At 68.8% G+C, this 110,465-nt stretch carries 111 protein-coding genes (1 of these 111 running past the window's edge); 45 read left to right on the top strand and 66 right to left on the bottom strand.

All coding sequences use genetic code 11. The features are described from left to right. Nucleotides 1-89 precede the first annotated feature (89 nt). Both EV651_RS12510 and EV651_RS12505 read left to right on the top strand, forming a co-directional pair. Nucleotides 90-659 (top strand): transcriptional regulator, encoded by a 570-nt coding sequence (locus tag EV651_RS12510; RefSeq protein ID WP_133785291.1) that lies wholly within the window; start codon nt 90-92, stop codon nt 657-659. A 74-nt stretch (nt 660-733) separates the two neighbouring features. Beyond that, the gene (locus EV651_RS12505) at nt 734-1,513 is read left to right on the top strand and encodes a GAF and ANTAR domain-containing protein (protein ID WP_238156838.1); all 780 of its coding nucleotides are present in this window, start codon (nt 734-736) and stop codon (nt 1,511-1,513) included. Between the two features lie 160 nt (nt 1,514-1,673). Here the strand turns inward: EV651_RS12505 and EV651_RS12500 are convergent, their stop codons facing one another. Together EV651_RS12500 and EV651_RS12495 are read right to left on the bottom strand one after the other, a co-directional pair. Then, nucleotides 1,674-2,012, bottom strand: coding sequence for a hypothetical protein (locus tag EV651_RS12500; protein ID WP_133785290.1), 339 nt, complete (start codon nt 2,010-2,012; stop codon nt 1,674-1,676). Nucleotides 2,013-2,234: 222 nt separating this feature from the next. Further along, the gene (locus EV651_RS12495) at nt 2,235-2,720 is read right to left on the bottom strand and encodes a MarR family winged helix-turn-helix transcriptional regulator (protein WP_133785289.1); all 486 of its coding nucleotides are present in this window, start codon (nt 2,718-2,720) and stop codon (nt 2,235-2,237) included. 57 nt (nt 2,721-2,777) lie between these two features. Between EV651_RS12495 and EV651_RS12490 the strand changes: the two genes are divergently transcribed. Genes EV651_RS12490 through EV651_RS12465 form a run of 6 tightly spaced genes read left to right on the top strand, consistent with a single transcriptional unit; the run spans nt 2,778 to nt 6,478 of the window. Beyond that, entirely contained in the window at nt 2,778-3,665 is an 888-nt protein-coding gene (locus EV651_RS12490) for a glutamate-cysteine ligase family protein (protein ID WP_133785288.1), read from the top strand. Next, nucleotides 3,662-4,621, top strand: coding sequence for a glutathione synthase (locus EV651_RS12485; RefSeq protein ID WP_133785287.1), 960 nt, complete (start codon nt 3,662-3,664; stop codon nt 4,619-4,621). The genes EV651_RS12490 and EV651_RS12485 overlap by 4 nt, the downstream gene beginning before the upstream one ends. Next, nucleotides 4,618-5,010 carry an MAPEG family protein gene (locus tag EV651_RS12480; RefSeq protein WP_133785286.1) on the top strand — a complete coding sequence of 131 codons (393 nt, stop codon included), beginning with the start codon at nt 4,618-4,620 and terminating at the stop codon, nt 5,008-5,010. The genes EV651_RS12485 and EV651_RS12480 overlap by 4 nt, the downstream gene beginning before the upstream one ends. Nucleotides 5,011-5,059: 49 nt before the next feature. Beyond that, nucleotides 5,060-5,539: a pyridoxamine 5'-phosphate oxidase gene (locus EV651_RS12475; RefSeq protein WP_133785285.1), complete on the top strand. Its 480-nt coding sequence runs from the start codon at nt 5,060-5,062 to the stop codon at nt 5,537-5,539. Continuing rightward, complete coding sequence (locus EV651_RS12470) at nt 5,536-6,231, top strand: DsbA family protein (RefSeq protein WP_133785284.1); 696 nt, start codon at nt 5,536-5,538, stop codon at nt 6,229-6,231. The genes EV651_RS12475 and EV651_RS12470 overlap by 4 nt, the downstream gene beginning before the upstream one ends. A 43-nt stretch (nt 6,232-6,274) precedes the next feature. After that, entirely contained in the window at nt 6,275-6,478 is a 204-nt protein-coding gene (locus tag EV651_RS12465; protein WP_133785283.1) for a hypothetical protein, read from the top strand. A gap of 180 nt (nt 6,479-6,658) precedes the next feature. On the opposite strand, the gene EV651_RS12460 is transcribed toward EV651_RS12465, so the two are convergent. Next, nucleotides 6,659-7,378 carry an MBL fold metallo-hydrolase gene (locus EV651_RS12460; RefSeq protein ID WP_133785282.1) on the bottom strand — a complete coding sequence of 240 codons (720 nt, stop codon included), beginning with the start codon at nt 7,376-7,378 and terminating at the stop codon, nt 6,659-6,661. A gap of 110 nt (nt 7,379-7,488) precedes the next feature. Between EV651_RS12460 and EV651_RS12455 the strand changes: the two genes are divergently transcribed. After that, nucleotides 7,489-8,046: a TetR/AcrR family transcriptional regulator gene (locus EV651_RS12455; RefSeq protein WP_133785281.1), complete on the top strand. Its 558-nt coding sequence runs from the start codon at nt 7,489-7,491 to the stop codon at nt 8,044-8,046. Between the two features lie 2 nt (nt 8,047-8,048). Here the strand turns inward: EV651_RS12455 and EV651_RS12450 are convergent, their stop codons facing one another. Then, entirely contained in the window at nt 8,049-9,212 is a 1,164-nt protein-coding gene (locus EV651_RS12450) for an acyl-CoA dehydrogenase family protein (RefSeq protein ID WP_133785280.1), read from the bottom strand. 124 nt (nt 9,213-9,336) lie between these two features. Between EV651_RS12450 and EV651_RS12445 the strand changes: the two genes are divergently transcribed. Then, on the top strand, nt 9,337-10,674 hold the full coding sequence (locus EV651_RS12445; RefSeq protein WP_202870292.1) for a UDP-glucose/GDP-mannose dehydrogenase family protein: 1,338 nt from the start codon (nt 9,337-9,339) through the stop codon (nt 10,672-10,674). Here EV651_RS12445 and EV651_RS12440 read toward each other — a convergent pair. The 3 genes from EV651_RS12440 to EV651_RS12430 form a co-directional block, all read right to left on the bottom strand. Then, entirely contained in the window at nt 10,671-11,891 is a 1,221-nt protein-coding gene (locus EV651_RS12440; RefSeq protein WP_133785279.1) for an MFS transporter, read from the bottom strand. The genes EV651_RS12445 and EV651_RS12440 overlap by 4 nt on opposite strands. A gap of 75 nt (nt 11,892-11,966) precedes the next feature. After that, the gene (purE, locus tag EV651_RS12435; protein ID WP_133785329.1) at nt 11,967-12,452 is read right to left on the bottom strand and encodes a 5-(carboxyamino)imidazole ribonucleotide mutase; all 486 of its coding nucleotides are present in this window, start codon (nt 12,450-12,452) and stop codon (nt 11,967-11,969) included. A gap of 24 nt (nt 12,453-12,476) precedes the next feature. Continuing rightward, complete coding sequence (locus EV651_RS12430) at nt 12,477-13,649, bottom strand: 5-(carboxyamino)imidazole ribonucleotide synthase (protein WP_238156837.1); 1,173 nt, start codon at nt 13,647-13,649, stop codon at nt 12,477-12,479. Nucleotides 13,650-13,792: 143 nt separating this feature from the next. On the opposite strand from EV651_RS12430, the gene EV651_RS12425 reads away from it, so the two are divergent. After that, a complete protein-coding gene (locus tag EV651_RS12425) occupies nt 13,793-14,353 on the top strand; it encodes a GtrA family protein (RefSeq protein ID WP_133785277.1) in 561 nt (186 codons plus the stop codon). Between the two features lie 59 nt (nt 14,354-14,412). Beyond that, a complete protein-coding gene (locus tag EV651_RS12420; protein ID WP_133785276.1) occupies nt 14,413-15,624 on the top strand; it encodes a GNAT family N-acetyltransferase in 1,212 nt (403 codons plus the stop codon). Here EV651_RS12420 and EV651_RS12415 read toward each other — a convergent pair. Both EV651_RS12415 and EV651_RS12410 read right to left on the bottom strand, forming a co-directional pair. Continuing rightward, the gene (locus EV651_RS12415) at nt 15,621-16,289 is read right to left on the bottom strand and encodes a DUF1345 domain-containing protein (RefSeq protein ID WP_133785275.1); all 669 of its coding nucleotides are present in this window, start codon (nt 16,287-16,289) and stop codon (nt 15,621-15,623) included. The genes EV651_RS12420 and EV651_RS12415 overlap by 4 nt on opposite strands. A 10-nt stretch (nt 16,290-16,299) precedes the next feature. Next, a complete protein-coding gene (locus EV651_RS12410) occupies nt 16,300-16,920 on the bottom strand; it encodes a PH domain-containing protein (RefSeq protein ID WP_133785274.1) in 621 nt (206 codons plus the stop codon). A 139-nt stretch (nt 16,921-17,059) separates the two neighbouring features. On the opposite strand from EV651_RS12410, the gene EV651_RS12405 reads away from it, so the two are divergent. Next, on the top strand, nt 17,060-17,554 hold the full coding sequence (locus EV651_RS12405; protein WP_238156836.1) for a hypothetical protein: 495 nt from the start codon (nt 17,060-17,062) through the stop codon (nt 17,552-17,554). 127 nt (nt 17,555-17,681) lie between these two features. On the opposite strand, the gene EV651_RS12400 is transcribed toward EV651_RS12405, so the two are convergent. Then, the gene (locus EV651_RS12400) at nt 17,682-18,494 is read right to left on the bottom strand and encodes a biotin--[acetyl-CoA-carboxylase] ligase (RefSeq protein WP_133785273.1); all 813 of its coding nucleotides are present in this window, start codon (nt 18,492-18,494) and stop codon (nt 17,682-17,684) included. After that, on the bottom strand, nt 18,491-21,118 hold the full coding sequence (locus EV651_RS12395) for a phosphoenolpyruvate carboxylase (RefSeq protein ID WP_133785272.1): 2,628 nt from the start codon (nt 21,116-21,118) through the stop codon (nt 18,491-18,493). The genes EV651_RS12400 and EV651_RS12395 overlap by 4 nt, the downstream gene beginning before the upstream one ends. A gap of 248 nt (nt 21,119-21,366) precedes the next feature. On the opposite strand from EV651_RS12395, the gene EV651_RS12390 reads away from it, so the two are divergent. After that, complete coding sequence (locus tag EV651_RS12390) at nt 21,367-22,791, top strand: AAA family ATPase (protein ID WP_133785271.1); 1,425 nt, start codon at nt 21,367-21,369, stop codon at nt 22,789-22,791. Between the two features lie 724 nt (nt 22,792-23,515). Here EV651_RS12390 and EV651_RS12380 read toward each other — a convergent pair. After that, entirely contained in the window at nt 23,516-24,142 is a 627-nt protein-coding gene (locus tag EV651_RS12380; RefSeq protein ID WP_133785270.1) for a TetR/AcrR family transcriptional regulator, read from the bottom strand. Between the two features lie 95 nt (nt 24,143-24,237). Here EV651_RS12380 and EV651_RS12375 point away from each other — a divergent pair, with 95 nt between their 5' ends. Further along, complete coding sequence (locus EV651_RS12375) at nt 24,238-24,720, top strand: SCP2 sterol-binding domain-containing protein (protein ID WP_133785269.1); 483 nt, start codon at nt 24,238-24,240, stop codon at nt 24,718-24,720. Nucleotides 24,721-24,727: 7 nt separating this feature from the next. Here EV651_RS12375 and EV651_RS12370 read toward each other — a convergent pair whose 3' ends face one another. The 3 genes from EV651_RS12370 to EV651_RS12365 all read right to left on the bottom strand — a co-directional run bounded on the left by EV651_RS12370 (nt 24,728) and on the right by EV651_RS12365 (nt 25,684). Continuing rightward, entirely contained in the window at nt 24,728-25,291 is a 564-nt protein-coding gene (locus tag EV651_RS12370) for a hypothetical protein (protein WP_133785268.1), read from the bottom strand. Nucleotides 25,292-25,367: 76 nt separating this feature from the next. Then, nucleotides 25,368-25,496: a hypothetical protein gene (locus EV651_RS42945; RefSeq protein WP_255512170.1), complete on the bottom strand. Its 129-nt coding sequence runs from the start codon at nt 25,494-25,496 to the stop codon at nt 25,368-25,370. Next, nucleotides 25,490-25,684 (bottom strand): hypothetical protein, encoded by a 195-nt coding sequence (locus EV651_RS12365; RefSeq protein ID WP_133785267.1) that lies wholly within the window; start codon nt 25,682-25,684, stop codon nt 25,490-25,492. Before EV651_RS12365 ends, EV651_RS42945 begins: the two co-directional genes overlap by 7 nt. A 90-nt stretch (nt 25,685-25,774) precedes the next feature. Here EV651_RS12365 and EV651_RS12360 point away from each other — a divergent pair, with 90 nt between their 5' ends. Genes EV651_RS12360 through EV651_RS12350 form a run of 3 tightly spaced genes read left to right on the top strand, consistent with a single transcriptional unit; the run spans nt 25,775 to nt 27,929 of the window. Further along, nucleotides 25,775-27,361, top strand: coding sequence for an acyl-CoA carboxylase subunit beta (locus EV651_RS12360; RefSeq protein ID WP_133785266.1), 1,587 nt, complete (start codon nt 25,775-25,777; stop codon nt 27,359-27,361). Beyond that, nucleotides 27,358-27,558, top strand: a complete 201-nt coding sequence (locus EV651_RS12355) for an acyl-CoA carboxylase subunit epsilon (protein ID WP_133785265.1) — start codon at nt 27,358-27,360, stop codon at nt 27,556-27,558. Before EV651_RS12360 ends, EV651_RS12355 begins: the two co-directional genes overlap by 4 nt. An 11-nt stretch (nt 27,559-27,569) precedes the next feature. Further along, nucleotides 27,570-27,929: a hypothetical protein gene (locus EV651_RS12350; protein ID WP_133785264.1), complete on the top strand. Its 360-nt coding sequence runs from the start codon at nt 27,570-27,572 to the stop codon at nt 27,927-27,929. On the opposite strand, the gene EV651_RS12345 is transcribed toward EV651_RS12350, so the two are convergent. Genes EV651_RS12345 through EV651_RS42345 form a run of 3 tightly spaced genes read right to left on the bottom strand, consistent with a single transcriptional unit; the run spans nt 27,926 to nt 32,287 of the window. After that, a complete protein-coding gene (locus EV651_RS12345; RefSeq protein ID WP_133785263.1) occupies nt 27,926-29,392 on the bottom strand; it encodes a pitrilysin family protein in 1,467 nt (488 codons plus the stop codon). The genes EV651_RS12350 and EV651_RS12345 overlap by 4 nt on opposite strands. 16 nt (nt 29,393-29,408) lie before the next feature. Next, nucleotides 29,409-30,599: a Maf family nucleotide pyrophosphatase gene (locus tag EV651_RS12340; RefSeq protein ID WP_238156835.1), complete on the bottom strand. Its 1,191-nt coding sequence runs from the start codon at nt 30,597-30,599 to the stop codon at nt 29,409-29,411. Then, nucleotides 30,596-32,287, bottom strand: a complete 1,692-nt coding sequence (locus EV651_RS42345; protein WP_133785261.1) for a DUF885 domain-containing protein — start codon at nt 32,285-32,287, stop codon at nt 30,596-30,598. The genes EV651_RS12340 and EV651_RS42345 overlap by 4 nt, the downstream gene beginning before the upstream one ends. 100 nt (nt 32,288-32,387) lie before the next feature. Here EV651_RS42345 and EV651_RS12330 point away from each other — a divergent pair, with 100 nt between their 5' ends. Then, the gene (locus EV651_RS12330; RefSeq protein WP_133785260.1) at nt 32,388-33,671 is read left to right on the top strand and encodes a neutral zinc metallopeptidase; all 1,284 of its coding nucleotides are present in this window, start codon (nt 32,388-32,390) and stop codon (nt 33,669-33,671) included. Here the strand turns inward: EV651_RS12330 and EV651_RS12325 are convergent. After that, on the bottom strand, nt 33,651-33,998 hold the full coding sequence (locus EV651_RS12325; RefSeq protein ID WP_133785259.1) for an MmcQ/YjbR family DNA-binding protein: 348 nt from the start codon (nt 33,996-33,998) through the stop codon (nt 33,651-33,653). The two genes, EV651_RS12330 and EV651_RS12325, sit on opposite strands and share 21 nt — an antisense overlap. Before the next feature lie 193 nt (nt 33,999-34,191). Here EV651_RS12325 and EV651_RS12320 point away from each other — a divergent pair, with 193 nt between their 5' ends. Then, the gene (locus EV651_RS12320; protein WP_133785258.1) at nt 34,192-34,764 is read left to right on the top strand and encodes a GNAT family N-acetyltransferase; all 573 of its coding nucleotides are present in this window, start codon (nt 34,192-34,194) and stop codon (nt 34,762-34,764) included. Between the two features lie 126 nt (nt 34,765-34,890). Here EV651_RS12320 and EV651_RS12315 read toward each other — a convergent pair whose 3' ends face one another. Further along, nucleotides 34,891-36,315 (bottom strand): MFS transporter, encoded by a 1,425-nt coding sequence (locus EV651_RS12315; protein WP_133785257.1) that lies wholly within the window; start codon nt 36,313-36,315, stop codon nt 34,891-34,893. A 92-nt stretch (nt 36,316-36,407) separates the two neighbouring features. Between EV651_RS12315 and EV651_RS12310 the strand changes: the two genes are divergently transcribed. Next, nucleotides 36,408-36,953, top strand: coding sequence for a TetR/AcrR family transcriptional regulator (locus EV651_RS12310; protein WP_133785255.1), 546 nt, complete (start codon nt 36,408-36,410; stop codon nt 36,951-36,953). 99 nt (nt 36,954-37,052) lie between these two features. After that, nucleotides 37,053-37,184 carry a hypothetical protein gene (locus tag EV651_RS42940; protein WP_255512168.1) on the top strand — a complete coding sequence of 44 codons (132 nt, stop codon included), beginning with the start codon at nt 37,053-37,055 and terminating at the stop codon, nt 37,182-37,184. Nucleotides 37,185-37,368: 184 nt separating this feature from the next. Here the strand turns inward: EV651_RS42940 and EV651_RS12305 are convergent, their stop codons facing one another. The 8 genes from EV651_RS12305 to EV651_RS42335 form a co-directional block, all read right to left on the bottom strand. Then, nucleotides 37,369-37,917 carry a hypothetical protein gene (locus EV651_RS12305; RefSeq protein WP_133785253.1) on the bottom strand — a complete coding sequence of 183 codons (549 nt, stop codon included), beginning with the start codon at nt 37,915-37,917 and terminating at the stop codon, nt 37,369-37,371. 13 nt (nt 37,918-37,930) lie between these two features. Further along, nucleotides 37,931-39,232: a DUF58 domain-containing protein gene (locus EV651_RS12300; protein ID WP_133785251.1), complete on the bottom strand. Its 1,302-nt coding sequence runs from the start codon at nt 39,230-39,232 to the stop codon at nt 37,931-37,933. Further along, nucleotides 39,229-40,194: a MoxR family ATPase gene (locus EV651_RS12295; protein ID WP_133785327.1), complete on the bottom strand. Its 966-nt coding sequence runs from the start codon at nt 40,192-40,194 to the stop codon at nt 39,229-39,231. Before EV651_RS12295 ends, EV651_RS12300 begins: the two co-directional genes overlap by 4 nt. A 94-nt stretch (nt 40,195-40,288) precedes the next feature. Further along, complete coding sequence (locus tag EV651_RS12290) at nt 40,289-40,873, bottom strand: hypothetical protein (RefSeq protein WP_133785249.1); 585 nt, start codon at nt 40,871-40,873, stop codon at nt 40,289-40,291. A 97-nt stretch (nt 40,874-40,970) separates the two neighbouring features. Then, entirely contained in the window at nt 40,971-41,681 is a 711-nt protein-coding gene (locus EV651_RS12285) for a DUF4129 domain-containing protein (protein ID WP_133785247.1), read from the bottom strand. A gap of 17 nt (nt 41,682-41,698) precedes the next feature. Next, on the bottom strand, nt 41,699-42,910 hold the full coding sequence (locus EV651_RS12280) for a GNAT family N-acetyltransferase (protein WP_133785245.1): 1,212 nt from the start codon (nt 42,908-42,910) through the stop codon (nt 41,699-41,701). Between the two features lie 109 nt (nt 42,911-43,019). Continuing rightward, on the bottom strand, nt 43,020-43,079 hold the full coding sequence (locus EV651_RS43250; RefSeq protein WP_238156843.1) for a hypothetical protein: 60 nt from the start codon (nt 43,077-43,079) through the stop codon (nt 43,020-43,022). Nucleotides 43,080-43,156: 77 nt separating this feature from the next. Continuing rightward, nucleotides 43,157-43,372 (bottom strand): hypothetical protein, encoded by a 216-nt coding sequence (locus EV651_RS42335; RefSeq protein WP_238156834.1) that lies wholly within the window; start codon nt 43,370-43,372, stop codon nt 43,157-43,159. 103 nt (nt 43,373-43,475) lie between these two features. On the opposite strand from EV651_RS42335, the gene EV651_RS12265 reads away from it, so the two are divergent. Further along, nucleotides 43,476-44,549, top strand: a complete 1,074-nt coding sequence (locus tag EV651_RS12265; protein WP_133785243.1) for a GTP-binding protein — start codon at nt 43,476-43,478, stop codon at nt 44,547-44,549. Between the two features lie 59 nt (nt 44,550-44,608). Here the strand turns inward: EV651_RS12265 and EV651_RS12260 are convergent, their stop codons facing one another. Continuing rightward, the gene (locus EV651_RS12260; RefSeq protein WP_133785241.1) at nt 44,609-45,304 is read right to left on the bottom strand and encodes a maleylpyruvate isomerase N-terminal domain-containing protein; all 696 of its coding nucleotides are present in this window, start codon (nt 45,302-45,304) and stop codon (nt 44,609-44,611) included. A gap of 160 nt (nt 45,305-45,464) precedes the next feature. Beyond that, nucleotides 45,465-46,241 (bottom strand): HpcH/HpaI aldolase/citrate lyase family protein, encoded by a 777-nt coding sequence (locus EV651_RS12255; RefSeq protein ID WP_133785239.1) that lies wholly within the window; start codon nt 46,239-46,241, stop codon nt 45,465-45,467. Between the two features lie 72 nt (nt 46,242-46,313). Here EV651_RS12255 and EV651_RS12250 point away from each other — a divergent pair, with 72 nt between their 5' ends. Beyond that, the gene (locus tag EV651_RS12250) at nt 46,314-47,219 is read left to right on the top strand and encodes a phosphotransferase family protein (RefSeq protein ID WP_133785237.1); all 906 of its coding nucleotides are present in this window, start codon (nt 46,314-46,316) and stop codon (nt 47,217-47,219) included. Here the strand turns inward: EV651_RS12250 and EV651_RS12245 are convergent. Continuing rightward, a complete protein-coding gene (locus tag EV651_RS12245) occupies nt 47,216-48,745 on the bottom strand; it encodes an acyl-CoA carboxylase subunit beta (RefSeq protein WP_133785235.1) in 1,530 nt (509 codons plus the stop codon). The genes EV651_RS12250 and EV651_RS12245 overlap by 4 nt on opposite strands. Nucleotides 48,746-48,871: 126 nt before the next feature. Further along, the gene (locus EV651_RS12240) at nt 48,872-50,035 is read right to left on the bottom strand and encodes an acyl-CoA dehydrogenase family protein (RefSeq protein WP_133785233.1); all 1,164 of its coding nucleotides are present in this window, start codon (nt 50,033-50,035) and stop codon (nt 48,872-48,874) included. Between the two features lie 94 nt (nt 50,036-50,129). Between EV651_RS12240 and EV651_RS12235 the strand changes: the two genes are divergently transcribed. Further along, nucleotides 50,130-50,528, top strand: coding sequence for a MerR family DNA-binding transcriptional regulator (locus tag EV651_RS12235; protein WP_238156833.1), 399 nt, complete (start codon nt 50,130-50,132; stop codon nt 50,526-50,528). Here the strand turns inward: EV651_RS12235 and EV651_RS12230 are convergent. From EV651_RS12230 to EV651_RS12200, 7 genes are all read right to left on the bottom strand, one after another. After that, entirely contained in the window at nt 50,525-50,752 is a 228-nt protein-coding gene (locus EV651_RS12230; RefSeq protein ID WP_133785229.1) for a hypothetical protein, read from the bottom strand. The genes EV651_RS12235 and EV651_RS12230 overlap by 4 nt on opposite strands. 21 nt (nt 50,753-50,773) lie before the next feature. Continuing rightward, complete coding sequence (locus EV651_RS12225; RefSeq protein WP_133785226.1) at nt 50,774-51,520, bottom strand: sirohydrochlorin chelatase; 747 nt, start codon at nt 51,518-51,520, stop codon at nt 50,774-50,776. Next, nucleotides 51,517-52,644: a uroporphyrinogen-III synthase gene (locus tag EV651_RS12220; RefSeq protein ID WP_166658589.1), complete on the bottom strand. Its 1,128-nt coding sequence runs from the start codon at nt 52,642-52,644 to the stop codon at nt 51,517-51,519. Before EV651_RS12220 ends, EV651_RS12225 begins: the two co-directional genes overlap by 4 nt. Next, nucleotides 52,634-52,978 carry a nitrite reductase small subunit NirD gene (gene nirD, locus EV651_RS12215; RefSeq protein WP_133785224.1) on the bottom strand — a complete coding sequence of 115 codons (345 nt, stop codon included), beginning with the start codon at nt 52,976-52,978 and terminating at the stop codon, nt 52,634-52,636. The genes EV651_RS12220 and nirD overlap by 11 nt, the downstream gene beginning before the upstream one ends. A gap of 76 nt (nt 52,979-53,054) precedes the next feature. Continuing rightward, nucleotides 53,055-56,951, bottom strand: a complete 3,897-nt coding sequence (gene nirB, locus EV651_RS12210) for a nitrite reductase large subunit NirB (RefSeq protein ID WP_133785222.1) — start codon at nt 56,949-56,951, stop codon at nt 53,055-53,057. After that, nucleotides 56,948-59,062, bottom strand: coding sequence for a molybdopterin oxidoreductase family protein (locus EV651_RS12205; RefSeq protein WP_133785220.1), 2,115 nt, complete (start codon nt 59,060-59,062; stop codon nt 56,948-56,950). Before EV651_RS12205 ends, nirB begins: the two co-directional genes overlap by 4 nt. Beyond that, nucleotides 59,059-60,426 carry an MFS transporter gene (locus tag EV651_RS12200; protein ID WP_133785218.1) on the bottom strand — a complete coding sequence of 456 codons (1,368 nt, stop codon included), beginning with the start codon at nt 60,424-60,426 and terminating at the stop codon, nt 59,059-59,061. Before EV651_RS12200 ends, EV651_RS12205 begins: the two co-directional genes overlap by 4 nt. 147 nt (nt 60,427-60,573) lie before the next feature. On the opposite strand from EV651_RS12200, the gene EV651_RS12195 reads away from it, so the two are divergent. Next, nucleotides 60,574-62,697: an MMPL family transporter gene (locus EV651_RS12195; RefSeq protein WP_238156832.1), complete on the top strand. Its 2,124-nt coding sequence runs from the start codon at nt 60,574-60,576 to the stop codon at nt 62,695-62,697. Nucleotides 62,698-62,718: 21 nt separating this feature from the next. Here the strand turns inward: EV651_RS12195 and EV651_RS12190 are convergent, their stop codons facing one another. Further along, a complete protein-coding gene (locus EV651_RS12190) occupies nt 62,719-65,790 on the bottom strand; it encodes a LuxR C-terminal-related transcriptional regulator (protein WP_133785213.1) in 3,072 nt (1,023 codons plus the stop codon). 95 nt (nt 65,791-65,885) lie between these two features. Between EV651_RS12190 and EV651_RS12185 the strand changes: the two genes are divergently transcribed. Continuing rightward, nucleotides 65,886-67,322, top strand: coding sequence for an Nramp family divalent metal transporter (locus tag EV651_RS12185; protein WP_133785211.1), 1,437 nt, complete (start codon nt 65,886-65,888; stop codon nt 67,320-67,322). Between the two features lie 5 nt (nt 67,323-67,327). On the opposite strand, the gene EV651_RS12180 is transcribed toward EV651_RS12185, so the two are convergent. Together EV651_RS12180 and EV651_RS12175 are read right to left on the bottom strand one after the other, a co-directional pair. Beyond that, nucleotides 67,328-68,257, bottom strand: coding sequence for an SMP-30/gluconolactonase/LRE family protein (locus EV651_RS12180; protein ID WP_133785210.1), 930 nt, complete (start codon nt 68,255-68,257; stop codon nt 67,328-67,330). 61 nt (nt 68,258-68,318) lie between these two features. Next, nucleotides 68,319-69,230, bottom strand: a complete 912-nt coding sequence (locus tag EV651_RS12175; RefSeq protein ID WP_133785208.1) for an SMP-30/gluconolactonase/LRE family protein — start codon at nt 69,228-69,230, stop codon at nt 68,319-68,321. 61 nt (nt 69,231-69,291) lie between these two features. Here EV651_RS12175 and EV651_RS12170 point away from each other — a divergent pair, with 61 nt between their 5' ends. The 5 genes from EV651_RS12170 (at nt 69,292) to EV651_RS12150 (ending at nt 73,708) form a co-directional block, all read left to right on the top strand. Next, a complete protein-coding gene (locus EV651_RS12170; RefSeq protein ID WP_133785206.1) occupies nt 69,292-69,741 on the top strand; it encodes an Lrp/AsnC family transcriptional regulator in 450 nt (149 codons plus the stop codon). A gap of 74 nt (nt 69,742-69,815) precedes the next feature. Further along, nucleotides 69,816-71,591, top strand: coding sequence for a biotin carboxylase N-terminal domain-containing protein (locus EV651_RS12165; RefSeq protein ID WP_133785204.1), 1,776 nt, complete (start codon nt 69,816-69,818; stop codon nt 71,589-71,591). Next, entirely contained in the window at nt 71,591-71,995 is a 405-nt protein-coding gene (locus tag EV651_RS12160) for a VOC family protein (RefSeq protein WP_133785202.1), read from the top strand. The genes EV651_RS12165 and EV651_RS12160 overlap by 1 nt, the downstream gene beginning before the upstream one ends. Before the next feature lie 138 nt (nt 71,996-72,133). Further along, nucleotides 72,134-72,796, top strand: coding sequence for an SMI1/KNR4 family protein (locus tag EV651_RS12155; protein WP_133785200.1), 663 nt, complete (start codon nt 72,134-72,136; stop codon nt 72,794-72,796). A 63-nt stretch (nt 72,797-72,859) separates the two neighbouring features. Continuing rightward, complete coding sequence (locus EV651_RS12150) at nt 72,860-73,708, top strand: peptidylprolyl isomerase (RefSeq protein ID WP_133785198.1); 849 nt, start codon at nt 72,860-72,862, stop codon at nt 73,706-73,708. Between the two features lie 67 nt (nt 73,709-73,775). Here the strand turns inward: EV651_RS12150 and EV651_RS12145 are convergent, their stop codons facing one another. From EV651_RS12145 to EV651_RS12135, 3 genes are all read right to left on the bottom strand, one after another. After that, nucleotides 73,776-74,942, bottom strand: coding sequence for a glycoside hydrolase family 76 protein (locus EV651_RS12145; RefSeq protein WP_133785196.1), 1,167 nt, complete (start codon nt 74,940-74,942; stop codon nt 73,776-73,778). A gap of 110 nt (nt 74,943-75,052) precedes the next feature. Next, nucleotides 75,053-76,237 carry a SpoIID/LytB domain-containing protein gene (locus EV651_RS12140; protein WP_133785194.1) on the bottom strand — a complete coding sequence of 395 codons (1,185 nt, stop codon included), beginning with the start codon at nt 76,235-76,237 and terminating at the stop codon, nt 75,053-75,055. Then, complete coding sequence (locus EV651_RS12135; protein WP_238156831.1) at nt 76,234-77,658, bottom strand: peptidoglycan recognition protein; 1,425 nt, start codon at nt 77,656-77,658, stop codon at nt 76,234-76,236. The genes EV651_RS12140 and EV651_RS12135 overlap by 4 nt, the downstream gene beginning before the upstream one ends. A 160-nt stretch (nt 77,659-77,818) precedes the next feature. On the opposite strand from EV651_RS12135, the gene EV651_RS12130 reads away from it, so the two are divergent. Further along, nucleotides 77,819-78,676: a hypothetical protein gene (locus EV651_RS12130; protein ID WP_202870290.1), complete on the top strand. Its 858-nt coding sequence runs from the start codon at nt 77,819-77,821 to the stop codon at nt 78,674-78,676. A 62-nt stretch (nt 78,677-78,738) separates the two neighbouring features. Here EV651_RS12130 and EV651_RS12125 read toward each other — a convergent pair whose 3' ends face one another. From EV651_RS12125 to EV651_RS12110, 4 genes are read right to left on the bottom strand one after another with little or no spacing between them, the layout of a single operon-like run. Continuing rightward, the gene (locus EV651_RS12125) at nt 78,739-79,647 is read right to left on the bottom strand and encodes a hypothetical protein (RefSeq protein WP_238156830.1); all 909 of its coding nucleotides are present in this window, start codon (nt 79,645-79,647) and stop codon (nt 78,739-78,741) included. A 35-nt stretch (nt 79,648-79,682) separates the two neighbouring features. After that, entirely contained in the window at nt 79,683-80,573 is an 891-nt protein-coding gene (locus EV651_RS12120; protein ID WP_238156829.1) for a hypothetical protein, read from the bottom strand. Nucleotides 80,574-80,594: 21 nt separating this feature from the next. Beyond that, on the bottom strand, nt 80,595-81,473 hold the full coding sequence (locus EV651_RS12115; RefSeq protein ID WP_166658588.1) for a hypothetical protein: 879 nt from the start codon (nt 81,471-81,473) through the stop codon (nt 80,595-80,597). A 51-nt stretch (nt 81,474-81,524) separates the two neighbouring features. Next, nucleotides 81,525-82,904 (bottom strand): NAD(P)H-quinone dehydrogenase, encoded by a 1,380-nt coding sequence (locus EV651_RS12110; protein ID WP_133785191.1) that lies wholly within the window; start codon nt 82,902-82,904, stop codon nt 81,525-81,527. Nucleotides 82,905-82,935: 31 nt separating this feature from the next. On the opposite strand from EV651_RS12110, the gene EV651_RS12105 reads away from it, so the two are divergent. Continuing rightward, complete coding sequence (locus EV651_RS12105; RefSeq protein ID WP_133785189.1) at nt 82,936-83,397, top strand: gamma-glutamylcyclotransferase; 462 nt, start codon at nt 82,936-82,938, stop codon at nt 83,395-83,397. A gap of 9 nt (nt 83,398-83,406) precedes the next feature. Beyond that, a complete protein-coding gene (locus EV651_RS12100) occupies nt 83,407-85,041 on the top strand; it encodes a phospho-sugar mutase (protein WP_133785187.1) in 1,635 nt (544 codons plus the stop codon). 49 nt (nt 85,042-85,090) lie between these two features. On the opposite strand, the gene EV651_RS12095 is transcribed toward EV651_RS12100, so the two are convergent. The 4 genes from EV651_RS12095 to EV651_RS12080 form a co-directional block, all read right to left on the bottom strand. Further along, nucleotides 85,091-85,540, bottom strand: coding sequence for a hypothetical protein (locus EV651_RS12095; protein WP_133785185.1), 450 nt, complete (start codon nt 85,538-85,540; stop codon nt 85,091-85,093). Nucleotides 85,541-85,695: 155 nt separating this feature from the next. Beyond that, complete coding sequence (locus tag EV651_RS12090; protein ID WP_133785183.1) at nt 85,696-86,658, bottom strand: neutral zinc metallopeptidase; 963 nt, start codon at nt 86,656-86,658, stop codon at nt 85,696-85,698. 112 nt (nt 86,659-86,770) lie between these two features. Continuing rightward, the gene (locus EV651_RS12085; protein ID WP_238156828.1) at nt 86,771-87,667 is read right to left on the bottom strand and encodes an alpha/beta hydrolase family protein; all 897 of its coding nucleotides are present in this window, start codon (nt 87,665-87,667) and stop codon (nt 86,771-86,773) included. Between the two features lie 7 nt (nt 87,668-87,674). Then, nucleotides 87,675-88,235, bottom strand: a complete 561-nt coding sequence (locus EV651_RS12080) for a PH domain-containing protein (RefSeq protein WP_133785181.1) — start codon at nt 88,233-88,235, stop codon at nt 87,675-87,677. A gap of 46 nt (nt 88,236-88,281) precedes the next feature. On the opposite strand from EV651_RS12080, the gene deoC reads away from it, so the two are divergent. From deoC to EV651_RS12060, 4 genes are read left to right on the top strand one after another with little or no spacing between them, the layout of a single operon-like run. After that, complete coding sequence (deoC, locus tag EV651_RS12075; RefSeq protein ID WP_133785179.1) at nt 88,282-89,238, top strand: deoxyribose-phosphate aldolase; 957 nt, start codon at nt 88,282-88,284, stop codon at nt 89,236-89,238. Between the two features lie 5 nt (nt 89,239-89,243). Next, a complete protein-coding gene (locus EV651_RS12070) occupies nt 89,244-90,680 on the top strand; it encodes an aldehyde dehydrogenase family protein (protein ID WP_133785176.1) in 1,437 nt (478 codons plus the stop codon). Then, entirely contained in the window at nt 90,670-91,551 is an 882-nt protein-coding gene (locus EV651_RS12065; RefSeq protein ID WP_133785174.1) for an aldehyde dehydrogenase, read from the top strand. The genes EV651_RS12070 and EV651_RS12065 overlap by 11 nt, the downstream gene beginning before the upstream one ends. Continuing rightward, entirely contained in the window at nt 91,552-92,565 is a 1,014-nt protein-coding gene (locus EV651_RS12060) for a S66 peptidase family protein (protein ID WP_133785172.1), read from the top strand. Between the two features lie 296 nt (nt 92,566-92,861). Here EV651_RS12060 and EV651_RS12055 read toward each other — a convergent pair whose 3' ends face one another. Both EV651_RS12055 and EV651_RS12050 read right to left on the bottom strand, forming a co-directional pair. Next, nucleotides 92,862-93,458 (bottom strand): hypothetical protein, encoded by a 597-nt coding sequence (locus tag EV651_RS12055; protein ID WP_133785170.1) that lies wholly within the window; start codon nt 93,456-93,458, stop codon nt 92,862-92,864. A 17-nt stretch (nt 93,459-93,475) separates the two neighbouring features. Then, nucleotides 93,476-94,486, bottom strand: coding sequence for a serine/threonine-protein kinase (locus tag EV651_RS12050; RefSeq protein WP_133785168.1), 1,011 nt, complete (start codon nt 94,484-94,486; stop codon nt 93,476-93,478). Nucleotides 94,487-94,535: 49 nt separating this feature from the next. Between EV651_RS12050 and EV651_RS12045 the strand changes: the two genes are divergently transcribed. Further along, nucleotides 94,536-95,075 (top strand): RNA polymerase sigma factor, encoded by a 540-nt coding sequence (locus tag EV651_RS12045; protein WP_133785166.1) that lies wholly within the window; start codon nt 94,536-94,538, stop codon nt 95,073-95,075. Nucleotides 95,076-95,082: 7 nt separating this feature from the next. Here the strand turns inward: EV651_RS12045 and pepN are convergent, their stop codons facing one another. The 3 genes from pepN to EV651_RS12030 are packed head-to-tail and all read right to left on the bottom strand — an operon-like array spanning nt 95,083 to nt 99,026. Continuing rightward, complete coding sequence (gene pepN, locus EV651_RS12040) at nt 95,083-97,524, bottom strand: aminopeptidase N (RefSeq protein ID WP_133785164.1); 2,442 nt, start codon at nt 97,522-97,524, stop codon at nt 95,083-95,085. Nucleotides 97,525-97,540: 16 nt separating this feature from the next. Further along, nucleotides 97,541-97,924, bottom strand: coding sequence for a hypothetical protein (locus EV651_RS12035; RefSeq protein WP_133785162.1), 384 nt, complete (start codon nt 97,922-97,924; stop codon nt 97,541-97,543). A gap of 4 nt (nt 97,925-97,928) precedes the next feature. Further along, nucleotides 97,929-99,026: an NAD(P)/FAD-dependent oxidoreductase gene (locus tag EV651_RS12030; protein WP_133785160.1), complete on the bottom strand. Its 1,098-nt coding sequence runs from the start codon at nt 99,024-99,026 to the stop codon at nt 97,929-97,931. A 71-nt stretch (nt 99,027-99,097) separates the two neighbouring features. On the opposite strand from EV651_RS12030, the gene EV651_RS12025 reads away from it, so the two are divergent. Beyond that, a complete protein-coding gene (locus tag EV651_RS12025) occupies nt 99,098-99,799 on the top strand; it encodes a TetR/AcrR family transcriptional regulator (RefSeq protein WP_238156827.1) in 702 nt (233 codons plus the stop codon). A gap of 38 nt (nt 99,800-99,837) precedes the next feature. On the opposite strand, the gene EV651_RS12020 is transcribed toward EV651_RS12025, so the two are convergent. Continuing rightward, entirely contained in the window at nt 99,838-100,725 is an 888-nt protein-coding gene (locus tag EV651_RS12020) for a LysR family transcriptional regulator (RefSeq protein WP_133785158.1), read from the bottom strand. 82 nt (nt 100,726-100,807) lie between these two features. Between EV651_RS12020 and EV651_RS12015 the strand changes: the two genes are divergently transcribed. Together EV651_RS12015 and EV651_RS12010 are read left to right on the top strand one after the other, a co-directional pair. Beyond that, nucleotides 100,808-101,551, top strand: a complete 744-nt coding sequence (locus EV651_RS12015; RefSeq protein ID WP_133785156.1) for a sulfite exporter TauE/SafE family protein — start codon at nt 100,808-100,810, stop codon at nt 101,549-101,551. After that, nucleotides 101,548-101,844: a hypothetical protein gene (locus EV651_RS12010; protein WP_133785154.1), complete on the top strand. Its 297-nt coding sequence runs from the start codon at nt 101,548-101,550 to the stop codon at nt 101,842-101,844. The genes EV651_RS12015 and EV651_RS12010 overlap by 4 nt, the downstream gene beginning before the upstream one ends. A gap of 133 nt (nt 101,845-101,977) precedes the next feature. Here the strand turns inward: EV651_RS12010 and EV651_RS12005 are convergent, their stop codons facing one another. The 7 genes from EV651_RS12005 to EV651_RS11975 all read right to left on the bottom strand — a co-directional run bounded on the left by EV651_RS12005 (nt 101,978) and on the right by EV651_RS11975 (nt 109,142). Continuing rightward, a complete protein-coding gene (locus EV651_RS12005; RefSeq protein WP_133785151.1) occupies nt 101,978-102,472 on the bottom strand; it encodes a YkvA family protein in 495 nt (164 codons plus the stop codon). Between the two features lie 149 nt (nt 102,473-102,621). Then, complete coding sequence (locus EV651_RS12000; protein WP_133785149.1) at nt 102,622-103,035, bottom strand: DUF3592 domain-containing protein; 414 nt, start codon at nt 103,033-103,035, stop codon at nt 102,622-102,624. After that, nucleotides 103,036-104,484, bottom strand: coding sequence for a xylulokinase (gene xylB / locus EV651_RS11995; RefSeq protein ID WP_202870289.1), 1,449 nt, complete (start codon nt 104,482-104,484; stop codon nt 103,036-103,038). A gap of 10 nt (nt 104,485-104,494) precedes the next feature. Further along, entirely contained in the window at nt 104,495-105,961 is a 1,467-nt protein-coding gene (locus EV651_RS11990) for a mannitol dehydrogenase family protein (RefSeq protein WP_133785147.1), read from the bottom strand. After that, nucleotides 105,958-106,803 carry a carbohydrate ABC transporter permease gene (locus tag EV651_RS11985; protein WP_133785145.1) on the bottom strand — a complete coding sequence of 282 codons (846 nt, stop codon included), beginning with the start codon at nt 106,801-106,803 and terminating at the stop codon, nt 105,958-105,960. The genes EV651_RS11990 and EV651_RS11985 overlap by 4 nt, the downstream gene beginning before the upstream one ends. Then, complete coding sequence (locus EV651_RS11980; RefSeq protein ID WP_133785143.1) at nt 106,800-107,765, bottom strand: carbohydrate ABC transporter permease; 966 nt, start codon at nt 107,763-107,765, stop codon at nt 106,800-106,802. Before EV651_RS11980 ends, EV651_RS11985 begins: the two co-directional genes overlap by 4 nt. Before the next feature lie 12 nt (nt 107,766-107,777). Beyond that, nucleotides 107,778-109,142 carry a sugar ABC transporter substrate-binding protein gene (locus tag EV651_RS11975; protein WP_238156826.1) on the bottom strand — a complete coding sequence of 455 codons (1,365 nt, stop codon included), beginning with the start codon at nt 109,140-109,142 and terminating at the stop codon, nt 107,778-107,780. Between the two features lie 200 nt (nt 109,143-109,342). Here EV651_RS11975 and EV651_RS11970 point away from each other — a divergent pair, with 200 nt between their 5' ends. Next, nucleotides 109,343-110,290: a sugar-binding transcriptional regulator gene (locus tag EV651_RS11970; protein ID WP_202870288.1), complete on the top strand. Its 948-nt coding sequence runs from the start codon at nt 109,343-109,345 to the stop codon at nt 110,288-110,290. A 166-nt stretch (nt 110,291-110,456) separates the two neighbouring features. Continuing rightward, a protein-coding gene (locus EV651_RS11965) for a phosphotransferase (RefSeq protein WP_133785316.1) crosses the window boundary here: on the top strand, nt 110,457-110,465 show its 5' portion. It continues 783 nt past the right edge of the window; only the first 9 of its 792 coding nucleotides appear in the window; the start codon lies at nt 110,457-110,459; its stop codon lies off the right edge, out of view.

Here is a 110,465-nt window from a genome sequence, read left to right as displayed (position 1 = left end):
CGAGCGACCGACCTAGACCGTCACCCCGGCTCCCGCCGAGTCCCAACAGCAAGCACCATATCGGTGCCCACAGCAAGGATGGTGCCCTAGTGACCGTCCCTGACTACGAGCTGGCGGACACTGTCGAGCTGACGACCGCGGAGCAGGTGCGGGCGATCAGCGATCCGCTCCGGACGACGATTCTCGGGCTGCTGCACGAGCGGGCGGCGACCGTGACGGAGCTGGCAACAGCGGTCGGGCGGCCGAAGAGCACGGTCGCGCACCACGTGAAGGTGCTCGCCGACGCGGGCATCCTGCAGGTGGTCCGGACCCGGAAGGTGCGGGCGATCGAGGAGCGGTTCTACGGGCGTGCGGCGCGGATGTTCTTCGTCGGGCTCGGCCGGCAGGGCGACCATGGACAGCTGCCGCACGACTTCAACGACTTCGAGGTCGCGGCCGAGGAGTCGAAACCGGCGTACGACGCGGGTCAGATGCGCTCGTTCATCCGGCACGCCCGCATTCCCGAGGAGCGCGCCGCGGAGTTCTGGCAGCAGGTCGACACGTTGATCCACACGTTCGACCAGCTCCCCCGCGCCGGCGACACGACGTACGGCTTCACGGTCGGCCTCTACCCGATCGGCGACTACCCGACTCTGCCACCGGCCGAAGACGAAGGCTGATCTCCGGCGCCCAACTGCGCCGAGCGGCGTAGCGTGGAGGCGGGGAGGTTCTCCGGTCGCCCGGAGGTGACACGGTGGATGACAGAGCGGATGACAAGGGTGATGCGCCGCTGGTCGACGCGCTGAGCTCACTGCACTCGCTGCTGCTCGGCGCGCCAGGGCTCGAGGAGCTGCTCGCGAAGCTGGTCGATGTCGCGGCCAAGATCGTCGAGCCGCCGGCATCCTGCGGGATCACGACGCGGTACGACGGACAGCCGCAGACGATCGTGAGCAGCGACGCCCGGGCAGCGTGGATCGACGAGCAGCAGTACAGCCTCCGCGAAGGGCCCTGCCTGGACGCCTTGGCCAGCGACGCCCCCGTGGATGTCGCCGACTATCTGGACGAGAACCGGTGGCCGCAGTACGTCGACGCGGCACGGAAAGCCGGAGTCAAGGCCTCACTCGCCCTTCCACTGATCGTCGACGGGCAGACGATCGGCGCGATGAACCTGTACGGATACGAGCGGCCGGACACCTTCAGTGAGGCGGACCGCGAGCGCGCGACGGCGTACGCCGAACAAGCCGCCACCACGCTGGCCTTCGCGGCGCGTGCAGTACGGCAGTCGGAGCTGGGTGAGCAGTTGGAGCAGGCGCTCGCGTCGAGGTCGGTGATCGACCAGGCACTCGGGCTGCTGATGGGCCAGGAGAAGTGCGATGCCCGCACCGCGTTCGAGTTGCTGCGCCGGCATTCCCAGAACCACAACCGCAAACTCCGCGACGTGGCCGCTGCCCTGATCGCCCGGCACACCGGCCGGCCGGCGGTCGACAGTCGCGCCTTCGAGTCCGGCGCGAGAGGTGGTGACACCAGGACGTGACCCGACCCGTAGTTCCGGTCGCACACGCCCTGGTGTCAGGAAGGTGTTCTGCCGTCATGAGAATCAAGAGGTGAGAGCCCTCGGTGTGACCCGGCCCGCGTTACTCGCCGCACACACCCAGGTGCCGTGATGTCGCCTCTGCCCTCGTTGATCGGCACAGTTATCGGCTGTTGTTGCTTCTGGTTGACATTGACCCACTCGCTGCCGGCTGCCCGGTAGCGAGTTCGTCGACGACCTGACGATGACCCACCTGCGCCTGCAGGAGACTCGGCCACATCCACCGGCACGGGCGGTTGCCTCCGACCGCGTGCAGCAGGGTCTCGAAGACCCGTGGCCTGCTCGGCAGATTCAGTCCGAGCCACATCGTCATGACTTGTACCTGGTGCCCCTCGACGGCGACGGCGTCGCTGGCGATCACGACGTACTCCGGCCGTGCCGTCAACGCGAGCCAGGTGGTGCGCTTGATCACGTGACCTTGCCGGTCGACGTAGAGGGTCATTGGTGTCCCCTGTGCATCAATGCAGTACTGCGCACTACTGCGGACTACCTGCCGGATGCGACGACCTGGAACGAGATCCCGTGATCCGTCAACACTGGACGGGACTGTCGGGAGTCGCACACGATCGGCACCGGAATGGTCCGCAGGCTGTTCTCCCAACCTTCGGGCAAGCATAGACACGCCGACCTGCCCTGACAACTGTTCTCAATCCATGAGATGCGCTCAGGCCGTGTTCGCGGCTTGGCTCTCCTCGGCCGCGAACCGATCGAGGACGTCGACCAGCCGCTCGAGCACGTCGCGCACGACGGCGTACTCCTCCTCGCCGAACTCCTCGGCGAAGCGGCTCTCGAGCTCGCCCAAGTACGAGAAGCCGTCGCCGGCCACGGCCAGTCCGTGCTCGGAGTACGTCACCACCTTGGCCCGGCCGTCGTTCGGGTCGGACCGCATCTCCAGCAGGTCGAGCGCGACCATGTCGCGGATCACCTCGCCCATCGACTGCCGGGTGATCCCGGCCCGCGCGGCCATGTCGGCGGCTCGGGCGCCGTCGGCGTGCAGAAAGCCGAAGACCGAGTTGTGAGCCATCTTCACCTCGGTGTGCCCGTCGGCGTGGGCACGGCGGACCATGTCCGACTGCAGCGCCCGGTTTGCACGCTCAACCAGCGAGATCAGCGGCTTCCGATCGAGTCGCGAGACCTGAGGTCTTGACATGTCGTAAGGATACCTTCCAATATTTGACAGGAATCCTTACGGTATCAGGAGGGGACGATGGAGGCCAGGAAGCTGCACCCGGTGGTGGCCGGTCTGTTCTCGCGGGGGCAGCGGCGGACCGTCCGGGTCGCGATCGAGCAGGAGTACGTCGTTGCCGCGGCCGATGGCGGCGTGGTGCCGATCGAAGAAGTGCGGCGGGCGGCAGAGGCTTCCTTCGCGGCGCCGTACGTCAGCTTCGAGCCCGGCGGACAACTCGAACTGAGCCTGCCCCCGTCGCTCGATCCGATCGGCGATCTGCGTCGGCTGACTGCCGACCTCCGGCGTCGGCTGGCCGGGATCACACTAAAGGCAATCCCGGTCGACCCTCGACAGGATGTGCCGTTGCAGTTGACCTCGGCGCGGTACGTCGCGATGCAGCGGCACTTCGACCGCATCGGACCAGCCGGTCGGCGAATGATGCGCCGTACCGCATCCACCCAGATCTGCCTGGACTGGTGGCCGGGGCAGGCAGGCATCGAGCAGTGGCGGGTGCTCAACCTCGCCGGGCCGTTCCTCGCGGCACGGTTCAACCGCAGCGACCGGTTGGCGACTTGGTTGGCGGTCGACCCGGCGCGTACCGCGTTCGACGACAGCCTGCTGCGCGACGAGGACCCGGTCACGTCGTACGCCGCCTTCGCCGCGGCCGCCACCGTCTTCGTCGACGGGCCGGTCGGGCACGTGAGCACGCTGTTCCCGCCGACCCGCCCGCGCGGGACGTACCTGGAGGTGCGCTTCCTCGACGCCCTCGAACCAGACGCAGTGGAGCGTGCGGTCGCCGTACTCAGGCAGCTCATGTACGACGACGTACGCCGACGCGACGTACTGCGGGTGCTCGAAGGGTCGTGTTCCGCCGAGCGGTGGCGTGCGGCGGCGACCGGCGTACTGGATCAGGAGGTGGCGGCATGACCGGCGTGCTGTTCGTGACCGACCCGTTGGCCGGTCTGCAAGGCGATATCGACGCCAGCGTCGGGTTGATGAGTGCGACGCAGGATCTGGGAGCCGACATCTGGTGCTGCTGCCCGGAGGAACTCGCGGTCGTCGACGGGCGGGTGTGCGCGCGGGCTCGGCGGATCCGGCTGCGGCCGCGTGTCGCCGGTGGTGATCATCGGTGGATCGTGGACTCGACGTGGTGGGACGAGCTCGGTACCGCGGTCGTCGACGTCGCGTCGTTCGAGGTGGTGCAGCTGCGGATCGATCCGCCCGTCGACGCGCGGTACCTGCACACGACGTACCTGCTCGATCTCGTCGAAGCGGCGGGCACGCGGGTGATCAACCGGCCGGAGGGGATCCGGGCGATGCACGAGAAGCTCATCGCACTGCAGTTCCCCGAGTTGTGCCCGCCGACGTACGTCGGCGCCGATCCGCTAGCACTGCGGTCGTTCGTGCGGGGCGTCGGCACGGCGGTCGTGAAGCCCGTCGACGGGTTCGCGGGGATCGGTGTGTGGCTCGTCCGGGACGACCGGAGTGCGATCGCGTTGCTGGAGTCTGCCACGCACGGCGGGCGCCGGCACGTGATCGCGCAGCAGTTCCTGCCGACAGTTGCGGAGGGCAACAAGCGGTTGTTCCTGCTGGACGGCGAGATCGTCGGCGCGGTCCTGCGGCGGCCGGCCGTCGACGACTTCCGGATCGGTCCGCCGGTGGCACCGGCCGAGATCGACGACCACGACCGCGCGATCGTCGCCGTACTCGGACCGGTACTACGCAAGCACGGCCTGGTCATCGCCGGTCTCGACGTGATCGACGGCCGGCTGATCGAGGTCAACGTCACCTGTCCCGGCGGCATGCACAAGACCGACGCCCTGCTCGGGACCCACCTCAGCCACACGATCGTCAGCAGTCTATTCAAGGGAGCACTCGTATGAGCACCATCACCGTTGTCTGCATCGCCCTCATGGGCATCCTGTTGTTCCTGCTCGGCGCCAACGTCACCCGGAACCGCGCGCTCCGCACGGACGGCAACCAACTGCCGAGCGATCCCGCGGACCGGCTGCTGATCGCGGTCCGTGCGCACGGCAACGCGGCCGAGTACATCCCGACGATGATCGTGCTGCTGCTGGTCTGCTCGGCATTGTCCGACAGCTGGCTGATCGACGTACTCGCCGTCGCGGCCGTCGTCGTCCGGTTCACGCACGCGCTCGGCATGCTGCGGTCCACCACGCTCGCGACGCACGGCCCGCTCCGCGATATCGGTGCCATGGGCACCTATCTCGTCGGGATCGCGCTCGGCGTCACCGCGATCGTGACGATCTGACGGCAACTCGGGCATTGAGAAACGGACCACGGTCCGTTAAGGTCGGCGCATGGACACGCGTGCCGGACTCGACCGGATCAACGAACTCGGACAGCGGGATCATTTCCTGGCAGTTGCCATTACTCAGCGACGATCTGGTGAGCCGGCCGCATCGGTGGTGAACGCCGGGGTGCTCGACCACCCGGTGACCGGCGAACCGGTCGTCGCCTTTGTCGCGCGCGGCCGGACGGCGAAGCTCACGCATCTGCGACGTACGCCCGCCGCGACGCTGGTGTTCCGCGCGGAGTGGGAGTGGATCGGCGTGAGCGGATCGGTCGAACTGGCCGGGCCGGACGATCCGCTGGAAGGGATCGACGCGGAGCGGTTGCGCGTGCTGCTGCGGGACATCTACCACGCGGCGGGCGGCGTACATCCGGATCTGGAGGCGTACGACCGGGAGATGGTGGCGGATCGACGTACGGCGGTGCTCATCACGCCGGAGCACTTCACCAGCAATCCGTCCGGCGCCGATCACCAGGAGGACGAGTGAACGTCGCACCCGGGACGATCCAGGTCTGGTCGGACCTGCTGTGCCCGTTCGCGCACGTCGCGATTCACCGGCTCCGGACGACTCGGACGGAGCTCGGGCTGGACGGCGCGGTGCGGCTGGATCACCACACATTTGCGCTGGAACTGTTCAACGGCCCGCACTCGCGGCCGGGGACCGACAGTGAGGCGGTCGGGCTCGGTCAGCTCGCGCCGGAGATCGGGTTCCGCCTGTGGACACAGCCCGATTGGACCTACCCGTCGACGGTGCTGCTCGCCGCCGAGGCCGTCCACGCCGCCAAGGCGCAGGGACTGCAGGCCTCCGAGGACCTCGACGCGGCGCTTCGCCGGGGCTTCTGGTTCGAGTCCCGGCCGATCGGTCATCGGCAGACAATCCTCGAGATCGCGGCCGACGTCGAGTCGGTCGACGCCACCGAGCTGGCGGCGGCCCTCGACGACGGCCGGGCGCGATCCGCGGTGATGGGCGACCACGCAGTCGCCGTCACCGACGCCGTGCAGGGCAGCCCGCATCTCTTCCTCCCGGACGGCACCGGCATCCACAACCCGGGCATCGACGTACGCTGGGAAGGGCCCTGGGCGTCCGGCTATCCGATTGCCCGGAGCAACGACCAGGACTGGCCGAAACGCCTCCTGCACGCCGCCGCGGCGCCCGGATCGTCAACGACCTCGCGATGACTTGAGCTACCGTTGGCGACTCACCGTGACGAAGGAGTTGCTGATGGCTGACGAAGGGGCCTGGAGCGGGGTTGTCGTCAAGAAGTCCCGGGCCATGTACGACGGCGCGAACCTCTACCGCAAGCTCGAAGTGGAACTCGACGGCGGCGAGGTCCGCAACGTCAAGGTGAAACGCGACCTCTGGAAACAACTCGAGGTAGGCGACCGCATCACCAAAGAACCCGGAGCAGACCCCCACCAGGCCTAGCCGCCGGCCTCCCAAGCGACCCGACCGATCGAGAACCGCCGGTAGTAGCTCGCAACCCCGTTGCACGCTCCGGGTGCCGAACGGATAAGCCCTCGGCTAGAGGGTTCTCCGTCGTGTATCAGTAGAGAACCCCGCACGCGAGGGATATCCCGTCCTGTGCTCGGCGGGTGTTGGTGCGGGTCAGTGGGCGGCGGACTCGCGGATCAGGCGTACTGCTTCCGGTGCGCCGCCGTCCCATGCCGGCCCGTGACCCGGTAGCACCCAGGTGGCGTTCACGTCTGCGAGCTTGTCGAGGGACGTGATCGCCTGGTCCGGCTCGAGGGTGAACGGCGCCGGCTTCGGGCCGGTTGCGCCGGTCAGCACGTTCCTCGTCGTGAACGTGTCACCGAGGAAGAGCGCGTCGACAGCCGGAACGTGCACGGTGACACTGCCCGGCGTGTGCCCGGGCGTGTGGATGATCCGTGGTGCGCCGGGGACGTCGAGCACCTCGCCGTCCTTGACCGGCTGGAGCCCGGTTGCGGGCGGGATCCGGAGTCCGCCGTGCCGTGCGGAGTACCAGAGGAAGCCGGCGAGGGGCCGTGGTTTGACGGGACCCCACCCGGAGTTCGGCTTCTTCACCTCCAGCCGGGCGCGCGGCGCGTCGGACTCATGGAGGTACGCCGCGATGCCCTTCTCGGCGTACAGCCTGGCCGCGAAACCAATGTGGTCGGTGTCGCCGTGGGTCAGGATCAGCGCCCGCACGTCGTCGAGCGACAGTCCCAGCTCGGCCAACTCGGCGTGCAGCAACTTCCAGTACCCGGGCAGGCCGGCGTCGATCACGGTGACCCCGTCGCCGGTGACGACGAGGTAGCTGTTGACGACGTCCGAACCGATTCGGTGCAACCCATCGGCGATCCTCACGACATGCGCTCCTTCTGGCTCATCCCCGCGCCGACGCGCAGTGATGGCTACACTATGTAGCCTTGGTGCGGATGGCAAGGAAAACCCGGAGAGTGCCGGAGGTGATGGCGATGCCCGCTCCGGCGGTGACGTCCGAAGCCGCGATCGTGGCGTCCGCCCGGCGGCTGCTCGAGGAGCGTGGCGCGGCCGCGCTGACCATGCGCGCCATCGCGACCGAGGTCGGGGTGAAGAGTCCCTCGCTCTACAAGCGGGTCCGGGACCGGTACCACGTCATGGGGCTCGTGCTCGACCAGGTGACCGACGAGCTGACCGATCTCCTAGAGGCCGCGGCCTCGGCCGGTGACGGGATGACCGACCTGCGGGCGATGACATCGGCCTACCGCCGGTTCGCCCGCGCGAACCCGGCGGCCTACGGCCTGATGTTCAACTCCGACCCGCTCATCGCCGGCTCCGAGGCGCGATCACGACGCTCGAGCACGACCCTGCTGGCGCGGATGGAGGCACTGACCGGAGCCGACGACGCATTGCCGGCAGCTCGCATGCTCGTCGCCTGGGCGCACGGCTTCATCACGATGGAGCTTGCCGGCGCGTTCCGGCTCGGCGGCGACGTCGACGCCGCCTGGGACTTCGGCCTGACACGCATCCTGACCGCCCTCGCGGCCGACTGAGCTCAGCCGAGGCCCTTCAACAACTGCCGGGCCATGACGATGCGCTGGACCTGGTTGGTGCCTTCGTAGATCTGGGTGATCTTGGCGTCGCGCATCATGCGTTCGACCGGATAGTCGTGGGTGTAGCCGTAGCCGCCGAGGAGTTGGACGGCGTCGGTGGTGACGGCCATCGCGACATCGGAGGCGAAACACTTGGCGGCGGCGCCGAAGTACGTCAGGTCGCTGTCATTGCGCTCCGAGCGGGCGGCCGCGGCGTACGTGAGCTGACGGGCCGCCTCGATCTTCATGCCCATGTCCGCGAGCATGAACTGCAGGCCCTGGAACTCGGCGATCGCCTTGCCGAACTGCTTGCGCTCCTTGACGTACCCGAGCGCGTAGTCGAGGGCGCCCTGCGCGATCCCGAGCGCCTGCGCGGCGATCGTCACGCGGGTGTGGTCGAGGGTCGCCATCGCGGTCGCGAACCCGGTCCCCTCGGAGCCGATCATCCGCGAGGCCGGGATCCGGACGTTGTCGAAGTACACCTCGCGGGTCGGCGACCCCTTGATCCCGAGCTTCTTCTCCGGGGCGCCGAACGAGACGCCCTCGTCGGACTTCTCCACCACGAAGGCGGAGATCCCCTTCGACCGGGCGTCCGGGTCCGTCACCGCGAACACGGTGTAGAAGTCGCTGACGCCGGCGTTGGTGATCCAGCGCTTCACGCCGTTCAGCACATACCCGTCCCCGTCCTTGACGGCCCGCGTCTTCATCGAGGCGGCGTCCGAACCGGCCTCCGGCTCGGACAGGCAGTACGAGAACATCGAGTCGCCGGCCGCAACCGGCGGCAGGTAGCGCTGCTTCACCTCGTCGGAGGCGGACAGCAGCAACGGCAGCGAGCCGAGCTTGTTGACGGCCGGGATCAGCGAGGTCGACGCGCATGCGCGGGCGACCTCCTCGATCACGATCACCGTGGCCAGAGCGTCCGCGCCGGCACCGCCGTACTGCTCCGGGATGTGCGGCGCGTGGAAGTCCGAGGCCTTCAGCGCGTCGTACGACGCCTTCGGGAACTCGGCCAGCTCGTCCACGTCCCCGGCGTGCGGGGCGACCTTGGCGTCGCAGACGTCGCGAACGGCCTCGCGGATCGCCTGGTGCTCCTCGGACAGCGCGTACAGCTCGAATGAGTTACTCACGGGTCACACAGTACGACGAACATCTCGCCGGTGGGGGGCGTCGTACGCCGAAAGTGAGCAAGAGCGCACTGTCCAGACATGAGCCGATAACCGCCTGATAACCACGATGGGTAGAGTCCCCGACATGAGTGAAGCGACCTCCCGCCCCCTGCGGATCGCCGTGATCGGCACCGGATACCTCGGCTGCAACACCTCCGCCGGGATGGCCGAATTCGGTTTCGACGTGATCGGGGTCGAGATCGACGAGCACCGGCTGAAGCTGCTGAACGACGGCAAGGCACCGCTGTACGAGCCCGGGCTGGACCCGCTGCTGAAGAAGCACGTGGACTCCGGCCGGCTGCGGTTCACCAGCGACTACACCGAGATCGCCGACTGGGCCGACGTGCACTTCATCTGCGCCGGCACCCCGCAGCTCGAGGGCAGCGAGGCGGCCGATCTGTCCCAGGTCTACTCCGTGGTCGACATGCTCGCCCCGCTGCTCACCAGACCGACCCTGGTGGTCGGCCGGTCCACGGTCCCGGTCGGTACGTCGAAGACCGTCGAGGAACGCATGCACCGCCAGGCCCCGGCCGGGTCGGCTGTCGAGATCGCCTGGCAGCCCGAGTTCCTCCGCGAGGCGCACGGCGTCGAGGACACGCTGCACCCGGACCGCCTGGTGTTCGGCGTCCAGTCCGCGGCCGCGGAGGCCCGGCTGCGCGAGGTGTTCGCCATGCCGATCGAGGAGGGTTCGCCGGTAGTCGTCTGCAACCTGCCGACCGCCGAGCTCGTCAAGGGCGGCGCGAACGCCTTCCTGGCCACGAAGATCTCGTTCATCAACGCGCTCGCCGAGATGGCCGACGCGACCGGCGCGGATGTCACCCAGCTGGCCGAGGCGCTCGGGTACGACAAGCGGATCGGCCGCGGCGCGCTGAACGCCGGGCCCGGGTACGGCGGCGGCTGCCTGCCGAAGGACCTGCGCGCGTTCATGCACCGCGCCGGCGAGCTCGGTGTCGAAGAGGTCATCACGCTGCTGCGGGAGGTCGACGACATCAACCACCACCGCCGCGCCCGGATCGTCGACCTGACCCACGAGATGCTCGGCGGCCAGTGGATCGGCAAGAACGTCACCGTGCTCGGCGCCGCGTTCAAAGCCGGTACGGACGATGTTCGCGACTCGCCCGCCCTCGATGTGGCCGGGCGGATCCAGCTGCACGGCGCGAACGTCACGGTGTACGACCCGGAGGCGATGGAGAACGCCCGCAAGGTGCGTCCGACCCTGCGCTACGCCCCCACCGCGGTCGAGGCGTGCCGCGAGGCGCACGCCGTACTGCACCTGACCGAGTGGCCCGAGTTCCGCGCGCTCGACCCGGTCGCGCTGAAGCCGGTCGTCACCGACCCGGTCGTCGTCGACGCCCGCCTCAACCTCGCCGCCGACGCATGGCGCGCCGCGGGCTGGACCTACCGGGCGCCGGGCCGGCCTTAAGAGACCGTTGCCGTCCGGAGAACCGGGCGGGTCAGTACGACGCATCCGGTGATCGTCGCTGCCACCGAAATGCCCAGGCAGACTCCGGTGATGCCGATGCCCGTCACATCGGCCAGGCTGCCGAGCAGCGGGTTCGCCACCATGATCGCGAGGCTCTGACAGAGCACGACGATCGACTGCAGGCGGGACTGGAACTCACGCTCCACCGAGTTCATCAGCAGCGGCAGCACGTGACCGGTGAACATTCCGACGCCGATCCCGCTCAGCACACCGGCGGCGAACGTCAACGGCAGCGGGTCGAGCACCGAAAGGCCGAGGAGTCCGGCAGCCGCCAGCAGGAGTCCGAGCGCGGCGAACATGCCCGGCCGGGGAAACGCGCCCCGCATCAGGATCCGGAGGGCGATCACCCCGACTCCCACGCTCCGGCTGGCGACCAGCAGAGCGGCGGTCGTGGCGTTCCACCCGTGGTCGCGGGCGAGCAGCGGGAACAGCAGTGCGTCGAGCGGCATCAGTAGACCAGCCGCAACCGTCATCGTGATCAGCAGCGCCCGGGTGAGCGGGCGGCCGAAGGCGACCTGGATGCCGGCGCCGATCGAGCGAAGCATGCCGGCCGGCATCCGGCCGGGGGGCGCGATCGTCTTCCGCAGCAGGATCAGGACGATGATCATCACGCCGAAAGTCAGGGCGTCGAAACCGCCCGCCGCGGTGAGTCCGGACCAGCTCACCAGGAGGCCGCCGACCGCGGTGCCTGTGACGGCGAAGACCACACCCGTCACCTGGAAACTCGCGAGCGCCCTCGGCACCTGCGCCGGCGGCACCAGCAGCCGCGGCATCGACCGTGACGACGGCAGGAAGAACGCGTCGATCGTTCCGACCACCAGGGCCAGGATCACCAGCAACCACACGGGTTCGCCGGCCGCCAGAGTGGCCGGGACGAGGGCCGCGGTGACCAGGAACATCGCGGTACAGCTCACCAGCAGCACCCGCGGGGCGCCGTACCGGTCGCCGATCGCGCCACCGACGAGCAGCAGAACAGCTCGCGGGGCGGCGGCGAGCAACAGGATGAGGCCGGCGACGCTGCCCCCGTGGCGAGTGGCGGACCAGCCGATGGCAAACCTCATCGTCAGATCGCCAAGGAGGGACACGGCAGCGCCGAACAGCCAGATCCAATAGCGGGCCGGAATGCGCTGCGTGTCCGAGTCAGTGGGCGGAGTCACGATCGACGACCTTAGACGACAACCAGTGGGAACTCATGACTACCCGCCCCCTCCTGTGGAAAGCCAGTGACCGCCTCAGCCTTTACGCAGCTCTGCCGCCCCATCACGTACCGTAGCGCCCTTGGCCCGTGCCGACTCCGCGAGAGTTTCCTGGAACGCGATCATCCGGTCCCGCAACTTCTCGTCGGAGGCGGCCAGGATCCGGACCGCGAGCAACCCCGCATTACGAGCGTTCCCAATCGAGACGGTCGCAACCGGCACTCCGGCCGGCATCTGCACGATCGACAGCAGCGAGTCCATCCCGTCGAGGTATTTGAGCGCCACCGGTACGCCGATCACCGGCAGCGGGGTCACCGACGCGAGCATCCCGGGCAGGTGCGCGGCCCCGCCGGCACCGGCGATCAGCACCTTGAGCCCCCGCTCGTGCGCTGACCGTCCGTAGTCGATCATCTCGGCCGGCATCCGGTGCGCGGACACCACATCTGCCTCAAAGGGCACGTCGAACTCGGCACACACCTCGGCCGCGGCCTTCATCGTCGGCCAGTCGCTGTCCGACCCCATCACGATGCCAATCACTGCAGTTTCCTATTCGTCGATGGTTCCGGTCAGGTACGCCGCGGCGTGCCGGGCGCGTTCGCGGGTCTCCTCGAGGTCGTCGCCGTACGCCGTGACATGGCCGACCTTGCGCCCCGGCTTCACCGACTTCCCGTAGAAGTGGACCTTCAGGCCCGGGTCGCGCGCCATGCAGTGCAGCAGGCCGCGGTGCATGTCCTCGACGTCGCCGCCGAGGACGTTGACCATGACCGTGTACGGCGCCCGCGCGGCCGGCGAACCGAGCGGAAGGTCGAGCACCGCGCGCAGGTGGTTCTCGAACTGGGACGTGACCGCGCCGTCGATCGTCCAGTGCCCGGTGTTGTGCGGGCGCATCGCCAGCTCGTTGACCAGCAGTCGCCCGTCCCGCGCCTCGAACATCTCGACCGCGAGGATGCCGACCACGCCGAGCTCCCCCGCGATCCGCAGCGCGGTCTGCTGCGCCTGGGCGGCCCGCTCCGGCGCCAGACCCGGTGCGGGCGCGGTCACCTCGACGCAGATGCCGTCCCGCTGCACGGACTCGACGATCGGGTACGCGACCGCCTGCCCGTGCGGCGAGCGCGCCACGATCGCGGACAGCTCACGGACGAAATCCACCTTCTCCTCGGCCAGGATCGGTACGCCGCTGCCGAACGCGGTCGCGATCTGCGGGTCCTCGGGGCCGTCGACGAACCACACGCCCTTGCCGTCGTACCCGCCGCGGGTGGTCTTCAGGATGATCGGGAAACCGCCGACCCGCTTGGCGAAGTCCGCGACGTCGGCGGGCGTGCCGACCACCTGGTGCGCCGGCGCCGGCGCGTCGAACATGTCCAGCCGGGCGCGCATCACGGCCTTGTCCTGGGCGTGCACGAGCGCGTCCGGGCCGGGCCGGACCGCGATCCCGTCCGCCTCGAGCGAGTGCAGCAGGTCGGTCGGGACGTGCTCGTGGTCGAACGTCACCACGTCGCACTGCGCGGCGAACCGCCGTACCGTCTCCGGGTCCTTGTAGTCGCCGACGGGTGCGTCCGCGACCGCCTGGGCCGCCGACACCGTCGCGCCCTCGGCGAGCACGCGGAGCTGGATGCCGAGGGCGATGGCTGTTTCCTGGGTCATCCGGGCCAGCTGCCCGCCGCCGACCATGCCGACCACGGGGGTACCGACGGGGAGATCCTTGCGATCGAACTTCACAGGCTGGAGCCTAATGTCCATACATCATCGGGCGTACGGCGGCTGTCGCGGCACGCGGGCGATTTCGGGGTCGGACCGGTCGCCGGGTACCGTGGGAAGCTGCCCTCCCGTCGCGGTGTGATCACAGAAGGTCCCGAGGTCCGTTGAAGCTCGTCACCACGCTGTACCGCCAGTTCCAGCACTTGGTGCACGAAGTCGCCAAGTTCGGTCTGGTCGGTCTGCTCGGTCTGGTCGTCGACCTGCCGATCTACAACTGGCTCGTCTTCAACAACCCGCTGGTGCTCGCCGACTCGGGTGTCGGCATGCTGCACCACAAGCCGCTGACCGCGAAGCTGATCTCGACCACGGTCGCCACGATCGTGACGTACTTCGGCAACCGGTACTGGACGTGGCGGCACCGGGAGCGCTCCGGCCTGCACCGTGAGTACGTGCTGTTCTTCGTACTGAACGGCATCGGCCTGCTGATCGCGGCCGGCTGCCTGGCCTTCTCGCGGTACGTCCTTGACCTGCACAGCTGGCTGTCCGACAACATCGCGGCCAACTTCATCGGCCTCGGACTCGGCACCCTGTTCCGCTTCTGGTCCTACCGCAAGTTCGTCTTCCGGGAAGAGATCGCCCTCGACGAGGCCGAGCACTCCCCGACCCCGGACTCGCCCGCCGAACTCGACGGAGAGTCCACGGGCGACCTGCCCGTCGTTCGCTGACCGTGCGGATCTGGGTTTGATCCTCTCCTGTTGTCGGTAGGGCATGTGAAGATGCCGTGGTGACTGACTTCGAGGTGCGGGTAGCGCGGGCCGACGAGCACGAGGCCGCCTCGGGTGTGTTCGGTGACGCGATGATGTTCGACGCGACACCGGACGAGCTCGCGAGGCGATTGTTCGAGCCGGAGCGGACGCTGGTGGCGACCGACGGCGACGAGATCATCGGGACGACCAGGGCGCTGACCCGGGACCTGTCGGTGCCCGGCGCGGTCGTCGACGCCGCCCACGTGACCGGGGTCGGGGTGCGGGCGACGTACCGGCGGCGTGGTGTGCTGTCCCGGTTGATGCGGCGGCAACTGCGGGAGGTGCCGGAAGCGATCGCGGTGCTGTGGGCGAGCGAGCCGGTCATCTACGGGCGGTTCGGGTACGGCGCGGCCGCGTGGGGCACGAACTACGAGGTCGACCTGCATCGCGTTGGCCCGACCAACGACCGGATCCGTCCGGGTGCGCTCGGCGTACTGACCGTGGACGAGGCCCTCAAGGAGTTGCCGTCCGTACTGCGTCGCGCGCAGGAGCAACGCCCCGGGGTGTCCGGGCGGTCGGAGTTGCGCTGGCAGAAGCACCTCGAGGACAAGCCGGACGACCGCAACGGGCGGACCCCGCGCCAGATCCTGGTGCACCGCGACGAGGCCGGCACCATCAACGGGTACGCGTTGTGGCGCGGCAAGATGAACTGGGTCGCGACCGGCCCGGCGAACGAGGTGCTCGTCGAGGAACTCGTCGCGCCGGACACGACGGCGTACCGGGCGCTGTGGCAGCACCTGCTGACGATGGATCTGAGCGCGAAGCTCGGCTACGGGTACGCCGCTGTGGACGAGCCGCTGCAGCAGCTCGTCAGCACGCCGACCGCCCTCGAACGCCGGGTCGGCGAGTCCCTGTGGCTGCGCGTGACCGACGTACCACGGGCGCTCCAGCAGCGGCAGTACGCCGTACCCGTCGACGTCGTCCTCGACGTGACCGACGACCTCCTCGAGGCGAACACCGGCCACTTCCGGCTGACCGCCGACGAGTCCTCGGTCACCTGCGAACGCACCGACGCCCCCGCCGACCTCACCCTGTCGATCGCCGCCCTCGGCGCCGCCTACCTCGGCGGCCGCCCCCTCGCCGAGTTCGGACCAACAGGCCACGTCACCGAACACACCCCCGGCACGCTCAACCGGACCACCGCAGCCTTCCACTGGCCGACCGCACCGGTCAGCCTGGAGGTCTTCTAACCACCGGTGCCGAGGCCGGCGACCAAGTTCACCGTGCCGGCCAGGATGACCGCGCCGAACAGGTAGGACAGCAGCGCGTGCCGCAGGGCCGTGTGCCGGATCTCGGATGCCTCCAGCTCGGTGTCCGAGACCTGGAAGGTCATGCCGATGGTGAACGCGAGATACGTGAAGTCCTGGTAGTCCGGTGGAGCGTCCTGATGGAAGTTCACGCCACCTTGCTCCTCCACGAAGTACAGCCGCGCGTACCGCAGCGCGTAGATCGTGTGGACGGTGAACCAGGACACCGCGATGCTGGCGACCGCGAATCCGCCGATCAGGTTGCGCTCGACGCTGTCGGCGCCGGACGCCTGCAGGAGGAGATAGCCGACTGCGACCAGACTGGCGACCGCGGCAACCAGCAGGATCAGATCGGTGAGCGCCCGGCCCGGATCCTCCCTGGTCGCGTGCGCGCCGGACTCGGCCGCGTCCATCCGCCGGATGGTCAGCCACACCCAGACGACGAACAGCAGCGCCGCGAGATCCCAGCCGGCCAGTGGTGCGTAGGTCCACCCGGCCGTCAGCCCGATCGCGACCGCGGCGAGCAGCCCGGCGCCCAGAGTCACGGCCAACCGGGTCCGCGAGTGGGTCGACACCCACCACGGATCGGAACTCTTCGGCTGAGCCATCCCGGTCGATCTAGCGGTTGTCGTCCGAGCTGAAGATCGTGTCGCCGTCGTCGGTTCGGGGCTGTTGCTGGGGTTGCTGGGGACGCCGGCGCAAGTGTTCGGGGGGCTGCTCGTCCTCGAGGATGCCGTCGCCGGGCCTGCCCTCGGGGCCGCCGAAGAGCAGGTCGGACATCTGCAGGTGGACGTGCTCGACATGCGGTACGTCGGGGAGCACGACCTGACCGCGTTCGCCGGCAGACTCGATGTGCAGTGTGCCGCAGCCGAGGATGCGGTCCACCAGGCCGTGCTCGTAGGACACGTCGTTGATCCGCATCAGCGGGATGTCCCGGCCGGTCCGGGTGAGGATGCCGTGCCGGGTGATCAGCCGCCGGTTGGTGATCGTGTACGTGGAGAAGAACCAGTTCAGGAACGGCTTCAGCGCGAAGGTCGCGACGACCACCACGCCGACCGCGAGGATCGCGATCCGGGCCGGGGTCTGCAGTGACCCGGACGGCACGATCGCGGCCAGGAAGCCGCCCAGGCCCGCCACCACCAGCAGCAGGAGGACCGGCCCGATCAGCGCCTTCCAGTGCGTCCGGGTGCTGACGACGACGTACTCGTCCTCACCCAACAACTTCGCCGAGATCGCCATGGGCCCAGTCTCACAGGTCCCGGGTTCGGTTGTCCTCTCCCGACACGTTCGGGAAAAGATGGTTTAACACTTCACAAAATGCATACAGTGAGCCAGGATGCGCGAGGGGTTGTCAGCTGGGGGACGAGAAGGAGCCGTGATGGCAGTCTTGTCGATTCTCGACCGGGAGCACACCGTCGCACCGCCGGGGTACAGCCGCTGGCTGATCCCGCCGGCCGCGCTCGCCGTCCACCTGTGCATCGGCCAGGCGTACGCGACCAGTGTCTACAAGACGTCGATGGTGAAGCACTTCGACACCACCCAGACCGCGGTCGGCGTGGTGTTCAGCATCGCGATCGTGATGCTCGGCCTGTCCGCCGCCGTCGGCGGCACCTGGGTGGAACGCAACGGACCACGCAAGGCGATGTTCGTCGCCGCCTGCTTCTGGGCGACGGGGTTCCTGGTCGGTGCCCTCGGCATCGGCACCGGCCAGCTCTGGCTGGTCTATCTCGGGTACGGCGTGATCGGCGGCATCGGCCTCGGGATCGGGTACATCTCGCCGGTCTCCACCCGCGCTGTTCACGATGGTCGGCGTACTGGCCGTCGGCTTCGTCGCGAACCTGCTGATCCGCCCGGTCTCCGAGCGGTTCCATGAGAAATCCGACTCCACGGTGGAGGCAGCACGATGAACCAGACCCCGCGCCTGGTGATCTCCTGGCTACTGGTCGCCGTACTCCTCGGCTACGGCGTAATCCAGACCCTCATCACCGCAGCCAAGATCTTCACGCACTAGTTCGCAGGTGGGTGACGTCGCCGGCTGCTAGTGGCCGGGGGCCTTCGTTCGTGTCGACGATCAGGCGGCCGTCGTCGGCGAGGTCGCGGGCGGTTCCTTCGAGGAAAGTGCCGTCGGGAAGCTCCACGCGCACTGACTGCCCCAGGGTCGCGGACAGTTCGCGGTACTCCGGGAGGACGACGGCCGGGTCGCCGTTGGCGTCGACCCAGGACTGATAGCGAGACGCGAGTTCACGAAGTACCGCTGCCATCACGGTGGCCCGGTCGGTCGTCGCCGCCTTTTCCAAGGCGAGCGACGTGGCTGCCTCGTGGGGCTTCTCCGACTCGCGCAGCGTCACGTTCAGACCGATGCCGATCACGGCAGCGGGTCCTTCGACGCGCTCCAGCAGGATGCCGGCGAGCTTGCGGTTCTCGACCAGTACGTCGTTCGGCCACTTCACCTGCGCGGGAATCTCACCGACCTGCCGCACCGCCGCAGCCACCGCCAGCGGGACCAGCAGCCCCAGCCACGGCCACCGCGACGCCTCAACGGCGATCGGACGCAGCAGAACGGACATCAGCAACGCAGAGCGCGGCGGTGTGGTCCAGGTACGCCCCAGCCGCCCGCGACCGGACGACTGGTACTCAGCGGCCACGACCAGTCCTTCTGGCTGACCACCTGCAGCCGCAGCTGCCACAACAGCATTTGTCGACGGCGTCTCCGCGAGTACGTCGATCTGCGTCCACAGCGCACCGGGACGCACCAACCGCCCCCGCAGGAACTGCTCGTCCAGCGGGGGCCGCTCCAGGTCGCTGAAGCTCATCCGGTGTTCTGCAAACCGGCAGCAACGCCAGAAACGGTCAGCAACAGCAGTCGCCGAGTACGGACGATCTGCTGCTCGTCCAGGGAGTCATCCGTGCGAAGCGTCCGCAGTGCCCGCAGCTGCAGGTAGCTGAGCGCGTCGACGTACGGGTTGCGCAGCTCGACCGCACGGCCCAGGACACGCCGTCCCTGCAGCAGGCGTTCCTGGTCGAGCACCTTGAGCACCCACTCGGTGGTGAGCGCGTGCTCGTCCAGCATCCGCTGCGTCAGGTCCGGCCGGTCGCCCAGCTCCAGGTAGCGGCCGAGGATGCGCCGGTCCGTCTTGGCCAGCGACATCTCCGCGTTCTCCAGCATCACCTGGAACAGCGGCCAGTTCTGGTTCGCATCCCGCAGCAGGTCGACGTCACCGACAGCGGCAAGCGCCGTACCGAGGCCGTACCACCCAGGTGCGTTCACACGGGCCTGCGACCACGCGAACACCCACGGGATCGCCCGGAGGTCCTCCAGCGACGACACCGCGACGCCACGCCTGGCAGGCCGCGACCCGAGCGGCAGCTGGCCCAGCTCCTCCAGCGGCGTCACCGTGCTGAACCACTCCGCGAAGCCGTCAGCCTTCACCAGCCCGTGGTACGCCGTACGCGCTGCCTCGTCGAGCGTCTTCTCGACCACAGCGAACCGCTCGGCCGCGACCAGGGCCCGCTCCTCCACTGCCGGCGTCGACGCCAGCAGCGTTGCCGCAGTCACCTGCTCGATGTGCCGCTGCGCGATCGCCGCGTTCCCGTACCGGGCCGGAATCGCCTCGCCCTGCTCAGTCAGCTTGAACCGCCCGGCCACCGAGCCAGGAGCCTGCGCCAGTACGGCGCGGTTCGCCGGGCCACCGCCCCGTCCCAGGGCGCCACCGCGGCCGTGGAACAGCGTCAGGCGGATCGCATTGCGCTGCGCCCACGCGGTGATCCGCGCCTGTGCGTCGTACAGCGCCAGCGTCGCCGACACCGGGCCGACGTCCTTCGCGGAGTCGGAGTACCCGAGCATGACCTCGAAGCGCCGGTCGTTCGCGGTGAGCCGGTGCCGGACCCGGGTCAGCTGGATCGCGTTGTCCAGCACCTCCACCGAGTTCTGCAGGTCCTCACCGGTCTCGAACAGCGGTACGACGTCCAGCTCGATCGGACGCCCGTCCAGCGCTGCGTCGGCCAGCTCGTAGACAGCCGCCAGGTCGCCCGCGTTGCGGGTGAACGACACGACGTACCGACGGCAGGCCTCGGGGCCGAAGCGCTGCTGGATCTGCCCGATCACCCGGAGTGTGGCGAGCACCTCCTCCGTCTGGTCGGACAGCTCGCCACCGCCGAGCACCTCCTCCAGCGCCTTGGCGTGCACCGAGGAGTGCTGGCGGACCTCCAGCTCGGCCAGGTGGAACCCGAACGAGTTCACCTGCCAGATGAGCTGCTGCAGCTCGCCGTACGCCTGGCGAGGCGCACCAGCGGACACCAGCGAGTCCTGGAGGACCTTGAGCTCGTGCAGGAAGTCAGCGGCCCGCGGGTACCCGAAGTCGGCGTCGCGGGCGCGGGTCGCGGCCAGCCGACGGGCAGCCAGCAGCAGGAGCTGCCGGTGCGGCTCAGCCGGCGAGCGCGTCTCGATGTCGGTGATCAGCTCCGGGTTGACCGCGCGGGCGTCCTCCAGGATGCGGCGTACCGGAGCGGACGGCGGCGTGGTCGCAGCATCCAGGGTGAGGGCCCGGCCGAGCGCGTCGGTGGCCTGCTCGAGTGCCCGCAGGACGTGGTCGGCCTGGATCTGCATGGCCTCCCGGGTGATCGCCGCGGTCACGTTCGGGTTGCCGTCGCGGTCGCCGCCGATCCACGAGCCCAGGTGGACGAACGGCGCCACCACGGGCGTCCGCCTCCCGGCCTCGTCACCGGCCAGGGCGTCGTCGAGCCGCCGGTACACGTTGCCGACGACGTTGAACAGGGTCTCCTCGAACACCGCCATCGCCGAGCGCACCTCGTCCAGCGGCGAGGGGCGGCTGGTGCGGAGTTGCGACGTACGCCAGAGGACGTCGACCTGCTCGACCAGGCGGCGACGGTTCTCGGCCAGGTCGCTGTCACCGGCCCGCGGGTCGTGGCGCTCGTCCAGCAGCGAGCTGATCCGGCGGATCGTCGCCAGGACGGCGCGGCGCCGGGCCTCCGTCGGGTGCGCGGTCAGCACCGGCCGGAACTCCAGGCCGTTCAGGAGCGCACGGGCCTGCTGCTCGCCGCTGTCACGGGTGATCTGCTCCACCGCCTGGGCCAGCTCGGACACCACGGCCTCGCTGCCTGCGCGGTCGCGCTCACGCAGAACGCGGGCCCGGTGCAGCTCCTCGCTCAGGTTCGTCAGGTGGAAGTAGCAGGTGAACGCACGGGCGACGTCCTCGGCCCGCTCGTGCGGCCAGGACGCGACCAACTGCTCGGCCGCGGCGCCGTCACCGGCGATGGTCAGCTCACGCAACTTCTCGACGTCGTCGAGCAGCGGCTGACCGGCGTACTCGACCAGAACCTTGCCAAGGATCTCGCCGAGCAGGCGGACGTCGGCCCTGAGTTCCTCAGGCACCTCGAACCGCGCGCGGGTACGGGTCTCACTACCGGTCTCGGTCACGTTCGCCCACCCTATCGGCGGACACCCGCCAACGCCTCAGAGCGTCCGCCCACTGGAAGCGGATCGTGACCGCACACCCAGCTACTTCACAGTAGGTGGGACAGGGTCGCGCACCCACTGCTCACGTACGTCGTTCAGACTTCGTTGCTGCTGTCAACGCGCCGTCGTTCTTCCCTGTCCGCCGCTCTCTTAGCCCTCCGATGCTCGCTAGTCCACAGCCGCGGAGTTAGCGGCTGTAGCCTGCTGCCATGCTCACCCGGCTTGAGATCAAAGGCTTCAAGAACCTGCTTGATGTCAACATCGACTTCGGCCCGTTCACCTGCATAGCAGGCGCGAACGGCATGGGGAAATCGAATGTCTTCGATGCAATCGAGTTCCTTTCTTATCTCGCAACTGACTCGCTGGTTGACGCATCGCAGCGAGTTCGCAGCTCGGTCGGAACGCGGGGAGGCGATCCGCGCGATCTATTCTGGGACGGCTACCGGGAGCATCCGCGCGAGATTTCACTCGCCGTCGAGATGATCGTGCCTGCGGAAGTTGAGGACGATCTAGGTGCACCTGCTGAAGCAACTACGACGTTCCTTCGATATGAGCTCACGCTTGGATATCTGCTCGCCGAAGGTGAAGGTAGTGTTGGACGACTAACATTGGAGCGCGAGGAGCTTAGGCATATCAACCGCGGAGATGCGCCGAAGCATCTTAGGTTTCCACACAGTGCCAAGAATTTCAGAAGCTCCGTTGTGCTTGGAGAGCGTCGCGGCGGCGCGTATCTTTCCACTGAACTACGAGACAGCGGAACTGTTATCAATGTCCATGGCGACGGCGGAAGTCGGGGTCGACCGCAGCCACGCGGCGCCGGCCGCGCCGGACGCACAGTGTTGAGCACTGTGACAACCAATGATTATCCGACGATTCTCGCCGCACGCCGAGAGATGCAAAGCTGGCGACGACTCGCACTCGAGCCATCGGCATTGCGGGCCCCTGATGGGTTCTCTGATCCGCGGACGCTCGAAGCGGATGGACGCCATCTCGCTGCAACCTTGTATCGAATAGCGAACGATCCTGCCGTTGCAGACGCACCAGACACAGCGGCGGTCTATGCAATGGTTGCGGATCGACTGTCGGACTTATCTGGCGTTAGCGTCCGAGACCTTCAGGTCGAACTCGACCAGGTCCGAGAGGTCTTTACCCTGTTCCTAAGAGAACGGAGCGGACTGAGACTTCCAGCGCGGGCACTTTCAGAGGGAACACTCCGTTTCCTCGCTCTGTGTGTACTACTGGAGGATCCAACGTTCACCGGCCTCATCTGCATGGAGGAACCTGAGAACGGCATACATCCGGCAAATCTTCCCGCGATGGTACAACTCGTTCGCGATCTTGCAGTGGACCCAACCGAGTCTCCAAGTTCAACAAACCCGTTCCGACAGGTCATCATCAACACCCACGCCCCAGGAGTCGTTCAGCTATGCCACCCCGCAGATCTACTCCTGGCGGAGTCAAGTCCGCGGCGCAGTCCAGACGGGACCGTAACCAATGCTCTGACCCTCCTTCCCTATCGAGGCTCCTGGCGCGCAACCGAGGGCCAGACGACATTCTCAGAGGCTGACGTGGTCGCGTATCTCGCAGCCCCACCTGGAGCGCAATTGCACTTACCACTCGGGATGGTCGGTTGATGGCCACGATCCCGAGCGGACTGTTCATTTGCGAAGGCACCTCCGATCTACCAATTTCCGAGTTGGTCGCAGCGTTATTTGTAGACATCAATCTACCGGTGAGATTGTCACCGGTAGATTTTATGCGGCTCGGTGGGGTCTCACACGACATCGAATCGCGGGTGCGCGCCGGCATGAAACTAATGGGCGAAGCTCCGGCGTTTGTGGTCGTCCATCGCGACGCAGACAACGCGGGAGCCAAGAAGCGCCGAAGCGAGATCGAATCAGCATTGTCCGCGACAGGATTGACCTCACCTGTCCTACCCGTCATACCTATTCGGATGACGGAGGCGTGGATTCTTCTAGACGAGTCCGCTATTAGACACGTAGCCGGCAATCCTAACGGAAAGCACCCGATCAACCTCCCTGCCCAAAGGTCTGTTGAGCGACTCCCGGACCCGAAGCAGAGGCTCAAGGAATGCCTTCTGAACGCGGCGGCTGCCACGGGAAGGCGGCGAGACCGGGTTGCGCAGCGCTTTACACAACATCGACGACAACTGCTAGAGCGCCTCGACCGACAGGGGCCTATAACCGAGCTAGAAAGCTGGAAGACGCTGCTATCTGATGTTCAGTCGACAGCTCAGCGTCTGGGCTAGACTAAGCCCATCATCAACTGCGTTACGCGGTAACTCGCTCGAACTCCATTGAGATGCTGGCGAACGCAACCTGTGTCGGACATTGAACCTCACACGTTCGTGAAGCCGCCGCCGACCACCTGGGACACGGTGCGCGCCAGGTCGGCCGGGGAGCGGTCGGTGGCGCCGGTGACGAGCATCCGGGCACAGGCCTCGATCATCGAGGCGAGCAGCTCGGCCAGGACCGGGAGGTTGGCGTCCGGGTCGGTGACCCCCGGGAGGGACTTGACCAGGGTCAGGCGCAGGCTCTCGACCAGGAACGCGCGGGCCGCGAGGACCCGCTCGGCGACGACGGGTGCAGCGCCGTACTGCGCGCCGAAGACGATCCGCCACGACTGGGGCTGCTTGGCGACGGCGGTGAGGAACGCGGTCAGGCCCTCGAGGACGTGCTCCTCCGTCGTGCCGACGCTCGGGTCGGCGGGCAGCGCGGAGACGATCGAGATGACCAGGTGCTGCTCCTCGCGGGCGAGCAGGGCCAGCAGCAGCTCGTCACGGTTCGCGAAGCAGTCGTAGACCACCGGTTTGGTGACCCCGGCCGCGTCCGCGACCGACTGCATCGTGGTCCCGGCGTACCCCTTCGCGGAGAAGACCTCGAGCGCGGCGTCCAGGATGAGCGGGCGGCGACGCTCCGGACCGAGGTGCGGCGCGCGCCGGCGTCTCTCAGCGTCCTCGACCACTTGACAAAGCTATCCCATCGTAGGAAATTCCTACGGTCTGGTAGGAACACTCGCCTGTTCGGAAAGTGTTCCGCGAACTGCCGCGGGGGTGGTCGATGACCGATCGAGGCAGTGCCGGCTGGCTCGAGTCCGACGGCCTCACCGCCCTGGACGCGAGTGAGCTCGCCCGGCTGGTGGACCGGACGTCGGAGCGGGAGCTTCGGCATCGACTCATCGGGGGTGTGCGAGAGGTCGCGTTGCGCGAGATCTTTCGACGGATGCCGGAGTACCTCCGACCCGCCCGAGCCGCCGGGTTCGACGCTGTCATCAGCTGGCAGATCACCGGCGCGGGCGGGGCCGGACGTCCCGACTCGATCGACGAGTACTGGCTCCGCGTCCACGACGGCCGGTGCACGCTCGTGTCCCCACGCCCCACTCCCCCGGACATCACGATCCGCACCGACCCCACCACCCTGCTCCGTATCGTCACCGGCAACGAGGACCCCGTCCTGGCCGTCCTCAAACAACGCCTCTCGGTCCACGGCGACCTGGCCCGGGCCGCCCGCCTCCCCAAACTCTTCAGCGCCGGCCCCCTGTAGATCCAAGTCACCGGACGAGGCCGTCAGATCCCTTGTTCCGGGAGCTTGCGGCGGCGCCGTCGCCCTGGCGCGTCTGCCCCGTGGGTGCCTGGACCCGGCCGAGGGGCGGGATCGCTGGATCGGTCCCGAAGACGCGGTTCGGCTCGGTAGCCTGCGCGTCCGGCGGGTGCAGCTCGAATCCGCGGACTGCTGCCAACGTGCGGTCCCCGAGCGTGCCGCCGTACACCTTCGCCTCGCTCCGCGCGTCCAAGCCGTCCGCTCTCCACGCGTCCATCAGGGTGGGCAGTTCGTCGAAGCCCTCGGTGAGCATGGTCGCGGTCGCGGCGGTGGCAGCCGGCCGGCTCTCGAAGGGAATCGTCGACGTCATCACCATCGTCTCGGCTGCGGCGGCCGTCGCGGCAGGCGGCGACGCCACCTGGCTGTCCGGGAGATCGGTCTGTATCCGGGCATGATGCTCGACTCTGGACACGAGTCCCCGCGCCACGATGGCCCGGACCTCGTCCAGCGACGGAGTCGGCTGCGGTTCCATGGATTCCTCCCAGTAGTCGATCTTCTGCAGGAACTCGTGCACTCCAGCTCCTCGGTCAGCTCGCGCGCCGCGGCCCGCTGCACATCCCGTACGGCGAACCCCGCCTCGATGCTTCTGGTCAGCTGCCGATGAATCCCCGCCCGCTGCCCTCCGGCAGCCGCGCGTAATCCATTCGCGCCTCGAGCAGCATCCCGGCCGCCTCGTGCGCGGCCGCACCGTGGCCGGCGGCAACGAGCCGCTTCAGCACCTGGTCCTCACCGGCAGCGAGCCGTCCCGGAGGTCCAGGTTGTCGGCGAGCGGCCGGAGCATCTCCACCTGCCCGGCGCTCAAGTCGAGCGTCTGACCACGCCGGAGCGAGGACACGCCCTCGACGTTGTCCAGCACGACGAGCTGGTTGACCTTCTGGACGAGCTTGTCGACTACTCCGTCAGCCACCTGCGGAACCTATCGCCGGACCGGTTCAGTACGCCGCTTGCGAGCGACGTCACAGGCGGTACGGCGTACTGGCGCGTAGGCTGCGCGTTCATGGGAGAGACCGTGAACATCCACACCACCGCCGGGAAGATCGCGGACCTCGAGCACCGGCTCGACGAGGCCGTGCACGCCGGGTCGGAGCGCGCGGTGGAGAAGCAGCACGCCCGCGGAAAGAAGACCGCGCGTGAGCGGATCACACTCCTGCTGGACGAGGGCTCGTTCTCCGAGCTGGACGAGTTCGCGCGGCACCGCTCGACGAGCTTCGGGCTGGACGCGAACCGCCCGTACGGCGACGGCGTGGTGACCGGGTTCGGGACCATCGACGGCCGTCAGGTGTGCGTGTTCGCGCAGGACTTCACGGTCTTCGGCGGCAGCCTGGGCGAGGTGTTCGGCGAGAAGATCGTCAAGGTGATGGACCTGGCGATGAAGATCGGCTGCCCGCTGATCGGGATCAACGACTCGGGCGGCGCCCGGATCCAGGAAGGCGTGGTCTCCCTCGGCCTGTACGGCGAGATCTTCCGCCGCAACGTCCGCGCGTCCGGGGTGATCCCGCAGATCTCGCTGATCATGGGCCCGTGCGCCGGTGGCGCGGTCTACTCGCCCGCGGTCACCGACTTCACCGTGATGGTCGACGAGTCGTCGTACATGTTCATCACCGGTCCGGACGTGATCAAGACCGTCACCGGTGAGGACGTCACGCAGGAGGAGCTCGGCGGCGCCCGGACGCACAACACCAAGTCGGGGAACGCGCACTACCTGGGCTCCGACGAGGAGGACGCGATCGAGTGGGTCAAGGCTCTGGTCGGTCACCTCCCGCAGAACAACCTCGAAGACCCGCCGGTGTACGACGCCCTGTACGACGCAGGCGATCTGGAGGTGACCGAGACCGACCTCGCGCTCGACACCCTGATCCCGGACTCACCGAACCAGCCCTACGACATGCACACCGCGATCGAGGCGGTCGTCGACGACGGCGACTTCCTCGAGGTGCAGACGCTGTTCGCGCCGAACATCATCGTCGGCTTCGGCCGGGTCGAGGGCCGCCCGGTCGGCGTGGTCGCGAACCAGCCGATGCAGTTCGCCGGCACCCTCGACATCGACGCGTCCGAGAAGGCGGCCCGGTTCGTCCGCACCTGCGACGCGTTCAACCTGCCGATCCTCACGTTCGTCGACGTACCCGGTTTCCTGCCCGGCACCGACCAGGAGTGGAACGGCATCATCCGCCGCGGCGCGAAGCTGATCTACGCCTACGCCGAGGCGACCGTGCCGATGATCACCGTGATCACCCGGAAGGCGTACGGCGGCGCGTACGACGTGATGGGGTCGAAGCACCTCGGCGCCGACATGAACATCGCCTGGCCGACCGCGCAGATCGCGGTGATGGGCGCCCAGGGTGCGGTCAACATCCTGCACCGCCGCGAGCTCGCCGCGGCCGAGGACGTCGAGACCCGCCGCCAGGAACTGATCACCGAGTACGAGGACCACCTCGCGAACCCGTACATCGCGGCCGAACGCGGTTACATCGACGCCGTCATCAAGCCGAGCGAGACCCGCGCCGAGATCGTCCGCGCCCTCCGCCTCCTCCGGACCAAACGCGACACCCTGCCCCCGAAGAAGCATGGGAACATCCCGCTGTGACCACGATCAAGATTGCCAAAGGCAACCCGACGCCCGAAGAGCTTGCCGCTCTGATCACGGTGGTCGCCGCCCGCGCCGCCGTACCGGCTCCGGCCCCCGACCCGGGCCGAGCCAGCAATTGGGCCACCTACTGGCGCAACACCCGCACCCCGTTCCACCCCGGCCCCGGACAGTGGCGCGCGAGCGCTCATCCGTAAACACTGGCGGTATGGCCAAGTACGCAGTCAACCCCGAGGCGCTCGACCACGCGCGGAAGCTGATCGACGCGCGGCAGTACGTGCTGGACAGCGACTGGGGTGAGGTGCAGCCGCGGGCCGACGACCAGAACGCCTACCTGGACAAGCACGGCTGGCAGGAGTACGGCGCCTGGCACCTCGGGCTCACGGACGGCGCCGGTGAGGAGACCAAGGCGCGCTACGCGTTCGTACTCGGCGATTTCCGCCGGATCCACCGCACCGCGCTGATCGCCTCGGTCTACCGGGCTTCCGAATGGCGCCACAAGTCCATCGAGCTGGCCGCCCATGACCTCCTTCAACTCCTCGACGAGAAGTCCGGCCTGACGGCTTAGACGTCGAGCTTCGGTTCGTCGTACCAGAGGTCTTGCGGGAGTCGCTCGGACAGCTCGGTGAGTACATCTGTGGCGCCGCGGAACATGTCGGGGTCGACGGGGATGGCACAACCGTTCAGGCCCAGCACGATCGTAGGTCCATCCTCAGATCGCATCACTCCGGCGATCTCGTCCCAGCGAATCTGGTGAATGCCGTCCGAGTCACGCAGGACCAGCGCGTCATCGGTGCGGACCCACCGCATCGAGCGAGCCTCCTTGACGAACGTCCGCGCGGTGAGCGGCGGCTTGAAGCTGCGGCCGGCCGGTAGTTCGACGATCACCGGGCACGCGGACGCGAGCGTGAACCCGGCCTCCCGCCACACCTCCAGCGCATGCTCGTCGCCGTAGCCGATCGCGCCGGGCAACGCAGTCTTGAGTACGGCGGCGATGTCCGACGACTGCACCGCCACGAGCCGCGCGGCGTCGACCGGAGGCAAGTCGGGCTCGCCGACGATCCGGCTCATCGCGGTGTTGAAGGCACGCCGTACGTCGGGATCGTCGGAGACCAGGTTCTCCTCGGCGCGCGCGATCTGATGCGCCAACTCGGACGGCGTCGGCCCGTTCTCCGCGAGGTCGGTCAAGGCTGCGACGACCGCACGGGACACCGCGTCCTCGCTGCCGTCGCGCGCCTCGGCGTACACGATCCAGTCGCTCGATCCGTTCTCCCCGGGGACGAGGTCGAGGCCGATCTCGTAGCTGTGCCCGCCGACGAACCGGCACTTCTCCTCGATCCGCTGCCGCAGCGTCATGATCGCGAGCGTCGAGAGCCGTACGTCGTCGTCCGGCGGCAATGTCAGCAGTACGCCGGCCGCGGGAATGCCGTGCCCGACCACGACCGGCCCGTCGAAGGATCGCGTGGGCGGTAACACCCGTGCCGGTGACGGACCGCTCGGCAACTCGAGCTCCACGCCGTCGGGAAGCGGACCGGTCACCTGCAGCACCGCGTTCGCCGGTACGAACCACTTCTTCGCGAACGAGCTCACGTGCTCCGGTGTCAGTCCGTCGTACCCCGCCCCTTCCAGCCAGGCGAGTCCGGGCCCGCGAGCGCCGTACCGGACGTTCAGGAGGAAGGCGACGACCGGATGCGCGACATTGCTTTCCTCCGCGGTCAGCACGCCCGCCTCGAGTTCGAGGCGGTCGGCCGGCGGCGCGGCGAGGGCGCGGCTCAGGCGGTTGAGGAACTCGCCCACGCGCGCCGCCGAACCCGACGCGACGAAGGTCGTCGTCAGCAGGTCGACCTCGGCGTTCATTTCGATCGGCAGGTCGCGGACGGTGTTCATCGCCAGGTGCTCGAGGGCGTGCGCGACCCCGATGGTGCGCAGTGTCTCGTCGCGACTGCCGACCGCGAAGGTCAAGGTGACGTCGGTGTGCCGCTGCGACCCGCGATGCCGCACGACCCGAACGCCGTTGATGTACTCGTCCACGGGCGAACCTTAGCCGTCAGGTACGGCGGAAGCGCACCACCGGATAGATCGGGGCGTTGCCCGTGTTGCGGGTGGGGCCGACGAAGGTCGTCGCGCCGTCGAGAACCAGGCCGTACCGGGACGCGACGGCGACCAGGTGGGCGAGGGCGTCCTGGGAGCGGGTGTCGTTGGGGCCCCGGCCGTCGGCGTAGCGGCCGGCGTCGGACTTCTCGGTGGTGGTGACGAAGACACCGTCGGTGCGCAGGACCCGCGCGACCTCGGCGATCACCGGCTCGCTGTCGTCGAGCAGGTGCAGCAGCCAGACGGCGACGACCGCCTCGCACCGACGATCGGCCACCGGCAACCGCGTCGCATCCGCCGCCGCGACGTGACCGGGCAGCCGCACGTTCGCGCGGCGCAGCATCGCGGTGGACAGGTCGAAGCCGTGCACGAGGTTGCCGAGAGCAACCAGCTCCGCGCCGACGATCCCGGTGCCGATCGCCAGCTCGACAACTCGTCCTCCCTTGGGGAGCAATGAGTCGACGGCGCGTGCGGCCGCCGCGGCGCGGTCCGGTCCGCCGCGGGTCTCGTCGTACGTCGACGCGACGGATTCGTCGTACCTGAAGGGTTTCTGGGACCGCCACAGCTCGGGCCAGCTGATGCCGACCTCGATCAGCATCCGGCGCAGCAACGGCAGCGAGAGTCCGACGACGTTGTGGTAGTCGCCCTCGATCGCCGTGACGAACGGGCCGCCGATTCCGTCGACCGTGAACGAGCCGGCCACCACGAGCGGTTCGCCCGTCTCGACGTACGCGTCGATCTCCTCGTCGGTGAGGTCGGCGAACTGGACCTCGGTCGACGCCAGCTCCCGGATCTCCTGCTTGGAGGACGTGTCGAACAGGCAATGGCCGGTGTGCAGTACGCCGCGCCCCCCGCGCATCATCCGCCAGCGCTCGCGGGCGACCTCGGGAGTACCGGGCTTGCCGTACGCGACGCCGCCGAACTCCAGGACCGAGTCGCAGCCGAGGACGGTCGCGTGGTCGGTCAGGTTCGCGACCACCGCACGCGCCTTCAAGACGGCGAGCAGGCGGGCGAGCTCGCCGGGGTTCTCGGCGGTGACGTTGTCCTCGTCGACGCCCGAGACGATCACCTCCGGCTCGATCCCCGCCGCGCGCAGCGTCTTCAGACGCGCCGGCGACGCCGAGGCCAGGACGAACCTGGTGCTCACAGCTTCGCCAGCGCCCGGCGCAGCGGGTCGAGGCCGAGCGACCCGAGGTTCAGCGCGTCGGAGTGGAACGTCCGCAGATCGAACGCGGATCCCTTGCGCTGCTTGGCCTCTTCCCGCGCCTGCAGCCAGATCCGCTCGCCGACCTTGTACGCCGGTGCCTGACCGGGCCATCCGAGGTACCGGTTCAGCTCGGCCTGCAGGAACTCGGTCTCCATCCGGCAGTGCGCCCGCAGGAACTCGAACCCGAGATCGGCGTTCCACCGCTCCCCCGGCCGCCAGCCGAACGGATTGTCCTTCGGCACCGCCAGCTCCAGGTGCATGCCGATGTCGACGATCACCCGGGCGGCGCGGAACGCCTGGGCGTCCAGCATGCCGAACCGCGCGCCCGCGTCCTCGAGGTAGCCGAGCTCCTCCATCAGGCGTTCGGCGTACAGCGCCCAGCCTTCGCCGTGGCCGGAGACCCAGCAGGCGATCCGCTGCCAGCGGTTCAGCAGGTCGGTGCGCAGCATCGTCTGCGCGCACTGGAGGTGATGGCCGGGCACGCCCTCGTGGTACACGGTCGTGACCTCGCGCCAGGTGGCGAACTTCTCGATACCGTTCGGCACCGCCCACCACATCCGGCCCGGACGGGTGGTCAGGTCCTCGCTCGGATTCGTGTAGTAGATCGAGCCGTCCGAGGTCGGTGCGATCATGCACTCCAGCGTGCGGATCTCGTCCGGGATGTCGAAGTGCGTGCCGGCCAGTTCGGCGACGGCCGTGTCGGACAGCTGCTGCATCCAGTCCCGGAACGCTTCCTTGCCGACGATCGTCCGCGCCGGGTCGTCGTCCAGCAGCGCGGCGGTCGCCTCGATCCCGCGGTCGCCGCCGTTCAGCCCGGCCGCGATGTCCTGCATGGCCGACTCGATCCGGGCCAGCTCCGCCCAGCCCCAGGCATACGTCTCCTCGAGGTCGATCGCGGCACCGAGGAAGCTGCGGGAGGCCAGCTCGTACACCTCCCGGCCGCAGGCGTCCCGCTCCGGCGCCCGCGGCGCGAGGTCGGCGGTCAACCACGATCCGAACTGGTCGAAGGCGTTCCGTGCCGAGGCGGCCGCGGCCTCGACGGTCGGCTTGACGGCGCCCTCCGGCGCCTGTGCGGCGAGCCCCGCGAAGAAGTCGTCGCCCTCGGCGCCGGTCCAGCTGGCGATCCGGCCGGCCAGACCGGTCACCTGGCGCACCGCCGAGATCCGGCCCTGATCGGCCTGCTCCAGCAGCGTCTCGCGGTATCCGTCGAGCGCCGTACCGACCTGGTTCAGCCGGATGGCGACGATCTCCCAGTCCTGCTCGGTGTCGGTCGGCATCAGGTCGAACACCTGCCGCAACCCGGCCGGCACCGAGGCGATCGCGTTCAGCTGGTGCTGCGGTACGCCGGCCTCGTGGCGCTCGAGCTCCAGGCCGAGCCGCTCCACGAAGGCGTCCTTGGCGACCTCCTCCCGCGGACTCGCCGGCTCGATCGCACCGGCCTCGGCGAGCGACCTCCTGGCCAGCTCCGTCCGCGCCTCGAAACCGGCCGGCGTGAAGTCCGGCAACTCGTGGTCGTGGCCGGTGACGCCCATTTCGGTCGCCAGGATCGGGTCGAGCACGATCTCCTGCTCCAGGTGCCGCTCGGCGAGCTGATCGATCGGGCTGTTCGGGTTGGTGGCAGCAGTCACCCGATCGACCCTACCTGTCGAGGGCGTCCGAGGCTGACCTGTTTGTTGCCGATACTGTGGCGGTCGCTGAATGCCAGCACGAGGGACGAGAGGAACGGCGTTGAGCCAGCCACCCTACGGGCCGCCCGGCCAGAACCCGCCGTACCAGCAGGGCCCGCCGCAGGGTCCTCCGCCGGGCCAGTACGGCGGTCCGCCTCAGGGTCCTCCGCCCGGCCAGTACGGCGGCCCGCCGCAGCAGGCCCCGTACGGCGGGCCGCCCCAGGGCCCTCCTCCGGGTCAGTACGGTGGCCAGCCCTCGCAGTACGGCCAGCCACCCCAGGGTCCCGGCTTCGGCTGGGGCCCGAGCTTCGGCCCGGGCGGTCCCGGCGTTCCCAGCATGGGCTGGCAGCAGCCGCGGAGGAAGTCGAAGGCACCGCTGATCGCGATCCTGTCGATCGTCGTGGTGGCTGTCGTCGGCGGCGCGATCATCGGTCTGGTCCGGAAGGCCACCACCGACGTGACCACCCCGCCGGTGACGCCGAGCCGGTACACGCCCGAGCCGACCACGTCCCCGACGGAAGAGCCGACCCAGGAGCCCTCCGAGTCGCCGTCCGAGGAGCCGACGACCACGGAGCCGACCACCACCGAGACGTCGAGTACGCCGAACAAGTCGGCGGACACCACGGTCGTGGCCAAGAACGCGCTCTACAAGGTCGGCCAGATGGCTACGGTCAACTGCAAGGAGCCCAAGGCCCGGCCGACCAACGCTCGGGGCGCGGCCGCCTACTGGGCCGCGATCAAGCCCTGCCTGGACAAGTCGTGGGCGCCGCTGGTGGCGAAGGCCGGCTACAAGTTCACCGCGCCGCGGATGACGTACTGGTCCGGGACCTCGATGTCGACGCCGTGCGGCGACGGTCCGGTCGCCGTACCGTTCTACTGCTCGGGCAACCACATGATGTACATGAAGGTCGACGTCTTCGTGAAGGCGTACAACGAGTACCCGGGTGATCCGATCGCCCAGGCGTACGCACGGATGTGGTACAGCCGCTCCATCGCCCACGAGTACGGCCACAGCGTGCAGTTCATGACCGGCATCCTGCAGGCGTCCAGCAACCTGCGCTACGAGCAGCCGGACTACGAGGGCCGGACGCGGATGACGCGGCGGATGGAGCTGCAGGCGAACTGCTTCGCCGGGGTCTTCCTGGCCGCGAACAAGCGCAGCTACCCGATCAACGGCAACCTGCTGTACGTCTGGAAGAAGTACGTCGTCACCGCGGGCGACAAGCCCGAAGAGGGCGACCACGGCAGTGTGGCCAGTCAGGCGCGCTTCATGGGGAAGTCGTTCAACACGGCCAATCCGGCCAGTTGCAACACTTTCTCGGCGTCACCGGCCAACGTCAGCTGACAGCTCCGACAGGCCTGGCGGCGCGACCTGCCGCCAGGAGTCGACGACGATGTCGCGCAGTTCGTCGGCGTCCTCCAGTGCCTCGAGGCGGGCTCGAACCCAGTTCGAGCCCGCCTCGTGTTTCGGCACCCAGAACTTCTCCGGCTCCGCGGCGATCAGCTCCTCGCGCTCCAGCCGCGGGCACCGCACCGCGAACGACGTCTGGTCGTCCGGCACGGTCACGAACATCCGCCCGGCCACATCGAACGTCGGATGCCCCCACCGCCGCTTCTCCACCGTCTCCGGCAACGACAGCGCAATCCGTCGTACGTCCTCAGCGTCCAGCACGCTCACACTTTAGAACGTGCCCACCGCGGCCGCAGCAGACCTACCAGGGCGACGACGCCGGGTCAGAAATGCGAACGGTGCATCAATGAGTTGGCGCTGGGCTGGCTTCGTTCCGATCACCGCATCGGCGTCGGAGTCGGGGTGCTCCCGCATCTCCGATAGGTGGTTCGCGGCGGGGTGGCAGGATGCGAGCATGGTTGCTGCCCCCTTGGAGGTCCCGCGTTTGGCCGCCGGTGACAAGTTCGTGCTCCGTGCCTGGGAGCTGGATGATCTGCCGCTCGTCCGAGAGGCTTCGAGCGACGATTACATCCCTTTGATCACGACCGTTCCCGCGACGTACTCGCAATCGGCGGGCGAAGCGTTCGTGCGGCGGCAGTGGGATCGCGCGTCCACCGGGGCAGGGTATCCGTTCGTCATCGTGCGGATCGAGGACGGGCGTCCGCTCGGGATGGTCGGTCTGTGGCTGGGGGACCAGAGCGAGGGGCGAGCGTCGCTCGGCTACTGGCTTGCCAGGTCGGCCCGTGGCCACGGGATTGCGGCGGAAGCCCTCCGGGCGGTTGTGTACTGGGCCCTCGCCGATCTGCGGGTTCCTCGTCTTCAGTTGTATGTCGAGCCGTGGAATGCGGCCTCACAGCGAACGGCTGAGCAGGTCGGCTTTCAGCGCGAGGGGCTGCTCCGCAGCTGGCAGCAGGTAGGCGAGGAGCGTCGAGACATGATCATGTATTCGATGCTGGATGTTGACCTGTCCCGATTGCCAACCGGCTGACTGCGGCGACACCCGGGCTCTTCGGCGTCCGACCTGTTCTTCGCACGGCGGGGATACCCGGTGGGGAGTGGGAACAGGCAATTGCGTGTTCCCAGTCCCCGGCGGGTGTGCTCCGTTCTGGCTGCGTCAGTTGCTCGACGAGCCGACTGCGCGCCTCCGGCCTGGTAGGAGGAGGGCCGCGAGGGTGCCGGCGGCGACGATGGCAGCTCCGGTCCAGACGGCGGGGACGAGGCCGGCGGCGTACTGCGTCGGCGACTCGTAGGAGCCGGCTGAGGCGAAGACCGAGGCGAGTACGGCGACGCCCATCGCGACCCCGACCTCGCGGATGGTGTTGTTCGTGCCGGACGCCACGCCGCGGTCCGCGTCGGAGGCGCTCTCCATCACCACGCTCGCGGACGGCGCGAAGGTCAGCCCCATCCCGATCCCGGCGAGGACGAACGGTGCGACCAGTTCGCCGTACTGCGTGGTCGCCGTGGTGACCAGTGCGATCCAGCCGAGCGCGGTGGCGAGGAACGCCTGGCCGAGCACGATCAGGATCCGGGGGCCGACGCGGTCGACGATCAGACCCGCGATCGGTGCGACCACGAGCGGGGCCGCGGTCCACGGCAGCGTGCGGACACCGGACTGGAACGGCGTGTACCCCTGCACGACCTGGAAGAACTGCGCGAGCAGGAACACGGCTCCGAAAACGCCGACCGCGAAGGTGAACGCGACCACGTTCACCACACTGAACGAGCGAACCGAGAACAACCGCAGCGGCAACATCGGCGCGACGGTCCGGCGCTCCCACCCGAGGAACGCGGCCAGCAGCACCCCGCCCGCGATCAACGAGCCCAGCACGCCGACGGACGTCCAGCCGTCATCGGCTCCGTGCACAACACCCCAGACAACGGACAGTACGCCGGACGTCGCCAGCACCAGTCCGAGCAGGTCCAGCTGCTTCGCCGTACCCCGCGACTCGGTCAGCACCCGCGTGGCGAGCACGACGGCGACGACCCCGACCGGAACGTTCAGCCAGAAGATCCACTGCCAGTTCAGGCCGTCGACGACGGCTCCGCCGACCACCGGACCGACCGCGATTCCGAGGCCGGAGATGCCGCCCCAGATACCGATCGCGGCGCTCCGCATCTTCTCCGGTACGGCGCCCGCGAGCAACGTCAGCGACAACGGCATCACGGCCGCCGCGCCGATGCCCTGGATCGCGCGGGACCCGATCAGCATCCACGGCTCGGTCGCCAGTGCGCAGGCCGCCGAGGCCAGCGTGAACAGCGTGATCCCGGCCAGGAACACCCGCCGCCGGCCGAGCCGGTCGCCGATCGCGGCCGCGGTCAGCAGCAACGCGGCGAAGGCGAGCGTGTAGGCGTTCACGAACCACTGCAGGTCCGACAGGGACGCCCCCAGCTCCGACTTGATCACCGGCAGCGCGTTCGTCACCACCAGGTTGTCCAGCGTGACCATGAACACCGGAATCCCCACGGCGGCCAGCACCAGCCCGAGTCCGCGGCTCCGGGGAGCGGTCAGTTGCCTCTCGTCGAGAGCGGTCGATGTCATCTCGTACCCCTAGTTGTAATTGACTGATAACAAGCTTGATGACGAGAGTATGCATCGACTGATAACATGTCAAGGGAGTGGAAGGAGCATGGATGACGCCCAAGGTTCGGCTGACGGCCAAGGAGCGCGGCGCAGAGGTGTTGGAGGCGGCGGTCCGGGCCTTCGCCCTGTCCGGGTACGAGGGCACCAAGACCGACGAGATCGCCCGGCTGGCCGGGGTCTCACAGCCCTATGTGATCCGGCTGTTCGGCACCAAGCAGGAACTCTTCCTGGCCGCCGTACGGAGTGCCTGCGAGCGGATCGAGCAGAACTTCCGCGAGGCCGCGGCCGAGACTCCGGAACTGGGCGCGCTCGGCGCAAGCTACGAGCGGATGTTCGCCGAGCGTGAGGTGCTCCTGGTCCTCCTGCAGGGCTTCTCCGCCAGCGGCGACCCGGTGATCGGCGACTGCGTCCGGGAACGCTTCGGTCGCATCTACACCCTGGTCCGCGAACTGACCGGCGCATCACCCCGGCAGACCCGCGAGTTCCTCTCCGCCGGCATGCTGCTCACCGTCATGTCCGCCATGCAGGTCCTCGGCCCGAACGCGATCCCCATGCCGTGGGCCGAAGAAATCCAAAAAACCTTCGGCGAGGACTAGGGTGCGATCGGCATTGGAGGTGACGCCGTGTCCGCTGAACACTCTGGCCGGTCGCGTGCGACCGGGCCGGTCGATGAACTCTTCCGAGGAACTGCTGCGGTGGGCTCCGCCGAGGATCTCGCCGAGGACGGCGTGTTCGATGACGGAGAGTTGGACGAGTTCCTCGCCGATCTGAGCACGATGCGGCGTGCCGGTGGCACCCCGGATTTCGGACTCTCGACCTTCACCTGACCCGGGAGTTGGGAGTGGGGACAGGCGGTAGGGACTGGGGACAGGCAATACCAAGTGCCGACCCACCACGGACTGTTGCGCGACCCCGGATCGGGCTGATCACCACCCGCACATCGGACAGGAGACCCGACTATGGCTTGTTGCCAGACACCAGCAGTTGTTGCCACGTGCCTGGGCAGTACACCTAGTCGCGGCTGAGTTTTTGGTCGGCGGCGAACCAGATGGTGGCGGCGGTCAGGGCGGTGGCGGCGGCGGTGACGACGAGTGAGCCGGCGACGTCGGCATTGCGGACCAGTGCGGCCGCGCCGGCGACGGCCGGCGCCAGCAGGACGGCGATTGCTCCAGGCAACCACCAGCGCCGCAGGGCCGCCCGGTGCACTCGCGCGTACGACGGCAATTGGCCGGCGAACGCTGCGGCCAGGTGGACGACGACGAGCGCAACCGCGGTGAGGGCCAGGCTCCAACTCGGCGCGCCGGGTGCACGCATCAGCCACCCGAGAGTCACCACCAGCACGAACAGCAGCGCGGCCAGCGAATCAGGCAGTACGACGGTGCACAGCAACAACGCGCCGCCGACGATCGGGACAAGATCCGCCTGATCCCACGACTGCACCGACGGCACGACCAGCGCGACCGCCCCAGCCACCGCGATCACCAGCCGAGCAACCACCACAGCCCGCCCAGCCACCCGCAACTGCGCCAACCACAACGTGATCTTCTCGTCAGCAGTCATGGCCTGTGCACAATCATGAGCGGATCCTTGGGGCGGCGGAGACTCTTGCGGCGTCTCGTAGTACCTCGTCCAAGGTGCCGGCGCCTTGCCAGGGGACGGTGGGTACGCCGAGGTCGCTGAGGCGGTCGAGGTCGCGGCGGCGTTCGAGCAACCGTAGCCGCCACGCGAGCGGCCACGACCTGGTGTCGTGCGCGTCGAGGTCCATGATCGACACGACGTCCGGCGGCAATGTGTCGATCGCGATCACCGTGCAACCGGAGTGCACGAGCGTGACGATGTAGCCGAGGATCGTCGGCCGCAGCAACGGGCTGAGAACGAGCACCAGGCTGTCCGAGCGGACGCGGTTGCGCCGCGCCAACTGTTCCTCGTCCTGCTGCCGGCCGCGCCGGTCCGCGTGCACCAGCGTGTCCAGGATCCGTCGCAGATGCGCGCGCCCGCTCCCGGACCGCACGCCGCGGAACAGGCTGCCGGTGTCGATCAGCCGCACCCGGTCGCCGTTGCGCAGGTAGTGCTCGGCGATCGCGGCGGCCGCGCGGACGGCGGTGTCGAGGCTCGAGGACCGGCCGTCGATCCCTTCGCTGATCCCGATCTCGCCGCCGGTGTCGACCATGATCACCACTTCGGTGTCGCGGTCCGACCACGTCGACGTGACGTGCAGTTCCTGCGTCCGCGCCGACACCGACCAGTTGATCCGACGCAACCGGTCCCCCGTCCGGAACGGCCGTACCCCGGCCAGCTCCGTCCCTTCGCCCGGCCGCCGCGACCGGTGCAACCCGACCAGTCCGGCCGGCCGCGGTACGGCGTCCACCGCCTCGAATCCCTCGCGCAACGGCAGCGTCGTGACCGTCTGCGTCTCCGCCGACGTCACCTGGATCCGGTACGCCCCGACCGTCGACGTCGCCGTGACCGTTGGCCGCTCCAACGACCGCAGTCCCCAGCGCTTCGACCGTACGCCGACCTCCAGCCGCACCTCACCGTGCGAGACCGGCTCCGCGATCGCGGCCTGCGGCGGGTCGTACTGGAACCACAGCGTCCGCGGCAACGCCGCCACGATCAGATCGACGTCCGGGTCGACGGATTCCGGCACCCGCATCCGGTACGTCGTACCTTGCCCTTCGAACAGCACGTCCGCGTCCAGCTCGGTATGTACCTCCGGGCGCTCCCGCGGCCGGAAGAACCGCCCCCACACCGCGAGAAACGCCAGCGGCAAACCGAACACAGCCGCATCCGGACGCCGCAGCAACACCGCGACGCCAAGCAGCACCGCAGCCACACAGATCGCCCGAACCTGCGCATGCGTCGGCTGCCAACTCATGCGCGGGTGCCTACAACGGTGGGTGGTGCTGCGACTGATCCGAGGACGGTGCGTACCACTGTCGCCCCGGTGACCTCGTGGAGCCACAGCTCTGGGCGCACGGTGATCCGGTGGGCCAGTGCGGCGACCGCGACCGCCTTCACGTCCTCAGGTACGACGTAGTCTCGGCCCTTGATGACCGCGTACGCGCGGGCCGTCAGCAGCAGCGCCAGCGAGCCACGGGGCGATGCCCCGACCAGTACCTGTGAGTCCCGACGGGTCGCGGTGGCGAGATCAACGCAGTACTGACCGACTGTGTCGTCCACGGTCACCGTCTCGACGGCACGTTGCGCGGCACGCAGCCCGGCGGCATCCGTTACTGCCTCGACCGACTGGTCTTCAGTACGACGGCTCATCCGGCGCCGCAGTACCTCCCACTCCTCCGCCGGGCTCGGGTAGCCGAAGCCGATCCGCAGCATGAACCGGTCGAGCTGTGCCTCCGGCAACGGGTACGTGCCCTCGTACTCCACCGGGTTCGCGGTCGCGAGCACATGGAACGGCACCGGCAACGGGAACGTCTGCCCCTCGACCGTGACCTGATGCTCCTGCATGGACTCCAGCAGCGCGGCCTGCGTCTTCGGTGGCGTCCGGTTGATCTCGTCGGCCAGCAGCAGGCCGGTGAAGATCGGGCCCGGCCGGAAGACGAACTCGGAGTCCTTCTGGTCGTACACGAACGCGCCGGTCACGTCCGACGGCAGCAGGTCCGGCGTGAACTGCACGCGCCGGAACTCCAGCCCGAGCGCCTGCGCGAACGACCGCGCGGCCAGCGTCTTCGCCAGCCCCGGGTAGTCCTCGAGCAGTACGTGCCCGCCGGCCAGGATGCCCGCGAGCACCAGTTCCAGCGCCTCGGCCTTCCCGACCACGGCCTGGCTGACCCGCTCCAGCACCTGCCGGCTCAGCTCGGTCACCTCACCGAGCTTCAGCTCGCCCTCAGTGGCTGGGTCGGTCGCTGGGTCCGTCGCTGGGTCCGTCGCTGGGTCGGTCGCTGGGTCGGTCACTGCGTCGGTCACTGGTCCCTCACAGGTTCTCGATGGTGTGGATCGCGTACTCGATCTCGTCGAGGGACGCGGTGCGTTTGTCCTCGCCGGCGATCAGCTGCCAGAGCCGGTCGCCGGTGATCGCGCGGGCCCGCTCCGGCTCCCGCTCGGGGTCGACGCCGTGCCGGTGCACCAGGCGGTCGGTCGCCAGCTCGAACAGCAGCGGGCGGACCCGGCGGGCGAAGGTCTGCGACCCCTCACCGGCACGCCGTTCGCGGCTCGACTCCTGCAACCAGGTGGCGATGAACTGCGTTCGGTTGTCGTTGGTCCGGGCGCGCAGCGCCGCCAGTTTGTCGTCGTGCCGCCCGGGCCAGCTCGTCTCCACGGTCTGCGGCACCACCAGCCGGATCGCCAGCGACACCACACCGACCGCGAGCGCCGCCACCACGAACCACAGCGGCCGCGGCGCCATACCGGCAGCAGCGAACACGGTCACGAGCAGCAGGCTCACCACTACAGCCACACCAAGGTGCTGCACCAGCAACTTGCTCGGCCACAAAGACCTCCGCTTGACCTCAGCCGGCGGCCCCTTCTCCTCCAAGGGCGTCCATCGGTATCCGGTCATGGGACCTCCCGGGCTGGACTGAGGAGCGGAGCGACGAGGGAAGGCCGGGAGTTACAGCCCCATGAGCCAGCGCGACGGAGTCGCGCCATGAACACCGTCATCCGGAAACCTCCGCGGGATGGGCCGCGGCGAGGTCGTCGCGTAGGCGGAGTAGGGCTGCGCGGGCCTCTGTCCGTGCCTGCTCGCTCGAACCGTGCGTCGAGTACCGCGCCTCGCGGTACAACTCACCGAGCCGGATCAGCTGCGGCTCGGAGATCCCGCCGATCCCGAGCACTCGCACAATGAACTCGGCCGGTGTCTCCGACGGATCCCGCGGTACGCCGGCCGACGCAGCCGCCTCCTCCAACGCGACCCAGCAGGCGACGACCGCATCGGTCACCGTACCGGTGTCGATGCGGGCCAAGCCCGTGTCGACCGCCTCGGCCAGTCGCTCCGCCTTCATCCGCTCCCAATCGGGCTCGTCGGCCTCGACCTGCGGAAGGCGGACCCGGCGCACGACGCGGATGATCACCAGCAGGATGAACCCCACGATCGCGGCGATGATCAAGTAGACGACGGTCTGCCACAACGACAGCACCCAGCCCGGCGTCTCGTGCTGCGGGAGCGCGCGCGGCGACGGCTGTGACTGCTCCGGCGCCGTTTGGCTCACGGAGAAGGTCGGCAGCGGTCGCGGGCTCGCGCTCAGCGTGCTGTCGCTGACCGGCCGCACCGGCCCACTCGCGGAGGCGAGCACGACGAAGCCGGCCACCACGACCCCCACGAACAGCACGGCGGCCACTGCGAGCGCACCCCGCCGCTGCGTCTGCATCTGGGCAGGCTACCTCGTCAAAAGCCTGTGTCGAGGAATGGAAGCCGAGATGTGGAAAACGCTTCCGCGGTCGCGGCGAGCGCTCCGGGGGTGTGCTCGGTGACCAGGCCGGCGCGGCCGAGTCTCGCCAGTGACGGGCGACCGAGGTAGACCGCGCCCAGGTCGCGCACATCCAGCGTGAGGTCGGCGTCGCGGGCCACCGGTTCGCAGGAAGCGCCGTCCGGTCCGCCGGTCAGGTGCCAGCGGCCCGCGTTCCACGGGAGGAAGTCGTCGACCACTTCGAGAACGACGTCGAGGTCCCGCGCGTACGTCCGCTCCGCGAGCGCACGCCGTACGTCGACCGGCCGGATCCACAGGCCGTCCCGCGTGATCGGCCCCGGTGCCCGCGGGTCGAGCAGCAGGTCCAGCAGCGGGTCGTCCGACGGGAGCATCTCGCACCGCGTCTCGCTGAGCAGGTCCGGTTCGAGCAGGTACCGCCACAGCGCCGCATGCGACGCGATGTCCTCCGCATGCACCCGCTGTACGTCGACGTACGCCTTCTCCGCGCGCTTCGTCCGGTAGTACGCGAACCCGGTCAACTCGCCGTCGCGCTCCGCGACGACGCATCGCAACTTGGACGCGCTCCCGATGTTGCTGGTGACGGTGGCGCTGATCGCGTACTCCTGCCAGCGCTCGTCGTGCCGGCACACACCTGGTCGCTCCAACGCCAGCCTGTTCCGCAGCTCGGCGCAGCGGGCGAGATGCTCGCGTACGTCGACGTACCGGATCCGGACGTCGTCGATGCCGGCCACCGGGCGCAGCGTGCGGGACGCCTTCGGTACGACGATCTCCTGGTGATCGGACGCGAGTCCGTAGCCGAACCGCGGGTAGATCACCGGCTCGCTCGCGGTGAGCGCCGCCAGCGGCTCGCGGCCGGCCTCGTGGATGTCGGTCAGCTGCCTGCGCATCAGGTCGCGCAGGATGCCGCGCCGCCGGTGCGTCGCCCGGACGCCGACCATCGTCACGCCCGCGACCGGCAACTGCCCGCCGGGCACCGTCATCAGGTGCGAGAACGTGCCGGTGTGCCCCACGAGCTGCCCGTCCTCGCTCGCGACGACACTGCGCTCACGCTCCCAGACCCGCCGCTCGGACTCGTACTGCTCGTCGGTCCACGGCGCCGAGAACGCCATGTCCAGGAGCTCCAGGAGCTCCGCCCACTCACCCGCGAACCGCCCGATCTCGATCGTCATGTCCTTTACCTACCAGACGATCGGGCTCGGTGACCCGGGATTTACGGTGGCACCGGCCGGCATTGCCCCGAGCCGGCCGGTGCCTGTCCCTACTTGTCTACGCGTCCGTCTACAGCGTGATCGACCAGTTGGTGAGCGTTCCGGTGTCGCCGTAGCCGTTGTCACCGATGCGCAGTGTCCACGTACCGGCCGCAGTCTCGTCGGCTGCGACGGAGTACGTCTTGGACGCCGGCAGCGGGTGGCAGGTCAGGCCGCCGGACCGCTGGAGTAGTACCAGCGGATGTCGACCCCGGCGAGCGAGTCCCGACGCTCGGGGCGAGAGAGGCCCGACTGCCAGTAGCTCAAGGTGGCGAGGCTCACCGACACGCCACGCGCGCGGAGCCGCTCCTGGATCCGCCCGAGCCCGAGCCCGCGCGCCTGGATGGCTTCCCGCAGCACGTCCGCGAACTCCCGTTCGCCCATGCGCCGAACCCTAGGCACAGCAGGCGATCCAAGCCAGCCCTGAGGCGATCAACAGTTAACACCAGCTCTAGACTGATGAAAACCGTTTTCATATACTGTCGGCATGACCGCCCAAGCGAAAACTCCGTTGTCCGTGTTGGTGGGGCTTTCCACGACGTTGCGGGAGCCCGCGCTGGAAGCGATGACCGACGCCACCACCGTGGCGGTCGTGATCGATCAGGACGACCTGCCCGGTCGGGGCGTGCTGTCGTGGCGGGTGCGGGACGCGTCGGGGCCGATCGACGCGGGCGAGTTCACGGTCGGCGACGACTGCGGCGCCTGCCAGCTGATCGAGTCGCTCGTACCGTTGCTGGAGACGCTGGTCGAGCGTGGGCACTGGGACCACATCGTGCTCGCGGCGCCGCCCGCGATGGAGGCGCGACCGCTCGTCACCACGCTGACGTCCGTCCTGCCGGAGATCGACGTCGACACGGTCACCTGCGTCGTCGACGCCGTACTGGTGGTTGAGCAACTGTCCGGCGACGAGCTGCTCGCCGAGCGCGGTCTGGCGCTCGGTCTGCCGGATCGGCGCAATGTCGCGGAGCTGACCGCGCGCCAGATCGAGTACGCCGACGTGTGCGTGCTGGCCAACGCGCATCGCAGTACGGCGGTTGAGCGGCTCGAACACCTGTTGGTACACCTGAACCCGCGGACGTCGGTGGTGACGGCGGACGCGGCCGGCGTACCGGATGGACCGGTTGCACGGACCGGGCGGTTCGACTTCGACGCGGCCGAGGCGTGGGCGGGTGAACTCGCGGCATCAGATCGGGTGCAGCCGAGCGGCGACGGCGTGACGACGGTGCTGTGGCGGTCGACGCGGCCGCTACATCCCGCGCGGCTGAGCGATGCGCTCGAGGACATCGTGGACGGTGTGGTTCGTAGTCGCGGCGTGGTGTGGCTGGCGAACCGTCCGACGCAGCGCGTGCGCTGGGAATCCGCCGGGTACAGCGCGTCGCTCGGGACGCTCGGCGAATGGTCGGACACCGAACACCTCGCCGAGTGCACCGTCGTAGCCACCGGCATGAGCCTCGACCCGGCCCGCCTCCAAGCAGTCCTGGACGCCTGCCTCCTCACCGAGTCCGAACTGGCCCAACTCGACTGGACCACCCTAGAAGACCCCTTCGCCGGCGTCCTCTAACCCCACCCCCGGTTGACCAGGCAAATGCGTGGGTCAGCCGGGCAAATGGGGTGGGCGGGCTAGCCGAGGAGGGGGAGGCGGGTGGCGTGGGGGCCGAGCATTTCCAGGTCGTCCTCGTCGAGGGGTAGGCGGCCGGTTGCTTTCAGGATGTACGTCGTGGTGTCCCATGCGATCACGTCCCAGGCCTCCGGGCCGAACAGCCCGTCCAGCGTGCGCGCGGTGACCTGCAGTCCTTCGGGATCGGGCTCCGGCGCGGCCGGCAACCCGACGATCAGGTCGAGATGATGGACCGTTGCCTCAAGCACCAAAGTGGCCACGAAGTCGACCGCCCGCAGGACGTGCCCCTGCGTCTCGACCCGGTGCCCCTTGATCGCCAGCGCGGTCGCGGCCGCACGGACGGCCGCCTCGGACACCTCCCGCCAGTGCTGCACGAGCAGACCGGGTTTGCGATAGGCCGCCGCGACATTGCGCACGAAACTCGTGTCGCCCTCGGGGTGCGGCGGGAAGTCGCGCCAGTACGTGACGAAATCCCGGTCCGGCTCGACCACGGCCGGGCTCGCGAACGCGATCAGCGCCCGCTGGGCGTCGTACAGCAGATGCACGAGCAGCGGACCGACGGGCATGCCGGCGCACCGGGTCTCGCGCTGGAAGTCCGCGTCGCTGAGCCCGTGTACCGTCTCGGTCAGCCGGCCGTACGTCCGCCCCAGCGTCGCCGCCAGTCCCAGCGGCAACGCGCCGCGCTCGGGTGCCTTCATCCCCGGCCTCCTCGTGTCCTGTGAAGAACGTAACCCGAGAAGCGACCGAGGTGTTCCGGACGCCCACCACTCACCAACCCGTGCCGACGGCCGGTCTCACCCGTCGGCTGAGCGTGAACCGCCCCGAACCGGCGCGATTGCTGAGTGGCGGAGGTCCGCCCTACGAGCGGGCTGTGGTGAGGTGGGTGGCGGCGATCGCTTCGAGGTGGGCGAGGTCTGAGGCGACGGTGGCGAAGGTGTAGCCCTGGGCCAGTCGCTTCTTGGCCGACTCGCCGTCGAACGTGTGGATGCCCGCGGCGATCCCGGCCTCCCGCGCAGTGCGGGCGATCAGCTCGATCGCCTCCTCGAACGGACCCTCGACGTCCGGATCACCCGGGAAGCGAGCACCGAGCGCGAGGCTGAGGTCCGACGGCCCGACGTACACACCGTCCAGCCCGGACGTCGCGCAGATCTCCGCCACGTTCTCGAGGCCGAGCGGGGTTTCGATCATCGCGAGTACGACGGTCGCGTCGTCGCTGTCCGCCGGCACCGGACCGATCCGCAACGAGGCCCGCATCGGCCCGAACGACCGCACCCCCACCGGCGGGTACTTCGCCGCCCGAACCGCGCGAGCCACGTCGTCCGCGCTGTCGATCAGCGGCACGATCACGCCGGTCGCCCCGGCGTCCAGCGCCCGCCCGATCGGCGTCGGATCGTTCGCCTCGACCCGCACCAGACCGACCGTCGCCCGCGGCCCGATCGCGGACCCGGCGTCGACCGCGAGCAGCCCGGTCATCAGCCCCTGGTACCCGATCAGCCCGTGCTGCGCGTCGAGCACCACATAGTCGTACCCGAGCCGCGCGATCCGCTCGGCGGCAGCCGGCGAATCCAGCGTGATCCAGTACCCGACCAACTTCTCCCGAGCCCGGACCTTGTGCGAGAAATCGTTTGCATTCACCCCCGCAGACTATCCAGACCCGCGTCCGAAAATCCCTCGACCAACCATCAGTTGGACGAGACGATGCTGAGGATGGCATCCACGGAGCTCCTCCTGCACGAGTTGGTCGCCGAGGCCGGGCTGCCGGCGGTCGCGAACGCCGTACCGATCACCGGACACGGCTTCGACCACGTCATCCTGCTGGCGACACTCGCCGACGGCACCCGCGTCGTCCTCCGGCATCGCGCCTCGCACCCACGCCCGCTTCCCGTGGTACAGGCACAGTTCCTGGCCGATCACGACGTACCTGCACCGCGTCTGCTCGGCGGCAACGACGAGGCGACGCTGTACGAGTACGGGCCTGGCGAGATGCTCTCCACCCTCGTGGCGGAGGGGCGAATGACGAGCGACGCGTGGCGCTCGCTCGGCACGGCGATGCGGCGGCTGCACGCCGTACGCTTCCCGAACAAGCTGCAAGGCACGTTCGGCCCGGACGGCCTCACGCTGACCCCCGCTGACCCTGTCGCGAAGCTGCACGAGGACCTCACCGCGGCCGAGGACTACCTGCGTACGCACCTGCCCGAGGTCGTCGCGCAACTTCCGCAGGCTCACGCGCTGATCGACGCGCACGCCGACAGTCTCAGCGGGCCGACGGCCCTTCTGCACTTCGACATGAACCCGTCCAACATCATCGTCGGCCCGGCCGAGACGCTCCTGATCGACTGGGGCGACACACGCGTCGGCGACCCGGCGGGCGAGATCGCGGCGCTCGAAGAGCACATCTACCTCATCGACCGCACCCCACAACTGCCGGACGCGTTCTACGAGACCTACGGGCCACGTGCGGACAAGGTCGACGTCTGGCGGTTGTGTGGGGCGGTCGGTTGGTATGCGAGCGGGGACTTCGAGGAGTTCGAGCAACTGGAGCCGGAGTTGCGTGCGAAGGCCCGCCGTTGGCGTACGGGCCTGGCGGACTACCTAGGCACTCAGCTGAGCTAGACGGGTGGTACGCCGTGGCGCCGATGGGAGAATGTGCGGTCCTTGGACTGGGCCGCGGCGAGGCGGGCGATCAGGTCGGCGCGGAGGTTCTCCGGCTCGACGATCGCGTCGATGACCAGGTCGGCGGCCAGCCGGAGGATGTCGATATCGGTCTCGTACTCCTCGCGCAGCCTGGACACGTACTCGACCCGCTCGCCCTCGTCGGCGATCTCCTGGATCTTGTTGTAGTACACGGCGTTGATCGCCGCCTCCGGCCCCATCACCGCGATCTTCGCGGTCGGCAACGCGACACACGCGTCCGGCGAGAACCCGGGTCCGCACATCGCGTACAGCCCCGCGCCGTACGCCTTCCGGACGATCACCGACACCGTCGGCACCGTCGCCTCCGACACCGCGGTGATCATCTTCGCGCCGTGCCGGATGATCCCGGCCCGCTCGACCTCACTGCCGATCATGAAGCCCGGTACGTCGCACAGGTACACGAGCGGCACGTTGAACGCGTCGCACAACCAGATGAAGCGTGCCGCCTTGTCCGCCGAATCGACGAACAGTACGCCGCCCTTCACCGCCGGCTGGTTCGCGACGATCCCGACCACCTGCCCCGCGAGCAGCCCGAACCCGACCACAAGCTCAGGCGCGTACGCCGGTTTGATCTCGAAGAACGTGTCCGCGTCGACGAGCGCGTCGATCACGTCGTGGATGTCGAACCCGACGCTCTCCTCGGCCGGCACCAGGTCCCGGGTGAAGTCCCGGCCGGCGTCCGCGGCGTCGTACGACGGCGGTCGCGAGCGCCACGAACCGGGCAGGTAGAAGAAGTACTGCTTCGCGAGCTCGATCGCCTCGGCGTCGTCGGATGCGAGCAGGTCGCCGCAGCCGGAGACGCTGGTGTGCATCCGGGCGCCACCCATCTCCTCCAGCGTCACCTTCTCCCCGACGACCATCTCGGCCATCCGGGGCGAGCCGAGGTACATCGAGGCATTGCCGTCGACCATGATCACGATGTCGCAGAACGCCGGGATGTAGGCGCCGCCCGCCGCGGACGGGCCGAACAGGCAGCAGATCTGCGGGACCTTCCCGGACAGCGCGACCTGGTTGTGGAAGATCCGGCCCGCACCGCGGCGGCCGGGGAACAGCTGCACCTGGTCGGTGATGCGGGCGCCGGCGGAGTCGATCAGCCAGAAGATCGGCAGCTCGTCGCGGAGCGCGACCTCGGTGATCCGGACGATCTTCTCGACCGTCCGCGCGCCCCAGGAGCCCGCCTTCACGGTCGGGTCGTTGGCGACGATCAGCGCCGGCCGGCCGTCGACGAGCGCGCGACCGGTGACGACACCGTCTGCAGGCAGGCCCGGGTTCAGCGCGTTCGCCAGCTGCGCATCCTCGACGAAGCTCCCCTCGTCGACGAGCAGGGCGATCCGATCACGCACATACAACTTGTTCTGCGAAGCGAGCTTGGCCGCCGCCTTCTCGGGCGGCGCCAGGGTCGCCTCACGGGCGACCTTGACCTCAGTCCAGTGATCGTGGGTCATCGGGCCTCCCGTCCTGGACTGAGGAGCGCAGGGAGCGAAGCGACCGGAGCGACGAGGGAAGGACGGGAGGAAAAGCCCGATGACCCGCCGCGACGGAGTCGTGGCATCGATGCAGTCATGCAAGCATCATTCCACTGGGAGGCCGAGCGACCTCGCGATGAGCATCCGCTGGACCTCCGACGTACCTTCGCCGATCTCCAGGATCTTGGCGTCGCGGTAGAACCGGGTGACCGGGTACTCCTCCATGAAGCCGTAGCCGCCGAAGACCTGGGTGGCGATCCTGGTCGCGGTCACCGCGGACTCGGTCGCGTACAGCTTGGCCACCGACGCGGCCTGCTTGAAGTCGGCCCTGGACGCGCCCGCATCCTTCAGCGCGGCGGCCCGGTAGACCAGCAGCGAAGCGGCGTCCGCCATCACCTTCAGGTCGGCGATCTGGAAGGCGACACCCTGCTTGCGGCCGATCGGTACGCCGAACGTCTGCCGCTCACCCGCGTACTGCACGGACAGCTCCAGGCACGCGCGGATGCAGCCGAGCGCGACCGCCGCGATCGCGACTCGCCCGTCGTCGAGCGTGGCCAGGAACTGCGCGAACCCCTTGCCGCGTTCACCGAGCAGATTGGCCTCGGGGACCCGGCAGTTCACGAACGACAGCGGGTGCGTGTCGCTGGCATGCCAGCCGAGCTTGTCGTACGCCGCTTCCGCGGTGAATCCCGGCGTACCGCTCGGGACGATGATCGTGGAGATCTCCGGCTTGCCGTCCGGCTTTTCGCCGGTGCGCGCGGTGACCGTCACACACGAAGTGATGCTCGAACCGGAGTTGGTGATGAACTGCTTGGAGCCGTCGATCACCCATTCGCCGTTGTCGAGCACTGCGCGGGTCTTGGTGGCGCCGGCGTCCGATCCGGACTCCGGCTCGGTCAGCCCGAATCCGGCCAGCGACCGGCCCGCGACCAGGTCGGGCAGCCAGGCGGCCTTCTGCTCGTCGGTGCCGAACGTCAGGATCGGGTTGATGCCGAGCCCGACCGCCGCCTCGAGCGTGATCCCCATCGACTGGTCGACGAGGGAGATCTCCTCGATCGCCACGCACAAGCTGGTGAAGTCGCCGCCTGCGCCGCCGAACTCCTCCGGCGCGGTCAGCCCGAACAGCCCGAGCCGCCCCATCTTCTGCACGACCTCCACCGGGAAGTAGTGCTTGCGGTCCCACTCGGCCGCGTGCGGCGCGATCTCCGCCTCCGCGAAGTCGCGAACGCTACGACGGAACTCCTGATGCTCCGCGGACAACTCGAACATACGCACCCCTTCGTGCTTGAAAGCGCCTCCTCCAGCGAGGTACTTGACGCTTACGTAAACGTAAAGCACGCTAGGCAGCATGCACAATAGCCAGGTGTCCGCAGAGACCTGGTCGATCGCCGAACTGGCCGCCGAGTACGACGTGACGCTGCGAACGATCCGGTTCTACGAGGACCGCGGCCTACTCACCCCCGAGCGCCGCGGCACCCAGCGCGTCTACCACCCCCGCGACAAGGTCCGCCTCGGCCTCATCCTGCGCGGCAAACGCCTCGGCTTCTCCCTCGACGAGATCGCCAAGATCGTCGACATGTACGACGCCGAACCCGGCGAGGAAGGCCAACTCGCCTACCTCCTCGCCCAGATCACCCACCGCCGCACCGAACTGGAACAACGCCGCCGCGACATCGAAGAAACCCTCGAGGAACTGGCCGAGGTGGAAGCCCGTTGCCGCGCCGACCTCAAAGCCCTGATGGATCAGAGCGGCACTCGCTAGGTCGTCTTGCGGCCGTACAGCCAGTAGATGATCGGTGCGGCGCCGAGGGAGTTCAAGAGGGTGAGGGCCAGGGCCCAGAGCGGTTTGGGGCCACGAACTTGGCTGGCGGGACGTCGCGCCAGGTCGGCCAGTGCGACCGCCTTCAACACGCTCTCTGCGACCGCCCCAGCCACGACCAACCGCTGCTGCCGGGAACTCAGGTCGGCCCACCTCTTCGCATGCACGTCTCCTACGATCCGCCCCCATCACCCCACACGCAAGCACCGCCGTCCGGCGGGCGCGACCACCCGGTGAGTCCTGGATCGTGGCGCCGGATCCACGGCACGAGCCTCGAAGACTTCTTCGTAGCGGTGGAGGGCGAGGGTGGCGAGGCGGGGGTGGGGGGCCAAGGGGGGCGTGACGGGGTGGGGGCCGGACTGGCGGCGGATGAGGTTGTGGAAGAAGCCGGGGGCGAGCAGGTACGTCGCCACGGCCACCCGGCCCGGGGTGCGAGACAGGACCGCGGGCAGGCGGTCTCCGGCGCCGGAGACGTAGCCGACGCGGACCGGGCGGTCGACACGCTCAGCCAACAGACTCGCCGTCTCCTCGCAGTCGGCGAGAGCGCGCGGGTCGGAGGAGCCGGCCGCGGCCAGTACGACGGTGTCCACGCGGGACAGGTCGCCAAGGCGATCCGCGAGGATCTCAACTAGCACGGGATCAGGACCAAGCGCAGCAGCCGCGTGAACCCGCCCGGGATAACGCTGCGCTTCGGCAGCAACGTCGACGTACACGTGGTAGCCGGAGCTCAGCAGCAGCGGTACGACGACAGCGTCCGAGGCGTCCGTGGTGACGCGACGAACGAGGGACGGGAGCGCCGGCGTCAGCAGGTCGACGAAGCCCAAGGAAATAGGCAGATCCGGGCGTTGACGAGCCATCTCCCGCACGAGGTCGTGGATCACCTGGATACCGCGAGGGTCGGCTGTCCCGTGGGCGACGGCTACGAGATCGGTCATGAGGCAACTCCGGCGGGTTCCACGGCCAGGCGGTAGCCGCGTCGCACTACCGTCCGCACCAGTTCCGGACGACCGACCGCCGTACGCAGTCTGTTCACTGTGACCTCCACCGCGTGTACGTCCTCAGCTCCAGGAAGCACCGCGAGCAGCTCCGGTCGCGACACCACATCACCACCGGCCGCGACCAGGGCGGCCAGTACGGCGCGCGGCCCGGGACCGAGTGGCAGCACCACACCGTCCAGGACCGCCGCACCACCACGAATCACCAACTGGCCGAACGCCGTCTCGATCGACCGCGCGTTGTCGTCGGTGAGCCGATCGGTCACCAGCCGGATCAGCGCGCCCAACCGGTACCGGTCGGGGACCAACGGGTCGAGTCCCAGCGCTTCGAACGGCGCCGCGGTCACCGGACCGACGCAGGCATTCAGCACCCGCCCGGTCCGCAACGCCGACGTGAGGTCGTCGTACTGCCCGTTCAACGCCGCAGCATCGAGCATCGCCTGCGCACCCGGTGCCGATGTGTGTACGACGGCGTCAACGGTCCCCGCGCACACCTGCGAGATCATCCGCTCGACCACGGCCGCATCAGGCGCCGGTCCCCACCGATACACCTCCAGCCCACGCACCGACCCGCCGGCCGAACGCAACGCCTCCTGCAACGCAGGATCCGACAACCCGTGCAGCTGTACGACGATCTTGCGCCCGACGACGCCCTGCGCGCGCAGCCATTCGACCACTTCGGCCGTCGTCTCCGACCGCGCCGACCAGTGCTCGACCAGCCCGGCCGCGCGGATCGCGCCGCGCGCCTTCGGACCGCGGGCGAGGATCCGCGACTGCTCCAACGTGCCCAGCAGGTCCGCGGCGAGACCGGCGGTGTCGGCCGCCTCGATCCAGCCGCGGAACCCGACCGCTGTGGTGACCACGACGTCGTCCGGCGGGTTCGCGATCACCCGCCGGGTCGCCTCGATCAGCGCGTGGTCGTCGGCGACCGGCACGATCTGCAGCGTCGGCGCGTGCAGCACCTTCGCACCGCGCCGCTCGAACGACGCGATCAGGTCCTCCGCACGCCGATGCGCCGTGATGGCGATCGTGCAACCGCTCAGCGGCCCCGGCCTAGTAGTCACCTGGACCCACCACGACCTGTCCGTCGACGATCTCGACCGGGTACACCGGTAGCGACACCTCCGGATCGTCCAGGCACGCCCCGGTGCGCAGATCGAAGACCTGCTTGAACATCGGCGACGCCACCGTCGGTACGTCGCCGCGGCTGCCGACGATGCCCCGCGACATCACGTTCGCCCCGCTGAACGGATCCTGGTTGCCGATGGCAAACACCTCGTCGTCGTGGGTCCTGAACAGCGCGATCTGCACCTCCCCGAGCAGCGCGGCGACGCCACGCTCCGGCAACAGTGCCTCGAACGCGCAGACCACCGTGTGCCCGACACTGGTCAAGCTCATCGACGTCCTCGCTTCGCTCCGGGCGCCGATGAGGCGCTGAGAGGGCTGTGCTGGATTGTGAACTCGCTGCGCTCCTTCACGGACGTACCTCCAATCGGGGGCCGGCCAAGAGAACCGGCTCCAGCTGCCCGCGCTCGGCCGAGGTGGCCGGGCGCGGCTGGTTGCGCTCGACCACGTACCGCAGGTCGGCGTCGGGCTGGTCCGGCGCGTTCACGAACGACACGAACCGGGCCAGCTTGCCGGGATCGTTCAGCGTCGCCTGCCACTCGTCGACGTACGAGTCGACGTGCTTGGCCATTGCCGCGTCCAGGTCGGCGGCGATGCCGAGGCTGTCGTTCAGTACGACGTCGCGCACGTGGTCGAGGCCGCCTTCGAGCTCGCGCATCCACACCGCGGTCCGCTGCAGGCGGTCGCCGGTGCGGATGTAGTACATGAGGAACCGGTCGATCGCCTGGAACAGCTCCTCGTCGGTCAGGTCCGAGGCGAGCAACTCGGCGTGCCGCGGCGTCATACCGCCGTTGCCGCCGACGTACAGGTTCCAGCCCTTCTCGGTAGCGATCACGCCGACGTCCTTGCCGCGCGCCTCCGCGCACTCCCGCGCACAGCCGGAGACACCGAGCTTGAGCTTGTGCGGCGACCGCAGCCCGCGATAGCGCAGCTCCAGCGCGATCGCCATCCCGACCGAGTCCTGTACGCCGTACCGGCACCAGGTCGACCCGACGCACGACTTCACGGTCCGCAGCGCCTTGCCGTACGCATGCCCCGACTCGAAGCCCGCGTCCACCAACCGCTTCCAGATCGCCGGCAACTGCTCGATCCGCGCCCCGAACAGGTCGACCCGCTGACCGCCGGTGATCTTCGTGTAGAGCCCGAAGTCGCGCGCCACCTCGCCGATCGTGATCAGTCCCTCCGGCGTGATCTCACCGCCGGGGATCCGCGGTACGACGGAGTACGTGCCGTCCTTCTGCATGTTGGCCATGACGTGGTCGTTCGTGTCCTGCAGCGACGCGCGCTCGCCCTCGAGCACGTGACCGGCCGGGTCCAGACTCGCCAGGATGGACGCGACCACCGGCTTGCAGATGTCGCACCCGCGACCGCTGCCGTGCCGCTCGACGATCTCGCTGAACGTCCGCAGCTCGGTGATCCGCACGACGTCGAACAGCTCGGCCCTCGACAGCGCGAAGTGTTCGCACAGCGCCTTGCTGACCTCCACGCCGGCCTTGGTGAGCTCGGTGTTGAGGAGGTTCTTGACGATCGGCAGACACGAGCCGCACGACGTACCGGCCTTCGTCTTCCCGCACACCGACTTGATGTCGCTGCAGCCCTCGTCGCGGACCGCGCAGCGGATCGTCCCCGCGGACACGTTGTTGCACGAGCACACCGGCGCGTCGTCGGGCAGCTCGAGCTGCACCGGACCGGCACCTTCAGGCAGCAGGAAGGCAGCCGGGTCCGCGCCGAGCTCCCGGCCGACCATCGGCCGCAGTCCGGAGTACGCCGACGCGTCGCCGACCAGGATGCCGCCGAGCAGGGTACGGGCGTCGTCCGACAGCACGAGCTTCTTGTAGACACCGGCCACCGGGTCGGCGTACACGATGTCCAGTGCGCCCTCGGTGGCGCCGAACGCGTCCCCGAAGCTCGCGACGTCGACGCCGAGCAGCTTCAGCTTCGTCGACGTGTCCGCGCCCGGGAACGTCGCTTCGCCGCCGAGCAACCGGTCCGCGACGATCTCGGCCATCGTGTAGCCGGGGGCGATCAGGCCCCACACGCGCCCTTCGATACAAGCGACTTCGCCGATCGCCCAGACACCAGGAACGGACGTCCGGCAGGCTTCGTCGACCACGACACCGCCGCGCTCGCCGATCTGCAGACCGGCCTCGCGACCGAGCTCGTCACGCGGCCGGACACCGGCCGCGAAGACCACCACGTCGGCCGGCAGATCGGGGCCGTCGGCAACGCCCATCGCGCGGGCCGCACCTTGCGAGGTGAGCTTCACGCGCTGACACTGCGTCCCGGTCAGTACGTCGACGTCGAGGCCCTCGATCAGCCGGGCCAGCGCGGAACCGCCGCCCTCGTCGACCTGCAGCGGCATCAGCCGCGGCGCGAACTCGACGACCTTGGTGCCGGCGCCGAGCGCCCGCAGCGCGCCGGCCGCTTCCAGGCCGAGCAGACCACCGCCGACGACGACGCCGTTGACGTCCTTGCCCTCGCTCTTCAGTCGTTCGACGTACACACGCAGCGCGGCGACGTCGTCGATGGTCCGGTAGACGAAGCAGCCTTGTGCGTCGTTGTTCTTCACCGGCGGGACGAACGCGGCGGAGCCGGTCGCCAGGACGAGTTCGTCGTACCCGACCTGCTCGCCGCGCGCCGTGGTCACGGTCTTCGCCGTGGTGTCGATCGACGTGACCTGCACGCCCTTGCGCAGGTTGACCGCCGGGTCGTCCCAGAGATCCGGGTCGCCGAGGGACAGGTCCTGCGGGTCGCGGCCGGAGAAGTAGCTGGTCAGTGCGACCCGGTCGTACGGCAGCCGCGGCTCCTCGCCGAAAACCGTGATCCGGTAGTTGACGTCCGTGTCGCGCTGCCGCAGCGCCTCGACCAGCCGGTGCGCGACCATTCCCCCACCGACCACCACCACGTGCTTGGCCTTGTTCAGCTCTGCCATCGTCGCCCTCCTGCTCGGGACTGGTTCGGTCTCGCCGCGCCGGAAGCGGTCGAGCAGTTCGCCGACGGCGCCGGTGCAGCTTCCGCACCCGGTCGTCGCCCGCGTCGTGGCGGCGATGCCGGCGACACTGTCGGCACCCCCACGCCAGGCCGCTTCGATCGCGACCCTGGTGACGCCGTTGCACCTGCACACGGTCGCCACCTTCTTGTTCTGTACTGCGGGTACGTCGGGCTCGGTGAGCAGCCCGTCCGCCACCACCGGCGTACCCCGGTCTGCCAACAGCACCAGCTCGGCGGCGACCTCCGGCGCACCGACTGCCACCGCAGACCGGACCACGCCGTCCCGCAGCACGGCCCGTACGTACCGCGTCTCGTCCTCGAGCCGGACCACGGCCCCGTCCTCGTCCTTGTCGCCGAGAACGAGCAGGTCGAGGCCACCGGCCGTCACACGCACGACCTCGTAGTCAGGTAGCTGCGCTGTCTCGTTCATCAGGTGCTTCGCCAGCGCCTCGGCCTGCATCCACGCCGAGTCGACCGTGCCGGTGATGCGTCCGTCGATCTCGGCGCAGTCGCCGATCGCGTGTACCCGTGGGTCGTCCGGGCTGGTCAGCGTGGTGTCCACGACGATTCCGTCGCGCACCGTCAGACCGGTCGCCAGCTCGGTGCGGGCCCGGACACCACACGCGACGACCAGCAGATCGCCGAACACCTGGCGGCCGTTCCGCAACCGGATGGCGCGGAAACTGCCGTTCTTCTGTTCCGTTCCGTCAAGTTCCGTGTTGAGGAGGACCTCGACACCGAGCCGGCGGATCGCGCGCGTCACGCGACGTCCCGCCGACGCGCGAACCGTCTTGTCCAGCAGGGTTTCGCCGTCGTGCACCACCGTGACCGCGACTCCGCGTTCACGCAGCGCACAAGCCGTCTCGACCCCGAGCACCCCGCCTCCGAGGACGACGGCACGCCGGACCGTGCCTGTTGCCGCGACCACCGCCCGTGCGTCGTCCAGGGACCTCAGCAGCTGCCCGCCCTCGACGCCCTTCGGAACCACCGGCACAGCACCGGTCGCGAACACCAACCGGTCGTACGGGTGCTCGCGACCACCGTTGTCGGTCACAACCCGCCGTGCCCGATCCACGGCCACCGCGGTCTCGAGCGGCTCGTTGCCGACAGCAACCTCCGCGCGGCCCGCGACGTACTCGGTCAGCCGGCCCCGGTTGTACGACGGCTCGTCGCCCAGGACCGTGACGTCGTACGACGGCAACAGCTCTGCCAGCCGCCGGCCGGCCATCCCGCCGCCGATGATCACCACTCTCATGCCGGAACTCCCGTCGCTGGCAGGGCAGCGGCGGTGACTTCGACGGCACACGCCTTGAACTCGGGCATCCGCGACACGGGGTCGAGCGCGTCGTTGGTCAGCTCGTTGACCGCCTCCGTGCCACCGAAGTGGAACGGCACGAAAACGGTGTCCGGCCGGACGTCGGCCGTCACCCGCGCCGGCAGCACCATCGACCCGCGCGCGGTCCGCAACCGCAGCGGACGCCCGTCGCCGATCCCCAGCTGCGCGGCGACCCGCGGATGAATCTCGGCGTACACCTCGGGCTCGGCCTCGGCCAGCTCCGGAACCCGCCGCGTCTGCGCGCCGCTCTGGTAGTGCTGCAGCAACCGCCCCGTCACCAGATAGAGCGGTGCCTCGGTGCTGAGATCGTCCGCGACCGGGCGGTGATCGACAGGTACGACGTGCGCCCGCCCGTCCGCCGTCGGAAATCCGTCGGAAAACAGCCGCGGCGTCCCCGGATGCCCTTCGTGCGGCACCGGCCAGAACAACGCCTCGTCCGCGTCCAGGCGCTCCCAGGTGATCCCGGAGTAGTCGGCCTTCCCACCGGCACTCGCTCGCCGGAGCTCCTCGAACACCTCGGCCGGATCGGTCGAGAACCCTGGTACGTCGAGCCTTTCGGCGATCCCCGCGAAAACCGCGAGATCGCTTCGCACCTCACCCGGCGCGGCCACCGCGGCACGCCGCCGCAGTACCCGGCCTTCGAGGGACGTCATCGTCCCTTCCTCCTCGGCCCACTGCGTGACCGGAAAGACCACGTCCGCGATCAATGCCGTTTCCGACGGCACCACGTCCGCGACAACAAGGAGATCGAGAGACGCCAGGCGCTCCCGGACCGACGACAGGTGCGGCGCCGACACGAGCAGGTTGCTCCCGTGCACCAGCAGCGCCTTCGGACCATCCGTCGTACCGAGGGAGTTGATGAGCTCGACCGCGCTCTTCCCCGGCCCGGGCAGCTCGTCCGGATCCACACCCCAGACACCAGCGACGTAGGCGCGCGCCGCCGGGTCCGAGATGCTCCGGTACCCAGGCAGCTGATCCGCCTTCTGCCCGTGCTCCCGGCCGCCTTGCCCGTTTCCCTGCCCCGTGATGCAGCCGTACCCGCTGCCCAGCCGGCCCGGGAGGCCAAGCGCCAACGCGAGGTTGATGCAGGCAGTCACCGTGTCGGTGCCCTTGCTGTGCTGCTCCGCCCCGCGGCCCGTGAGGATGAACGCCCCAGCGCCGCCATGCACCGGGGCAGCCGCCGCCAGCACCCGTGCGGCCCGCCGGATCGTCGCCGCCGGAACACCGGTCACCCGCTCGGCCCGCTCGGGCCACCAGGAAGCCGTCGTCCGGACGAGCGCATCCGGATCATCGGTCCGCTCCTGCAGGTACGTCGTATCCGCCAGCCCTTCCTGCAGCACCACGTGGGTGAGTGACAGCACCAACGCGAGGTCGGTACCAGGCGTCGCCTGCAGGTGAATTCCAGCGTTTTCCTCAGTCAGACCAGCGGTTGCGGAGCGACGCGGGTCGACGACCAGAAGTCCACCCGAGTCGCGTGCGCCCTGCAGATGCGCCACCGCCGGCGGCATCGTTTCCGCGATGTTGCTGCCGACCAGGAGGACTGCTCCCGCACCGCCCAGATCGGCCAGCGGAAACGGCAGTCCGCGATCGATTCCGAACGCCCGGTTCGTCGCAGCGGCAGCCGACGACATACAGAACCGGCCATTGTAGTCCACGTTCGCCGTCTTCAGCGCCACGCGGGCGAACTTGCCCAGTGCATACGCCTTCTCGTTGGTCAGCCCGCCGCCGCCGAACACGGCGATCGCGTCCCGCCCGTGAGCGGCCTGCAACGCCTTGATCCGGTCGGAAACGAAATCCAGCGCCGCATCCCAACTCGTCTCCACCAGCTCGCCCGCGGCGTTGCGGACCAGCGGCATGGTGAGCCGGTCCGGCACCGTGAGGACCTCGGGAGCCGTCCAGCCCTTACGACACAACCCACCGCGATTGGTAGGAAAGTCGCGCGGCCGCACCTCCACCGCACCCGGCCGAGCGACCGGGTGCAGCGTGGTGGCGCACTGCAATGCGCAGTACGGACAATGGGTACGGATCACACGTGCTCCCGGCTGAGCGAACCGCCCTTGCGCAGGTAGCAGAAGTACGTCACCGCGAGGCAGATCACGTAGAACCCGCAGAACACGTACAGCGCCGGGATCAGCGAGCCGAAGTGGCTCGTCGACATCGCGAATCCACGCGGGACCAGGAAGCCGCCGTACGCACCGACCGCGGACGCGATCCCGATACAGGCCGCGGCCTCACGCCGGGCCCTGCCGGGGTCGCCCGGCGTGGTGACCCGGAACACCGCCGGAATCATCCGGTACACCGATCCGTTCGCGGCACCGCTGGCCACGAACAGGAACAAGAAGCTGATCAGGAACCCGGCGAAGCTGTCGGCCTTGAGCGCGACGACCGAGGCCAGGATGCCCAGGCCCATCACCACGAAGCAGCAGACGGTCAGCCAGGCCCCGCCGACGCGGTCGGCCAGCTTGCCGCCGAACGGCCGCGCCACCGACCCGACCAGCGCACCCAGGAAGGCGATGTGCGCCACGGTGATGGCCGGGAAGGTGGTCTTGATCAGCAGCGGGAACGCCGCGGAGAAGCCGATGAACGACCCGAACGTGCCGATGTAGAGGAACGAGATGATCCAGGTCTGCGGGCGCTTCGCGGCCGCCACCGACGCCCGGAACGACGAGGTCGCGGCGGACAGGTTGGCCATCGACTTCCACGCCCAGAAGGCGGCCAGCACGATCAGCGGCAGCCAGATCAGACCGGCCCGGTTCAGCGTCAGACCGGCGCCGGCGACGATCACGATCGGGACGACGAGCTGCACCACCGCGACGCCGAGGTTGCCGCCGGCCGCGTTGACGCCGAGCGCGAAACCCTTCTCCTTCTCCGGGTAGAAGAACGAGATGTTGGTCATACTGCTGGCGAAGTTGCCGCCGCCCGCGCCCGCCGTGGCCGCGACCAGCACCATCAGCCAGAACGGCGTGTCCGGCCGGGTCAGGAAGTACGACAGACCCACGGTCGGGACCAGCAGCAGGCTGGCGGACACGATCGTCCAGTTCCGGCCGCCGAACTTCGGTACGGCGAACGTGTACGGCAACCGCAGTGTCGCGCCGACCAGGCTCGGCAGCGCGACCAGCCAGAACAGCTGGTCCGTCGTGTAGGTGAAGCCCGCCTTGGGCATCGACACCACGACGATGCTCCACAGCTGCCACACCGAGAAGCCGAGGAACTCGGCGAAAATCGAGGGCCAGAGGTTCCGCCGCGCGACCGCACGGCCCTTCTCGGCCCAGAACGTGGCGTCCTCGGGATCCCAGACATCGATCCACCGCCCGCGTCGCGGCGCCTCGACCGTTCCGACCGTACCGGTCTGGTCGCGGGTGGTGGCGACCTCCGGTCCTGCCTCGAGCGTCATCGCGTGTCTCCGATCATCCGACCTGTTCGATTAGGCCAGGACGCTATGACCGGGGTGTTTCCACGTAGTCATCTTGTTGTTACGTCGCCGAAACGGCTCCCGCACACCCGTCGGCGGGTGGTGAGAGGTTCCGGGTACTGTTCCTGGGTGAACCGGTGGAGGTGGAGGGCGGGGATCGCCGCCGTACTGATCGTTTGGCTCGTGCTGGGCGCCCTCGGCGGGCCGGCGGTCGGAAAGCTGAGCGAGGTCCAGCAGAACGACAACGCCAACTTCCTTCCGAAACAGGCCGAGTCGACGGTGGTCGCCAACGAGACCGCCAAGTTCGTCGACTCCAAGGCGCTGCCGTACTTCGTCCTGATCAAGCGTGACTCCGGCATCACGGCCGCCGACCTCGCCAAGGTCAAGGCGTTCCAGGCGAGGCTCCCCGGGCTCGACCTCGGCGCCGGCAAGAAACTCGGCGACTATCTGACCGGCCCGGCCACGCCGGCAGTCCCGTCGGAGGACCGCAAGGCCCTGCTGCTCACGGTGCAGATCGACCAGGACCGCGCCGACGAGGTGGTCGAGGAGAGCGAAACGGTCCTGTACGCCGTCGCGGACACCCTGCGGACCGACATCAAGCAGGACCTCACACCAACTGGTCTCACCGTCTACGTGACCGGCCCGGGCGGGGTGTTCGCGGACTTCGTGGTCGCGTTCAGCGGGATCGACGGGATCCTGCTCGGGGTCGCGCTCGCGGTCGTGTTCGTGATCCTGCTGATCGTGTACCGCAGCCCGATCCTCCCGGTCGCCGTACTACTCACCGCGGTCTTCGGTCTCGCGCTCGCCGCGCTCGTGGTCTATCCGCTGGCGAAGAACGGCGTACTGCAACTGAACGGTCAGAGCCAGGGCATCCTCTTCATCCTGGTCGTCGGCGCGGCGACCGACTACTCGTTGCTACTCGTCTCCCGTTACAAAGAGGAGTTGCACGACTACGACAGCAAGTTCCAGGCGATGCGCGTCGCGTGGCGAGCCTCGATCGAGCCGATCGCGGCCAGCGCGGCGACGGTCATCCTCGGCCTGCTCTGCCTTCTGCTCTCGCAGCTCGGCAGCACGAAGGGCCTCGGGCCGGTCGGCGCGCTCGGGATCGCCGGTGCGCTGATCGCGTCGATGACGTTCCTGCCCGCGATCCTGCTCGCGTTCGGACGGCGGATCTTCTGGCCGTCGATCCCGCGCGTCGACCACGTGCACTCCAGCGACCAGGTCGGCGGACGCCGGCTCTGGGGACGCGTGTCGGGTCTGGTCGGCCGGCGTTCCCGGCGGGTCTGGGCGATCACGGCGCTGGCGTTGCTGGCTTGCGCCGCGTTCCTGCCGACGTTCAAGGCGAGTGGTACGTCGCAGGAGGACCTGTTCCTGAACAAGGTCGAGTCGGTCACCGGTCAGGAGGAGCTGGCCAAGCACTTCGACGCCGGAGCGGGTACGCCGGTGCAGATCCTGACCCCGGTCGCACTGGCAGATCAGGTGGTCCAGACCGCGACGAAGGTCGACGGTGTCGGCGGAGCCTCCGCCTCGGCCGCGCCCGGCGTACCGCCGAAGGTGGTGGACGGCAAAGTACTGGTCCAGGCCACGTTGAAGGTGCAGGCCGACTCACCGGACGCGACCAAGGTGGTCAAGCACCTGCGGACCGAACTCGACAAGGTGAGCCCGGACATCCTGGTGGGCGGCAACACCGCGATCAATCTCGACGTACTGGACGCCGCGCAACGCGACCTGCGGGTGATCATCCCGACCATCCTCGCGGTCATCTTCGTCGTCCTGATGCTGCTGCTGCGTTCGCTGGTCGCCGCGATCCTGCTGGTGATCGCGAACGTGCTTTCGTTCGGGGCGACAGTCGGGGTCAGTGCGCTGATGTTCAACCACGTCTTCAAGTTCCCCGGCGCCGACCCGGGCATCCCGCTCTACGCGTTCGTCTTCCTGGTTGCCCTGGGCATCGACTACTCGATCTTCCTGATGACCCGCGTCCGCGAGGAATCCCAGGAGCACGGCACCAGACCCGGCATCCTCGTCGGCCTGGCCGTCACCGGCGGCGTGATCACCTCCGCCGGCGTGGTCCTCGCCGCCACCTTCTCCGCCCTCGCCGTCCTCCCCATCCTCTTCCTGGCCCAAATCGCCTTCATGGTCGCCTTCGGCGTCCTCCTCGACACCACCGTCGTCCGCTCCCTCCTGGTCCCCTCCCTGGCCCACGACCTCGGCAAAAAGGTCTGGTGGCCCAGCAAACTCGCCAAGCGCCCGTAGGGCGGGATTGTCCCCGCCTGCTCAGGGCTTCTTGAGGGAGGCGAGTTCGGTGCGGTTGGAGACGCCGAGTTTGGCGTAGACGTGGGCCAGGTGCGTCTTGACCGTGCCGCGGCTCATAAAGAGGCGTTCGCCGATCTCCGGGTTGCTGAGGCCTTCGACCGCGAGCGCGACCACCTGTTCCTCGGTGGGGGTGAGGCTGGCCCAGCCGGATGACGGGCGGCCGCGGGCGCCTCGGGTACGCCGGGCATAGGCGACGGCCTCGTCCAACGGGAGTGCCGACTCGTCCCCTTGCGCCAGCTGGATGAGGGTCGGGAGGTCGGGGGGTGTTGCCAGGCCGAACTCCGCCCGGGCCGTGGTTGCCGCCGCCGACAGGCGGGTTGCGTCGGAGGTGCGGTTGGTGTGGATTGCCAGCAGGGCAAGGGATTCCAGGCTGTCGATGACGTACGTGCGCAGCCCGTGGTCGACGCGGATGGTGAGCGCCTGGTGCAGGAGGTCTGCTGCCTTGTCCGGTTGTTCGGCGATCGCGATGCGACCGAGTTGATCGAGCGCGTCGGCCAGAATCCGCGGGAGGTTGTAACGACGGGCCAGCTCCGCGGCGCGTTCGAGCAGGTCGGTCGCGTCCTGTCCACGGGCGCGCTCGGCGGCGGCGACCGTGGGCAGCAGCATCGCAGGCACGAACGTCTCCGCGAGCGGGCTGTCCGGTGCGGTGTCGCGGGCCAGCCACTCGACCGCTGCGTCGTACTCGCCGCTCCAGAACGAGACCAGCCCCATCACCTGACCGAGATTCGGTACGACGGCGCCCGCCGTGTCGGCCAGCTCGAGCAGCGGCCGCATCAACTCGCGGGCTTCGTCGAGGCGGCCCGTTCTGGCCAGCACCGACGCCAGTTGCCCGCGCGCGGTGCCGACGCGGTGGAAGTCGGCGAGCGGTTCGGCAGCGGCCAGGGCGCGTTCGGCGATCTCGACCGCCTTCAACGGTTCGCCGGTGGAGACCAGGCTCTCGGACCAGACCGTCAGCACGGTCGAAGCGATACCGCGTTCGCCGCTGGTGGTCAGGCCGTCGGCGGCGCGATCGAGCAGCGGACGGAGCTCGTCATGACGGTCCCAGAGCGAGAGCAGTACGCACTGCAGGGCGACGTTCGCGTTCCGCGCCGATTCGTCACCGATTCCGTCGGCCAGCCGTACACCTTCCGCCGTCAGATCCCACGCCTTCTGGAAGTCCCTGAAGAACTCCCCGACCGCGACCAGTGCAAGGAACAGCGAACGCAGCCGGTCGTCACCCAACTCGGTCGCGAGTTCGAGTCCACGACCCGCGGCGTCGTACCCGAACGGATCGACCGTGTCGGCAACCGTCGCGTACCCGTAGAGCAAACGAGCCTGCAGCAACGATCTGTCGTCCGGCGCACGCTCGATCGCGCGGCGCAGGCAGCCGATGCCCTCGTTGCCGGTTGCCTGCAGGTTCCACAGCCACCGAAGCGCCGCGGCCAATCGCCGGCCGCGCTCGGGATCGTCCGCGGACAGCCCGTGTTCCAGGGCGGCCCGGTAGTTCTCGCGATCCGGTTCGATCAGGACTCGCCACGCGTCCCGATCCTTGTCCAGCAAGGGTTCTGCCGCCTCGGCGACCTGGAGGAAATGATCGAGATGCCGATCCCGTACGTCGTCATCGGCCGTCAAACGTGTTCCGGCGTACTCGCGGATCGTCTCCAGCAACCGGTACCGTCCGCCCTCGGCGACAACGAGCGATTTGTCGACAAGCCGCGCGAGAACCTCGAGTACGGCGCCGCAGACGGCCGATGCGGCGTCGAGAGCGAACCCTCCGGCGAAGACCGAGAGCCGGCGGAAGACCTGACGCTCGTCCTCGTCGAGCAGGTCGTAGCTCCAGTCGATGGATGCGGCGAGCGTGCGCTGGCGAGCCGCGACGCCACGGACGTTCTTGGTCAGCAGGCCGAACCGATCGCTCAGGCCTGCTTCGATCTGCGTCGGCGTCAGCGTGCGGGTCCAGGCGGCAGCGAGCTCCAGGGCGAGCGGGATCCCGTCGAGACGCGCGCAGATCGAGCGGATCGCCTGATCGGACTCCGACTCCGACGATCCAGCCGGTTCGGATTCCGACGGCGTCGCCTGCTTCGTGTCCGGAAAGCCGGTGCCAGAGCGTTCGAGAAACAGCGCCCGGGCTTCGTCGGGGGCGAGGGCAGGGACTCGCCAGATCGCCTCGCCAGGGATGTCCAGCGGCTCGCGACTGGTCGCGAGGACGGTGATCTCCGGGCAGCCGGTTTGCAGGGCGACGACGAACTCGGCGACGCCCTCGATGATCTGCTCGCAGTTGTCGAGGCAGATCAGTGCCCGCTTGGTTCGCAGCTGGCCGATCAGCAGACGGTCGCCGGATTCGACCAGGAGACCGCTCGCGGCTGCGACCACCTCAGGGATCTGCGCACTGTCGGTGACTGCGGAGAGATCGACCCACCAGACGCCGTCCGGCCAGCGTTCGGCCAGTTGCGCCGCGGTCTGCGCGGCCAGCCGGGTCTTTCCGCTACCGCCTGGCCCGGTCAGCGTCACGAGGCGGCTGCCGGACAGCTGGGTTCGGAGCGCTGCGACCTGGGTCTCGCGGCCGATGAAGCTGGTGAACATGACGGGAAGATTGTTCGGCACCCGATCGAGGGAACGCAGCGGCTCGTTCGTGGTGGTGAGCTCGAAGATCCGCTCGGGCGAACCGAGATCACGCAAGCGGTGCACGCCGAGGTCGGTCAGGTCCGGAGCGTTCCGGAGGCCCGCGACAGTTGTTGCAGTGAGCAACGTTTGACCGGGGTTGGCGAGAGCCAGCAACTGTTCGGCGTGGCGGACCGCGGGCGTGGCGGCCGGTGCGGCGTGCAGGGCGATCCGGAGGAGTTCACCGGCGGGCACGCGGGAGGCGGCCTCACGGAGCGTCCCGGCCGCGGCGATCGCGTCTGCCGCGTCGTCGTACACCAGGACAGGCTGCCCGGCATCCCGGCGTACCAGCTGCTCCCCCGGTAGCTCGGCGGCCAGGCCGGCCAGGCGCTCGTAGGCGGGTGCGCTGGCGGCACCGGCGTACGACGCGATCAGAACTGTCACCCCACCCATGGACGCCAGTCTGCCATTCGGCTGTGTCGGGTCGCCCTTGTCCACAGTATTCGCTAACCTCCGGTCAGAGGGGGGTCGAGGAAGTGAGGAGCCTCATGGCGGACACCCAGTCGACTGACCACGGACGATTCGCACTACCGACCAAGAACCTGCCCGCACCGCAGGTTCGCGACCTGCCCGATCCGCCCACCAAGACCTGGAAGATCATCGGCCCCGGCATGGTCGGCGCCGGGGTGGGTCTGGCGTCGGGAGAGTTCATCCTCTGGCCCTACATCTCCAGCCAGGTCGGCCTGGTGTTCCTCTGGGGCGCCGTCGTCGGCGTGGTGGTCCAGTGGTTCCTGAACATGGAGATCGAGCGGTACACGCTGGCAACTGGTGAGACAGCGTTGACCGGCTTCAACCGGTACGGGAAGCACTGGGGCCTGTTCTTCGCGATCATGACGTACTTCGCGAACCTCTGGCCGGGCTGGGCGACGAGCTCGGCGAGCATGCTCACGTACCTGTTCGGCGCCGGCAACCCGCGCTGGATCGCGATCGGCATGCTGGTACTGATCGGCGCGATCCTGACCCTCGCGCCGGTCGTCTACGTGATGCTCGAGCGGCTGATCGCGGTGAAGATCGCCGCCGTCGCGCTGCTCGTGATCCTCGCGCTCGCGTTCGCGATCCGCGGGAAGACGTACGGCGCGCTCGGGGACGCGGTCACGCACCCGCAGTTCCCGGCCGAGCAGCTCGGGTTCGCGCTCGTGATGGGCGCGATCGCGTACGCCGGAGCAGGCGGCGGCCAGAACCTCGTGCAGAGCAACTGGATCCGTGACAAGGGCTTCGGGATGGGCGTGCATGTGCCGCGACTGACGTCACCGGTGACCGGTGAGACCGAGGCCGACCCGACCGCCAACGGATACACGTTCCCGCCGAACGACGAGAACCTGGCCCGCTGGAAGCGCTGGTGGAAGTTCGCGAACATCGAGCAGGCCGCGACCTTCGTGGCGATCACTGTCGTCACGATCGTCTTCACCTCGATGCTTGCCCACGCCACCCTCTTCGGTGACAGCAACGTGAAGAACAACATCGGCTTCCTGAAGATCGAGGGTACGACGCTGCAGACCCTGGTCGGCGGCTGGTTCGGCTACCTGTTCTGGGCAATCGGCGCCTTCTCGCTGTTCGCCGCGGCGGCCGGCATCGTCGACTACACGTCGCGGCTGGCGGCCGACATGGTCAAGGCCAGGTACCTGCGCGAATCCGGCGTCACCGAGTCCAAGCTGTACTTCTGGCTGGTCTGGGGACTGGTTGCCTTCGGCATCATCGTCCTGCTGGCCGGCCTCACGCAGCCGCTGGTGCTCCTGGTGATCTCCGCCTGCACCGCCGGCACCATGATGTTCGTCTACTCCGGCCTGCTGTGGTGGATGAACTCGAGGGCGCTCCCGCGCGCCATCCGGATCACCACCTGGCGCTCGGCGGTCCTGTGGTTCTCGTTCCTGGCCTTCGGATTCCTGGCCGTCTTCACCATCATCGACCAGGCCAAGAAGCTCTAGAGCGCTCAGCCCCGGGGGCCGTAGGCCTCCGGGGCTCCGTTGACCGTGGTGAAGAGGGAGTAGACCGACGTGGTCGCGGTGAGGAAGAGGCGGTTGCGTTTCGGGCCGCCCCAGGTGAGGTTGCTGACGGTTTCGGGGACCAGGAGTTTGCCGAGCAGCGTGCCGTCGGGGTGGTAGATGTGCACGCCGTCCGCGGCCGACGCCCAGACGCGGCCCTGGGTGTCGAGGCGGATGCCGTCGAAGATGCCGTTGCCGCACTCCGCGAACAGCTCGCCGCCGCTCAGCTTGTCGCCGTCGACGGTGAAGACGCGGATCGTCCCCTGCTCCGAATCGGTGATGTAGAGCAACGACTCGTCGAGTGAGAACGCGAGCCCGTTCGGCCGGTCGAAGTCGTCGGCGACGCGGGTCAGCCCGCCGTCCGGCGCGACCCGGTACACGTGGCAGCCGCCGGTCTCGATCTCGCCCTTGTACCCCTCGTAGTCGCTGTCGATCCCGTACGCCGGATCCGTGAACCAGACCGACCCGTCGCGCTTCACCACTACGTCGTTCGGGGAGTTCAGCCGCTTCCCGTCGTACTCGTGGGCGAGCACGGTGATGCCGCCGTGGTGTTCGGTCCGCGTCACGCGCCGGTTGCCGTGCTCGCAGCTCACCAGCCGGCCCTCGGTGTCGCGGGTGTGGCCGTTGGTGTTGCCGGCCGGGTGCCGGAAGACGGAGACCTGGTACGACGTTTCGTCCCAGCGCAGGATGCGGTCGTTCGGGATGTCGCTCCACAACAGGTAGCGGCCCGCGGCGGAGTACACCGGGCCTTCGACCCAGCGGCCGCCGGTCCACAGCCGTTCGAGGCGGCTGTCGCCACGGATACCGTCGAAGCGGTCGTCCAGCTTCTCCCAGACGGCCGGCGCGGTCCCTGCCAACGGCTCGAGAATTCCCGTCATCACGACTCCTCGCGAACTCGGCTGCGAACACTCGCGGAAGAGCCTATGTGGTTCTCCCGCGCTATCTCGGGGCGGCCTGCACGTTGGTCAGCCACGACCACACCGAGGTGGTCGCGGTGATGAAGAGGCGGTTGCCCTTCGGGCCGCCGAAGGTCAGGTTGGACACTACGTCCGGGAGCATCAGCTTGCCGATCAGCGTGCCGTCGGGATCGAAGCAGTGCACGCCTTCGTGCGTCGCCGCCCAGACCCGGCCGGTGCTGTCCAGCCGGATGCCGTCGAACATCCCGCCCTCGCATGGTGCGAACACCTCACCCCCGGTCAGCTTCTCGCCGTCCACCTCGAACCGGCGGATGTGCTTGCCCGGTGTGTCGACGACGTACAACTGACTCTCGTCGTTGGAGAAGGCGAGCCCGTTCGGACGGATGAAGTCGTCCGCGACGACGGTCAGTGCGCCGTCCGGAGCGATCCGGTAGACGTGGCAACCGTCGATCTCCTGCTCGGCGGCGTGTCCCTCGTAGCTCGAGGTGATCCCGTACGGCGGGTCGGTGAACCAGATCGACCCGTCGCTGCGTTCGACCACGTCGTTCGGGCTGTTCAACCGCCGCCCGTCGAGATGCGAGGCGAGGACCGTCAGGCTGCCGTCGTACTCCGTTCGCACCACCTGGCGATCGCCCTGCGAGCAGCTGATCAGGCGGCCGGCGCGGTCGATGGTGTTGCCGTTGATGTAGCCGGACGGCTGACGGAACACGCTGACCTGGCCGGAGAGCTCGTCCCAGCGGAGCAGCCGGTCGTTCGGGATGTCGCTGAAGACGAGGCAACGCCAGGCCGGCGAGTACGCCGGTCCTTCGAGCCAGCGGCCGCCGTCGTACAGGCATTCGAGGTACTCGTCGCCCGCGATCTTGGTGAAGCGCTCGTCGAGCACCACGAGCTCGGCCCGGAGCCGCGGCGGCGCGGCGTTGAGTGTGATCGTCATATTCGGAACGCTATCCTGTCTCTGACAGCTCAGACAGAATGAGATTTGGTTTGTGACCGATATGACAGTAGATGATCTGGATCGCGGGTTGCTGGCCGCGTTGCAGGAGGACGCCGGGCAGTCGTACGCCGCGCTCGGGCAGGCGGTCGGACTCTCGGCCGGATCCGCCCACGAGCGGGTCCGGAAACTGAAGGCGGCCGGCGTGATCCGACGTACGACGGTCGACGTCGACCCGGCCGCGGTCGGGCTCGGCGTACTGGCGTTCGTCATGCTCGAGTCAGGCGCCTGGATGGGCGACGAGCCGACCTTGAAGGCGTTGCGGAAGATCCCGGCGGTCGAAGAGGCGCACATCATTGCGGGGCCGGCGTCGGTCCTGGTGAAGGTCCGCACGGCGACCACCGAGGACCTGCAGGCGACCCTGCGGGCACTCCACCAGGTGGACGGGGTGACCAGCACTCAGACAGTCGTCGTCCTGGAGACCTTCTTCGAGAGACAACCCACCGTGCTGTGATCGTGGTGTGAGCAACACCCTGCCCGCGGGACGGCTGCTTCACCCTAGACTCGGGCCAGCCGAAGGGAGTCGCTGTGTCCGACAGCTTGCAGATCACCAAGGTGCTGGTCGCCAACCGGGGCGAGATCGCCGTCCGGGTCGTCCGGGCCGCCGCCGACGCGGGGCTGGGCAGCGTCGCCGTGTACGCCGACCAGGACCGGGACGCGCTGTTCGTCCGGCTCGCCGACGAGGCCTACGCGCTGGACGGGTCGACACCGGCCGACTCCTACCTGAACATCGCCAAGATCCTGGACGTGGCGGCCCGCTCGGGCGCGAACGCCGTACATCCGGGCTACGGCTTCCTGGCCGAGAACGCCGCGTTCGCCCAGGCGGTGATCGACGCCGGGCTGATCTGGATCGGGCCGCCGCCGTCGGCGATCGACTCGCTCGGCGACAAGGTCAAGGCGCGGCACATCGCGGAGAAGGTCGGCGCGCCACAGGTCCCCGGTACGCCGGACCCGGTGGCAAACGCCGACGAGGTCGTGGCGTTCGCCCAGGAGTACGGGCTGCCGATCGCGATCAAGGCGGCGTACGGCGGTGGCGGGCGCGGGATGAAGGTCGCGCGGACGCTGGAGGAAATACCGGAGCTGTTCGAGTCGGCCACCCGCGAGGCTGTCAGCGCGTTCGGACGCGGTGAGTGCTTCGTCGAGCGGTACCTGGACAAGCCGCGGCACGTCGAGACCCAGTGCCTGGCCGATGCCCACGGCAACGTTGTCGTCGTGTCGACGCGGGACTGCTCGCTACAGCGCCGGTACCAGAAGCTCGTCGAGGAGGCGCCGGCTCCGTTCCTGTCGCCCGAGCAACTGGAACTGCTCTACTCGTCGTCGAAGAAGATCCTCCGCGAGGCCGGGTATGTCGGCGCCGGGACGTGCGAGTTCCTGGTCGGGCAGGACGGGCTGATCTCGTTCCTCGAGGTGAACACCCGCCTGCAGGTCGAACACCCGGTCTCCGAGGAGGTCACCGGGCTCGACCTGGTCCGGGAGATGTTCCGGATCGCCAACGGCGAAGAGCTCGGGTACGACGACCCGGAGATCTCCGGGCACTCGATCGAGTTCCGGATCAACGCCGAGGACGGCGGGCGCGGATTCCTGCCCGCTCCGGGGACGTTGACGCGCTGGCACGCGCCGTCGGGTCCGGGTGTCCGTCTCGACGGCGGATACGACCAGGGCGAGACCGTGCCGGGCGCGTTCGATTCACTGGTCGCGAAGCTCATCGTCACCGGGCGGGACCGGACGCAGGCGCTGGAGCGGTCGCGCCGGGCGTTGCGTGAGTTCGTCGTCGAGGGCATGCCGACGGTCATCCCGTTCCACGCTGCGGTCGTCTCCGACCCGGCCTTCGTCGGGACGGACGGGTTCAAGGTCCACACCCGCTGGATCGAGACCGAGTACGACAACCAGCTCACGCCGTACGACGGCCCGACCGCCGAGGCGCCGTCCGACGCCGAGCGCGAGAAGGTCACCGTCGAGGTCGGGGGCAAGCGGCTCGAGGTCGTTCTGCCCGCCGGGCTCGGTGCGATCGGTGCCGCGCCCGCTGCCGCCGGGGCGAAGAAGAAGCCGTCGCGCCGGGCGGGCGGGACGAAGAGCTCGGCCGCGTCCGGCGACTCGCTGACGTCGCCGATGCAGGGCACGATCGTCAAGATCGCCGTCGAGGAAGGCGCGACCGTCGCCGAGGGCGACCTGATCGTGGTCCTTGAGGCGATGAAGATGGAGCAGCCCCTGAACGCCCACAAGTCCGGCACCGTCACCGGCCTCAGCGCGGAGGTAGGCGCCACCGTCTCGGCGGGCGCCGCGATCTGCGAGATCAAGGACTGATGCCCTCCGACCCCGCGCAGGACGCCGCTGACGATGCGGCGTACCTGCCGGTGCCGGTGATCGACGCGGTGGCGATCGACTGTACAGATCCGGAGCGGCTCGGGCAGTTCTGGCAGGCACTGCTCGGCGGCGAACTGCGCCCCGAGCACGACGGCGTCGCCGAACTTCACGGCGGGCGGATGCGACTGGACTTCGCGCGGGTCCCCGACGGTAAACAGGGCCGCAAGAACCGCCTCCACCTGGATCTCTACGTCCCCCCGGACACCAAGGACCGCTCCATCGCCCGCGCCCTCTCCCTCGGCGCCACCCGAGCCGACGACATCTACGACGGCGGCCTCTGGCAGGTCCTCCGCGATCCCGAGGGCAACGAATTCTGCCTCGTCTGGGGCGCCGACCACCCCTGACACCACATCTGATCACCCCCGCAGGTGACTGGGAAGTAGCAATAGCCTGTTCCCAGTCACCGGCAGCTGTTCCAACTGCACCGAGCGCGCAGCTGCTGGACCGCGGACGACCTGGGCGTCTGGCATAGTCCGGATGTTATGGATCGGTCGGTAGCGGAGTCGTGGGGTTCGATCATCAGGTGGCTGGAGGAGCACCTGCCGCATGCGCTGGAGCACCTGCAGCCGCCGGCCTCCTGGGGTGAGATCTCCACCCTCCGCACGACCATGAACCGTCGTCTGCCAAGCGATCTGATCGCTTGGCTGACGCTGAACAACGGCTTCGGCTGGAAGGCGGACTTCGGGAGACTCATCCCGTTCCTCTACATCCCGATGGGGATCGACCGGATGCTGCGCGACCGCGAGATGCTGCGGAACGTCACTGCCACGGTCTTTCCGGAGCGGCCGATCGCCAGGGAGCGGGATCCGGCCGGCACCAGGTCGTTCGAGTGGCTGGACGCCTTCCTGCCGATCGGCGACGCGGGCACCGACATCCATCTCTTCGTCGACCTCCGCGAGGGCGACCAGTTCGGCTGTGTCAGCACCTTTGACTACGAGTCGGCCGGATCCTCCATCCCGGAATGGTTCAGCATTTCCGAGATGCTCGCTGACGTCGCGGACGCGCTCGTGCTCAATCAGCCTGCGCTGCAGGACCACGGCCGCCGGTATCACGCCGGCATCCGCTTCCCCACCGGTCCTCCGCACGGTTGGCGGCCCTACATCGACGAAAGCCGCCTTCGGTGGGAAATGGTGCCTCTGGATTGACAGACAGTTCTCAGGTTTTCGCTGTAGGTTCCCTGCAGGTGTCTCGGTGAGGAGGGTTACTGCATGTCCAAGAAGACCCATCAGCAGCAGCTGGCGGCGCGGAAGGCGAAGCGGCAGGCTGAGCGGGAGCTCGAGCGACGGCGACAGCGGCGGAATCTGGGGATCACCATGACTGCGGTCGCGGCGGTGGTCGTGGTCCTCGTGGGGGCTTTCGTGGTGTTCGGTGTGGGTGGCCACGACAAGCCGGCCGCCTCCTCGTCGGCCGCGCCGGAGAACAAGCCGGCCAGCATCCCGACCGCGATGGCACCGGCCCCGAAGCGCGCGACGCCACTCGCGTCCGAGGTCAACTGCACGTACAAGAAATCCGCCGAACCGGCCGCGAAGAAGGTCAACGCGCCCGCCGACGGGAAGGTCAAGGCGTCGGGTACGTCGAAGGTCAGCCTGAACACGTCCATCGGCGACCTGCAGCTCACCCTGGACAGCGCGCTCGCGCCCTGCACGGTGAAGAGCTTCCTGAGCCTGGTCGGCCAGAAGTACTTCGACAACACCAAGTGCCACCGGCTGACGGTCGGTGAAGGCCTGCAGGTGCTGCAGTGCGGCGACCCGAGCGGGACCGGCTCCGGTGGACCGGGCTACAGCTTCGCGGACGAGGTGTACCCGACGCTGAAGTACGGCCGCGGCATCCTCGCGATGGCGAACTCCGGCGCGAACACGAACGGCAGCCAGTTCTTCATCGTGTACGGCGACGCCTCCGGGCTCACCCCGCAGTACACGGCGTTCGGGACGATCGACGAACCGAGCGTGAAGCTGATCGACAAGGTCGCGGAGGCCGGCGTCACGCCGCAGAACGGCCCCCAGGACGGCACGCCGATCACGCCGGTGGAGATCAAGACAGCATCAGCAGCAGCCTGAGACAGAACCACCGCGCCGCCCGCCCCCTGAGGGGACGGGCGGCGCGGTGTTGGCTGTTTCCTTGGCGTCAGGCCAGCAGGTGGTACTGCGAGCGCGGCCACGCCAGGAGCGCGTGGACCTGGGTGATGCCGGACTGCTGCAGCAGCTCGACCGATCCTTCACGGAACTTGTAGAGGTTGGTCGCGGGGTCCCGGGTGGTGTTCCAGTTGTAGTCGGCGTACGACTGCATCGCCTTGCGGTAGCGGGGATCCGGCGCGACCGAGTCCAGGATCAACAGGTTCTTGAACCAGATCGAGTTGAACGCCGCACCGTTCTTCGCCAGGATCTCGGGCGTGTTGTAGAACGTCAGCGAGGCGTTCGCGACCGACTTCGCGTCGCGCAGGTACCTGACGTCACCCGTTGCCTTGAACAACAACACGCCGGCGCCGAGCATCACGCCCTGGTTGTAGCTCCACTGCGTCTTCTCGATGTTGCCGGCCAGGTCGATGTGGTCCCAGTACAGCCCGTTCGGCGCGAGCATGCAGTCCTGCGCCCACTGGTACATCCGCTGGGCCCAGGTCAGGTACGACTTGTCCCGCGTCAGCAGGTACAGGTGCGCCCCGAGCTCGGCGCCCGGGCCGTTCGACACCGTGTTGCGGTCCTGGCTCCACGGCGCCTGGGTCCAGTACACGCCACCGGCGCACGGGTGCGACGGATCGGTGTCCCAGCCGTGGACGACGAGCGCGAAGATCTCCTTGGCGCGAGCGAGGGCAGCACGGTCACCAGTCCGCTTGAACCGCTGGATCAGGTTCAGCCCGATCCACTCGTTGTCGTCGTAGAACTTGTCGCCGCCCTGACCGTTCGGCGGCCGGACGTACGAGTCGTACCCGGTCGGCGTCGTCCCGGCGTTCCAGTAGAACTCGTACGCCGCGAGCCGCCGATCGGCCTCCGCGGAGCCGGCGCGGCCCGCACCCGGTACGCCGGCCAGGTCCTCGGCCGCGATCGCCGCCTGCGAATACGGCCAGACGTACGAATACGGGTTGCTCTGGGTGTTCGGGTACTCCTCCAGCAACAGCCCCTTGCCGGCGTCGAAGTACTTGTTGATCGCGTCGTACGACGCACGCGCCCGAGCGGCTGCGGTCGGGTCGGTCCCGGCGTCGGCGGCACTGGCCGTGGTCATGTTCAGCGATCCGAGGACCGCGACCGCGAGCACTCCGGCGGCCAGACGAGTTGATATACCAATCTTTCTGCGCATCGACCTGCTCCTCCTGGGCGGTGGTTGACAGCGATGTCATGTTTAACCGCAGCACCGACACCCCGTCAATGCCTCAGCCATCAGGCGCTGGGAGCAGAACAGTTGGTATATCAAGAAGTGCGGGCCGGGAAGCTGATCCACGCGGACCGCAGGTGGAGCCGGATCCGCACCTGGTCGGCTGTCAGCACACGCTTTCCGCGCGATCCGGCAGCCTCGACGGTGAGCGCCCGCCCGCCGCCCGGGCCGACGCCGGTCCGCTTCAGGACCCGGACGTAGCGGATCGAGCCGACGTCGAAGACCGCCTGCATCTGGGCGGCCGTCCGGGTCACCGTCCAGGTCACGTTCGGGTTCCCGTTCTTCGGGTACGCGTCCCAGCCGTCCACCTTGGTGAGCTGGTACGGCGCATCGCCCGCCGCCGTCGCTCCGCCGTTCGACGAGGAGAACTCCGCGATGATCGGATTCCCCCTGTAGAGCCGGACCTGTCCCGCGGTCGCCGCGATCGCGTTGTTCGTCGACGTCTCCTCCGAGTCGTACCCGCCGTACACCTGACAGGACGTCGTGTCGCACAAGTCATACGCTTTCCGCGCCGCGCGGGCCCGGTGGAACACCGAATAGGTGCGGGCGGCAACGGCCTGCGCCTGCAACGCAGCCGGCCGCCAGCTCGACAGCGACTCCCGTGGTACGACGCCCCGCAGGTAGTACTCGAGCGGCAGCACGTTCACCGTGTCCAGATGCGCCCCGGACACGTCGATCGCCCGCAGCGCACCCCGATACCGGCGGACGGCGCCACTCGGCAGGACCAGCCCGATCACGGCCGCTCCCTCGAACTGCGCCATCCCCGTGAACGTCTTGTAGAGCGTCCATTTCCGGGTCTTCGCGTCGTACGAGCTGACCTTCGTGCCGTGCTCGCCGTTCGGGTCGATCGACCACTGACTCCTGGTCGATGCCCTGGGCAACGCGTAGACCTTGCCGGTGGCCAGCGAGCGGACCGCGAGCCCGCTCACCGCGCCGACCCGCACGCCGTCGGTGGTGTCGGCGCTGATCCGGACCCGGATGCTGCCGGTCGCCTTCCCGGTCGTCGTCCCCGGGTAGTAGAAGTCGAGGATCTGCTTCACCGGCTTCCCGGCCAGCGCCGCACCCTGCGCGCCGTACTGCGACAGTCCGCGGCCGTGCCCGAATCCGCGCCCGTTGATCGTCGTGTCCGGCGCCGCGTCCGGGACGACCTCGCGCGCCTGGGCGGTCGCACTGATCGCCGTGGACGACAGCACCACCAGCGCGATCGCACGTTTCCTCATGATGATCTCCCGTAGACAAGATGGACCTGACGGTCACGGCGGTCCCAGACCAGCCAGCCGCGCTGGAACTTCTGCCGCGAGCCGCCCGTGACCTGATAGGCATCCGTGATCGGCAGGCCGAGCCGCGCGCTGCCGGCCCCGAGCCGCCGGTACCGGGTCCGGAAAGCGCCGGACGTGGAATGCGGGCCGGTGGCAACGGAGTAGAAGACGTCGCGGGTGCCGAAGTACGTCGCCCAGCCGGTCCGGGTCCGGTGCTCGCCCCAGAACGGCTGGCCGAGGTTCCGGAAACCGAGTTTCCGCGCGTACTCGTAGATCGGGGTCGAGAAACTTCCGCTCATCAAGGTGTTCACGCGCTGCTTCAGCCAGCGGAGCTTGTTGTACAGCTGGGTTCCCGGGCACGCGGTCGCCTTGGTGTCGCGGTGTCCGGAAACCGTGTGCAGGCGGCTTCCGTCGAGCACGATCGTGGCCAGCGGCGACCTGTAGTTGGCATCCAGTTTCCAGGCGATCACACGCGCCGTGGACTCCAGCATCGCCGGCGGCGGTGCGGTCTGCTCGAAGTTTCCGATCACCGCGACGCCGAACGAGTTCGCGTTGAACGACGACGTGTGCGCGCCGAGCACCGGCAGCTGCGCACCGCCGTACCGGCCCTCGAAGACGCGGCCGAAGCGGTCGACGAGGAAGTTGTATCCGAGGTCGCACCAGCCGCGGCTCTTCACGTGGTACGCGTACATCGCCCGCACCATCGCCGGAACCTGTGTGCGGGTGTAGTCGTTCCGATCGGCGGTGTGGTGGACGAACGCCGCCAGCACAGTCTTCGTGTACTTCGGCCGCACGCACGAGGCACCGTTCACCGCGCGGAGCCTTTCATCCGCGCCCCACCGCTTCCGGCTCACCATCAACGGCATCGGGTACGGCGCTCTGCTCGACGTCGCCTCGACCCGGCCGCCCGGCTCCTCGGAGTCGGAGCTCAGCACCCCGGGTTCGATCAGAACCACCTTGGCGCCAGGCACTGTGCCGGAAGCAGTGACGGCGCTCGCCTGTATACCTGTGGCATTGCCGACCCACAACGGCTCGGTGCCCGCGCGCTCAGTTCCTTCGGGGTCCGATGGCTGTGTTCCTTCAGGATCCTTCGGATCGGGACCGTGATCGTCCTCGATCTGCATCGGCTGCCAATCGGTCCAGCGGCCGTTGCGTTCGGCGCGAACCTTGGCGGTGACTCCGTGGACGCCTTCGGGCCAGGTGATGCCGACCATTCTGAACGGCGAAGTTTCGGCTCGGACGGACGGCCCGTCGAGCGGGATCTCCTGGTACCAGGGGTCAGGATTCTCGTGCGGCAGCGGGACTGGAAGCGGGACAAGGGCAGCCGCCGTCAGCACGAGCGGCAGCAGTCGCGCAGTCTTGCCAATGGCAGTAGTGCCCACATTTGGCCTTCCGGCGCGGGGACGGACAGTCGCTGGGCGGCGCGCTCCTCGATTATGCGCCGACGGTGACCGCTTTCCCGGGATTACGTCACCCTGCGTGGCGTCGCCCGTCTTGAGGGGTTGGATAGGCTCTCCCCAAAGCCCCCGAGAGAGGCCCGACATGGAATTCATCCTGATCATCGCCGTGGTGGTGATCGCGGTTCTGGCGTACCGCTCGTACCGTCGGACCCAGTTGCAGACCAAGCAGCAGCACGAGATCACGGCCGCCGAACTCGAGTCGGTGAAGCGGACCGCCGACGAGGACATCACCCGGTTCGGCGAGGAGCTGCAGGACCTCGACCTGGAGATGGTCGGCAAGGACCTCGGCGACGGTGCCCGGCAGGACTACCAGCGCGCGCTGGACTCCTACGAGTCCGCGAAGCAGGCGGTCGGTCAGGTCACCGCGGCGGATCAGATCAAGCACGTGATCGAGATCCTCGAGGACGGCCGGTACGCCGCTGCCTGTGTGCGCGCCCGCGTGGCCGGCGAGCCGTTGCCGCAACGTCGCCCGTCGTGCTTCTTCAACCCGCAGCACGGTCCGTCCGTGGTCGACGTCATGTGGGCGCCGCCAGGTGGCGCGCAGCGCGAGGTGCCGGCCTGTGCGGCCGACGCCGAGCGGGTCCGCGCCGGCGCCGAGCCGGACGTCCGCAAGGTCATGGTCGGCCCGCAGCGCGTGCCGTACTGGGAGGCCGGCCCGGCCTACTCGCCGTACGCGCAGGGCATGTTCGGCGCGCTCGGCGGAGTGATGACCGGCATGTTCCTCGGCACGATGCTCGGCGGCATGTTCGCCGGCGGCGGGTACGGCGACTACGCGGCCGGCTACGACGGCGGCGGCGATTTCGGTGGCGGCGACGGCGGCGGGGGCGATGGCGGCGGGGGCGACTTCAACCCGTTCGACGGCAACGACGGCGGCGACGGCGGCGGCTTCGACTTCGGCGGCGGAGACTTCGGAGGCGGAGACTTCGGCGGCGACTTCTAGGAACGCGAACGCGAGAAGGGCCCCGGTGACCAGCTGGTCACCGGGGCCCTGTCGTATCCGTTTCAGTCGCCGTTGAGGGGTGGCGCGCCCTCCGCGGTGTCGTTGAAGTAGGCCGGGTCCTTGTAGGTGCCCGGCAGCTTGCCGAGGCCCCTGATCGCGGTGGCCGTACCGTTGGTGTGGCCGACCGCGTAGAGGTACGCCGACCCCGTGTCCTTGTCGATCGCGGTGAGCAGCGTGCTCTGGGTCCCGCACTTGTCGGCGACCAGCGCCTCGAAGCCCTGCCATGTGGCGGTCCGGATCCGGGTGACGATCGGCTTCAGCGGCGACGTCCGCGGGATCCGGATCGTGTAGAGGGCACCGCCGCGCGTGTTCGCGAGGAAGGTGTCGTACGTCTTCGTCTCGCTGATCAGCGTCATCGCCTTGACGGACCCGAACCCGCCTGCTTTCTCGTGGCGATAGATGCCGTCCGGACCCGCGGCCCAGCGGTTCAGGACGCCGGTCCCGCCGAGCAGGCCGTACCAGGCGCCGGCCGACACGCTGGAGCCAGGCGCCTGCTGCCAGAAGGACTCCTCGACCGCGATGAAGTTGCTCCAGCCGGACCCGACCTTGTCGAGCTTGAGCGGCGGCTGGGTCGAGCCGGTGGTGTATGCGGCCTGGTACAGCGTGTCGTTCAGGATGACGAGCGCGGTCGACGTGGCGGTGCCGTCCGGCCCGGACCCGCTGTTGGTCCAGGTGGAGCTCGCCTTCGTGATCCCCGCGGTGAAGACGTGTGGTCCCGTGCTCTGCTGGGCGGCCGGCGGCGCCGAGGCCGTGACGTCGGCGCCGCCGAAGTTGCCGCCCGCAGTGATGGAGCCGACGGACATCGTGCAGGCGGCGGTCGCGGATGCGCTCGCCGTACTGCCGGGGAGAGTTGCCAAGGACCCCAGCAGTACGGCGGAGGCCGCGACCGCGGAAGCTCGCTTCAGGCCCATCCAAAGTTCCTTTCGTGAGTCACTCGGTCAACTTCTCATTCGCCGAACAGCGGGGTGTTTCCCTCGGCGGTGTTCAGGAAGTAGACCGGGTCCTTGAAGTCGCCGGGGATCTTGCCGAGGCCCTTGATCACGGTCGAGGCTCCTCCTGCGTGACCAACGGCGTACAGGTAGGCCGAGCCGGTGTCCTTGTCGATGCCGGCGAGCAGCGTGCTCTGCGTGCCGCACTTCTCCGCGACCAGGTACTCGAAGCCCTGCCAGGTCGAGGTGCGAACCTTCTTGACGACCGGCGCACCGGTGACCGGGATGTGGATCGTGTAGAGCGCGCCGCCGTTCGTCGTGGCCAGGAAGGTGTCGTACGTCGCGGTCTCGCTGATCAGCGCCATCGTCTTCACCGACGAGTAGCCCGGCCAACGCGTCACCACCCGGCCGACGTACCGATAGAGCACCCCGTCGCCCCGCAACCGGTAGTCCGCGGTGCGGTCGGACTTGCCCCAGTACCACGAGGACTCGATCGCCTTGTAGCCGATGTACCCGACGCCGCGGGACTTCAGCGAGGTGAACGGCTTGCCGGCGACGTCCACGCCGTACGAGCCGGCGTACAGGGTGCCGTTGACGATCACGTCGCCGTACACCGTGTAGTCCTGCCCGACGCCCAGCGAGTCGGTCCACGTCGAGGCGAGCTTCGCCAGTCCCGGGGAGAACATGTGCGGGCCGGTCGATCGCTTGACGGTGGCCGGCGACGTGGCGATGACCTGGGCGTTGGCCATGTCACCGCCGGCCGTGATCGAGCCGAGGTTGATCTCGCAGGCGGCGGTCGCACCAGCGGTCGCGGTGCCGGCTGCGGTGGCGGTGCCGGCCGGCAGTGCGGCCAACCCGCCGAGGAGCAGAGCGGAGGCCGCCGCTGCGGTAGCCCGGTTCAGTTTCATCGAAATGCCTTTCAGGAGTTGTTATTCGCCGTTGCGCGGTGGTGCGCCGTCGAGACGCCACAGGGAGACGACGGGGTCCTTGAAGGTGCCGGGCACCTTGCCCAGGCCCTGGATCACGGTCGACGTACCGTTCGCGTGCCCGACGGCGTACAGGTAGGCGCTGCCGGTGTCCTTGTCGATTGCCGTGAGCAACGTGCTCTGGGTCCCGCAGCGCTCGGCCACGAGGGTCTCGAAGCCCTGCCAGGTCGAGGTGCGGATCTTCTTCACCGTCGGCTGCAGCCGGGTGTCCGCGGGGATGTGGATCGTGTACAGCGCACCGCCGCGGGTGGTGGCGAGGAATGTGTCGTACGTCTTGGTCTCGCTGATCAGCGTCATCGCCTTCACCGAGGAGAACCCGGCGTACTGGCGGACGTTCTTCCAGCTGGTCCAGCGGAACAGGACGCCGTCGTTGCGCAGGCCGTAGCGCGCGATCCGGGTCGCCGGCGAGCCGTAGGTGGCCTGTTCGAACATCGTGAACCTGTCCCAGCCGCCCCCGACCGGATTGGGGTAGGTGTACAGCTCACCGGTCATCTCGTCGTAGCCCCAGGACACCTGGTACAGGCGTGATCCGAGGACCACGTAGGCGTCGTTCGAGCCGGCGTCCCAGCGCCAGGTCGAGCTGACCCGCGCCGCTCCCGGCGAGAACAGATGAGGTCCGGTGACGGTCTTCGCGGTCGGGGGTGTCCCGGCGGTAATGGTCGTGTTGGGCGCGTCACCGCCGCTCGTCACCGGCTGGAGCTGCATCTTGCACGCAGCAGCCGGCGCGGCAGCGACCGCCGTACCCGGGGCGATGGTGGCCAGTGCACCCAGCAATACGGCGGCCGTTGCCGCGGTGGAGACTCGTCTGAGGTAGCTCTTCACACCTCAGACGATGCAACCTCCGCCGCCAAAGTTGCGGTGAGTTGATCGAGCTCAGCTGCGGAGGTGGAGGCGGCGGGCGGCTTCGGCGACCGACCCGGAGACCGAGGGGTAGACGGTGAAGGCCTGTGCCACCTGGTCGACCGTCAGGCGGGCTCCGACGGCCAGCGAGATGGGGTGGATGAGTTCGCTGGCTCGCGGGGCCACAACGACACCGCCGACGACGATGCCGGTGTTGGGGAGGCAGAAGAGTTTGACGAAACCGTCGCGGACACCCTGCATCTTGGCGCGGGCGTTGTCGGCCAGCGGCACCTTGACGACCATCGCCGTACTGCCGCCGGCGTCGACCACCGCCTGGGTCAGGCCGACCGTCGCGATCTCTGGGGCCGTGAAGACGTTGGCGGAAACCGTTGACTGGTCCAACGGGGTGACGGCATCGCCGAGTGCGTGCGCCATCGCGATCCGGCCCTGCATGGCGGCCACCGAGGCCAGCATCAGTACGCCGGTGCAGTCGCCGGCCGCGTAGACGCCGCGGGCCGTGGTCCGGGAGACCCGGTCGACCTGGACGAACCCGCCGTCGGTCAGCGACACGCCCGAGTCGACCAGATTCATGTCGTCGGTGTTCGGCAGCGAGCCGACCGCGAGCAGGGCGTGCGATCCCTCGACCTTCCGGCCGTCGGTCAGCGTCACCACGACGCCGTCGCCCTGGCGCTTGACCGACTCGGCCCGGGACTTGCCCAGCACCGTGAGTCCGCGCCGCTTGAACACGTCCTCGAGGACTGCTGCCGCGTCGGCGTCTTCACCGGGCAGCACCCGGTCCCGCGACGACACCAGGACGACGTCGCTGCCGAGCGCGTCGTACGCGCTGGCGAACTCCGCACCGGTGACACCGGAGCCGACCACGATCAGCCGCTCGGGCAGTTCTTCGAGCTCGTAGACCTGCTCCCAGGTCAGGATCCGCTCGCCGTCGGGTTCGGAGCCCTGGAGGATGCGAGGCCTTGCTCCCGTGGCGATCAGGATCACGTCGGCGTCCAGGCGCTCGTCGCCGACGACCACGGTCTCCGGCCCGTCCAGCCGGCCGCGGCCCCTGACGATCCGGACCTTGTCGCGGTCCAGCCGGCGCTCGATGCCCTCGGACTGGGCGGTGGCCAGCGCCTTCACCCGTTTGTTGACGACGGAGAGATCGACACGCACGGAGTTCGCCGGGTCGTCGTCGCCGTCGTCCAGCCGGACGCCCAGCTCCCCGGCCTCCTCCACCTCGGTCATCACCTCCGCGGTGGCGATCAGGGTTTTGCTCGGTACGCAGTCGGTGAGCACGGCGGAACCGCCGATCCCGTCGGAATCGACGACCGTCACCTCCCCGCCCAGCTGGGCGGCCGCACTGGCCGCTTCGTACCCGCCTGGACCGCCTCCGATGATCACAACTCGCGCCACGGGAGGTCATTCTTCCGTATCCTCTGATTCCGTGACCCTGTACGCCGCGTTTGCGTCGAATCTGGACCCGAACCTGATGTCCGAGCGGTGCCCGTACTCGCCCCTGCGCGGGACCGGCTGGATCACCGGCTGGCGCCTCACCTTCGGCGGCGAGGAGCTCGGCTGGGAGGGCGCGATGGCCACCGTGGTCGAGGACCCGGCCGACCCCACCAACCAGGTCTTCGTGGCGCTCTACGACATCCACCCCAAGGACGTCGAGCGCCTCGACGAGTGGGAAGCGATCGACCAGGGCATCTACCGCAAGATCCAGGTCCGGGTGCAGACCCTGGACGGCGAGCAACTGGCCTGGATGTACGTGCTGAACGCCTACGAGGGCGGCCTGCCCTCGGCCCGCTACCTGGGCATCCTGGCCGAGGCCGCCGAGGCGGCCGGGGCTCCCGACGACTACGTGGCGGACATCCGGTCACGGCCCTGTCAGTCGTCAGGTCATTAGAGTGCCCATGTGACAGATGATCTGAAGGCCGCCGCCGAAGCCTGGCTGCGCGAGGACCCCGACCCCGACACCCGCCTGGAGCTGACCAAGCTCCTGGACGCCGCGGACTACGACGAGCTGTCCGATCGGTTCGACGGCACCCTGGAGTTCGGTACGGCGGGTCTGCGCGGTGCCGTCGGCGCCGGACCGAACCGGATGAACCGGGTCGTCGTGATCCGTGCCGCCGCCGGACTCGCGGCGTACCTGAAGGCGAAGGGGCTCACCGACGGCCCGGTCCTGATCGGGTACGACGCGCGCCACAAGTCGGACGTGTTCGCGCAGGACACGGCGGCCGTGATGCGCGGTGCCGGCCTGGACGCCGTACTGCTCGACCGGCCTGCCCCGACACCGGTCGTCGCCTTCGGGATCGGGCATCTGCACGCCGTGGCCGGCGTGGTCGTGACCGCTTCGCACAACCCGCCGCAGGACAACGGCTACAAGGTCTACCTGGGCGACGGTTCGCAGATCGTGCCGCCGGCCGACGCCGAGATCGCGGCCGCGATCGCCGCTGTCGGCTCGCTGGCCGACGTACCGCGGGGGGACGACTGGCAGACGACCGGGGACGACCTGCTGAACGCCTACCTGGACCGGATCGCCCAGCTGGTGCCGGCCGATGCGCCACGGAACCTCAACGTGGCCTACACGCCGCTGCACGGCGTCGGGCGAACCCTGGTCGAGGCGGCGGTCGCCCGTGCGGGGTTCGCCGTACCGCAGGTGGTCACGTCGCAGGCCGACCCGGATCCGGACTTCCCGACCGTCGCGTTTCCGAACCCGGAGGAGCCGGGCGCGATCGACGCCGCGCTGGAGCTGGCGCGCTCGATGGACGCCGACATCGCGGTGGCGAACGATCCGGACGCGGACCGGTGCGCGGTCGCCGTCCCGGACGCGTCGGCCGCGGGAGGCTGGCGGATGCTGCGCGGCGACGAGCTCGGCGCGCTGCTCGGTGAGTTCCTGCTGTCGGCACGCCCCGACGGCGTGGCGGCGTGCTCGATCGTGTCGTCGTCGCTGCTCGGCAAGATCGCGGCGTCGTACGGCGTCCGGTACGTCGAGACGCTGACCGGGTTCAAGTGGATCGGGCGGGTGCCGGAGCTGGTCTTCGGCTACGAGGAGGCGCTCGGGTACTGCGTGGATCCGGCAGCCGTGAAGGACAAGGACGGTGTGTCGACGCTGGTCCGGGTGCTGCAGCTGGCCGCGCAGGCGAAGGCGGCGGGACGCACGCTGCTCGACCTGCTGGACGATCTCGCGGTCAAGCACGGACTGCACGCGACCGACCAGTTGGCGGCGCGGGTCGACGACCTGTCGCTGATCGCGCAGGCGATGGACCGGTTGCGCGCGACGCCGCCCACGGCTCTCGGGGCGTACGCCGTCGAGCGGATCGACGACCTGGGCAAGGGGTCGGAGTCGTTGCCCCCGACGGACGGGCTGCGGTACACGCTGTCCGACGGCGCACGCGTGGTCGTGCGCCCGTCGGGTACGGAGCCCAAGCTGAAGTGCTACCTCGAGGTGGTCGTCCCGGTCACGACGGACGTCACCGCGGCACGCGCTCAGGCAGCGACCGCGCTGGCAGCCGTCAAGTCGGATCTGGCTGCCGCGGCAGGTATCTAGTCCGCTGACGTCACTGAGCTTCAGAACACCTGGCGGGCGGCTCTGGAGCTCAGCGGGCGGCTGCGGCCGCTTCGGCTTCCTCGGCGTGCAGGGAGCTCTGCAGCGACGAGTGCAGGATGCGGAGCGTGCTGGTGGACTGCATCAGCGCGTCCCGCTCGTCCGGGTTCCGGTTGGCCAGGGCGGTGATGTCGTTGATGCTCGCCTCGATCCGGGCGATCCGGTCGGCGACCGTACCCTCCTGGCTGCTGGCCTTCCGGATCGCGTCCGACGTGACCGTCCAGACGTCCTCCTTGTCGTTGGTACGCCGGGACATGTCCACCATCTGGCTCAGCGCGGCGAGGTCGTGGTCGACCTGGGTGCGCTCCACCGGCACGGTGATCCCCGCGGTCGCCTGGCGCAGCCGGGTGACGTGCCCGGACAGCTCCGACCAGGTGCTCCGGCCGCTCTTGATCTTGTCCAGCACCTTCGCGTACTCGGTGTTGAACTCGTCGTAGTTCACTGTGACTCCTGCCGTTCGATGCTCGACTCAAGAACTCTAGGGCGTCCGCACCCGAAACAAGTAACCACACGATCGCAGATCGTGCAGGTGTCGCCAAAAAGAAACAGCCGCCCGGTACGCCAACGCGTACCGGGCGGCCGAGTTACGTGCTTACGTCAGGAGACGTAGGCAGAGGTTGCGTTGAAGGTGTTGCAGTTGCCCGCGACGGCGTAGCTGCGCGAGGCGTTGAAGCCGGCGAACGACCAGAACCGGTGGTTCTTCAGCGAGCCGTGGTCACGGACGCCACCCGGCTGGTCGCCGGAGTTCGTCACGACGTAGACCCACTGCTGGTACAGGCCACCGCTCATCGGGTAGTACCGCTTGTTCGCGGCGATGCTGGCCGAGCCGAGGCAGGACGCCTGCAGCTCACGACGACGGCTCTCCTCGAGCTGCGCGGCGTAGGTGCTGAAGGCGCGCTGACGCTGCCAGGACGCGTTCAGGATGCCGGTCAGCCACTGGACGTGGTGACCGTACTCGTGCGCCAGCGTGTTGGTCGCGTACGCCCGCGCCAGGGTCGGGCTCGACTTCCAGAAGCTGATGATCTGCCCGGTCGGCATGTAGATCCAGGACCGGCCGTTGTACGCGCAGAAGAACGCGGTGTCGGTGACCGTGCCGCAGTACGAGTTGATCGTGCGCGCCGTGGTGACGACCAGCTTCGGGGCCACCTTGTACGCGGCACCGGCCTGCTTCAGCGGCAGCGCCCACTCGGCGTAGGTGCAGCGGAACAGCTGCGAGAGGTACTGGTTGACACCGGTGTAGGTGCGCAGCGAAACGTTGACCTCCTTGCACTTCGACGGGGTGATCGGCCCCGTCTTGTACAGGCGGTTGTAGCGCACGACGTTCGTCAGCGAGGCCTTGGTGGTCAGGCCGTCACCAGCCGGCGGGTTACCGATGACGATCGGCTGGTGGCCGTTCGGAATCGCCGGGTCGGCGGTCGTCGCCGTTGCGGCCGTCGCAGCCGTCTTGGTCGTGCTGGAGGTCTGCGCGGCCTGGGCGTTCGGCAGCGCCAGCGCGGCGAAGCCGGCCAGGGCACCGACGGTGGCCATGCCACGCAGGGTGTAGCGGGAGAGGTTGACCATGAGCTCCACTCTCGATGTGTCTAGGGACCTGTCGGACCAATCCTGAGTGCACAGGGGTTCACTCAAGGGTTGAACACGGGCTCTGACGCGGCGATTCACGCCACAGTTCCACTCAGCGGCCGACTTTTTCGCCCAGAAATCGCAGTTGGTCAGGGAGCATGCGCCGCCAGTAGCCGGCAGTGTGTACGCCGGCCTGCTGCCCGCCGGCCGCCCGCAACTGCTCGCGGAGCTCCCGGGCGGCGTCGGCGAACGGGTCGTCGCGGCCGCAGTCGATGCGGACGGCAACGTCGCGGAATCCGCTCGGCCGGTCGAACACCTGGCTGCGTTCGAAATCCGCGGCGTCGTCGAACGCGCCCGGCTGCGCGTCGGCGTACCTGTGCCACAGCGCCGGGCTGAGAGCGCCGACCGCGACCGCTCGAGCGGACGGGCCGACCCGGCGCTGCCAGTAGTGCAGTGCGACCCACAGCAGGGCGCCGTACCCGCCCATCGACCAGCCGAGGACGCCGAACCGGCTGGTCTGCAGCCCACGACGCCTCAGCAGCGGGAGGAACTCCTGGTCGAGCATGAACCCGGGATCGTTGCCGTCCGCCCGGCGATGCCAGTAGCTGTCCCGGCCGCCGTCCACGGTTGCCAGGGCGAACGGCGGCGTACCGGCCCGGACCGTGGCGGTCAGGTAGCGGTCGATGCCGAGATCGTTGACGGCCGACGTGTGGTCGCCCCCACGACCGTGCAGGACGAGGACGACGGGCAGCTCGGCCGAGGCGTCGTACCCGTCCGGATAGATGATGCTGTAGCCGACCTTCGTACGGCGGCCGAACGAGTCGAAGCTCCCGGACACCACCGGGCCCGCGGGTACGTCGGGTACGACGCCGTCCGGGCCGGTGAGACCGAGAAGGTCGTGCACCCGGGCGCGGCCGGGGACGACGCCCGTTTCCAGCGCGGCCACCGCGGCGACGCCGGCCACCGCCGCCGCGGCGCCGGTGCGCACGAACGCGCGGCGGGTCAGCACGCGCCGGTCAGCGGACCACGGCCGCGACGACCGCGATGACGGCCAGCACGCCGAAGACGATCAGCTCGGGCGCCGCCCAGCCGCTCACCACCTCGCCCTGGGATTTCGCGGCGTACTGCTCCTGGTGATGCTCGATCCGATTGACGACGAAGTCGGCCTTGGAGATCGAACTGTCCGCGGCGAGCTTGCGCCCGCCGACCCGTTGCTTGCGAAGGTCGCGCATGACCAGTTGGACACCGGGGGCGCGGAAACGGTTGCCGTCGGTGTGGACCCGCAGGACGTCGGTCACGTCGACGCCGGTCACCTTCGACCACGGGATCCGGTGGTCGCGCAGGTGGTTACGCAGCAGCAGGTGCTCAGGGCTGAGGGTCACCGACGGCCGGATCAGCCCGACGTACGCCAGCACGATGAACATCCCGATGACACTGCCCACCAGCAGCCCGGTCCCGGTCCGCCACTCCAGCAGGATGTCGACCAGGCCGAGCGCCCCGATCACGATCACGATGGACCCGGTGATCCGGTTCGAGGCGGACAGGTACTGCTCGCTCTCCAGCGATTTCGACTTCACCCGCACAAAGTAACCGGCCCCCAGAATCGGCACTAGACTGCCGTGGGTGACCACACTCGACAGCGGCGTCGACAGCTTGGCCGACGTGACCTCGTCCGAGGATCGGCTGCGCCGGTTCCTGCTCGGGCTGCCGGGCGTCGACCAGGTCGGCGCGGAGGCTCGCGCGGCCACCCTGGGCACCCGGTCGATCAAGACCAGCGCGAAGCAGTACGCGCTGGACCTGGCGATCCAGATGATCGACCTGACCACGCTGGAGGGACAGGACACCCCGGGCAAGGTGCGGGCCCTGTGCGCGAAGGCGAAACGGCCCGACCCGGCCGACCCGACGGCTCCGCAGGTCGCCGCGGTCTGTGTGTACCCGGACCTGGTCGCGACCGCGAAGCGCGAGCTGCAGGGCACCGGTATCAACGTCGCGAGTGTCGCAACCGCCTTCCCCAGCGGGCGTTCCAGCCTCGCGATCAAGATCCAGGACACCAAGGACGCGGTCGCGTCCGGCGCCGACGAGGTCGACATGGTGATCGACCGCGGCGCCTTCCTGTCCGGGCGGTACGCGATGGTCTTCGACGAGATCGCCGCGATCCGTGAGGCGGCCGGCGACGCGCACCTGAAGGTGATCCTGGAGACCGGCGAACTGGTCACCTACGACAACGTCCGGCGGGCGTCCTGGCTGGCGATGCTGGCCGGCGCGGACTTCATCAAGACCTCCACCGGCAAGGTGACCCCCGCGGCCACGCTGCCCGTCACGCTGGTGATGCTGGAGGCTGTCCGCGACTACCACGAGGCCACCGGCCTGCACATCGGCGTCAAGCCGGCCGGCGGGATCCGGACCGCGAAGGACGCGATCAAGTACCTGGTCACCGTCAACGAGACGGCCGGACCGGACTGGCTGGACCCGGAACTGTTCCGGTTCGGGGCGTCCAGCCTGCTGAACGACCTGCTGATGCAACGCACCAAGCTGGCCACCGGGCACTACCCGGGCCCCGACTACTTCACCTTGGACTGACAGGCATGAGCAGATTCGAGTACGCACCCGCGCCCGAGTCCCGGGCGATCGTGGACATCAAGTCGTCGTACGGGCTGTTCGTCAACGGCCAGTTCGTCGAGGCCACGGACGGGAAGCCGTTCAAGACCGTGTCCCCGGCGTCCGAGGAGGTGCTCGCGGAGGTCAGCGAGGCCGGTCCGGCGGATGTCGACAAGGCCGTTCGCGCGGCCCGCAAGGCCTTCGACAAGGTCTGGGGCCCGATGAGCGGCAAGGACCGGGCGAAGTACCTGTTCCGGATCGCGCGGCTGATCCAGGAGCGCTCACGTGAGCTCGCGGTGCTGGAGTCGCTGGACAACGGCAAGCCGATCCGCGAGTCCCGCGACGTCGACATCCCGTTGGTGGCCGCGCACTTCTTCTACTACGCGGGCTGGGCCGACAAGCTCGAGTACGCCGGTGTCGGCGACGACCCGCAGCCGTGGGGTGTCGCGGGCCAGGTGATCCCGTGGAACTTCCCGATGCTGATGCTGGCGTGGAAGATCGCGCCCGCACTCGCCGCCGGCAACACCGTCGTACTGAAGCCGGCCGAGACCACGCCGCTGACCGCGCTCGCGTTCGCGGAGATCTGCCAGCAGGCCGATCTGCCGCCGGGCGTGGTGAACATCGTCACCGGCGCCGGCCGCACCGGTCAGGCCCTGGTCGAGCACGGGGGAGTCGACAAGGTCGCGTTCACCGGCTCCACCGACGTCGGCCGCGCGATCGCGAAGTCGGTCGCCGGCACCCGCAAGGCGGTCACGCTCGAGCTCGGCGGCAAGGCGGCGAACATCGTCTTCGAGGACGCCCCGATCGACCAGACCATCGAGGGCATCGTCAACGGCATCTTCTTCAACCAGGGCCACGTCTGCTGCGCGGGTTCGCGGCTGCTGGTCCAGGAGAGCGTGTACGACGAGGTGCTCGCGCGGCTGAAGCGCCGGATGGGCACGCTGCGCGTCGGCGACCCGCTGGACAAGAACACCGACATCGGCGCGATCAACTCGGCGGCGCAGCTGGCGAAGATCCGTGAGCTGTCGCAGATCGGCGAGGACGAGGGCGCCGAGCGCTGGTCGCCGGAGTGCGAGCTGCCGGCCAACGGCTACTGGTTCCCGCCGACCGTGTTCACCGGCGTCTCGCAGGCGCACCGGATTGCCCGCGAGGAGATCTTCGGCCCGGTGCTGTCGGTGCTGACCTTCCGGACCCCGGCCGAGGCGGTCGAGAAGGCGAACAACACCCCGTTCGGCCTGTCCGCGGGGATCTGGACCGAGAAGGGTTCCCGGATCCTCTGGATGGCGAACCAGCTGCGCGCCGGCGTGGTCTGGGCGAACACGTTCAACCGCTTCGACCCGACGTCGCCGTTCGGCGGCTACAAGGAGTCGGGCTACGGCCGCGAGGGCGGCCGTCACGGTCTGGAGGCCTACCTTGCCCACTAAGGACACCGCGACTCCGAGGCTCGAAGTGCGCAAGACCTACAAGCTCTACATCGGCGGCGTCTTCCCCCGCAGCGAATCCGGGCGGTCGTACGTCGTGAACAATGCCAAGGGCAAGTTCCTGGCGAACGCGTCGCAGGCCTCCCGCAAGGACGCCCGGGACGCGGTCGTCGCGGCCCGCAAGGCGTTCGGCGGCTGGCACGCGCGGACGGCGTACAACCGCGGTCAGGTGCTGTACCGGATCGCCGAGGTGATGGAGGGCCGGCACCAGCAGTTCAGCGCCGAGGTCGCCGCCGGTGAAGGCCTGTCGATCTCGAAGGCCCGCGCGGTCGTGGACGCGTCGATCGACCGCTGGGTCTGGTACGCCGGATGGGCCGACAAGCTCGCCCAGGTGGTCGGCTCTTCGAACCCGGTCGCCGGCCCGTACTTCGACTTCTCGTTGCCCGAGGCAACCGGCGTGGTCGCGGTGCTCGCTCCGCAGGACTCCAGCCTGCTCGGCCTGACCAGTGTGATCGCACCTGCGATCGTCTCCGGCAACACGGTCGTCGCTGTCTCGTCGTACGAGCGCCCGCTGCCGGCCGTGACGTTGGGCGAGGTGATGGCGACCTCCGACGTACCCGGTGGTGTGGTCAACCTCCTCACCGGGTCGGCGTCCGAGATCGGGCCGTGGCTGGCGTCGCACGACGACGTGAACGCGATCGACCTGTGCGGCATCACGTCCGACGACGAGGCCCGCGACCTGGAGATCGCCGCCGCCGGCAACCTCAAGCGGGTACGCCGTCCCGCCGAGGAGGACTGGTCCGCGGACCAGGGCCTGTCGCGCCTCACGCAGTACCTCGAACTGAAGACCGTCTGGCATCCGATCGGGGTCTGAGTGCTGAAGCCAGGTGACCGGGTCGCGATCGTCTCGCCGTCCCGGGGACTGCCCGAGATCTTTCCCGGGCCGTACGAGCTGGGGCTGCGCCGGTTGCGCGACGACTTCGGCCTGGAGCCGGTCGAGTACCCGACCACCCGGAAGCTCGCGAGCACTCCGGAGGAGCGCGCCGCGGATCTGCACGCAGCGTGGTCCGACCCGTCGATCCGAGCGGTGTTCGCGAGTATCGGCGGCGACGACCAGATCACCGTGCTGAAGCACCTTGACCCCGCGGTGTTCCAGGCGGACCCGAAGCCTTTCTTCGGCTACAGCGACAACACGAACCTGCTGAACTTCCTGTATTCGCTGGGTTTGCCGGCCTTCCACGGCGGCAGCGTGATGGTCCAGTTCGGCCGCGGCGGCGCCATGCACCCGGACACCGAGCGGGCGCTGCGCGCGGCGATGTTCACCGGCGGAGAGTTCGAGCTGACGCCCGCGAAGGCCTGGACCGACCACGACCACGACTGGAACGTCCCGGAGAACCTGGAGACCGAGCCGCCGCTGTTCCCCGGCACCGGCTGGACCTGGAGCGGGTCGCGGGCGGTCAGCGGGAAGCTCTGGGGCGGTTGCCTCGAGATCCTCGACTGGCAACTGTCCGTCAACCGCTGGATGCTCCCGACCGAGTCGTACGGCGGTGTGCTGTTCGCCGAGACGAGCGAGGAGATGCCGTCGTCCGAGACGGTCTACCGGATCCTTCGCAACTTCGGCGAACGCGGCCTGCTCGAACGCTTCGACGCGGTCCTCTGGGGTCGCCCGAAGTCCAGCTCGCTGTTCAACGAGCTCACCGCCGAAGAGTCGGTCGCCTACGTGACGGGCCAGTACTTGGCGGTGGACCGCGCGCTCGCGGAGTACAACCCGAACGCGGTCGTCGTGAAAGGCCTCGACATCGGCCACACCGACCCCCAGCAAGTCCTCCCCTACGGCGGCCCGGTTCACATCGACCCTGCCACACAACGAATCACTGTCACTTACTGACCGACCGGGGAGGACTACCCGCCGGATCCGGTACGCGAGCCTCCCCCTTCGAGCCGGCGCGGCAACTCCGACCGCCGTTGGCTCCTGAGGCGGAGTGCGTGACGGCTTGTTGGGAAACAAATGTGCATATGCCGACGACTTCTTTCCCACTAAGGGATTGACAGCCGGCCCACGCCCTCAACCGAACGGCATTGCGGTTGTCCCCGCCGGGGTCCTCTACTGATGCAGGAGGGGAGAACCCTGCACGTGACGGGTTATCCGTCGCGGGAGGGTCCGCTTCTGACGGCTTGCACTGTTCACCTCACCACCGTACGGGTCAGCGCCGGGTTGGGGTCGGGGTAGCAGGTGACTGGGGCTGTGGTGGTGACGAACTTCCACTTGATCTTGGCCTGGAAGGTGAGGCCTGGGTCGTCGTAGCTGGTGCCCTTGAGCTTGGTTTCGATGAGGGTGCCGGCGCGGCCGGACTTCAGGCGGACGCTGATTGTCGGCAGCTGGAAGTTCGCGCCGCCGGGGATCGGTCCGGCGACCTTGATGACGGCGGCGTTTCCCTCGAGCTGCACGGTCGGGGTGGAGTTCAGGCCGGAGCCGCCGTCGAGGTGGGCGCTGACGTACGACGAGTTCGCCGGGATCGGGACCCGGAGCGTGAGGTCGCGGACCTCCTTGAGCTTGAAGCCCTTGACCTCGCCCGGGAGCGTTCCGGGTTGCAGGTGGACCGCGATGGTGAAGCGGGTCTTGGCGGGGACGGTGGCCGGCGCCTTGGCGTCAACGGCCTGCCGCACTGAGATGGTGTGCCGGCCGAACTTGGTGTCTGCGCGGCAGGCATAGGTGGCAACCGGCGGACCGGTCGGAGCGAGCAAGGCAAGAACCACCGCAAGACTGCAGTAAGTAGCCATATGACTACTCTATGCAGTCATCGTCCGAAGAGGAACCATCCGCCGGCACCCGCGGCGACGAACACCACGGGCAGGGCCAGCAGGAACCACGCGCGCCTCCGACGGCGTCGCCGTACCGGCGGATCGGTGGCGACGGTCGTGTCCAGGTCTTCGTCGGTGATCGCGGTGCGCTCGGCCGCCCGGAACGGGGCCTCCTGCTCCAGCCGGTACGCCTCTGCCTCCAGACGTTCGGCCAGCGTGTCCGCGCGCTCCCAGCGGTCCGTGACGCGGTAGGCCAGCGCCCGCGCGAAGATGTCGTCGAGCTGCCCGACCGAGTCGTGCAGCACCGAGCGCAGGCTCGGCGGTGCGAGGTCCGGGTCCCGGTTCAGTACGTCGCCGATCGAGCCGGCGGAGTACGGCGGATGCCCGGTGACGAGGGCGTACGTGACCGCGCCGACCGCGTAGATGTCCGCCCGCTCGTCGAATCCTCCGTCGCCGCGCCCCTGCTCGGGCGCCATGTACGACGGCGTACCGACGGCCTGCGTGAGCCCGGACGCCTCGGCGGCACGTTTGGCCAGACCGAGGTCGGCGAGCACGATCCGGTGGGTTCCGCCGCCGTCCTCTTCACCCGGTCGTAGCAGCAGGTTCGCCGGGGTGACGTCGCGGTGCACCACGCCCTCGCTGTGCAGGGCGGCCACCGCTCGCGCCAGGTCCGCGCCCCACCAGAGCGCGTCCACCGGGTCGAGCGGTCCCTGCCGCAGTACGTCGCCCAGTGTGCCGCCGCCGACGTAGTCCATCACGAAGTACGGACGCCCGTCCGGGAGCTTGCCCAGGTCGAACACCCGGACCACGCGGTCGCTGGAGATCCGCCGCATCAACCGCGCCTCGGACAGGAAGCGTTCGCGTACGTCGGCGCGCGACGCCCAGTTGTCCGCGAGAACCTTGACGGCCACGTCGACGTCCAGGTCGTCGTCGTACCCCCGCCAGACGGTCGCGAACGCGCCCGCGCCGATCTTGTCCCGTAACCGGTAACGCCCGATGACATCCATCCCGGCTATTGTCGGTCACAACCAAGCTCAACGGTGACACTGGGGGACGATGAACGACGAGCTGGAAGAACTGGCGGCTCGGGCGGCGGCAGGAGACCAGACCGTCCTGCCACAACTCCTGCAGATGATCCGGCCGCAGGTGCAGCGGCGGGTGGCCAAGTTCCTGCCGTACCGGGAGGACGCCGAGGAGGCGGTCCAGGACACCCTGCTGCAGGTGGTGAACAAGGTGCACACCTTCAAGGGCACCGGCAGCTTCGCGGGCTGGGTGACGATCGTGGCCACCAACCAGGCCCGGCAGACCTACCGGTCGCTGAAGCGCCGCGCGGTCGAGCAGTCCGCCGAGGTCATGCCCGAGTCGGTCGATCCGCGCACCACCTCGGTCATCGCCGGCTCCCGCCTCGACCTGCTCGAGGCCCTGGAGGCCCTGGAGTCCCACCACCCACAGCTGGTCCAGCCGCTGGTCCTGCGCGATCTCGGCGCGCTGTCGTACGCCGAGATCGCCGACGAACTGGACGTCCCGCTCGGTACCGTCAAGGCCCGCATCCACCAGGCCCGCAAGGCCGTCGCGGAACACCTCACGGTGCGCTGACGTCACCTCAGCCGAACGTACGGCGTACGGCCAGCGCCCGGCGCAGGTCGTCGAGGAAGTCGGCGGTCTGGCGCCGGATGCCGGACACCACGGTCTCGTCCGCGATCAGAGCCTCGGCCGGGGCGATGAGGTCCGGATCCACGACGAAGCGTGGTGCCATCCGGTGGGCGGTGAGTCCGAGGACCATCCCGGAGCGGATCTCGCCGGTGTGCGGGATGTCGGTGAAGAACCGGCGGGCGTACGGCGCGGTGACGGCGGCCTGAGCCGGGTGCCAGAATCCCTCGGCCGCGGCCAGCAGCTCCTTCACGCCGACGGTCGGGTCCGTCATGATCCGCGTCCAGGCTGCCTCCTTGCCATCGGGCAGCGCGGCGCGGCAGCGAGCGGCCTGGTTGACACCTTCGCTGGACCCGTCGCGCGTGAGTTCGGCGTCGATCTCCGTTGCGCCGTAGGCGCCGAGTCGCACCAACCGCAGGACCAGGGCCCAGCGGAGGTCTGCGTCGATCTCCAGCCCGTCCGGACCGCCGGCTTCCTGGAGCCAGGACGCCAGCAGGTCGGCGTCGTCCGTGGTCGCGATCAGTCCGCGCGCGGTCGCCAGTTGGAGGCTGCTGCCCGGAGCTGTCCTCGCCAGCTTGTCGCGCAACGCCTCGGCCGCGAGACCGTGGTACCGGTCGTAGTCCAGGTAACGACCGAGGAGACGAATCTCGAGCCACTGAACGAGGGAGCCGACAGCGACGTCGCTGTCCTCGTGCGGCAAGGCGGCCGTGAACAGTTCCAGCGCCTGCCGGGGATCCAGTTCGGCGTCCGCGACCGCGTCCCGGATCGAGTTCCAGATCACCGCCCGCGTGGTGCCGTCGGTGATCGCGGGCAGCACCGTCGGCAGGTCGGCGAGGCTCGTCGGGTCGAGCCGGATCTTCGCCCAGGTGTCGTCGCCGGCATCCGGGACCAGCACGCCGGCATCGTTGCCCAGCACAACTTCTACCGAGTCGCCGGCGATCACCGCGTCGACCGAGGCGGCTGACCCGTCGGCGTCGTACGCGCCGACGCTCAACTTGTGCAGTCGGCGCGACTCGTCAGGGCTCTTTCGATGCAGCACGACCCCGGCACCGGTCCGCTCGACAGTGATCGTGTCCAGCCCGGCAGTCCGCAACCATTGGTCGGACCAAGTGTCGAGGTCCCGCGCCCCCGCCTCGGTGAGCTTCGCGATGAACTCGTGCAGATCCGCGTTCCCGTACTCGTGCGCCTCCAGATGCGCGTTCACGCCCTTGAGAAACACGTCGTCACCGAGGTACTTCGCCAGCTGCTTGAGGACCGCCGCGCCCTTCGCGTACGAGATCCCGTCGAAGTCGTCCAGCGACTGCCGCGCGTCCTTCAGGCTGTCCGGCGCGACCGGGTGCGTCGAGCTGCTCTGATCCGTGGTCAGCCCCCACCACTTGCGGACGAACGCGAAGTCGACCCAGTTGCCTTGGTAGCTGGTCGCGTCCTCGGCCACGCGGTGCGCCATGTACTCGGCGAACGACTCGTTCAGCCACATGTCGTTCCACCACTTCATCGTGACCAGGTCGCCGAACCACATGTGCGCCATCTCGTGCACGACGATCCGCGCCCGGGTACTGCGTTCCGCTTCGGTGGCCTGCCCGCGGAACAGCAGGCTGTCGGTGAACGTCACGCAGCCCGGGTTCTCCATCGCGCCCATGTTGAAGTCCGGGACGAACACCTGCCAGTACTCGCCGAACGGATACCGCTGCCTGAACAGCCGGTGGTACTCGGCGAACGCCTCGCGGGTGGTCCGGAACAGGTCCTCGGCGTCCCGATCGAGGTACTCCTTCAACGACTGCCGGCAGGCGAGTCCGAGCGGAATTCCGTCGTACTCACCGCGGAGCTGGTGGTACGGGCCGGCGACCAGCGTGACGAAGTACGTCGACAGCGGCTTGGTCTCGGTCAGCGTCCACTCCCCCGGCGCGATCCTGGTGGCCGCGCCGTTCCCCAGAACCACCCAGTCCTCGGGGCACTTCACGGTCACGGTGTACGGCGCTTTGAGGTCGGGCTGGTCGAAGCACGGGAAGTACCGCGGCGCGGACTCGAGCGAGGACATGCCGTACGTGTAGACACGACCGTCGGCCGCGTCGACCGAGCGCACCAGGCCCTCACCATCCGCGGAGTACTTCAGCTCGGCGGTGACGACGACCTCGTTCTCCGCCTGCAACCCGGCGAGCGGAAACCGGCCGCCGTCGAGCGCGGCGGGATCGAGCACCTGCCCGTTCAGCTCCACGCTGATCAGTCGCTCGGGCTTCACGTCCACCCAGCTCGTGCTGCTCGTGGCCCCGAACCGGATCCGGCTGGTCGTGACGAACGTGTCCCCGTCACCGGTCAGGTCGAACGCGACGTCGTACGACCGCAGGGCCAGGTCTGTCGCTCGCTGCCGGGCCTCTTCAACTGTCAAAGCGCGCATGGGTGCAACGCTATCTCTACGCTCCGGTCGCCTTCCGGCGCGCGGTGTCTGCTGCCAGCGAAGCGACGGCGCGGATCTGGTCGTTCGACGTGCTCTCCAGCACCTCCGCGAGCAGCTCGGCGTCTTCCGGTTCGGCCAGCGTCGTCAGCACGTTCAGCGCACTCAGATGATCGAATCCAGCCGGGACCTCCGCGCCCGCATCGGCTGGTGGCCGGTCCACGATCCCCCGGGCGACCTGCCGCACCTCGTCGGCCATCGGTTCGAGCGGGTTCCCGCCACTGACCTGCGTGTACGCCGCTGCCACCTGGTACATGTTCAACGCCCGGCAGACCATGCCGAGGTTCTGGCTGTGCAGCAACGCACCGAACGCCTGCAGGGGAATCGCCTCGTCCGGGTTCATACCCTCAGACGCTATCTGGTTGGAAGAATCGCAGTACCTTCTGGGCCGCGTCCGGTCCGGAGATCATCTCCAGCGCCCTCGCGGAGAGCTTCGCGGCCTCGGTGCTGCGAGCCAGCATGACCGGCTCGTAGGCTGCCACTGCGGCGTCCAGGTCGTCCGGATGCGCCGCGATGGCGAGGGCGAGCTCGGCTCCGTCCAGCATGGCCGCGTTCGCTCCCTCCCCTACCGGCGGCATCAGGTGCGCGGCATCGCCGAGCAGCGTGATCCCGGACCGGCGCGGCCAGGTCAGGCCGATCGGCAGTACGGCGATCTTGCGCACCACGAACGGTTCGTCGCAGGCCCGCACCAGCCGCCCGAAGCGGGGGTCCCAGCCGTCGACCAACCGGGCAGGATCCGTGCGTTCGTCGACCAGGTCCTCCGGACCCTGCTGCGACAGGCTCACCCCGATACTGCCGTCGCCGTGCCGCTGGGCGGACAGTCGCAGGTCCGGGCCGAAGACCCAGAAGTTGCCGCGGCCAACCATCTCGGCGAGTTCGGGGTGGGTGCGATCCGCGTCGTGGATGGAGCTCTGCAGCGCGATGGTCCCGGCGTACTCGGGTTCGGCGTCGGTCAGCAACCGGCGTACCCGGGAGTTCGCGCCGTCGGCGCCGACGAGCAGGTCGGCCTCGACCAGGCTGCCGTCGGTGAAATGTACGACGTACCCGCCGGCGGACCGCGGCTCGGCGTGGCTGAAGGCGCGGCCCCAGCTGATCGCCCCGGCCGGGAGCGAGTCGACGAGCAGGTCGCGCAGGTCGGCGCGGTCGATCTCCGGACGGGCCATCGGCGCATCGTCCGGGGTGTCCTGCTGGTAGAGCAGCTTGCCGGTGTGATCCAGCATCCGATGGTCCTGTCCCTCACGCCGGGCCGCGGCGAGAAACTCGCTCTCGAGCCCGGCCGTACGCAGGGCGAGCTGACCGGTGTCGGTGTGCAGGTCGAGCATGCCGCCCTGGGTCCGGGCCCGGCGGGAAGCGTCCCGCTCGAAGACGACGGCGTCGATGCCATGGACGTGCAGGACCCGCGCGAGCGTCAGCCCGCCGGGACCGCCGCCGATGATCGCGATCATGGTCAACTCCTCTCGATACACTGTATTGGCAATATACACCGTATCGAACGAGGCAATGTATCGTGCGACAAGTGGCAGACACTCCGTCGATCTGGGAGCGGCCCGAGCCGCCCGAGCGGCGCGCGCCCAGCCCGCTGAGCCGGGAGCGGATCGTCCGCGCCGCCGTGACGCTGGCCGACGCCGAGGGCCTCGAGGCGGTCTCGCTGCGCAAGGTCGCAGCGGAGCTCGACGCCGGTCCGATGCGGCTGTACCGCTACATCGGCACCAAGGAGGAACTGCTCGACCTGATGGTCGACGCGGTGTACGCCGAGATTCCGCCACCGTCCGGATCCGGCTGGCGCGAAGTGGCCCGCTCGTACGCGCACGGGATCCGGGAGGCCGGCTTGCGGCACGAGTGGCTGGCCGACCTGCTCGACGGGCGGCCGCGCTTCGGCCCGGCGGCCGTCACCCACGCCGAGGCCTCATTGGCTGCGCTCCGGGCGGCCGGCCTGCTGGAGATCGACTCGATCATGAGCACGGTCGAGGTCGTCTCCACTTATCTGCGCGGGGCGCTTCGGACCGAGGTCGGTGAACGGCGGGCCGAACGTGCCTCCGGTCTCGACGAGCGCGAATGGCAGCACGCGATGGCGCCGCACCTGCTCGCGATGTTCGCCACCGGCGACTATCCGATGATGTCCGAGGCGATGCACGACGCCGAGCACCGCGATCCCACGGAGCGGTTCGAGCTTGGCCTGGGCTACCTGCTGGACGGCATCGAGCAGAGCCTGTCCTAGGGGGTGTCTGATGGTGCCCCGCAGTAGGCGTGGAACCATCAGACACCCCCTTTGCGGGTGGCGGCTGCGTGCAGGTGGGTCGCGAGAAGATGGGCAGGCTCGGGGGCATTCGCGGCGTAGCAGAGCAAGTGCTGGCGGGTGGACCAGGAGTCCTGGAGCGGGCAGATCTCGACGGCGGTGCTGGCGTCGACGGCCCGACGGGGCACGATCGCGAGCCCTGCGCCCGCAGTGGCCAAGGTGATCAGCGCATGCAGGGTGGGTACGACGGTGCGGTAGCGCGGCGCTGGCGCGTGCGGTCCGAGGCGATCGTCCATCCACTGGCTGAGCGGCGAGTTCGCGACGAGGCCGACGAGGGGATGCTCGGCAACCTCGGCGTACGCGATCGAGGTCCGGCCGGAGAGGGTGCCGCCGGCCTGGCCGATCACGACCAGCGAGTCGTCGGCCAGCGGTTCGGTCCGCAACGGGGTCGGCTCGTCGTCGAGGATCACGCCGAGGTCCGCCTCACCGGCCGCGAGCAGGCGGACGCTGCGGATCGTACGGCGCTCGCTCACATTGACGTCGTACTCCGGATGGTCGCGGAGGAACGTGGCGAGGGCGGCGGGGACGAGCTGGTGCATCGCGGACCCGCCCGCGACGAGGCGGATCGGCGCTGATCGCGACACGGCGTACGACGCAACCGCGCTGTCCAGGCGGGTGGTCTCGGCGAGGACCTCGCGGGCATGCCGGGCCAAGGTCGCGCCGGCCGGGGTCAGCCGGACGCCACGGCGCTCACGCACCAGCAGGGGTACGCCGGCCTGCGCTTCGAGCGCTCTGACCCGCGCACTTGCCGAAGGCAGACTGAGGTGCATCAGGCGCGCGCCGCCGGTGATCGAGCCCTCTGCAGCGACATGGGTGAAGAGCCGGAGATCGTCGAGGTCGTACCGCATGGGACCAGCCTACGGCTCAGACTAAGGCTGGCTACGGGGATCGCGCATTGTGGAGTGCAGCGCGAACCCGGATCCTCGAAGAGTGCTGCTGATCCTCCTGGCCGGTGTCGCGGCCGGCGCGCTGAATGCGGTCGGCGGTGGCGGGAGCTTTGTGGCACTCGCGGCACTGGTCGCCGCCGGGATGCCGCCGGTCACCGCGAACGCGACCACGACCGTCGCCCTGCTGCCCGGGAACGCGACCAGCGCGTGGGTCTACCGCCGCGAACTCGAGGGCTTCAATCACCCGTCGCCCGCACGCCTCACGCTCGCGAGTGTGCTCGGCGGCGCGCTCGGCGCAGGGCTGCTGCTGCTGTTGCCGTCAGCATCATTCGACGCGGCAGTGCCGTGGTTGCTGGCGTTCGCGACCGTCGTACTGGCGTTCGGGAAGCGGCTCACGGCGGCGCTGCGGCTCGGACGGCCGGGGCCGGCAGTGATCCTGGCCGGGCAGTTCGTGCTGGCGATCTACGGCGGGTACTTCGGCGGCGCGGTCGGGCTGATGATGCTCGCGTTCTGGACCGCGACGACCACCCTCGATCCGGCGCGCGGGAACCCGCTGCGGGTCATCCAGGTCGCGGCGGTCTACCTGACAGCGGCGGTGATCTTCGTGTTCGCGGCCGACGTACTCTCGCAGCCGTTGCACCTGGTCGCGCTGCTGGCCGGTGCCGTGATCGGCGGGTACGCCGGGGCACATCTCGTCCGGCGCCTGCCGCCGACGGTCCTCCGCGGGCTGGTCCTCACCACGGCTGTCCTGATGACCGGACTGTTCTTCGTGCGGGCGTTCGGATGAGGCCCGCTCAACTGGCGATGGCCTACCAGGCCTGCGAGGTCGCGGACCTGGCCGCCGCGATGGTCGACTTGGACGATCCGGTCGACGCCGCGGCACAGGCGGCTCGGGTGCTCGCGGCAGCTCAGCAACTGGTCGCCGCCGCCGGCCGACTCGGGTCCAACGACGTACCGGCGGATCCGCTGCAACGGTTCGCCTACGAGCATCCCGAGGAGGCCACCGAGGACATCGCCGACTGGTCCCGCCGCCGAGCCGCGCCGACCCACCACCCCTCCTGCCCACCGCGGCGCATTTGATGGGTTGGCGTCCCAGATGCAGGGTTGACGACCGATATCCCGGACGCTAACCCAGCATCTCAGACGTCTACCCACCAAATGCCAGCCCCCGCCAACGCGGCCGGACCTGCGGACGCGGTGGACGGCAGCGGGGCTAGGGGTTGGTACGACGGCCGCGGGGCGGGTCGTGGTGTGGGAGCTGCTCGCGTTCGTGGCGTAGGTACAGGCCGGCGGCCGTCGAGACGCTCGTGAGGAGCCAGACCGCGACGCCTGCGTCGTCGGTGACGCCAATGACCGGCAGCAGGTCCGGGAGGATGTCGATCGGCGAGATCAGGTAGACGAGCGCCAGCAGCCAGAGGAACGTCCGGCTCTTCGGCAGGTCGGCGTACGTGCCCCGACGTACCTCGCGAAGCAACCGCGGCAGCGCCTTGGCGCGATCGATCACGTTCCCGACCGGCACCGGTTCACCGTTGGCGATCTTCCGCCGCCGGATCGCCCGTCGGCGCACCACCCCTAGCGCGCCGACCCCGACACCGATCACGAGCAGCCCGATCCCGACCGCGACGGCAGGCAGCCCGACGACGTCATCGTCGCGGACCAGCAACGTCAGCAGCCCGATCAGCCCGAGCAACCCACCGAAGTAGACCATCTACCCACTGTAGAGCGCGGCTCAGCCGCACAGCCCTGTCCGCTCGCACCACCACCGCCGTCGACGCGCTCCTTGTCGCCGGCGGCTGATCTTTCCGGAAGAAATTCGTCACCGGACGGACAATTCTTTCCGGAAACCCACACCGGGAGTCACCGCCAGAGCCCGATGATGCCGTAGGCGAGGAACCCGGCGGCGATGAGTCCGAGGATGACGCCCGGGATCCAGTAGTCGAACCCGAAGTCGGCCGCCTGCATCCGGCTCGGCTTCTTCGGGTCGTACACGACCTGGATCGTGTCCCCGGGGTCGGCATCCTCGTAGTTCGAGGTGTCCTCGGTGACCGTTTCCCCGGCGAGCGTGCGGTACTTGACCGTGATGTACTCCGTGCGGCCGCCCGACTCCTCCAGGACGGTCCCACTCACCACCTCGCCTCGGTGCTTCAGCAGGTACAGGTCGTGGATCTCGAAGTACCCGACCCCGATGAACACCGCCGCCGCGACCAGGCTCAGGGCACCTTCGAGCCGGCCGTCGACGCGCTTGCCCCGGTGCATCGAGGGCTTGCGCACCTACTGGTTGTACGGCTGTGCGAGGAGGGGGCGGGTGTTGGTGAGGACCTGTTCGTAGTTGGCGCGGATGGTGGTGGCATCGACGGTGATGGCGGGCTCGGGTTTGCCGACCGGGATCTGCCAGGTGGGCGGGGTCGCGGCGCCGGAGAGGGCCCAGGCGGCTTGGCGGGCGGCGCCCAGGGCGACGTACTCGGCCGGCTCGGGGAGGACGACCTCGGCGCCGAGGAGGGACGGCGCGAGAGCCTGTACGGCGCGGGAGCGAGCGCCACCGCCGAGCAGCAGGACGCGCTGGACCGGCAGGCCCTGGTCACGAAGTGCGTCGACGGCGTCGGCGAGGCCGCAGAGCAGACCCTCGACCGCGGCGCGGGCCATTGTCGCGGGCTGCATGGTCGCGCGGGTCAGGCCGTAGATCAGGCCGGTCGAGTGCGGAAGGTCCGGCGTACGTTCGCCGTCCAGGAACGGGAGCAGGACCAGGCCGTCACTCCCAGGTGAGGTCAGCGCGGCCTCGTCGAAGGCGGAGAGCTCCAGGCCGAGCATCTGCGCGGTCGCGGACATCACGCGGGCCGCGTTCAGCGTGCAGACGAGCGGCAGGTACTCGCCGGTGGCGTCCGCGAAGGCCGCGACCAGGCCGGTTGCGTCCTTGGTCGGGTGCGCCGAACGTGCGAACGCCGTACCGCTCGTGCCGAGGGAGACTGCGACGTCGCCCGGCTGCAGATCGAGACCGAGCGCGGCCGCGGCGTTGTCACCCGTGCCGGCGGCAATCGCCGCGCCGAAGGAAGTCTGGCCGACGATCTCCGCCGGTCCGGCGACACGCGGCAACGCGAGCTGACGACCGAAGGCGAGCTCGACCAGATCAGTCCGGTAATCGTTCGTGGTCGGTGACCACCACCCGGTCCCGGACGCGTCGCCGCGATCGGTGGTGATCCCCTCGATGCCGTGCCGGTCGGCGGCGAGCCGATGCGTCATCCAGTCGTGGGGCAGGACGACGGCGGCCGCCCGGCGCGCGGCGTCGCGACGTACCTCGGCCGCACCGCGCGCGGCCTCGTCCCGCAGCCAGCGCAGCTTCGTGACGGTGAAGCTCGGGACCGGAACCGAGCCGATCGCCTCGGCCCACGCCTCCGGCCCCCCGAGCTCGGCGATCAGCTCGGTGGTCGCGTCGGCGGAGCTGGTGTCGTTCCAGAGGACGGCCGGGTGGACGACCTCACCGGAGTCGTCCAGCAGGACCATCCCGTGCTGCTGACCGCCGATCGCGACCGCCTCGACGCCGTCGAGCAGACCGTCGGAGGCGCTCTGCCACGCTTGCCACCACGCTTCCGGGTCGACCTGCGTCCCGTCCGGGTGCGGTGCCCGGCCTTCCCGCAGTACCGCTCCGGTCTCCGCGTCGCACACGACCACCTTGGTCGCCTGGGTGGAGCAGTCCACCCCGGCAACCAGCCTCAGCTCAGTCATGGCGTCCAGACTAGAGGGCTTCCAACGTTGCCCGCGCGCCGATCTCGTGGAGTGACTTCAGGGCCGCCCTGTACTGCGTGACGAACTGCTCGTTCTGCGCGAGATCACCGAACAGGTCGGGGTCCGAGATGAAGACCAGCGGATCGTCCCGGTTGTGCTGCGCGCGCTCGACCAGCTTGTCGCGCAGCCGGTCGACGACCTCGATCGGCTGCCCCTGCTCGTCGACGCCCTCGGCGTACCGCGCCCAGGACGCGACCACGAGCACCGAGCGCTTGATCTCCCGACCGGCCGCGAGTTGCTCGCGCACGACCGGCAGCAGCCACTTCGGGATCCGGTCGGAGCTCTCCGCGCACAGCCTCGCCAGCGTGTCCCGTACTTCGGGGTTCGCGAACCGCTCGATCAGTTGGTGCTTGTAGCGGTCCAGATCGACCCCGGGCACCGGCGGCAACGTCGGCGTACCTTCGTGATCCATGTAGCCGAGCAGAAAGTCGACGTACAGCTTGTCCTGGCAGACCTCGTGGGCGTACCGGTACCCGTCCAGGTAGCCGAGGTAGCACAGCGCCTGATGCGAGGCGTTGAGCAGCCGCAGCTTCATGAACTCGTACGGCTCGACGTCCTCGACGATCTGGACGCCGGCCTCCTCGTACGGCGGGCGCTCGCCGCCGAAGTCGTCCTCGAGCACCCACTGCGTGAACGGCTCGCACACCACCGGCCAGCCGTCCTCGACCCCGAACCGCTCGGCCAGCGCCTCCCGGTCGGCGTCCGCGGTGACCGGCGTGATCCGGTCGACCATGCAGTTCGGGAACCGCACCTCGTTCTCCAGGAACTCCGCCATCGACGGGTCCTTGAGGCGCGCGAACGACGCCAGCATCTTCCGCGCCACATGCCCGTTGCCCGGGATGTTGTCGCACGACATCACGGTGAACGGCGGTACGCCGGCCTCGCGCCGCCGGCGCAGTGCCTCGACGATGAACCCGAACGCGCTCCCCGGCGTCGCGCCCGGCTCGAGGTCCGCGGCCAGCGCCGGATCCGAGGCGTCGAGCTCCCCGGTCACCTGGTTCACGTGGTACCCGCCCTCGGTGATCGTCAGCGACACGATCCGCGTGGCCGGGTCGACGAGACGGTCGAGGACCGCGGTCGGGTCGTCCGGCGCGAAGAGGTAGTCGACGATCGACCCGATCACCCGAGGCTCGAGCGTCCCGTCCGGATGCTTGAGCACGAGCGTGTAGAGGCAGTCCTGGGCGGCCAGTACGTCGGCCATCCGCCGGTCGTGCGGCAGCACGCCGACGCCGACGATCCCCCAGTCCAGCGCCTTCCCGTCGTTCATCAGCCGGTCCAGATACATCGCCTGGTGCGCCCGGTGGAAGCCACCGACCCCGAAGTGCACGATCCCCGGCGTCACCGCCGTACGGTCGTACGACGGGACGGCGACCTCGTTGCCGAGCGCACCCAACGACGCGGTGTTCAGTACCGTCACTTGACCGCCCCCAGCGACAGGCCCTGGACGAGCTTGTCCTGGGCCGCGAACCCGGCGATCAGCACCGGCAGCGACACCACGATGGACGCGGCACAGACTTTGGCGAGGAACAATCCTTGACTGGTCACGAACCCAGTCAAGAACACCGGAGCGGTCTGCGCCACTGTGCCGGTCAGTACCCTGGCGAACAACAGTTCGTTCCAGCTGAAGATGAAGCAGATCAGCGCGGCCGACGCGATCCCCGGGGTCACGATCGGCGCCACCACGGAGCGCAGCGTGCGGGGCAGGTTCGCCCCGTCGACCGAGGCCGCCTCGAGGATCTCCACCGGCACCTCGGACAGGAAGCTGCGCAGCATCCAGACCGCGATCGGCAGGTTCATCGAGGTGTACAGGATGATCAGCAGCCAGATGTTGTCCAGGAAGCCGACCGACTGCGCGAACAGGTAGATCGGCAGCAAACCGGCGACCACCGGCAGCATCTTGGTGGACAGGAAGAAGAACAGCACGTCCGTCCACTTCTTCACCGGCCGGATCGACAGCGCGTACGCCGCCGGGAACGCGAGCAGGATGACCAGCACCGTGGACAGGATGCTCGCGGTCAGCGAGTTCGCGATCGACGGCCACGGGCCCGTGTCGAAGAACGACTTGTAGCCGTCCAGGGTCAGCGGCGCGCCCAGGTCCGGCGGGTTCTTCGCCGCGTCCTCCTCGCTGTGGAACGAGGTCAGCAGCATCCACAGCACCGGCAGCACGAACAGGATCCCGACGATCCACGCCAACCCGCCCAGGAAGAACCCACCGCCACGGCTCTTCTTCCCCGTCACAATCGCGACCTGGCCGCTCATCGACCCGTCTCCTCTCGGAACAGCGTGGACACCGAGCGCAGCGCGAAGGTGGCGATGGCGATCGTGCCGATCACCACGATCACACCGGCCGCGGACGCCCGGCCGTAGTCGTGCGCGGTGTAGAAGGTCTGGTAGATCGTGTACGGGAGGTTCGCCGTACCGAGGCCGCCGGACGTGATCGTGAAGACCGCGTCGAAGTTCTGGACGACGTAGATCGATCCGAGCAGTGCGGACAGCTCCAGGTACTGGCGCAGGTGCGGCAGCGTCATGTAGCGGAAGATCTCCCACTGGTTCGCGCCGTCGATGCCGGCCGCCTCGATCACGTCCAGCGGACGGCTCTGCAGACCGGCCAGCAGGATCAGCATCATGAACGGCGTCCACTGCCAGACCAGCGCGAAGATGATCGACCACAACGGCTGGTTGCTGATCCAGTCCGGCTGCGGCGCGTTGTCACCGAACAACCACTTCAGCACGCCGTTGAACAGGCCGTACGTCGGGTTGTAGAGCGCGTGCTTCCACAACAGGGCCGCGGCCACCGGTACGACGAGGAACGGCGTGATCATCATCGTCCGGACCACACCCCGGCCGCGGAACTTGCGGTCCAGCAGCAGGGCGATCAGCAGCCCGAACACCAGGCTGATCAGGACGACGCCCGCGGTCAGCAGGATCGTCACCCAGATCGCGTGCCGGGTGTTCGCGTCGGTGATCACCCGGCGGAAGTTGTCGATCCCGGCGAAGCCGCGCTCGTCGGGGTAGTACGCGTTCCAGTCCATGAAGGACACGACGATCGTGACCACGAACGGCAGCTGGGTCACGATGATCATGAACACCAGTGCGGGCAGCAACGGACCCCGCCGGGCCCAGTCACCGGTCCTGCGCATCAGCGTGCCTTCGGAACCCGGCGGCGGCGTGGTGTGCCGGCGCCGCGGCGCCTTGGTGTCAGGTTTCGCTTCTACAGACATGCCACGGGCCCCTTACTTCGCTTGCCGCGAGCGGTACCGCTCGGCGACGTCGTCGGCGAGCACCTGCCCGCGTTTCAGTGCCTCGTCGACGCTCATCCGTCCCGCGATCGCCGAACTCACGTCCTGACTGACCTGGGTCCCGAGATCCGGGAACTCCGGGATGTCGATGAACTGGATCCCCGGCGCGGGCCGCGGCTGGGTGCCCGGGTCCTTCGGATCCGCGTTCTCGATCGCGCTCTTGGTCGGCTCCGCGAACGCCGACGCCTCCTTGACGTACGCCGGAAGCTCGTAGGTCGACGCCCGCTTGCCGGCCGGAACGTTGGACCAGCCAACCTTCTCGCCGACGAGCTTCTCGTAGTCCTTGCCGGACGCCCAGGAGATGAACTTCCAGGCGTTGTCCTTCTTCTTCGAGGCTTCCTGGACGCCCCACGCCCATGCGTACAGCCAGCCGGAGCTGTCGGTCTTCACGACCGGCGCCGGGGCGTAGCCCATTTTGCCCTTGACCGGCGAGTTCGGCGCCTCGAGCGAACCGGCCGCCGAGGTGGCGTCGTACCACATCGCGACGTTGCTCTGGATGGTGTTGTTCAGGCACTCGGTGAAGCCCGCCTGCGGCGCGCCCGCCTCACCGTGCGCACGGACCAGGTCGACGTAGAACTTGGTCGCCTCGGTGAACTCCGGCGAATCGACCTTCGCCTGCCAGTCCTGGGTGAACCAGGTGCCGCCGAAGGTGTTCACCACCGTCGTGAGCGGCGCGAACAGCTGACCCCAGCCGGGCTGGCCGCGCAGACAGATACCGCGCATCCCCGGCTGCGCGTTGTCCACCTTGGCCGCGATGTCGGCGACCTGCTGCCAGGTCGGCTTGTCCGGCATCGTCACGCCCTTGGCCGCCAGGATGTCCTTGCGGTACATGAGGAACGACGACTCGCCGTAGAACGGTTCGCCGTAGATCTTGCCGTCGTCCGCGGTCATCGACTGCGTCATCGACTTCAGTACGTCGTCCTGGTCGAACGACGGGTCCTTGTCGATGTAGTCCGACAACGGCGCGATCCATTTGCTCTTGGCATAGATCGGGATCTCGAAGTTGCTCACCGACGCCACGTCGTACTGACCGGCCTGGCTGGAGAACTCCTGGCTGATCTTGTCCCGGACGTCGTTCTCCGGCAGCACGGTGAAGTTCACCTTGATGCCGGTCTGCTTGGTGAAGTTGTCGGCGGTGAGTTTCTGCAGATCGACCATCTGCGGGTTGTTCACCATCAAGACGTTGATGCTGTCGCCGCCACCGCCGCCCGCTCCGCCTCCCCAGCCCGCACATCCACTGGCCGCGGTCATCACCAGCGCGATCGCGGCCGCTCCGATGCTCTTGCGCTTACTCAGCACGGTCTCTCCCTTCACAACACACCCCGCCGAGCGAAGCGAGGCGGTGCTGTTGGCTTTTGCCTTTGAGATCGTCTCGGGCCGACTCGCTCATTTGAGCACGCCTCTGCTCACACCATGAGTAGACCGGGAAGGCACTTGACCTGTCAAGGGTCTGTGCAACACTTGGGGACACGTGTGCTCATATGAGCGGGGAGGCGTTGATGGAGACGTTCGGGCCGGCACAGCTGGTGCTGACCGCGTCGATCGCGCGGCGGTACTACGTCGACGGCCGGTCGAAGGTGGAGATCGCGGACGAGTTCCGGCTCAGCCGGTTCAAGGTCGCGCGATTGCTCGACCAGGCGCGCAGCAGCGGGCTGGTGCGGATCGAGATCAGCCATCCCGGAGCCATCGATCTCGACCTGTCCGCCCGCCTGCAGGAGGCCCTCGGGCTGCGCCGGGCGATCGTGGTGGACACCCCCGAGATCGACGAGCCGGCGTTGCGGACACAACTCGGGAAGGCCGCGGCGGATCTGCTGTCGGAGATCGTCACGCCCGAGGACGTACTCGGCCTGGCATGGGCGCGTGCGGTGACCGCGATGACCGAGCAACTCACCTCACTCGCGCCGGTTCCGGTCGTCCAGTTGACGGGCGCGCTGACCCGTCCGGACGTCGAGGCGAACTCCGTCGAGCTCGTCCGGCACACCGCGCGCCTGTCAGGCGGACCGGCGTACCTGTTCTATGCGCCGCTCGTCGTGCCGGACGCCGCGACGGCGCGGGCGTTGCGGCAGCAGCCGGAGGTTGCGGAGGCGATCAGCCATTTCGACTCGGTGACGAAGGCGGTCGTCGGGCTCGGGTCGTGGGCGGCGGGGCAGTCGACGCTGTACGACGCGATGGACGAGAAGGCCTGTGAACAGCTCCAGAAGCAAGGGGTCGTGGCGGACATCTCGGGCGTTTTCGTGGACGCGCACGGCGCACCGGTGCAGAGCCGGGTCACCGATCGGGTGATCGCGATCAACGCCGAACAGATGAACCAGATCGACGAGGTGATCGCGATCCCGTACGGGCTCGCGAAGGTCCCGGCGGTGCGAGCCGCCGTACGCAGCGGCCTGGTGAACGCGATCGTTACCCACGCACCCCTGGCGAAGGCCCTCCTGCAACAGTCAGACTGACCGGCGATGTTGAGGACATCTGGAGACCCCACGCCTACTGCGCGGCACTCGGCGGGCGCCTCGGTGCACTGGAGGAAAGGTGACGATGGATCCGCATCGTGACCTTCCCTCCAGCACACCGAGGCACTCCGCCGAGCACCTGCTCGCTATGGCGCGGGGTTTCCAGATGTCCTCT

The organism is Kribbella sp. VKM Ac-2571, assembly GCF_004362255.1.
GTDB classification, from domain to species: Bacteria; Actinomycetota; Actinomycetes; order Propionibacteriales; family Kribbellaceae; genus Kribbella; species Kribbella pratensis.
Note: the sequence above shows the minus strand (reverse complement) of the source record. Positions and strands in the feature narration are given on the sequence as shown.

What these genes read in the sequence shown, in the direction of transcription:
- nirB (WP_133785222.1), bottom strand. Translation starts at nt 56,951, where the DNA reads ATGAGAGTGGTGATCATCGGCGGCGGGATGGCCGGCCGGCGGCTGGCA.
- EV651_RS12140 (WP_133785194.1), bottom strand. Translation starts at nt 76,237, where the DNA reads ATGAGGAAACGTGCGATCGCGCTGGTGGTGCTGTCGTCCACGGCGATC.
- EV651_RS12375 (WP_133785269.1), top strand. Translation starts at nt 24,238, where the DNA reads ATGACCGATCGAGGCAGTGCCGGCTGGCTCGAGTCCGACGGCCTCACC.
- EV651_RS12160 (WP_133785202.1), top strand. Translation starts at nt 71,591, where the DNA reads ATGCCCTCCGACCCCGCGCAGGACGCCGCTGACGATGCGGCGTACCTG.
- EV651_RS12475 (WP_133785285.1), top strand. Translation starts at nt 5,060, where the DNA reads ATGGACACGCGTGCCGGACTCGACCGGATCAACGAACTCGGACAGCGG.
- EV651_RS11970 (WP_202870288.1), top strand. Translation starts at nt 109,343, where the DNA reads ATGGAGACGTTCGGGCCGGCACAGCTGGTGCTGACCGCGTCGATCGCG.
- EV651_RS12010 (WP_133785154.1), top strand. Translation starts at nt 101,548, where the DNA reads ATGAGGCCCGCTCAACTGGCGATGGCCTACCAGGCCTGCGAGGTCGCG.
- pepN (WP_133785164.1), bottom strand. Translation starts at nt 97,524, where the DNA reads ATGCGCGCTTTGACAGTTGAAGAGGCCCGGCAGCGAGCGACAGACCTG.
- EV651_RS12390 (WP_133785271.1), top strand. Translation starts at nt 21,367, where the DNA reads ATGCTCACCCGGCTTGAGATCAAAGGCTTCAAGAACCTGCTTGATGTC.
- EV651_RS12400 (WP_133785273.1), bottom strand. Translation starts at nt 18,494, where the DNA reads ATGAGCTTCAGCGACCTGGAGCGGCCCCCGCTGGACGAGCAGTTCCTG.
- EV651_RS12360 (WP_133785266.1), top strand. Translation starts at nt 25,775, where the DNA reads ATGGGAGAGACCGTGAACATCCACACCACCGCCGGGAAGATCGCGGAC.
- EV651_RS12185 (WP_133785211.1), top strand. Translation starts at nt 65,886, where the DNA reads ATGGCGGACACCCAGTCGACTGACCACGGACGATTCGCACTACCGACC.
- purE (WP_133785329.1), bottom strand. Translation starts at nt 12,452, where the DNA reads ATGGGGTCGGACAGCGACTGGCCGACGATGAAGGCCGCGGCCGAGGTG.
- EV651_RS12405 (WP_238156836.1), top strand. Translation starts at nt 17,060, where the DNA reads ATGGCAGTCTTGTCGATTCTCGACCGGGAGCACACCGTCGCACCGCCG.
- EV651_RS12350 (WP_133785264.1), top strand. Translation starts at nt 27,570, where the DNA reads ATGGCCAAGTACGCAGTCAACCCCGAGGCGCTCGACCACGCGCGGAAG.
- xylB (WP_202870289.1), bottom strand. Translation starts at nt 104,484, where the DNA reads ATGACTGAGCTGAGGCTGGTTGCCGGGGTGGACTGCTCCACCCAGGCG.
- EV651_RS12495 (WP_133785289.1), bottom strand. Translation starts at nt 2,720, where the DNA reads ATGTCAAGACCTCAGGTCTCGCGACTCGATCGGAAGCCGCTGATCTCG.
- EV651_RS12310 (WP_133785255.1), top strand. Translation starts at nt 36,408, where the DNA reads ATGACGCCCAAGGTTCGGCTGACGGCCAAGGAGCGCGGCGCAGAGGTG.
- EV651_RS12155 (WP_133785200.1), top strand. Translation starts at nt 72,134, where the DNA reads ATGGATCGGTCGGTAGCGGAGTCGTGGGGTTCGATCATCAGGTGGCTG.
- EV651_RS12250 (WP_133785237.1), top strand. Translation starts at nt 46,314, where the DNA reads ATGGCATCCACGGAGCTCCTCCTGCACGAGTTGGTCGCCGAGGCCGGG.
- EV651_RS12315 (WP_133785257.1), bottom strand. Translation starts at nt 36,315, where the DNA reads ATGACATCGACCGCTCTCGACGAGAGGCAACTGACCGCTCCCCGGAGC.
- EV651_RS11985 (WP_133785145.1), bottom strand. Translation starts at nt 106,803, where the DNA reads ATGAGCGGCCAGGTCGCGATTGTGACGGGGAAGAAGAGCCGTGGCGGT.
- EV651_RS12035 (WP_133785162.1), bottom strand. Translation starts at nt 97,924, where the DNA reads ATGAACCCGGACGAGGCGATTCCCCTGCAGGCGTTCGGTGCGTTGCTG.
- EV651_RS12050 (WP_133785168.1), bottom strand. Translation starts at nt 94,486, where the DNA reads ATGGATGTCATCGGGCGTTACCGGTTACGGGACAAGATCGGCGCGGGC.
- EV651_RS12410 (WP_133785274.1), bottom strand. Translation starts at nt 16,920, where the DNA reads ATGGCGATCTCGGCGAAGTTGTTGGGTGAGGACGAGTACGTCGTCGTC.
- EV651_RS12500 (WP_133785290.1), bottom strand. Translation starts at nt 2,012, where the DNA reads ATGACCCTCTACGTCGACCGGCAAGGTCACGTGATCAAGCGCACCACC.
- EV651_RS12465 (WP_133785283.1), top strand. Translation starts at nt 6,275, where the DNA reads ATGGCTGACGAAGGGGCCTGGAGCGGGGTTGTCGTCAAGAAGTCCCGG.
- EV651_RS12130 (WP_202870290.1), top strand. Translation starts at nt 77,819, where the DNA reads ATGGAATTCATCCTGATCATCGCCGTGGTGGTGATCGCGGTTCTGGCG.
- EV651_RS12020 (WP_133785158.1), bottom strand. Translation starts at nt 100,725, where the DNA reads ATGCGGTACGACCTCGACGATCTCCGGCTCTTCACCCATGTCGCTGCA.
- EV651_RS12300 (WP_133785251.1), bottom strand. Translation starts at nt 39,232, where the DNA reads ATGAGTTGGCAGCCGACGCATGCGCAGGTTCGGGCGATCTGTGTGGCT.
- EV651_RS11980 (WP_133785143.1), bottom strand. Translation starts at nt 107,765, where the DNA reads ATGTCTGTAGAAGCGAAACCTGACACCAAGGCGCCGCGGCGCCGGCAC.
- EV651_RS12290 (WP_133785249.1), bottom strand. Translation starts at nt 40,873, where the DNA reads ATGACCGGATACCGATGGACGCCCTTGGAGGAGAAGGGGCCGCCGGCT.
- EV651_RS12090 (WP_133785183.1), bottom strand. Translation starts at nt 86,658, where the DNA reads ATGGTCAACCTCTCCCGCTACACCCTGCGTGGCATGGCCACCGTCGGT.
- EV651_RS12285 (WP_133785247.1), bottom strand. Translation starts at nt 41,681, where the DNA reads ATGCAGACGCAGCGGCGGGGTGCGCTCGCAGTGGCCGCCGTGCTGTTC.
- EV651_RS12045 (WP_133785166.1), top strand. Translation starts at nt 94,536, where the DNA reads ATGAACGACGAGCTGGAAGAACTGGCGGCTCGGGCGGCGGCAGGAGAC.
- EV651_RS12245 (WP_133785235.1), bottom strand. Translation starts at nt 48,745, where the DNA reads ATGACCCACGATCACTGGACTGAGGTCAAGGTCGCCCGTGAGGCGACC.
- EV651_RS12070 (WP_133785176.1), top strand. Translation starts at nt 89,244, where the DNA reads ATGAGCAGATTCGAGTACGCACCCGCGCCCGAGTCCCGGGCGATCGTG.
- EV651_RS12445 (WP_202870292.1), top strand. Translation starts at nt 9,337, where the DNA reads ATGAGTGAAGCGACCTCCCGCCCCCTGCGGATCGCCGTGATCGGCACC.
- EV651_RS12175 (WP_133785208.1), bottom strand. Translation starts at nt 69,230, where the DNA reads ATGACGATCACACTCAACGCCGCGCCGCCGCGGCTCCGGGCCGAGCTC.
- EV651_RS12200 (WP_133785218.1), bottom strand. Translation starts at nt 60,426, where the DNA reads ATGACGCTCGAGGCAGGACCGGAGGTCGCCACCACCCGCGACCAGACC.
- EV651_RS12145 (WP_133785196.1), bottom strand. Translation starts at nt 74,942, where the DNA reads ATGCGCAGAAAGATTGGTATATCAACTCGTCTGGCCGCCGGAGTGCTC.
- EV651_RS12055 (WP_133785170.1), bottom strand. Translation starts at nt 93,458, where the DNA reads ATGGCTACTTACTGCAGTCTTGCGGTGGTTCTTGCCTTGCTCGCTCCG.
- EV651_RS12415 (WP_133785275.1), bottom strand. Translation starts at nt 16,289, where the DNA reads ATGGCTCAGCCGAAGAGTTCCGATCCGTGGTGGGTGTCGACCCACTCG.
- EV651_RS12030 (WP_133785160.1), bottom strand. Translation starts at nt 99,026, where the DNA reads ATGATCGCGATCATCGGCGGCGGTCCCGGCGGGCTGACGCTCGCGCGG.
- EV651_RS12280 (WP_133785245.1), bottom strand. Translation starts at nt 42,910, where the DNA reads ATGACGATCGAGATCGGGCGGTTCGCGGGTGAGTGGGCGGAGCTCCTG.
- EV651_RS12225 (WP_133785226.1), bottom strand. Translation starts at nt 51,520, where the DNA reads ATGACCGATCTCGTAGCCGTCGCCCACGGGACAGCCGACCCTCGCGGT.
- EV651_RS12170 (WP_133785206.1), top strand. Translation starts at nt 69,292, where the DNA reads ATGACAGTAGATGATCTGGATCGCGGGTTGCTGGCCGCGTTGCAGGAG.
- EV651_RS12260 (WP_133785241.1), bottom strand. Translation starts at nt 45,304, where the DNA reads ATGAAGGCACCCGAGCGCGGCGCGTTGCCGCTGGGACTGGCGGCGACG.
- EV651_RS12180 (WP_133785210.1), bottom strand. Translation starts at nt 68,257, where the DNA reads ATGACGGGAATTCTCGAGCCGTTGGCAGGGACCGCGCCGGCCGTCTGG.
- nirD (WP_133785224.1), bottom strand. Translation starts at nt 52,978, where the DNA reads ATGAGCTTGACCAGTGTCGGGCACACGGTGGTCTGCGCGTTCGAGGCA.
- EV651_RS12480 (WP_133785286.1), top strand. Translation starts at nt 4,618, where the DNA reads ATGAGCACCATCACCGTTGTCTGCATCGCCCTCATGGGCATCCTGTTG.
- EV651_RS12305 (WP_133785253.1), bottom strand. Translation starts at nt 37,917, where the DNA reads ATGACTGCTGACGAGAAGATCACGTTGTGGTTGGCGCAGTTGCGGGTG.
- EV651_RS12125 (WP_238156830.1), bottom strand. Translation starts at nt 79,647, where the DNA reads ATGGGCCTGAAGCGAGCTTCCGCGGTCGCGGCCTCCGCCGTACTGCTG.
- EV651_RS12150 (WP_133785198.1), top strand. Translation starts at nt 72,860, where the DNA reads ATGTCCAAGAAGACCCATCAGCAGCAGCTGGCGGCGCGGAAGGCGAAG.
- EV651_RS12485 (WP_133785287.1), top strand. Translation starts at nt 3,662, where the DNA reads ATGACCGGCGTGCTGTTCGTGACCGACCCGTTGGCCGGTCTGCAAGGC.
- EV651_RS12005 (WP_133785151.1), bottom strand. Translation starts at nt 102,472, where the DNA reads ATGGTCTACTTCGGTGGGTTGCTCGGGCTGATCGGGCTGCTGACGTTG.
- EV651_RS12190 (WP_133785213.1), bottom strand. Translation starts at nt 65,790, where the DNA reads ATGGGTGGGGTGACAGTTCTGATCGCGTCGTACGCCGGTGCCGCCAGC.
- EV651_RS12320 (WP_133785258.1), top strand. Translation starts at nt 34,192, where the DNA reads ATGGTTGCTGCCCCCTTGGAGGTCCCGCGTTTGGCCGCCGGTGACAAG.
- EV651_RS12490 (WP_133785288.1), top strand. Translation starts at nt 2,778, where the DNA reads ATGGAGGCCAGGAAGCTGCACCCGGTGGTGGCCGGTCTGTTCTCGCGG.
- EV651_RS42335 (WP_238156834.1), bottom strand. Translation starts at nt 43,372, where the DNA reads ATGGGCGAACGGGAGTTCGCGGACGTGCTGCGGGAAGCCATCCAGGCG.
- EV651_RS12240 (WP_133785233.1), bottom strand. Translation starts at nt 50,035, where the DNA reads ATGTTCGAGTTGTCCGCGGAGCATCAGGAGTTCCGTCGTAGCGTTCGC.
- EV651_RS12265 (WP_133785243.1), top strand. Translation starts at nt 43,476, where the DNA reads ATGACCGCCCAAGCGAAAACTCCGTTGTCCGTGTTGGTGGGGCTTTCC.
- EV651_RS12455 (WP_133785281.1), top strand. Translation starts at nt 7,489, where the DNA reads ATGCCCGCTCCGGCGGTGACGTCCGAAGCCGCGATCGTGGCGTCCGCC.
- EV651_RS12120 (WP_238156829.1), bottom strand. Translation starts at nt 80,573, where the DNA reads ATGAAACTGAACCGGGCTACCGCAGCGGCGGCCTCCGCTCTGCTCCTC.